At 71.4% G+C, this 111,501-nt stretch carries 109 protein-coding genes, 1 tRNA gene, 1 other RNA gene and 1 riboswitch (2 of these 112 only partly in view); of the genes, 60 read left to right on the forward strand and 51 right to left on the reverse strand.

Annotated features, from left to right (window positions below; all coding sequences use genetic code 11):
• Positions 1-1,115: the 5' portion of an aspartate kinase gene (locus ACFWJ8_RS10110; RefSeq protein ID WP_378811044.1), read on the reverse strand. It extends 172 nt beyond the left edge of the window; the window shows 1,115 of its 1,287 coding nt (coding positions 1-1,115); it begins with the start codon at positions 1,113-1,115; the stop codon falls past the left edge of the window.
• A gap of 154 nt (positions 1,116-1,269) precedes the next feature.
• Here ACFWJ8_RS10110 and ACFWJ8_RS10115 point away from each other — a divergent pair, with 154 nt between their 5' ends.
• Positions 1,270-1,758, forward strand: a complete 489-nt coding sequence (locus tag ACFWJ8_RS10115) for a hypothetical protein (protein WP_378811045.1) — start codon at positions 1,270-1,272, stop codon at positions 1,756-1,758.
• A 5-nt stretch (positions 1,759-1,763) separates the two neighbouring features.
• Here ACFWJ8_RS10115 and ACFWJ8_RS10120 read toward each other — a convergent pair whose 3' ends face one another.
• The 3 genes from ACFWJ8_RS10120 to ACFWJ8_RS10130 form a co-directional block, all read right to left on the reverse strand.
• Positions 1,764-2,693 (reverse strand): DMT family transporter, encoded by a 930-nt coding sequence (locus tag ACFWJ8_RS10120; RefSeq protein WP_378811046.1) that lies wholly within the window; start codon positions 2,691-2,693, stop codon positions 1,764-1,766.
• 116 nt (positions 2,694-2,809) lie between these two features.
• On the reverse strand, positions 2,810-3,403 hold the full coding sequence (gene recR / locus ACFWJ8_RS10125; protein ID WP_018172655.1) for a recombination mediator RecR: 594 nt from the start codon (positions 3,401-3,403) through the stop codon (positions 2,810-2,812).
• A gap of 3 nt (positions 3,404-3,406) precedes the next feature.
• Positions 3,407-5,716 (reverse strand): DNA polymerase III subunit gamma and tau, encoded by a 2,310-nt coding sequence (locus ACFWJ8_RS10130; protein ID WP_378811048.1) that lies wholly within the window; start codon positions 5,714-5,716, stop codon positions 3,407-3,409.
• A gap of 87 nt (positions 5,717-5,803) precedes the next feature.
• A riboswitch (TPP riboswitch) is annotated at positions 5,804-5,898 on the forward strand.
• Between ACFWJ8_RS10130 and thiM the strand changes: the two genes are divergently transcribed.
• From thiM to ACFWJ8_RS10150, 4 genes are all read left to right on the forward strand, one after another.
• On the forward strand, positions 5,889-6,710 hold the full coding sequence (gene thiM / locus ACFWJ8_RS10135; RefSeq protein ID WP_378811050.1) for a hydroxyethylthiazole kinase: 822 nt from the start codon (positions 5,889-5,891) through the stop codon (positions 6,708-6,710). (Overlaps the previous riboswitch by 10 nt.)
• On the forward strand, positions 6,707-7,363 hold the full coding sequence (thiE, locus tag ACFWJ8_RS10140) for a thiamine phosphate synthase (RefSeq protein ID WP_378811051.1): 657 nt from the start codon (positions 6,707-6,709) through the stop codon (positions 7,361-7,363). The genes thiM and thiE overlap by 4 nt, the downstream gene beginning before the upstream one ends.
• Complete coding sequence (thiD, locus tag ACFWJ8_RS10145; RefSeq protein ID WP_378811052.1) at positions 7,360-8,805, forward strand: bifunctional hydroxymethylpyrimidine kinase/phosphomethylpyrimidine kinase; 1,446 nt, start codon at positions 7,360-7,362, stop codon at positions 8,803-8,805. The genes thiE and thiD overlap by 4 nt, the downstream gene beginning before the upstream one ends.
• Before the next feature lie 72 nt (positions 8,806-8,877).
• A complete protein-coding gene (locus ACFWJ8_RS10150) occupies positions 8,878-9,549 on the forward strand; it encodes a YdeI family protein (RefSeq protein WP_378811053.1) in 672 nt (223 codons plus the stop codon).
• Positions 9,550-9,587: 38 nt separating this feature from the next.
• Here the strand turns inward: ACFWJ8_RS10150 and ACFWJ8_RS10155 are convergent, their stop codons facing one another.
• The 7 genes from ACFWJ8_RS10155 to ACFWJ8_RS10185 form a co-directional block, all read right to left on the reverse strand.
• Complete coding sequence (locus ACFWJ8_RS10155; RefSeq protein ID WP_378811054.1) at positions 9,588-12,122, reverse strand: glycoside hydrolase family 65 protein; 2,535 nt, start codon at positions 12,120-12,122, stop codon at positions 9,588-9,590.
• Positions 12,119-12,844 (reverse strand): HAD family hydrolase, encoded by a 726-nt coding sequence (locus tag ACFWJ8_RS10160; RefSeq protein ID WP_378811056.1) that lies wholly within the window; start codon positions 12,842-12,844, stop codon positions 12,119-12,121. Before ACFWJ8_RS10160 ends, ACFWJ8_RS10155 begins: the two co-directional genes overlap by 4 nt.
• A gap of 24 nt (positions 12,845-12,868) precedes the next feature.
• Entirely contained in the window at positions 12,869-14,131 is a 1,263-nt protein-coding gene (locus tag ACFWJ8_RS10165; protein WP_378811057.1) for an acetate kinase, read from the reverse strand.
• A 5-nt stretch (positions 14,132-14,136) separates the two neighbouring features.
• Positions 14,137-16,281, reverse strand: coding sequence for a phosphate acetyltransferase (gene pta, locus ACFWJ8_RS10170; protein ID WP_378811059.1), 2,145 nt, complete (start codon positions 16,279-16,281; stop codon positions 14,137-14,139).
• A gap of 52 nt (positions 16,282-16,333) precedes the next feature.
• An RNA gene (gene ffs / locus ACFWJ8_RS10175) (signal recognition particle sRNA small type) lies at positions 16,334-16,430 on the reverse strand.
• 30 nt (positions 16,431-16,460) lie between these two features.
• The gene (locus ACFWJ8_RS10180; RefSeq protein WP_378811060.1) at positions 16,461-17,156 is read right to left on the reverse strand and encodes a helix-turn-helix domain-containing protein; all 696 of its coding nucleotides are present in this window, start codon (positions 17,154-17,156) and stop codon (positions 16,461-16,463) included.
• Positions 17,149-18,648 (reverse strand): APC family permease, encoded by a 1,500-nt coding sequence (locus tag ACFWJ8_RS10185; protein ID WP_378811062.1) that lies wholly within the window; start codon positions 18,646-18,648, stop codon positions 17,149-17,151. Before ACFWJ8_RS10185 ends, ACFWJ8_RS10180 begins: the two co-directional genes overlap by 8 nt.
• A 211-nt stretch (positions 18,649-18,859) precedes the next feature.
• Here ACFWJ8_RS10185 and ACFWJ8_RS10190 point away from each other — a divergent pair, with 211 nt between their 5' ends.
• The 7 genes from ACFWJ8_RS10190 (at position 18,860) to ACFWJ8_RS10220 (ending at position 27,914) form a co-directional block, all read left to right on the forward strand.
• Entirely contained in the window at positions 18,860-20,335 is a 1,476-nt protein-coding gene (locus ACFWJ8_RS10190; RefSeq protein WP_378811063.1) for an APC family permease, read from the forward strand.
• 42 nt (positions 20,336-20,377) lie between these two features.
• Positions 20,378-22,444: a primary-amine oxidase gene (locus tag ACFWJ8_RS10195; RefSeq protein ID WP_378811064.1), complete on the forward strand. Its 2,067-nt coding sequence runs from the start codon at positions 20,378-20,380 to the stop codon at positions 22,442-22,444.
• Positions 22,445-22,447: 3 nt separating this feature from the next.
• Positions 22,448-22,981 carry a hypothetical protein gene (locus tag ACFWJ8_RS10200; protein WP_378811066.1) on the forward strand — a complete coding sequence of 178 codons (534 nt, stop codon included), beginning with the start codon at positions 22,448-22,450 and terminating at the stop codon, positions 22,979-22,981.
• A gap of 164 nt (positions 22,982-23,145) precedes the next feature.
• Positions 23,146-24,153 (forward strand): AAA family ATPase, encoded by a 1,008-nt coding sequence (locus tag ACFWJ8_RS10205; protein WP_378811324.1) that lies wholly within the window; start codon positions 23,146-23,148, stop codon positions 24,151-24,153.
• Positions 24,154-24,268: 115 nt separating this feature from the next.
• A complete protein-coding gene (locus ACFWJ8_RS10210) occupies positions 24,269-25,528 on the forward strand; it encodes a DUF58 domain-containing protein (RefSeq protein ID WP_378811067.1) in 1,260 nt (419 codons plus the stop codon).
• Positions 25,515-27,785 (forward strand): DUF3488 and DUF4129 domain-containing transglutaminase family protein, encoded by a 2,271-nt coding sequence (locus tag ACFWJ8_RS10215; RefSeq protein WP_378811069.1) that lies wholly within the window; start codon positions 25,515-25,517, stop codon positions 27,783-27,785. Before ACFWJ8_RS10210 ends, ACFWJ8_RS10215 begins: the two co-directional genes overlap by 14 nt.
• Before the next feature lie 42 nt (positions 27,786-27,827).
• A tRNA-Ser gene (locus tag ACFWJ8_RS10220) sits at positions 27,828-27,914 on the forward strand.
• 205 nt (positions 27,915-28,119) lie between these two features.
• Here ACFWJ8_RS10220 and ACFWJ8_RS10225 read toward each other — a convergent pair.
• Positions 28,120-29,016 carry a helix-turn-helix domain-containing protein gene (locus tag ACFWJ8_RS10225; protein WP_378811070.1) on the reverse strand — a complete coding sequence of 299 codons (897 nt, stop codon included), beginning with the start codon at positions 29,014-29,016 and terminating at the stop codon, positions 28,120-28,122.
• Positions 29,017-29,138: 122 nt separating this feature from the next.
• Between ACFWJ8_RS10225 and ACFWJ8_RS10230 the strand changes: the two genes are divergently transcribed.
• From ACFWJ8_RS10230 to ACFWJ8_RS10245, 4 genes are all read left to right on the forward strand, one after another.
• Positions 29,139-29,987 carry an aldo/keto reductase gene (locus tag ACFWJ8_RS10230; protein ID WP_378811071.1) on the forward strand — a complete coding sequence of 283 codons (849 nt, stop codon included), beginning with the start codon at positions 29,139-29,141 and terminating at the stop codon, positions 29,985-29,987.
• 1 nt (position 29,988) lies between these two features.
• Positions 29,989-31,209, forward strand: a complete 1,221-nt coding sequence (locus ACFWJ8_RS10235; RefSeq protein WP_378811072.1) for an MFS transporter — start codon at positions 29,989-29,991, stop codon at positions 31,207-31,209.
• Between the two features lie 88 nt (positions 31,210-31,297).
• Positions 31,298-31,978, forward strand: a complete 681-nt coding sequence (locus ACFWJ8_RS10240; protein ID WP_378811073.1) for a GAP family protein — start codon at positions 31,298-31,300, stop codon at positions 31,976-31,978.
• A gap of 71 nt (positions 31,979-32,049) precedes the next feature.
• Positions 32,050-34,386, forward strand: a complete 2,337-nt coding sequence (locus ACFWJ8_RS10245; protein ID WP_378811074.1) for an arylsulfatase — start codon at positions 32,050-32,052, stop codon at positions 34,384-34,386.
• Positions 34,387-34,443: 57 nt separating this feature from the next.
• On the opposite strand, the gene ACFWJ8_RS10250 is transcribed toward ACFWJ8_RS10245, so the two are convergent.
• Positions 34,444-35,343 (reverse strand): metalloregulator ArsR/SmtB family transcription factor, encoded by a 900-nt coding sequence (locus tag ACFWJ8_RS10250; RefSeq protein WP_378811075.1) that lies wholly within the window; start codon positions 35,341-35,343, stop codon positions 34,444-34,446.
• Between the two features lie 106 nt (positions 35,344-35,449).
• On the opposite strand from ACFWJ8_RS10250, the gene ACFWJ8_RS10255 reads away from it, so the two are divergent.
• Positions 35,450-35,851 (forward strand): DUF6855 family protein, encoded by a 402-nt coding sequence (locus ACFWJ8_RS10255; RefSeq protein ID WP_378811077.1) that lies wholly within the window; start codon positions 35,450-35,452, stop codon positions 35,849-35,851.
• 4 nt (positions 35,852-35,855) lie between these two features.
• Positions 35,856-37,028, forward strand: a complete 1,173-nt coding sequence (locus tag ACFWJ8_RS10260; protein WP_378811079.1) for a low temperature requirement protein A — start codon at positions 35,856-35,858, stop codon at positions 37,026-37,028.
• A gap of 9 nt (positions 37,029-37,037) precedes the next feature.
• Here the strand turns inward: ACFWJ8_RS10260 and ACFWJ8_RS10265 are convergent, their stop codons facing one another.
• Positions 37,038-38,180, reverse strand: a complete 1,143-nt coding sequence (locus ACFWJ8_RS10265; protein WP_378811080.1) for a peptidoglycan-binding protein — start codon at positions 38,178-38,180, stop codon at positions 37,038-37,040.
• Positions 38,181-38,319: 139 nt separating this feature from the next.
• Here ACFWJ8_RS10265 and ACFWJ8_RS10270 point away from each other — a divergent pair, with 139 nt between their 5' ends.
• From ACFWJ8_RS10270 to ACFWJ8_RS10295, 6 genes are all read left to right on the forward strand, one after another.
• Complete coding sequence (locus ACFWJ8_RS10270; protein ID WP_378811082.1) at positions 38,320-38,865, forward strand: AAA family ATPase; 546 nt, start codon at positions 38,320-38,322, stop codon at positions 38,863-38,865.
• Positions 38,866-38,967: 102 nt separating this feature from the next.
• A complete protein-coding gene (locus ACFWJ8_RS10275; protein ID WP_378811083.1) occupies positions 38,968-39,402 on the forward strand; it encodes a VOC family protein in 435 nt (144 codons plus the stop codon).
• A gap of 58 nt (positions 39,403-39,460) precedes the next feature.
• A complete protein-coding gene (locus ACFWJ8_RS10280) occupies positions 39,461-39,817 on the forward strand; it encodes a DUF6804 family protein (RefSeq protein WP_378811084.1) in 357 nt (118 codons plus the stop codon).
• Between the two features lie 41 nt (positions 39,818-39,858).
• On the forward strand, positions 39,859-40,206 hold the full coding sequence (locus ACFWJ8_RS10285; RefSeq protein WP_378811086.1) for a hypothetical protein: 348 nt from the start codon (positions 39,859-39,861) through the stop codon (positions 40,204-40,206).
• Between the two features lie 28 nt (positions 40,207-40,234).
• Positions 40,235-41,173 carry an RNA polymerase subunit sigma-70 gene (locus ACFWJ8_RS10290; protein WP_378811087.1) on the forward strand — a complete coding sequence of 313 codons (939 nt, stop codon included), beginning with the start codon at positions 40,235-40,237 and terminating at the stop codon, positions 41,171-41,173.
• A 64-nt stretch (positions 41,174-41,237) separates the two neighbouring features.
• The gene (locus ACFWJ8_RS10295) at positions 41,238-41,801 is read left to right on the forward strand and encodes a dihydrofolate reductase family protein (protein ID WP_378811088.1); all 564 of its coding nucleotides are present in this window, start codon (positions 41,238-41,240) and stop codon (positions 41,799-41,801) included.
• A gap of 71 nt (positions 41,802-41,872) precedes the next feature.
• Here the strand turns inward: ACFWJ8_RS10295 and ACFWJ8_RS10300 are convergent, their stop codons facing one another.
• The gene (locus ACFWJ8_RS10300; RefSeq protein WP_378811089.1) at positions 41,873-42,397 is read right to left on the reverse strand and encodes a TetR/AcrR family transcriptional regulator; all 525 of its coding nucleotides are present in this window, start codon (positions 42,395-42,397) and stop codon (positions 41,873-41,875) included.
• 104 nt (positions 42,398-42,501) lie between these two features.
• Between ACFWJ8_RS10300 and ACFWJ8_RS10305 the strand changes: the two genes are divergently transcribed.
• Positions 42,502-43,218, forward strand: a complete 717-nt coding sequence (locus ACFWJ8_RS10305; protein ID WP_378811091.1) for an MBL fold metallo-hydrolase — start codon at positions 42,502-42,504, stop codon at positions 43,216-43,218.
• A gap of 87 nt (positions 43,219-43,305) precedes the next feature.
• Here the strand turns inward: ACFWJ8_RS10305 and ACFWJ8_RS10310 are convergent, their stop codons facing one another.
• The 3 genes from ACFWJ8_RS10310 to ACFWJ8_RS10320 form a co-directional block, all read right to left on the reverse strand.
• Positions 43,306-44,700 (reverse strand): FAD-binding oxidoreductase, encoded by a 1,395-nt coding sequence (locus ACFWJ8_RS10310; protein ID WP_378811093.1) that lies wholly within the window; start codon positions 44,698-44,700, stop codon positions 43,306-43,308.
• 84 nt (positions 44,701-44,784) lie between these two features.
• Positions 44,785-45,276 (reverse strand): bifunctional nuclease family protein, encoded by a 492-nt coding sequence (locus ACFWJ8_RS10315; protein ID WP_378811095.1) that lies wholly within the window; start codon positions 45,274-45,276, stop codon positions 44,785-44,787.
• 70 nt (positions 45,277-45,346) lie between these two features.
• Positions 45,347-46,564, reverse strand: coding sequence for an MFS transporter (locus ACFWJ8_RS10320; RefSeq protein ID WP_378811096.1), 1,218 nt, complete (start codon positions 46,562-46,564; stop codon positions 45,347-45,349).
• A 125-nt stretch (positions 46,565-46,689) separates the two neighbouring features.
• Between ACFWJ8_RS10320 and ACFWJ8_RS10325 the strand changes: the two genes are divergently transcribed.
• Entirely contained in the window at positions 46,690-47,142 is a 453-nt protein-coding gene (locus tag ACFWJ8_RS10325) for a MarR family winged helix-turn-helix transcriptional regulator (protein ID WP_378811098.1), read from the forward strand.
• A gap of 11 nt (positions 47,143-47,153) precedes the next feature.
• Here ACFWJ8_RS10325 and ACFWJ8_RS10330 read toward each other — a convergent pair whose 3' ends face one another.
• The 9 genes from ACFWJ8_RS10330 to ACFWJ8_RS10370 all read right to left on the reverse strand — a co-directional run bounded on the left by ACFWJ8_RS10330 (position 47,154) and on the right by ACFWJ8_RS10370 (position 56,124).
• The gene (locus ACFWJ8_RS10330; protein WP_378811100.1) at positions 47,154-48,599 is read right to left on the reverse strand and encodes a family 1 glycosylhydrolase; all 1,446 of its coding nucleotides are present in this window, start codon (positions 48,597-48,599) and stop codon (positions 47,154-47,156) included.
• 1 nt (position 48,600) lies between these two features.
• The gene (locus ACFWJ8_RS10335; RefSeq protein WP_378811101.1) at positions 48,601-48,963 is read right to left on the reverse strand and encodes a tautomerase family protein; all 363 of its coding nucleotides are present in this window, start codon (positions 48,961-48,963) and stop codon (positions 48,601-48,603) included.
• 42 nt (positions 48,964-49,005) lie between these two features.
• Positions 49,006-50,013, reverse strand: coding sequence for an aldo/keto reductase (locus tag ACFWJ8_RS10340; protein WP_378811102.1), 1,008 nt, complete (start codon positions 50,011-50,013; stop codon positions 49,006-49,008).
• A complete protein-coding gene (locus ACFWJ8_RS10345) occupies positions 49,961-50,731 on the reverse strand; it encodes a VOC family protein (RefSeq protein ID WP_378811103.1) in 771 nt (256 codons plus the stop codon). The genes ACFWJ8_RS10340 and ACFWJ8_RS10345 overlap by 53 nt, the downstream gene beginning before the upstream one ends.
• Before the next feature lie 79 nt (positions 50,732-50,810).
• Positions 50,811-52,052 (reverse strand): ROK family transcriptional regulator, encoded by a 1,242-nt coding sequence (locus tag ACFWJ8_RS10350; protein WP_378811104.1) that lies wholly within the window; start codon positions 52,050-52,052, stop codon positions 50,811-50,813.
• Positions 52,049-52,927: a substrate-binding domain-containing protein gene (locus tag ACFWJ8_RS10355; protein ID WP_378811105.1), complete on the reverse strand. Its 879-nt coding sequence runs from the start codon at positions 52,925-52,927 to the stop codon at positions 52,049-52,051. The genes ACFWJ8_RS10350 and ACFWJ8_RS10355 overlap by 4 nt, the downstream gene beginning before the upstream one ends.
• A gap of 11 nt (positions 52,928-52,938) precedes the next feature.
• Positions 52,939-53,727 carry a carbohydrate ABC transporter permease gene (locus ACFWJ8_RS10360; RefSeq protein ID WP_378811107.1) on the reverse strand — a complete coding sequence of 263 codons (789 nt, stop codon included), beginning with the start codon at positions 53,725-53,727 and terminating at the stop codon, positions 52,939-52,941.
• Positions 53,720-54,703 (reverse strand): carbohydrate ABC transporter permease, encoded by a 984-nt coding sequence (locus ACFWJ8_RS10365; RefSeq protein WP_378811109.1) that lies wholly within the window; start codon positions 54,701-54,703, stop codon positions 53,720-53,722. Before ACFWJ8_RS10365 ends, ACFWJ8_RS10360 begins: the two co-directional genes overlap by 8 nt.
• Before the next feature lie 47 nt (positions 54,704-54,750).
• On the reverse strand, positions 54,751-56,124 hold the full coding sequence (locus tag ACFWJ8_RS10370) for an ABC transporter substrate-binding protein (RefSeq protein WP_378811113.1): 1,374 nt from the start codon (positions 56,122-56,124) through the stop codon (positions 54,751-54,753).
• 272 nt (positions 56,125-56,396) lie between these two features.
• On the opposite strand from ACFWJ8_RS10370, the gene ACFWJ8_RS10375 reads away from it, so the two are divergent.
• From ACFWJ8_RS10375 to ACFWJ8_RS10385, 3 genes are all read left to right on the forward strand, one after another.
• On the forward strand, positions 56,397-57,425 hold the full coding sequence (locus ACFWJ8_RS10375; RefSeq protein ID WP_378811115.1) for an LLM class flavin-dependent oxidoreductase: 1,029 nt from the start codon (positions 56,397-56,399) through the stop codon (positions 57,423-57,425).
• 129 nt (positions 57,426-57,554) lie between these two features.
• Positions 57,555-57,911, forward strand: a complete 357-nt coding sequence (locus ACFWJ8_RS10380; RefSeq protein ID WP_378811117.1) for an SPW repeat protein — start codon at positions 57,555-57,557, stop codon at positions 57,909-57,911.
• 67 nt (positions 57,912-57,978) lie between these two features.
• Entirely contained in the window at positions 57,979-58,584 is a 606-nt protein-coding gene (locus ACFWJ8_RS10385; protein ID WP_378811119.1) for a TetR/AcrR family transcriptional regulator, read from the forward strand.
• A gap of 33 nt (positions 58,585-58,617) precedes the next feature.
• Here the strand turns inward: ACFWJ8_RS10385 and ACFWJ8_RS10390 are convergent, their stop codons facing one another.
• Positions 58,618-60,315: a Na+/H+ antiporter gene (locus ACFWJ8_RS10390; RefSeq protein WP_378811121.1), complete on the reverse strand. Its 1,698-nt coding sequence runs from the start codon at positions 60,313-60,315 to the stop codon at positions 58,618-58,620.
• Between the two features lie 164 nt (positions 60,316-60,479).
• Between ACFWJ8_RS10390 and ACFWJ8_RS10395 the strand changes: the two genes are divergently transcribed.
• On the forward strand, positions 60,480-60,815 hold the full coding sequence (locus tag ACFWJ8_RS10395; protein WP_378811123.1) for a cupin domain-containing protein: 336 nt from the start codon (positions 60,480-60,482) through the stop codon (positions 60,813-60,815).
• Between the two features lie 16 nt (positions 60,816-60,831).
• On the opposite strand, the gene ACFWJ8_RS10400 is transcribed toward ACFWJ8_RS10395, so the two are convergent.
• The 7 genes from ACFWJ8_RS10400 to ACFWJ8_RS10430 form a co-directional block, all read right to left on the reverse strand.
• Entirely contained in the window at positions 60,832-61,338 is a 507-nt protein-coding gene (locus ACFWJ8_RS10400; protein ID WP_378811125.1) for a GNAT family N-acetyltransferase, read from the reverse strand.
• Between the two features lie 47 nt (positions 61,339-61,385).
• Entirely contained in the window at positions 61,386-62,465 is a 1,080-nt protein-coding gene (locus ACFWJ8_RS10405; protein WP_378811127.1) for a DNA glycosylase AlkZ-like family protein, read from the reverse strand.
• A complete protein-coding gene (locus ACFWJ8_RS10410; protein WP_378811129.1) occupies positions 62,462-63,085 on the reverse strand; it encodes a dihydrofolate reductase family protein in 624 nt (207 codons plus the stop codon). The genes ACFWJ8_RS10405 and ACFWJ8_RS10410 overlap by 4 nt, the downstream gene beginning before the upstream one ends.
• 99 nt (positions 63,086-63,184) lie before the next feature.
• On the reverse strand, positions 63,185-64,417 hold the full coding sequence (locus tag ACFWJ8_RS10415; RefSeq protein ID WP_378811131.1) for a glycosyltransferase: 1,233 nt from the start codon (positions 64,415-64,417) through the stop codon (positions 63,185-63,187).
• Positions 64,418-64,498: 81 nt separating this feature from the next.
• The gene (gene erm, locus ACFWJ8_RS10420; protein WP_378811133.1) at positions 64,499-65,281 is read right to left on the reverse strand and encodes a 23S ribosomal RNA methyltransferase Erm; all 783 of its coding nucleotides are present in this window, start codon (positions 65,279-65,281) and stop codon (positions 64,499-64,501) included.
• 232 nt (positions 65,282-65,513) lie between these two features.
• Positions 65,514-65,909: a nitroreductase family deazaflavin-dependent oxidoreductase gene (locus ACFWJ8_RS10425; protein ID WP_378811135.1), complete on the reverse strand. Its 396-nt coding sequence runs from the start codon at positions 65,907-65,909 to the stop codon at positions 65,514-65,516.
• Complete coding sequence (locus ACFWJ8_RS10430) at positions 65,909-66,271, reverse strand: winged helix-turn-helix transcriptional regulator (RefSeq protein WP_378811137.1); 363 nt, start codon at positions 66,269-66,271, stop codon at positions 65,909-65,911. The genes ACFWJ8_RS10425 and ACFWJ8_RS10430 overlap by 1 nt, the downstream gene beginning before the upstream one ends.
• A 110-nt stretch (positions 66,272-66,381) precedes the next feature.
• On the opposite strand from ACFWJ8_RS10430, the gene ACFWJ8_RS10435 reads away from it, so the two are divergent.
• A complete protein-coding gene (locus ACFWJ8_RS10435; RefSeq protein WP_378811139.1) occupies positions 66,382-67,257 on the forward strand; it encodes an SDR family oxidoreductase in 876 nt (291 codons plus the stop codon).
• Positions 67,258-67,340: 83 nt separating this feature from the next.
• Here ACFWJ8_RS10435 and ACFWJ8_RS10440 read toward each other — a convergent pair whose 3' ends face one another.
• Positions 67,341-67,742: a PPOX class F420-dependent oxidoreductase gene (locus ACFWJ8_RS10440; protein WP_378811141.1), complete on the reverse strand. Its 402-nt coding sequence runs from the start codon at positions 67,740-67,742 to the stop codon at positions 67,341-67,343.
• 73 nt (positions 67,743-67,815) lie between these two features.
• On the opposite strand from ACFWJ8_RS10440, the gene ACFWJ8_RS10445 reads away from it, so the two are divergent.
• On the forward strand, positions 67,816-68,391 hold the full coding sequence (locus ACFWJ8_RS10445; RefSeq protein WP_378811143.1) for a DUF2510 domain-containing protein: 576 nt from the start codon (positions 67,816-67,818) through the stop codon (positions 68,389-68,391).
• 7 nt (positions 68,392-68,398) lie between these two features.
• Here ACFWJ8_RS10445 and ACFWJ8_RS10450 read toward each other — a convergent pair whose 3' ends face one another.
• Positions 68,399-69,136 carry an NUDIX hydrolase gene (locus ACFWJ8_RS10450; protein ID WP_378811144.1) on the reverse strand — a complete coding sequence of 246 codons (738 nt, stop codon included), beginning with the start codon at positions 69,134-69,136 and terminating at the stop codon, positions 68,399-68,401.
• Positions 69,137-69,308: 172 nt separating this feature from the next.
• Here ACFWJ8_RS10450 and ACFWJ8_RS10455 point away from each other — a divergent pair, with 172 nt between their 5' ends.
• Positions 69,309-70,949, forward strand: a complete 1,641-nt coding sequence (locus tag ACFWJ8_RS10455) for an FAD-dependent oxidoreductase (protein WP_378811145.1) — start codon at positions 69,309-69,311, stop codon at positions 70,947-70,949.
• A gap of 16 nt (positions 70,950-70,965) precedes the next feature.
• On the opposite strand, the gene ACFWJ8_RS10460 is transcribed toward ACFWJ8_RS10455, so the two are convergent.
• A complete protein-coding gene (locus ACFWJ8_RS10460; protein ID WP_378811326.1) occupies positions 70,966-72,261 on the reverse strand; it encodes a M18 family aminopeptidase in 1,296 nt (431 codons plus the stop codon).
• 254 nt (positions 72,262-72,515) lie between these two features.
• Between ACFWJ8_RS10460 and ACFWJ8_RS10465 the strand changes: the two genes are divergently transcribed.
• The 7 genes from ACFWJ8_RS10465 to ACFWJ8_RS10495 all read left to right on the forward strand — a co-directional run bounded on the left by ACFWJ8_RS10465 (position 72,516) and on the right by ACFWJ8_RS10495 (position 78,623).
• Positions 72,516-73,484 (forward strand): lytic transglycosylase domain-containing protein, encoded by a 969-nt coding sequence (locus tag ACFWJ8_RS10465; RefSeq protein WP_378811146.1) that lies wholly within the window; start codon positions 72,516-72,518, stop codon positions 73,482-73,484.
• 71 nt (positions 73,485-73,555) lie between these two features.
• Positions 73,556-74,233 carry a response regulator transcription factor gene (locus tag ACFWJ8_RS10470; protein ID WP_378811148.1) on the forward strand — a complete coding sequence of 226 codons (678 nt, stop codon included), beginning with the start codon at positions 73,556-73,558 and terminating at the stop codon, positions 74,231-74,233.
• Between the two features lie 5 nt (positions 74,234-74,238).
• The gene (locus tag ACFWJ8_RS10475) at positions 74,239-75,258 is read left to right on the forward strand and encodes a sensor histidine kinase (RefSeq protein WP_378811149.1); all 1,020 of its coding nucleotides are present in this window, start codon (positions 74,239-74,241) and stop codon (positions 75,256-75,258) included.
• A 90-nt stretch (positions 75,259-75,348) separates the two neighbouring features.
• Complete coding sequence (locus ACFWJ8_RS10480) at positions 75,349-75,864, forward strand: hypothetical protein (RefSeq protein WP_378811151.1); 516 nt, start codon at positions 75,349-75,351, stop codon at positions 75,862-75,864.
• 28 nt (positions 75,865-75,892) lie between these two features.
• Positions 75,893-77,299 carry a ferric reductase-like transmembrane domain-containing protein gene (locus tag ACFWJ8_RS10485; protein WP_378811153.1) on the forward strand — a complete coding sequence of 469 codons (1,407 nt, stop codon included), beginning with the start codon at positions 75,893-75,895 and terminating at the stop codon, positions 77,297-77,299.
• Positions 77,300-77,319: 20 nt separating this feature from the next.
• On the forward strand, positions 77,320-77,826 hold the full coding sequence (locus ACFWJ8_RS10490) for an FMN-binding protein (RefSeq protein ID WP_378811155.1): 507 nt from the start codon (positions 77,320-77,322) through the stop codon (positions 77,824-77,826).
• The gene (locus ACFWJ8_RS10495) at positions 77,823-78,623 is read left to right on the forward strand and encodes an FAD:protein FMN transferase (protein ID WP_378811156.1); all 801 of its coding nucleotides are present in this window, start codon (positions 77,823-77,825) and stop codon (positions 78,621-78,623) included. Before ACFWJ8_RS10490 ends, ACFWJ8_RS10495 begins: the two co-directional genes overlap by 4 nt.
• 1 nt (position 78,624) lies before the next feature.
• Here ACFWJ8_RS10495 and ACFWJ8_RS10500 read toward each other — a convergent pair whose 3' ends face one another.
• From ACFWJ8_RS10500 to ACFWJ8_RS10530, 7 genes are all read right to left on the reverse strand, one after another.
• The gene (locus tag ACFWJ8_RS10500; RefSeq protein WP_378811157.1) at positions 78,625-78,969 is read right to left on the reverse strand and encodes a DUF2200 domain-containing protein; all 345 of its coding nucleotides are present in this window, start codon (positions 78,967-78,969) and stop codon (positions 78,625-78,627) included.
• 65 nt (positions 78,970-79,034) lie between these two features.
• Positions 79,035-79,835 (reverse strand): amidohydrolase family protein, encoded by an 801-nt coding sequence (locus ACFWJ8_RS10505; RefSeq protein WP_378811158.1) that lies wholly within the window; start codon positions 79,833-79,835, stop codon positions 79,035-79,037.
• Positions 79,832-80,581, reverse strand: a complete 750-nt coding sequence (locus tag ACFWJ8_RS10510) for an amidohydrolase family protein (protein ID WP_378811160.1) — start codon at positions 80,579-80,581, stop codon at positions 79,832-79,834. The genes ACFWJ8_RS10505 and ACFWJ8_RS10510 overlap by 4 nt, the downstream gene beginning before the upstream one ends.
• Positions 80,578-81,795, reverse strand: a complete 1,218-nt coding sequence (locus ACFWJ8_RS10515) for an aminotransferase class III-fold pyridoxal phosphate-dependent enzyme (protein ID WP_378811161.1) — start codon at positions 81,793-81,795, stop codon at positions 80,578-80,580. The genes ACFWJ8_RS10510 and ACFWJ8_RS10515 overlap by 4 nt, the downstream gene beginning before the upstream one ends.
• An 18-nt stretch (positions 81,796-81,813) precedes the next feature.
• Entirely contained in the window at positions 81,814-82,839 is a 1,026-nt protein-coding gene (locus ACFWJ8_RS10520) for a Gfo/Idh/MocA family protein (RefSeq protein ID WP_378811162.1), read from the reverse strand.
• The gene (locus tag ACFWJ8_RS10525; RefSeq protein WP_378811328.1) at positions 82,836-83,825 is read right to left on the reverse strand and encodes a Gfo/Idh/MocA family protein; all 990 of its coding nucleotides are present in this window, start codon (positions 83,823-83,825) and stop codon (positions 82,836-82,838) included. Before ACFWJ8_RS10525 ends, ACFWJ8_RS10520 begins: the two co-directional genes overlap by 4 nt.
• Positions 83,826-83,827: 2 nt before the next feature.
• Positions 83,828-85,009 (reverse strand): ROK family protein, encoded by a 1,182-nt coding sequence (locus tag ACFWJ8_RS10530; protein WP_378811163.1) that lies wholly within the window; start codon positions 85,007-85,009, stop codon positions 83,828-83,830.
• Between the two features lie 203 nt (positions 85,010-85,212).
• Between ACFWJ8_RS10530 and ACFWJ8_RS10535 the strand changes: the two genes are divergently transcribed.
• From ACFWJ8_RS10535 to ACFWJ8_RS10575, 9 genes are all read left to right on the forward strand, one after another.
• Positions 85,213-86,457 carry an ABC transporter substrate-binding protein gene (locus ACFWJ8_RS10535; protein WP_378811164.1) on the forward strand — a complete coding sequence of 415 codons (1,245 nt, stop codon included), beginning with the start codon at positions 85,213-85,215 and terminating at the stop codon, positions 86,455-86,457.
• Positions 86,458-86,567: 110 nt separating this feature from the next.
• A complete protein-coding gene (locus ACFWJ8_RS10540) occupies positions 86,568-87,425 on the forward strand; it encodes a carbohydrate ABC transporter permease (RefSeq protein ID WP_378811166.1) in 858 nt (285 codons plus the stop codon).
• A 5-nt stretch (positions 87,426-87,430) separates the two neighbouring features.
• Positions 87,431-88,330 carry a carbohydrate ABC transporter permease gene (locus ACFWJ8_RS10545; protein ID WP_378811168.1) on the forward strand — a complete coding sequence of 300 codons (900 nt, stop codon included), beginning with the start codon at positions 87,431-87,433 and terminating at the stop codon, positions 88,328-88,330.
• Between the two features lie 41 nt (positions 88,331-88,371).
• A complete protein-coding gene (locus tag ACFWJ8_RS10550) occupies positions 88,372-89,406 on the forward strand; it encodes an NAD-dependent epimerase/dehydratase family protein (protein ID WP_378811170.1) in 1,035 nt (344 codons plus the stop codon).
• A complete protein-coding gene (locus ACFWJ8_RS10555) occupies positions 89,406-90,470 on the forward strand; it encodes a dihydrodipicolinate synthase family protein (protein ID WP_378811172.1) in 1,065 nt (354 codons plus the stop codon). Before ACFWJ8_RS10550 ends, ACFWJ8_RS10555 begins: the two co-directional genes overlap by 1 nt.
• Positions 90,467-91,468: a hydroxyacid dehydrogenase gene (locus ACFWJ8_RS10560; RefSeq protein WP_378811330.1), complete on the forward strand. Its 1,002-nt coding sequence runs from the start codon at positions 90,467-90,469 to the stop codon at positions 91,466-91,468. Before ACFWJ8_RS10555 ends, ACFWJ8_RS10560 begins: the two co-directional genes overlap by 4 nt.
• Positions 91,469-91,470: 2 nt before the next feature.
• The gene (locus ACFWJ8_RS10565; RefSeq protein ID WP_378811174.1) at positions 91,471-92,364 is read left to right on the forward strand and encodes a Gfo/Idh/MocA family oxidoreductase; all 894 of its coding nucleotides are present in this window, start codon (positions 91,471-91,473) and stop codon (positions 92,362-92,364) included.
• Complete coding sequence (locus ACFWJ8_RS10570) at positions 92,361-93,290, forward strand: GNAT family N-acetyltransferase (protein WP_378811176.1); 930 nt, start codon at positions 92,361-92,363, stop codon at positions 93,288-93,290. Before ACFWJ8_RS10565 ends, ACFWJ8_RS10570 begins: the two co-directional genes overlap by 4 nt.
• 115 nt (positions 93,291-93,405) lie before the next feature.
• Positions 93,406-94,488 carry a hypothetical protein gene (locus tag ACFWJ8_RS10575; RefSeq protein ID WP_378811177.1) on the forward strand — a complete coding sequence of 361 codons (1,083 nt, stop codon included), beginning with the start codon at positions 93,406-93,408 and terminating at the stop codon, positions 94,486-94,488.
• A gap of 16 nt (positions 94,489-94,504) precedes the next feature.
• On the opposite strand, the gene ACFWJ8_RS10580 is transcribed toward ACFWJ8_RS10575, so the two are convergent.
• Positions 94,505-96,520, reverse strand: coding sequence for an acyltransferase family protein (locus ACFWJ8_RS10580; RefSeq protein WP_378811179.1), 2,016 nt, complete (start codon positions 96,518-96,520; stop codon positions 94,505-94,507).
• Between the two features lie 61 nt (positions 96,521-96,581).
• On the reverse strand, positions 96,582-97,802 hold the full coding sequence (locus tag ACFWJ8_RS10585) for an MFS transporter (RefSeq protein WP_378811180.1): 1,221 nt from the start codon (positions 97,800-97,802) through the stop codon (positions 96,582-96,584).
• A 124-nt stretch (positions 97,803-97,926) separates the two neighbouring features.
• On the opposite strand from ACFWJ8_RS10585, the gene ACFWJ8_RS10590 reads away from it, so the two are divergent.
• The 4 genes from ACFWJ8_RS10590 (at position 97,927) to ACFWJ8_RS10605 (ending at position 101,341) form a co-directional block, all read left to right on the forward strand.
• Positions 97,927-99,429, forward strand: coding sequence for a SulP family inorganic anion transporter (locus tag ACFWJ8_RS10590; protein ID WP_378811181.1), 1,503 nt, complete (start codon positions 97,927-97,929; stop codon positions 99,427-99,429).
• A 109-nt stretch (positions 99,430-99,538) separates the two neighbouring features.
• Positions 99,539-100,024 (forward strand): peptide-methionine (R)-S-oxide reductase MsrB, encoded by a 486-nt coding sequence (msrB, locus tag ACFWJ8_RS10595; protein ID WP_378811182.1) that lies wholly within the window; start codon positions 99,539-99,541, stop codon positions 100,022-100,024.
• On the forward strand, positions 100,021-100,575 hold the full coding sequence (gene msrA, locus ACFWJ8_RS10600) for a peptide-methionine (S)-S-oxide reductase MsrA (protein WP_378811184.1): 555 nt from the start codon (positions 100,021-100,023) through the stop codon (positions 100,573-100,575). The genes msrB and msrA overlap by 4 nt, the downstream gene beginning before the upstream one ends.
• Positions 100,576-101,137: 562 nt before the next feature.
• Positions 101,138-101,341 (forward strand): cold-shock protein, encoded by a 204-nt coding sequence (locus ACFWJ8_RS10605; protein WP_026305728.1) that lies wholly within the window; start codon positions 101,138-101,140, stop codon positions 101,339-101,341.
• Positions 101,342-101,402: 61 nt separating this feature from the next.
• On the opposite strand, the gene ACFWJ8_RS10610 is transcribed toward ACFWJ8_RS10605, so the two are convergent.
• The 3 genes from ACFWJ8_RS10610 to ACFWJ8_RS10620 all read right to left on the reverse strand — a co-directional run bounded on the left by ACFWJ8_RS10610 (position 101,403) and on the right by ACFWJ8_RS10620 (position 104,458).
• The gene (locus ACFWJ8_RS10610) at positions 101,403-102,080 is read right to left on the reverse strand and encodes a DUF1345 domain-containing protein (protein WP_378811186.1); all 678 of its coding nucleotides are present in this window, start codon (positions 102,078-102,080) and stop codon (positions 101,403-101,405) included.
• A 45-nt stretch (positions 102,081-102,125) separates the two neighbouring features.
• The gene (locus tag ACFWJ8_RS10615; protein ID WP_378811187.1) at positions 102,126-103,820 is read right to left on the reverse strand and encodes an ABC1 kinase family protein; all 1,695 of its coding nucleotides are present in this window, start codon (positions 103,818-103,820) and stop codon (positions 102,126-102,128) included.
• Between the two features lie 74 nt (positions 103,821-103,894).
• Positions 103,895-104,458 (reverse strand): PadR family transcriptional regulator, encoded by a 564-nt coding sequence (locus ACFWJ8_RS10620; protein WP_378811188.1) that lies wholly within the window; start codon positions 104,456-104,458, stop codon positions 103,895-103,897.
• Between the two features lie 115 nt (positions 104,459-104,573).
• Between ACFWJ8_RS10620 and ACFWJ8_RS10625 the strand changes: the two genes are divergently transcribed.
• Both ACFWJ8_RS10625 and ACFWJ8_RS10630 read left to right on the forward strand, forming a co-directional pair.
• Entirely contained in the window at positions 104,574-105,119 is a 546-nt protein-coding gene (locus tag ACFWJ8_RS10625) for a MarR family winged helix-turn-helix transcriptional regulator (RefSeq protein ID WP_378811189.1), read from the forward strand.
• A 1-nt stretch (position 105,120) separates the two neighbouring features.
• A complete protein-coding gene (locus ACFWJ8_RS10630) occupies positions 105,121-105,921 on the forward strand; it encodes an SDR family oxidoreductase (protein ID WP_378811191.1) in 801 nt (266 codons plus the stop codon).
• Positions 105,922-105,981: 60 nt separating this feature from the next.
• On the opposite strand, the gene ACFWJ8_RS10635 is transcribed toward ACFWJ8_RS10630, so the two are convergent.
• Positions 105,982-107,412: a dihydrolipoyl dehydrogenase family protein gene (locus tag ACFWJ8_RS10635; protein ID WP_378811193.1), complete on the reverse strand. Its 1,431-nt coding sequence runs from the start codon at positions 107,410-107,412 to the stop codon at positions 105,982-105,984.
• Between the two features lie 135 nt (positions 107,413-107,547).
• Between ACFWJ8_RS10635 and ACFWJ8_RS10640 the strand changes: the two genes are divergently transcribed.
• From ACFWJ8_RS10640 to ACFWJ8_RS10660, 5 genes are all read left to right on the forward strand, one after another.
• Positions 107,548-108,372 (forward strand): ABC transporter ATP-binding protein, encoded by an 825-nt coding sequence (locus ACFWJ8_RS10640; RefSeq protein ID WP_378811194.1) that lies wholly within the window; start codon positions 107,548-107,550, stop codon positions 108,370-108,372.
• Positions 108,369-109,043 carry an ABC transporter permease gene (locus tag ACFWJ8_RS10645; RefSeq protein ID WP_378811196.1) on the forward strand — a complete coding sequence of 225 codons (675 nt, stop codon included), beginning with the start codon at positions 108,369-108,371 and terminating at the stop codon, positions 109,041-109,043. The genes ACFWJ8_RS10640 and ACFWJ8_RS10645 overlap by 4 nt, the downstream gene beginning before the upstream one ends.
• Positions 109,040-109,765, forward strand: coding sequence for an ABC transporter permease (locus ACFWJ8_RS10650; protein ID WP_378811197.1), 726 nt, complete (start codon positions 109,040-109,042; stop codon positions 109,763-109,765). Before ACFWJ8_RS10645 ends, ACFWJ8_RS10650 begins: the two co-directional genes overlap by 4 nt.
• A 24-nt stretch (positions 109,766-109,789) precedes the next feature.
• Entirely contained in the window at positions 109,790-110,704 is a 915-nt protein-coding gene (locus tag ACFWJ8_RS10655; protein WP_378811198.1) for a glycine betaine ABC transporter substrate-binding protein, read from the forward strand.
• Between the two features lie 118 nt (positions 110,705-110,822).
• A protein-coding gene (locus ACFWJ8_RS10660; protein WP_378811199.1) for a DUF308 domain-containing protein crosses the window boundary here: on the forward strand, positions 110,823-111,501 show its 5' portion. It continues 593 nt past the right edge of the window; the window shows 679 of its 1,272 coding nt (coding positions 1-679); the start codon lies at positions 110,823-110,825; its stop codon lies off the right edge, out of view.

Raw genomic sequence — 111,501 nt, forward strand, 5'->3', positions numbered from 1 at the left:
AACAGCGTCGCCGAGACGCCCGAGTGGGTGCGCATGCCGGCGCCGACGACCGACAGCTTGCCGATCTGGTCGTCGTGGACGAGGCTCTCGAAACCGATGTCGGCCTGGTCGGCGGCGAGCGCCTTCAGCGCCGTCGCAGCGTCGGTCTTGGGGAGCGTGAACGAGATGTCGGTGCGACCGGTGGTCGCAGCCGACACGTTCTGCACGATCATGTCGACGTTGGCGCCGGACTTCGCGACGACCTTGAAGATCTCGGCGGCCTTGCCCGGCACGTCGGGCACGCCGATGACGGTGATCTTGGCCTGGCCGAGGTCGGTGGCGACTCCGGCGACGATGGGCTCTTCCATCTCTTCTCCCTCTTGGCCGTCGGGAGCGGTCATTCCCGGGCCGAGCACGTAGGTTCCCACGCCCGAGCTGAACGTGGAGCGGGCGTGGATCAGCACGCCGTGACGGCGCGCGTACTCGACGGCGCGGATGTACAGCACTTTCGCGCCGTTGGCGGCGAGCTCGAGCATCTCTTCGGCCGAGACGACCCCCAGCTTGCGGGCCTTCGGCACGACGCGCGGGTCGGCCGTGAAGATGCCGTCGACGTCGCTGTAGATCTCGCACACGTCGGCGTCGAGCGCCGCCGCGAGGGCGACGGCGGTGGTGTCGGAGCCGCCGCGGCCGAGCGTCGTGATGTCGCGGGTGTCGCGGTTGAATCCCTGGAAGCCGGCGACGATGACGATCGCGCCCTCGTCGAGCGCCTCGCGCAGGCGGATGGGGGTGACGTCGACGATGCGGGCGGAGCCGTGGTCGGCGGTCGTGATCATGCCCGCCTGGCTGCCGGTGAACGACCGTGCCTCGAAGCCCATCGAGTGGATCGCCATCGCGAGCAGCGCCATCGAGATGCGCTCGCCGCTGGACAGCAGCATGTCGAGCTCGCGGGGCGCCGGGATCGGGGCGACCTGACCCGCGAGGTCGAGCAGCTCGTCGGTGGTGTCGCCCATCGCGCTCACCGCCACGACGACGTCGTGCCCGGCGCGACGCGTGTCGACGATCCGCTTCGCGACCCGCTTGATGCTCACGGCATCCGCGACCGACGATCCGCCGTACTTCTGGACGATCAGCGCCACGATGAAACTCCACGCGTGTCTTGAGGGGCCGGATGCCGCACCCGACGTTCCATCTTACGGAGGCGTTCATGCGGCCTCCGCCATGTGTCGGGGCGGGGTCTCGCCGCGGCGCGCGTCCGGCGGCGGAATCGCGCCGGGCGCTAGCATCCCGAGCATGGACGAGCTTGCCGCGTGGTCCGAGTTCAACGTCGCGATGGCCGGCGCCACCGCGGCCCTCGCAGGCCTGGTGATCGTCGCCGCCAGCGTCAACATCGGCCAGATCATCAAGGAGGCGTCGCTGACGTCCCGCCTCGCGGCCGGCATCGCGGGGCTCGTGCTCGCCCTGATCGCATCGGCGATCGCCCTGATGCCCGACGTCGACCCGGTCGCCGCCGGCATCGCCGTGATCGTGCTCGCGATCGCCGCCGGCGTGTTCCAGGTGCAGGCGTCACGGCGGATCTTCGAGAACCGTCATCCCCAGAACCGGATGCGGGGGCTCAAGGCCGCAGTGGGCTTCGTCGCGCCCCTCGCCTACACGGTCGGCGGCGCGCTCCTGATCGCCGGCGTCGCCGCGGCGCCCGTCTGGCTCGCCGTCGGATCGCTCATCGCGGTCGTCGCGGCGCTGCTGATCTCGTGGATCGTCCTCGTCGAAGTGCTGCGCTGACGAGATCAGCCGGAGGCGACGGGGGGAAGGTCGCTGTCGGCCGCGCGCGAGCGGAACGTGCCGCCCGTCGCGGCGAGCCAGCAGCCCACGAGCACCAGCGGGAAGCCGATGATCAGCCCGGGCGTGATGGGCTCGCCGAGGATGATCGTGCCGAGCACGATCGCCACCACCGGGTTGACGTAGGTGAACAGCGGGGCCCGCACCGGCCCGACACGGGCGATGAGCGCGAAGAACGTGATGAAGGCGATGGCCGTGCACAGGACGGCCAGGGCGACGAGCGACACGGTGCTCTCGAGGGTCGGCACCTCGTGCTGCGTCAGGAACGCGATGGGGGTGTAGAAGATCCCCACCGCGAAGAGGGCGAGCGTGATCGACCCGAGCGACGGCACGTCGCGCAGCTTCGTCGCGATGACGAACGGGGCGATCGCGTAGAGCAGCGCGACCAGCAGCACCTCGCCGACCGCGAGGAGCCCTCCCCCGCCCTCGACGGCGAGCCCCGGTCCCGCGACGATCACGAACACGCCCGCGAACCCCACGAACAGGCCGATGGCCCGCCATGGGCTCAGCACCGAGCGGTCGCCGCCGCCGAACGCGATGATGGCGGCGAACAGCGGCACGGTGGCCACCAGCAGTCCGGTCAGTCCCGACGGCAACGTCTGCTCGGCGTGGCCGAGCAGCAGGAACGGGCCGGCCATCTCGATGCCGCCGAACAGCAGCACCCACCCGATCTTGGCGAAGGCCGGCCGCAGCGCCTTCGCCCGGATGGCGAACGGCAGCAGCAGGACCGCCCCGAGCAGGGTGCGTCCGGCGACCACCGCCGCCGGCGAGTACGACTCCACCGCGATGCTGATGAACAGATACGGGATGCCCCACAACAGCGCCATCGCGGCGAACAGCAGCCACGCACGCGTGTCGAACCGCTGGACGGGATTCATCCGGTGCCCTTTCTCGCCATCGAACCAGGGTGCACCGGTCGAAGGCTCGGCGCGAGGATCGCGAACGACACTCTACGACCGATCTCGGACATCGCGAGCGGTCGGACCACTCCGGCTCAGACCGAGCGCCGGCCCTCGAAGGCGCGGCCGAGGGTGACCTCGTCGGCGTACTCGAGGTCGCCGCCGACGGGGAGGCCGGAGGCGAGCCTGGTCACCGAGATCTCGAGCGTGTGCAGGAGCCGGCTGAGGTAGGTCGCCGTCGCCTCGCCCTCGAGGTTGGGGTTGGTCGCGAGGATGACCTCCTGCACGGTGCCGTCCGCGAGACGCTGCATCAGCTGCGCGATGCGCAGGTCGTCGGGTCCGATCCCCGCGATCGGGCTGATCGCGCCGCCCAGCACGTGGTACAGCCCGCGGAACTCGCGTGTCCGCTCGATCGCGGCGACATCCTTGGCATCCTCGACGACGCAGATGAGCGTCTGGTTGCGCCGGGGGTCGCGGCAGATGGAGCAGCGCTCCTGCTCCGAGACATTGCCGCACACCTCGCAGAAGCGCACCTTCTCGCGCACCTCGGCAAGGAGCTCGGCCAGGTGCGACACGTCGAAGTTGGGTGTCTGCAGGATGTGGAACGCGATGCGCTGCGCCGACTTCGGCCCGATGCCGGGGAGGCGGCCGAACTCGTCGATCAGGTCTTGGACGATGCCGTCGTACATGGGCTAGCTGAACCTCGTCGGGGGCTCGTAGGGCTCCTCGCCGACGAACGTCGCACCGAGCACCTGACGCACGACTGCCTCTCCGTACCGCTGGACGCCGTCGTTGCGCGGGCGCACGACGGGGGTGATCGGCGGTGCCACCGTGGGCGGCACCGGGACGTCGACAGGCGCACCCGACTCGTCGATGCCCAGATCGTCGTCGGGCTCGTCGTCGCGCTCGACTGCGGGCGCCAGCTCGGTGCGCGGCAGCACGTCGCCGTCGTGAGGGACGTCCTGGGGCGGAGCCAGGGTCGCGACGCGGGCGCGCGCCGCGTCTTCGGGCTCGTCGTCGACGGCGAACTGGCCCATGCTCGGCATCGCCGCGGGGCCGGGATCGGGCGGCGGGGCGTCGTCGTCGGACGGGATCGGCGCGACGGCCCAGTCGGTGACCGGTGCGGCCGCCGCCGGGGCTGCGGAGGCGGATGCCGCACCCCGCGGTGCCGGAGCGCTCGGCGCCGATGCGTTCGACGCCGACGCGCGCGGCGTGGAAGGCCGGGGCGGGGCGGAAGACGCGGGCGGGGCGGAGGACCCGGACGGGGCCGAGGACCCGGAGGCTGCGGGGGGCCCGGCGGGGGCGGCCTGCGCCCGTGGGGCTGCGGCAGCCACCGGCGCGGCGGCAGAGGCGGACGCGGCAGCCGCAGCGGCGGCAGGTGCCGAGGGGCCTCCGGCCGCCGGCGCAGACGCGGGAGCCGACCCGGCTCCCCCGGACCCTGACCCGGGCTCGGCGAGCCGGGGCAGGAACTTCACCTGGCTGCCGAACACCTGCTCGATGGCGCTGCGCACGTCGAGGAACGCCCCCTGGCCATGCGGCTTGGGCTTGAACTTCGTGAGGTCGCCCGCGCTGGAGAACTCCAGGGCGACCACATGGTCGTCGCCCTGGGCCGTGACGGCGATGGGCCGCGAGCCCGTCGCGACCATCCACGACGACCGGCTGATGCCCTCGAGGCGGGTGAGCACCTCGGGCCACGCCGCGACGAGGCTGTCGGTCGTGAGCTCGCGCGGGGCGGCGACCACGGGCTCCGGCGCGGAGACGGGAGCGGCAGGCGCGGAGACGGGAGCGGCAGGCACAGAACCGGCCGTGGATGGCGCTTCGGCGCGCTCGCCCCTCGCCCGCTCGGCCACCGGTGCGGCTGCAGCGGTCGGAGCCGACGGGATCGCAGGAGCCGCGGCATCCGCTCCCCTCGCCAGCACGCGGGCGACCATCAGCTCGAGCTGGAGTCGCGGCGAGGTGGCTCCGGTCATGTCGTCGAGCGTCGCGACGACGAGGTCGGCGATGCGCGACAGCCGCGACGTGCCGAAAGCGTCGGCCTGACGCTGCTTGCGCGCGAGGTCTTCGGCCGAGACGCCGCGGAGCACGGCGGCGGCACCCTGACCGGTCGCGGCGACCACGATGAGGTCGCGCAGGCGCTCGAGCAGGTCGTCGACGAAGCGGCGCGGATCCTGACCGGTCTGCACGACGCGGTCGACCGCCGAGAAGGCCGCCGCGGCGTCGGACGAGCCGAACGCGTCGATGACCTCGTCGAGCAGTTCATCGGGTGTGTACCCGAGCAGTGCGACGGCGCGGGCGTAGGTGACCTTGGCGTCGTCGGAGCCGGCGATCAGCTGGTCGAGCAGCGACAGCGTGTCACGCGGCGAGCCGCCGCCGGCGCGCACCACGAGCGGCAGCACGCCCGGCTCGACCGCCACGTGCTCCTGCGTGCACAGCTGCTCGACGTACTCGAGCATCGCCGCGGGCGGCACGAGCCGGAACGGGTAGTGGTGCGTGCGCGAGCGGATCGTGCCGATGACCTTCTCGGGCTCGGTCGTCGCGAAGATGAACTTGACGTGGTCCGGGGGCTCTTCGACGAGCTTGAGCAGCGCGTTGAAGCCCTGCGGCGTCACCATGTGCGCCTCGTCGAGGATGAAGATCTTGAACCGGTCGCGAGCCGGGGCGAACACGGCGCGCTCGCGCAGGTCGCGCGCGTCGTCGACGCCGTTGTGACTCGCCGCGTCGATCTCGACCACGTCGAGCGACCCGCCGCCGCCGCGGCCGAGCTCGATGCAGCTGTCGCACTTTCCGCACGGGACGTCGGTCGGACCCTCGGCGCAGTTGAGGCAGCGCGCCAGGATGCGGGCGGACGTCGTCTTGCCGCACCCGCGGGGGCCGGAGAACAGGTAGGCGTGGCCGACCCGGTCGCCGCGCAGCGCGGTCATCAGCGGCTCGGTGACCTGACCCTGCCCGATCATCTCGCCGAACGACTCGGGCCGGTAGCGGCGGTAGAGGGCTGTGGTCACACCCCCAGCCTACGGCGTGGTCCCGACACTTCGGCAGGCGCGGCGCATCGCATCGGTGCGGCCGATCACGGGCCTGCTAGATTGCTCGGCAGTGACACGGGGTGCCCGCATGGCGGGCTGAGAACACACCCGTCGAACCTGATCTCGATCATGCGAGCGAAGGGATGTCGCGATGAACACGCGCGCCGCCACCGTCCACCTGTCCCCCTCCGACGCGCTCACCGCGCTGCGGGATGCCACACCGCTCGTGCAGTGCATCACCAACGCCGTGGTGACCGGCTTCACGGCCAACGTTCTCCTCGCCGTCGGCGCCGCGCCCGCGATGTGCGACCTGCCCGGCGAGGCGGGCCTGTTCGCCGGCATCGCCGACGGCGTGCTCGTGAACCTCGGGACCCCGGGCGCCGAGCAGCGCGACGGCGCCCGCGAGGCCGTGCGGGCGACCGAGCGCTGGGTGCTCGATCCGGTCGCGGTCGGTGCCCTGCCCGTCCGCACCGCGTTCGCCGCCGAACTGCTGGAGCACCGGCCCGCGATCATCCGCGGCAACGCGTCCGAGATCCTCGCGCTCGCGGGCGCCGGGGCCGGCGGTCGCGGGGTGGACGCCACGGAGGGCACGGATGCCGCGGCCGGCGCCGCCCGCGAGCTCGCGCTGCGCACCAGCGGCGTCGTGGCGGTGTCGGGTCCCGTCGACCTCGTGACGGACGGCACGGAGGTCGTCCGGATCGGCGGGGGCGACGCCCTGCTGACCCGCGTGACCGGCGGCGGATGCTCTCTCGGCGCCGTCATGGCCGCGTTCCTCGGCGTGTGCCGGCCGCTCGACGCGGCGGTGGCGGCATCCGCCCTCTACGCCGCCGCGTCGGAGCGCGCGGCCGCCCGCTCCGACGGACCGGGCTCGTTCGCCGTCGCGCTGCTGGATGCGCTGGACGCGGTGCGCCCGGCCGATCTCGACGGCCGCGCGGTCGCCGAGACCGCCGTCGAGACGGCGGGCGCCCGATGAGCCTGCAGCTGCACTTCGTCACCGACGACCGGCTGCCGTTCGACCGCACGAGGGACGTCGTCTCCGCGGCGGTCGACGCCGGGGTCGATGTCGTCCAGCTGCGCGTCAAGGGCGGCACGGCGCGCGACCTGCTCGCACAGACGGTCGCGCTGTCGGACGTCGTGGCCGGACGCGCGCTGTTCGTGGTCGACGATCGCGTCGACATCGTGCTCGCGGCCCGCGACGCGGGCGCACGCGTCGACGGCGTCCATCTCGGGCAGAGCGACCTGCCGCCCCAGGCGGCGCGCCGCCTGCTCGGCGACGACGCGTACGTCGGCTGGACGGCCAACACCCCAGCCCACCTCGCGGCCGCCGCCGCGTTCCCGGCGGGAACCCTCGACTATCTCGGCGTCGGCGTCATCCGGCCGACGTCGACCAAACCCGACCACCCGCCGGCGCTCGGCGTCGACGGCTTCGGCCGGCTGGCGGCCGCCGCGGCGCTCCCGTGCGTCGCGATCGGCGGCATCGGCATCGACGACATCGCACCGCTGCGCGACGCGGGCGCGGCCGGCGTCGCCGTCGTGTCGCTGCTGTCGGCCGCCGAGGATCCGGCGGCGACCGCACGCGAGCTGCGCCGGGCGGCCGACGCCACGACGGCCGGGGTCGTGCGATGAGCGGCATCCCCCGCGTCCTCAGCATCGCCGGGACCGACCCGACCGGCGGTGCCGGCATCCAGGCCGACCTCAAGACGATCGGGGCGCTGGGCGGTTACGGCATGGCTGTCGTCACGGCGCTCGTCGCGCAGAACACCCGTGGCGTGCGCGAGGTCCACGTGCCGCCGACGGCCTTCCTCCAGGCGCAGCTCGACGCCGTGTCGGACGACGTCGAGATCGACGCCGTCAAGATCGGGATGCTGCAGGACGCCGCGATCATCGGCGTCGTCCGTTCCTGGCTCGCCCGCGTGCGGCCCCCGGTCGTCGTGCTCGACCCGGTGATGGTCGCCACGAGCGGCGACCGGCTGCTCGACGCAGCGGCCGAGCACGCGCTGCGCGCGCTGTGCGCGGATGCCGATCTCGTCACCCCGAACCTCGCCGAGCTCGCCGTGCTGACAGGCCTCCCCGTCGCCACCACGTGGGCGGACGCCCTCGACGCCGCACGTCGTCTGCACGAGACCACCGGCACGCTGGTGCTGCTCAAGGGCGGCCACCTCGACGGCGCCGAATGCCCGGACGCGCTCGTCGGCCCCGGTGGCGTGCACGAGGTCGCCGGCCACCGGGTCGCGACGCGCAACACGCACGGCACCGGTTGCTCGCTGTCGTCGGCCATGGCGACGCTGCGCGCGGGCGGCGCCACGTGGCCCGATGCCCTCGTGCGCGCCAAGCAATGGCTCACGGGCGCGCTCGCCCACGCCGATGCGCTGCGCGTCGGACAGGGCAACGGCCCGATCGACCACTTCCACGCGCTGCGGACCCCCGCGTCGCCGGCATGGTCGGCGGAGGTGTGGGATGCCGCCGCTGCCGTCCGGGCGGACATCGAGGCGTGCGCGTTCGTGCGGGGCCTCGGCGACGGGTCGCTGGAGCGTCACGCGTTCACGTGGTATCTCGCGCAGGACGCGCGCTATCTGGGCGAGTACGCGCGCCTGCTGGCCCGCGCGAGCGCCCTCGCGCCGACCCCGGACGAGCAGGCCTTCTGGGCCGGGTCCGCCCGATCCGCCCTCGTCGAGGAGCAGCGGCTGCACGACACCCACCTCGCCGGCCGACCGTCCGCAGAACCGGCACCGACCACGCGCGCGTACACGAACCACCTGCACGCGTCGACCCGGACGTACGGTGAGCTCGTGGCTGCGCTGCTCCCCTGCTTCTGGATCTACGCCGACCTCGGCACGCGGCTGACCGCAGCCCGTCATGCCTCCCACCCGTACGACGACTGGCTTGCGGCCTACGGCGATCCCGCGTTCGCCGAGGCCACCGCGCAGGCGGTGCGGATCGCGAATGCCGCAGCCCGGGGCGCGTCCATCTCCGAGCGCGCCCGCATGTCGGAGGCGTTCCGGCGATCGGCCGAGTTCGAGCTGCTGTTCTTCGAGGCGCCGGCCGACGTCGTCCTGGCGAGAGGCTGATCCGCGCCGGTGACCCGCGATGCGATGCGCTGAGCCTGCCGAAGTGTCGGCCTCGGCTGGCAGACTCGGCGCATGGCGATGATCGGCACCCCCGGCGGCACCTCAGAGCGGCCGGCCGTCTTCTTCTCGGGGCCTGACGAGTTCCGCGCGTGGCTGGAGGCCAACCACGACTCGGCCACCGAGCTGTGGATGGGCCTGTACAAGAAGCACGTCGCCGAACGCCCGCTGACGTGGGAGCAGGCGGTTCCCGTCGCGCTCTGCTTCGGCTGGATCGACTCGGTGGCGCAGCGCATCGACGACGACGCCGTGCGCCAGCGCTGGTCGCCGCGCAAGCCCTCGAGCAACTGGTCGAAGGTGAACATCGAACTCGTCGAGCAGCTCACCGCCCAGGGACTCATGACCGAGGCGGGGCTCGCGGCCTACGCCCGGCGCCGAGAGGACCGCACCGGCGTGTACTCGCACGAGAACCCCGGTCAGGAGCTGCCGCCCGAGTGGTCCGCCCGCGTCGCGGCGGACGCCGCGGCCTCCGCGTTCCTCGACGCGGCCACCCCGACCTACCGCCGGCAGGTCGTCCACTGGGTGCTCTCGGCCAAGCAGGAGGCCACGCGCGAGCGGCGGCTCGCCCAGCTCATCGAGGACAGCGCGGCCGGCGAGGTCGTGCCGTTCCAGCGCTACGGCGAGCTGCCCAAGTGGGTCGTGCGCGCCGCCGAGGCCGCTCGCGCCGCAGCCGCCGCCCAGGACTGAGCGGCGGCATCCGGCCATCGGCGCGAGCCGGCCGCAGGTCAGTCGTGCGCGGCCGTCTCGGAGTCGGCGACGATGATGGGGATCGTCGAGGTCACCGTCGGCACCGAGGCCGACAGCAGCGAGCCGTCCTCGCGGCGTGCTTCGCCGAGCGTGCGCAGCGTGGGACGCCCCGGGATCACCGGCCCCTGGCCGTCCAGCGCCACCACGACCTCTTCGCCCGCGCCGACGACGTAGCCGACGCCGCGCACGCTGAAGCCGACGGGGTCGCCCTCGCCTGCCTTCACGTGCAGCTCGTCGCGCGTGACGGTGACGGTCAGCGGCGTGCCGTGCCAGTGGAGCGTGAACTCCAGCGACGGCCACGCGGCGGGAAGCCGGGGATCGAACGACAGCTCGCCGAAGTGGTCGCGCATGCCGCCGAAGCCCGACACCAGCGCCGTCCACACCCCGCCCGCCGAGGCCACGTGCACGCCGTCGGACGCGTTGTGGTGCAGGTCGGCGAGGTCGACGAAGATCGACTGCCGGAAGTAGTCCAGCGCCAGGTCCTGATACCCGACCTCGGCCGCCAGGATCGACTGCACGACCGCCGACAGCGTCGAGTCGCCCGTCGTCAGCGGGTCGTAGTACTCGAAGTCGGCGAGCTTGTCCTCGGGCGAGAAGTGGTTGCCCTGCAGGAAGAGGGCGAGGACGACGTCGGCCTGCTTGAGCACCTGGTACCGGTAGATCACCAGCGGGTGGAAGTGCAGCAGCAGCGGCCGCTTGTCGGCCGGCGTGTTCTCCAGGTCCCACACCTCGCGCTCGAGGAACACGTGGTCCTGCGGGTGGATGCCGAGGCTCGGGCTGAACGGGATGTGCATGGCCTCGGCGGCCCGGTCCCACGCCTCGGGCTCGCCCGGTTCGAGGGCCAGGCGGTCGACCATCTGCCGGTACACCTCGCCGTCGAGCTCCGCCATCTCACGGACGGTGCGCGCCGCGAAGCGCAGGTTGAAGCGGGCCATGACGTTCGTGAACAGGTTGTCGTTGACGACAGTCGTGTACTCGTCGGGGCCGGTGACGCCGTGGATGTGGAAGACCTCGCCCTCGCCGGCCTCGTTGGCGTCCGCCACGCCGTCGCTCGAGCGCCAGAAACCGAGCGTCGCCCACAGCCGGGCCGTCTCGACCGCGATGTCGACGCCCTCGCGGTGCAGGAACTCGTCGTCGCCCGTGGCGCGCACGTACTTCGCCAGCGCGAAGCTCACGTCGGCGTTGATGTGGTACTGCGCGGTCCCGGCGGCGTAGTACGCCGACGCCTCCTCGCCGTTGATGGTGCGCCAGGGGAACAGCGCGCCGGCCTCGTTGAGCTGGAACGCCCGGCGGCGGGCGGCGGGCAGCATGAGGTAGCGCATGCGCAGCGCGTTGCGCGCCCACAGCGGCGTCGTGTACGCGAGGAACGGGAGCACGTAGATCTCGGTGTCCCAGAAGTAGTGGCCGGAGTAGCCCGAGCCGGTCATGCCCTTGGCGGGGACGCCCTGGCCGTCGGCGCGCGCCGCGGCCTGCGCGAGCTGGAACAGGCACCAGCGCGTGGCCTGCTGCAGGTCGTCGTGACCGCCGATGCGCACGTCCGAGCGCTCCCAGAACCCGTCGAGCCACGCGCGCTGGCGCGCGCGGATCGCGTCGACGCCCTCGCCCAGCGCGCGGTCGAGCGTGCGACGGCAGCGGTCGATCAGCTCGCGCGCCGGCACGCCGCGTGACGTGTGATAGCTGACGAGCTTCGTGACCTTCACCGGCACGCCGGCCTTGGCCTGCACGCGGAAGACGTTCTTGGCGATGTCGGGCTCGATGAGCGAGCGCGCGCTGTACTCGTTCCCGGTCTCGACCAGGTGGTCGGAGATGACGGCGAGCGACATGCCGGACTCGGTGACCCGGTACGACAGCGCCGCCCGCGTGTCGTCCTGCCAGTACTCCTGGGGCTGCAGCACGCGCTCGTGGATGCGCTCTGCCTTGCGCGGGTCGAAGGCCGCCTTGGCGCGGCGCGTCGGCGCCATGCCGCCGTAGACGTCCTCGCCGTCCTGGCGGTTGATCATCTGGCAGCTGATGGTGACGGGCGCGTCGGCGTTGAGCACCGTGACCTCGACCGACATGACGGAGAGATGCTTCTCCTCGAACGAGACGAGGCGCTCGAACTCGATCCGCACCTCCTTGCCGGACGGCGTCATCCACAGGATGTGGCGGCGCAGCACGCCGTCGCGGAAGTCGAGGACGCGCTCGTATTCGCGGACGTCCGCGACGTCGAGCGACAGCGGCTCGTCGTCCACGTACACGCGCATGACCTTGGCATCGGGAGCGTTGACGATGGTCTGCCCGACCTCGGCGAACCCGTACGCCTGCTCGGCGTGACGGATCGGGAACGTCTCGTGGAACCCGTTGATGAAGGTGCCGTGCTCGTGCGCGAACCGCCCCTCGGGGTGGTTGCCGCGCAGCCCCAGGTAGCCGTTACCGACGGCGAACAGCGTCTCGGTGACGCCGGCGTCGTCCACGTCGAACGACTTCTCGACGAGCCGCCACGGGTCGACGGGGAACCGATCGCGATCGATCATCGTACGAAATCCTCCAGGTCCTTCACCACCACATGTGCCCCGGCATCCACCAGGTCCTGCGCCCCGACGCCACGGTCGACGCCCACCACCAGCCCGAAGCCGCCCGCGGCCGCAGAGCGCACTCCGCTGATGGCATCCTCGACCGCGGCGCTGCGAGCGGGCTCGACCCCCAGCATCCGCGCCGCCTCGACGAACACGTCGGGCGCGGGCTTGGAGGCGAGGTGATCCCGCTCCGCGATCACACCGTCCATCACGACCGCGAACCGGTCGCGGATGCCGGCGGCTGCCAGCACCTCTTCGGCGTTCTTGGAGCTCGACACCACGGCGACCGGGGTTCCGGCCTCCGCCAGTGCATCGAGCAGGCGCAGCGATCCAGGATACGCGGCGATGCCGTCGGCGCGAAGCACACGTTCGAAGACCGCGTTCTTGCGGTTGCCGATGCCGCACACCGTGTCGGCGGACGGCGGATCGGACGGATCGCCCCACGGCACCTCGACGTCGCGCGAGCGCAGGAGGCTCGCCACGCCGTCGTAGCGCTTCTTGCCGTCGAGGTGGTCGAAGTAGTCGCGCTCGGTGTACGCCGGCGTGATGTCCCACGCGGCGAAGAGCTCTTCGAACATCGTCTGCCACGCGTGCATGTGCACTTCGGCTGTCGGTGTCAGCACGCCGTCCAGGTCGAACAGCACGGCGTCGTAGGCGGTGAGATCGGGAAGGGCGTCCATGGGCTTCAGAGTACGGGGGGCAGGTTACGCGCGGGAGACGCTGAGGGTCTGTCGCGCGATCTCGAGCTCTTCGTCGGTCGGGACGACGAGGACGGTCACGCGCGAGGCGTCCGTCGAGATGACGCGGATGCCGCGGTCCGGGCTCTCGTTGCGCTCGTGGTCGATCTCGACGCCTGCGAACCCGAGCGTCTCGAGCGCACCGGCGCGCACGTGGGGCGCGTTCTCGCCCACACCGGCGGTGAACGAGATGACGTCGGCGCCGCCGAGCTGGGCGAGGTAGGCGCCCGCGTAGCCTCGCAGGCGGTGGACGTACACCTCGAACGCGAGGATCGCCCGCTCCTCGCCGCGCTCGATGGCCGCGCGGATGTCGCGCAGGTCGTTCGAGCCGGCGAGCCCGAGCAGGCCGCTGCGCTTGTTGAGCAGGTCGTCGAGGTCGTCGACGGACATACCGGCACGCCGCGACAGCTGGAACAGCACCGCCGGGTCGATGTCGCCCGACCGCGTGCCCATCACGAGCCCCTCCAGCGGCGTGAAGCCCATCGACGTGTCGACCGAGCGACCGCCGTCGATGGCGGTGACCGACGCGCCGTTGCCCAGGTGGAACACGATCTGCCTGAGGTCTTCGACGGGCCGCCCGAGGAACGCGGCCGCCGCCTCGCTCACGAACTTGTGCGACGTGCCGTGGAATCCGTAGCGGCGGATCCGATGGGATGCCGCCACCTCCGCGTCGATCGCGTACGTGTAGGCCGCGGGGGCCAGCGTCTGGTGGAACGCCGTGTCGAACACCGCGACGTGCGGCACGTCGGGGAACGCCCGCCGGGCCGCGACGATGCCGGCGAGGTTGGCCGGGTTGTGCAGCGGCGCCAGCAGCGACAGCTCGTCGATGTTGATCTCGACGAGGGGGGTGATGAGCGTCGGCTCGAAGAACCGCGCACCGCCGTGCACGACGCGGTGGCCGACGGCCACCGGCGGCTGGTCCGACAGCGACGGCCCGTCCGACGCGAAGGCCTCGAGCATCACGGCGAACCCCGCCGTGTGGTCGGGGATCGGCAGCTCGCGCGTGCGCGTCGCGTCGAGGAACGCCGGCATGCCCGTCACCTCCCCGGTCGCCGAGCCCACCGGGGCGGCGTACACCGTGTGGCGGGCGACGCCGAGACCGGTCCCTGAGCCTGTCGAAGGGCCGATCCGCTCGACGAGGCCCGACGCGAGCGTGCGCTCGGTCGCCATGTCGAGCAGCTGGTACTTGAACGACGACGAGCCGCTGTTGATCACGAGGACGGGGATCATGCGGGTCACTCCCCCTGCGCCTGGATCGCGGTGATCGCGATCGTGTTGACGATGTCGTCGACCAAGGCGCCGCGCGACAGGTCGTTGATCGGCTTGTTGAGGCCCTGCAGCACGGGGCCGATGGCCACCGCGCCGGCCGAGCGCTGCACCGCCTTGTATGTGTTGTTCCCGGTGTTGAGGTCGGGGAAGACGAACACCGTGGCGCGTCCGGCGACCTGCGATCCGGGCATCTTCGCCGCCGCCACCGCCGCGTCCGCGGCGGCGTCGTACTGGATCGGGCCCTCGACGAGCAGCTCGGGGGCCCGCGAACGGACGAGGGCCGTGGCATCCCTCACCTTCTCGACGTCGGCGCCGGAGCCCGACTCGCCGGTCGAGTACGACAGCATCGCGACGCGGGGATCGATGCCGAACTGCGCCGCCGTCGCCGCCGACGAGACCGCGATGTCGGCCAGCTGCTCGCTCGTGGGGTCGGGGATCACCGCGCAGTCGCCGTAGACGAGCACGCGGTCGGCGAGCGCCATGAGGAACACGCTGGAGACGACCGAGACGCCCGGCCTCGTCTTGATGATCTCGAACGCCGGCCGGATCGTGTGCGCCGTGGTGTGCGCGGCGCCCGACACCATGCCGTCGGCCAAGCCCAGGTGGACCATCATCGTGCCGAAGTACGAGACGTCGGTGACGGTGTCCGCCGCCTGCGCCACCGTCACGCCCTTGTGCGCCCGCAATCGCGCGTACTCCTCGGCGAACTTGTGCACGTGCACGGCGTCCAGCGGCGAGAGCACCTCCGCACCCTGGATGTCGATGCCCAGCTCGATCGCGCGGGCGCGGACCTCGAACGGCTCGCCGAGGATCACGAGGTCTGCGATGCCGCGCTTGAGCACGGTCGCCGCGGCGCGCAGCACGCGGTCGTCGTCGCCCTCGGGCAGCACGATGCGCTTGCGCTGCCCGCGGGCCCGCTCGATGAGCTGGAACTCGAACATGAGGGGCGTGACCACGGTCGCCCGTGCGACGCCGAAGGCGGTGAGCAGCTCGTCGATGTCGACGCTCTGCTCGAACAGCGCGAGCGCGGTGTCGTAGCGGCGCTGGGAGTCGGCGGCGAGGCGTCCGCGCGTGCTCATGATGCGCACCGCCGTCTCGTACGTGCCGAGCTCTGTCGTGATGATCGGCACCTTCGAGCCGAGCCCGTCGAGCAGGCGCGTCACCGGCTCGGGCAGCTCGAACCCGCCGTTGAGGACGATGCCCGAGATCGACGGGAACGTGCCCGACGCGTTGGCCAGCAGGGTCGCCAGCAGCACTTCGGAGCGGTCGGCGGGGATGATCACGACCGCGCCCTCCAGCAGTCGCGGCAGCACGTTGACCATCGACATGCCCGCCACGACGACCGCGAGCGCCTCCCGGGTGAGCCGGTCGGGGTCGCCCGAGAGCAGTGAGCCGTCGACGGCCCGCATGATGCCCCGGATCGACGGCGCGACGAGGAAGCGGTCCTCGGGGATCGCCCACACCGGAACAGGAGCCGCGCCCGCGACAGGGGCGGCAGCGGATGCCGCCACCGCGCGCCGGATCTCGGCAATCGTCTCGCCGGTCAGCGCCGGATCCGCCCTGTTGGCGACCACCGCGAACAGCTTCGCGCGCCCGTGCGCGAGCTCGGCGAGCGCAAGATCCGCGATCTGCCCCACCTCCGCGGGCGTGCGGGCGACCGACGAGCCGAGCTGCTCGGGCTGGGTCTCGTTCTGCGCCGACCGGCCGCCGAGCACCAGCAGCACCGGGGCGCCCAGGTTGGCCGCGATGCGGGCGTTGTACGCGAGCTCGGCGGGGCTGCCGACGTCGGTGTAGTCGCTGCCGAGGACGACGACCGCGTCGCACTGGGCCTCGACGGCCTTGTAGCGCTCGACGATCGTCGCGAGGGCGGCGTCCGGATCATGACGGACGTCGTCGTAGGTGACGCCGATGCACTCGTCGTACGGCAGGTCGACGCCGTCATGGTCGAGCAGCATCTCGAGCACGTAGTCGCGCTCGACGGTGGACCGCGCGATCGCCCGGAACACCCCGACACGCGGTGTCGCGTGGCTCAGCGCGTCGAGGACGCCGAGGGCGACGGTGGACTTGCCCGAGTGGCCTTCTGCCGACGTGATGTAGATACTCTGCGCCACTCACCCAGCCTATGGGCGGGCTCCGACCCGGCGACAGAGAGACCGCCGGGAAAAGTAAGACTCTCCGCGAACCCGGCAGAGCCTGGTTACCCTTGCTACGTTTCCGTCCTGGGGGAGTTGGCCTGGATGCCGCCTCGCGGAGAGCTGAGTCGAGTCTACCTGCTCCGCGGAGGGCCGAGTCACACCACCAGCGGACCGAGGCGCGCGGCGGCCGGTCGCAGGACCGTCAGGACGTCCGTCGGATCGTCCGCCCGGTGGCGGGAGCCCGAGAACCCCAGGGCGCCGGCGAACCGGCCGGCGCCGTCGAGGATCGGCACCGCGACGCAGCCGTACGCCGGCGCGAGCTCGCCGAGCTGCCGGGTCGCCCCGAGCTCCGCGAAGTCGCGGGCCGCCGCCGGGTCGGCGACGCCGCGCTCGAGCAGCAGCAGCCGACCGATCGCGAAGCGCTCGGGCTCGCGCACCAGGCGCACCGCATCCGACAGCGGGAAGTCGGGGTCCGCGTCGACGACCGTCACGCGGCCGTCCACGAAGAACACGACGTGGATGCCGCCGCGCAGCGCCGCGCGGGTATCGGCCACCACTCCCCTCGCCGCCGAAGTGAGTCGCGCCGGCGGTGCGGCGACCGCGGCCAGCTGCACGACCTTGGCGCCCAGAGCGAAGCCGGCGAGGTCCGGGGTGCGGACCAGATACTCGTCCTGCACGAGGATGTTGAGGAGCCGGTAGGCCGTCGCCCGCGGAAGACCGAGCTCCCGCGAGATCTCGTGGGCGCTCGCGCCCGCGCCGAGGCGGGCGACGGCCTCGAGCACCGTCAGGGCGCTGTGCACCGCCTTCGGCTGGCGTGCCGTCAGCGTGGGGGCCGCACGCCCGTCAGTCACCGCCGCCCCGCTCGTCGCGGGCGACGCCGCCCAGCACCTGCGACGCCACGGGCTCGTCGTAGGAGCCGATCCGTGCCAGCGACGGGGTGCCGCGACGAAGCCGGACGGCGACCGCGACCCCGGCGAGCGCGGCCACGGCGAGCACGATCCACAGTGCGGCGCTCCCCGATGCGGCGTCCACCGCGAAGAAGGTCACGAGCGCGCCGGTGAGCGCCACCGCCGACGCGATCGCGGCGACCGCCGTCCCCGCCGTCAGCTCCCCGATGCGGCGGAGGAACACGGGCGCCGCCGCGCACACCAGGATGTAGCCGACGATGTAGCCGGCACCGCCGACCGCGATCGTCACGTGCATCGCGGCGCGGACATCGAGCCCGCCCAGCAGCAGCAGGAACGGCACGCCGGCGATCACCGGGAACGAGAGGGCGACCGCGCCGATGGGCGTGCCGAACCGCGCGTGCGCGCTGCCCGCCGGCGCGGGCAGGACCCCGTCGCGTCCCATCGTGAACAGGACGCGGGTGAGGGCCGTCGTCGATCCGATCGCGCACGCGAGGAAGGATGCCGCGATCCCGAGATCGGCGACGACGCCCCAGCCGCCGAGACCGTACGCCGACGCGAGCTCGTTGATCGGCGAGGCGCTCTCGGCCAGGGGCGCGCCGAGGGCGTCGAAGCCGGCGACCTGAGCCACCGCGGCCAGCACGTACAGGCCGCCCGAGAGGACGACCGTCCACACGATGGCCCGCGGCACCGTCCGCAGCGGAGACCGTGCCTCGACGCCGAGCGTCGACGCACTCTCGAACCCCACGAACGCGGTGATGGCGATGACCGATCCCGCGGCGAGCGCCGCGGGATCGAACTCCTCGAAGCCCAGCACGCGCGCAGGGTCCACGGGGCCGATGCGCACGAGCAGCACCACCAGCAGCACGGCGATGAGGGCCACCGAGAGCACCTCGACGACCAGCGCGATGCGGGAGGAGATGCGGATGCCGCGCACGAGCACGACGGCGACGAAGGCCGCCTCGGCGGCGAGGACCGCGGCGAGTCCTCCCGGGCCGCCGGCATCCGGCCAGACGGCGCGCAGCAGGAACGTGATGTAGTAGGCGCCTCCCAGCAGCGCGAACATCGCGATGGCGCCGTAGCCGACGAGGACCGCCGCTCCCGCGGCCAGCCCGGCCCCCGGGCCGAGACCGCGCGCCGTGTAGGTGTACGTCGACCCGGCGGCCGCGAACCGGCGGGCGAACTGCGCGATGGTTCGCGCCACGAGCAGGCTCAGCACGCCGGCCAGCACGATCGACAGCACCGTCGCGGCCGGCGAGATCCCGGCGACCAGCAGCACCACGGTGGTCGCCGCCGCTGCCGGCGCCACGGCGGCCACCGACTGCGCGAGGACATCGAGGAACCCCACGCTGCGACGGTCGAGGCCGTACAGCGGTGAGCGAGCCCCGAACTCGTGGACGGGGTCAGGACGCGCGATCGCGCGCTCGAGTGCGGTCATGTCGCCTCCGGTGGTGCGCGCACGAGGCTACGCGGCCGCGGTTGCCACCCCGCTTCCCCCGTGTTTCGCGGGTGTGTCGCCCGAATGAGACACCGTGCGACCGCGGTCTCACTCGGGATGCGGGAGGTTTCATCGGCGGGAGACGGTCGCGCAACCGGGCGACGAGAGGCTCGCTGCATCCCGTTCCCGCGTTCGTCTCGGAGGTCCCGCCATGACCCAGCTCGAATCGAAGGGAGTCGCCGCCTCCGCCACGCGGACGCTCACCGGCTCGCTCGGAGTCACCGCCATCGTCTTCATGGTGGTGGCCGCCGCATCCCCGCTCACCGTGATCGGCGGCGCCGCCCCGCTGGGCATGCTGCTCGGCAACGGGATCGGCTTCCCCGCCCTGTACGCGATCAGCGCCGTCATCCTGCTGCTCTTCTCGGTGGGCCTGGCGGCGATGACCCGCCACGTGCCCAAGCCCGGCGCGTTCTTCACCTACGTCGGTTACGGCCTCGGCCGCTCGACCGGACTGGCGAGCGCCTGGATCGCGATGCTGACCTACACGACCATCCAGGTGTCGGTGTACGGCTACATCGGCTACATCCTCTCGGTCACCCTGCAGTCCCTCGGCGGCCCGACCCTGCCCTGGTGGCTCATGTCGCTGGCGACGATCGCCGTCGTCGGCGTTCTCGGCTACCGCCACATCGACCTGTCGAGCAAGGTGCTCGGCGTGCTCCTGGTCGCCGAGGTCGGGATCGTCCTCGCCATGGTGGTCGTGGTCGTGGCGACCGGAGGTGCGGAGGGACTCAGCCTCGCCCCGTTCGAGCCGGCGAACATCGCGGGCGGCTCCCCCGGCGTCGGACTGATGTTCGCGATCGCCGCGTTCATCGGCTTCGAGGCCACCGCCATCTTCCGTGACGAGGCGAAGGACCCGAACCGCACGATCCCGCGTGCCACGTACGCGGCGGTCATCGGCATCGGCGTCTTCTACACGCTCGCCTCGTGGGGCCTGGTCATGGCGTGGGGCCCGAGCGGCGTCATCGACAAGATCGCCGAAGATCCCGGCACCTTCATCATCGCGACGATGGCCCGCTACCTCGGACCGTTCGGCGAGGTCGCGGTCAACATCCTGCTCATCACAGCGATGTTCGCGTGCGTCCTGTCGTTCCACAACGTCGTCACGAGGTACCAGCACTCGATGGCCAACGCCGGCGTGCTGCCCGACAAGCTCGGCGCCGTGCACGCCAAGCACCTCTCGCCGCACGTGTCGTCGTTCGTCCAGACCGCCACAGCGGTCGTGCTGATCGCCGTCTTCGCGGTGCTGGGCCTGGACCCCGTGCTGCAGGTCTTCACGTGGTTCGCCGGCGTCGCGACGCTCGCGATCGCGATCCTCATGGCTGTCACCTCCGTGGCCGTCATCGTCTACTTCCTGAAGACGAAGAAGGACCGCCGCGTGTGGAACACGATGATCGCCCCGGCCCTCGGCTTCGTCGGTCTGGTGCTGTCGGCCGCGCTCATCGTCGCGTATTTCCCGATCATGGTCGGCGACGTCGACGCCGACGGCAACCCCGTGTTCGGCGCCGTCAGCTGGTTCCTGCTCGGCCTCGTCGTGGTGGTGCCTGCCATCGGGTACGTCCAGGCCGCCTGGATCAAGAACCGGCGTCCCGCCGCCTACGTCAAGCTCACCGACTCGATCGCCGGCTGAGGCCCGCGACCGATCCCGCGTCACCCGCAACAAAGGAGAATCATGACCATCACCGACATCGCGGCCGCCCAGGGCTTCGTCGCACCGCCGGCTCCGCAGCATCCCCTGGCCTCGCTCTCACCCGCCGAGATCGCAGCCGTGCGCACCATCGTCCTCGGGCTGGAGACCACGAACGACGCCACCCGGTTCGCCTACGTCGGGCTCGAGGAGGCCCCCAAGCCCGAGGTGCTCGCGTGGGAGGCCGGAACCGGCCCGCTGCCGGAGCGCCGCGCACGCGTGCAGCTGCTCGACATGCGCTCCGCGCTGTCTCTCGACCTCGTCGTGTCGCTCGCGACCGGAGCGGTGGTCTCGTCCACGACGCTGGACGGCACGGCCGGCCAGCTGCCCATCCTCGACGCCGAGTTCGAAGAGGTCGGCGTGATCGCGAACGAGAGCGAGGAGTGGGTCGCCGCCCTCGCCGCCCGAGGCCTCACGCCCGACGACGTCGTGCTCGTGCCGCTGTCGGCAGGCAATTACGGATACGAGGAGGAGGCAGGGCGCCGCATCCTGCGCACCTTCGCGTTCCAGCAGTTCCACGCCGCCGACCACCCGTGGGCGCACCCCGTGGACGGGCTGACGGCCTACATCGACGTCGCGGCGCGCACGCTGACCAAGATCGTCGACAACCCCGGCTACGACGTGCCGCAGACCAGCGGCAACTACGACGACCCCGAGCTGCAGGGCCCCGCGCTGGAGGGCCTCAAGCCCATCGTGATCACCCAGCCCGAGGGGTCCAGCTTCACCGTCGAGGACGAGCACGTGACGTGGGGCGAGTGGGACTTCCGCATCGGATTCGACACCCGCGAGGGCCTCATCCTGCGGCAGCTGTCCTTCGCCGGGCGACCGGTGATGTACCGCGGCTCGATCAGCGAGATGGTCGTGCCGTACGCCGACCCGCAGCCGAACCGCTTCTGGCAGAACTACTTCGACACCGGCGAGTACCTGTTCGGCCGCTACACGAACGAGCTCGAGCTCGGCTGCGACTGCGTGGGCGACATCACCTACGTCGACGCCGTCCTTCCGGACGAGCTCGGGATGCCGCGCACGGTGCGCAACGGCGTCTGCCTGCACGAGGAGGACTTCGGGTCGCTGTGGAAGCACACCGACCTCTTCACGGGCGCCGCCGAGGTGCGCCGCTCGCGGCGACTGGTCATCTCGTTCTTCACGACGGTCGGCAACTACGACTATGGGTTCTTCTGGTACCTGTACCTCGACGGCACGATCGAGTGCGAGGCGAAGCTGACCGGCATCCTCTTCACGTCGGCCTACCCCGGGCTCAATGAGGACGGGTCCCCCTACGGCTTCGCCTCCGAGGTCGCTCCGGGCCTCGGCGCCCCGTACCACCAGCACCTGTTCTCGGCGCGGCTGGACATGACGGTCGACGGCGTCGCGAACGTGGTCAACGAGATCGATGCGGTGCGCGTGCCGGTCTCGGCCGCGAACCCCGCCGGAAACGCCTTCACGAAGAGCGTCACCCCCATCGCCTCGGAGAAGGAGTCCGGACGTCTCGCCGACGGCGCGCGCAACCGCGTGTGGCAGATCGCCTCGACCGACAAGACGACGTCGATGGGCCAGCCGACCTCGTACGTCCTGTTCCCGACCGAGACGCCCGTGCTGCTCGCCGACGACGAGTCGTCGATCGCCTCGCGGGCCGCGTTCGCCACGAAGAACCTGTTCGTCACGAAGTACGACCCGGCCGAGCGCTACGCGGCGGGCGACTTCGTGAACCAGCACCCGGGCGGCGGCGGCATCCCCGCCTTCATCGCCGGGGACGAACCGCTGATCGGCGAGGACGTCGTGCTGTGGCACACCTTCGGCCTCACGCACTTCCCCCGCAACGAGGACTGGCCGGTGATGCCCATGGACTACGCCAAGTTCACGCTCAAGCCGTACAACTTCTTCGAGCGCAATCCCACCCTCAACGTGCCCGCCCCCGAGTCCGCGCACTGCTCGGCCGGCACCGGCCACGTGCACGGCGCGACCGGCGGCTACGGCCCGACGCCGGTCGCTCACGGACATGACTCGAGCGCTCACGGTCACGCGCACGGCGAGCACCACCACCACGGTTGATCCGTGACCGAACTGCTCCATGCCTGGGCCATCGCCCCGGCCGCGATCGGCGCCTGCTGCCTGGCAGCCGACCGCGGCCGGGCGCGGTGGCCCGACGCCGTCGCGTCCGCGCTCATGCTCGCCGCGATGCTGGACGCCGTGCTCACCCGGCTCGTGGCACCGGTGTACTGGGCCGCGGCCCTGATCGCGACGGCGATGGTACTGGCCGCCGCGAGCTCGCCGCGGCGTCGCGGTGTGCCGTCGAGGCCGCGCGGCGGCATGACCGTGCACACCGCACTGGGGCTGGTCGCCATGGCGGCCCTGCAGCTCGGGATGGCGCACGGCGCCGCATCCGGCCCGCTCTCCGGGCAGGTCTCCACGCACGCGCACGGCGGTTCCGGCGGGCCGCTGCTCGCGACCGCGGCGGTCGTCGGCGCGGTCGCGTACGCCGTGCTCTCGGCAGGGCTGCTCACCCGCTCCCATCGCGCGCTCGACCGCGTGCAGCTGGCCTGCATGGGCGTCTCGGTGCTGCTCATGGCCGCCGGCGCGCTGGTCTAGCCGGGCAGGCCGGGCGGCGGCATCCAGCGATCTCCCAGTGCCGCGCCCCGTGACGCGTGGTTAGTATCGAGCCGTGGGCGAGGACGCCCACGTCCACCCGCCGAACCGCCTGATGGGAGGCGGAACAGGAGGCCCCGATGGTCGATACCGCAACGGATGCCCAGATGACGGGGACGGATGCCGCATCCCGCGCCTCCGGCACGCTCACGGCCGAGGGATTCGCGCGGGTCACCGACGCCATCCTCGACGCCGTCGGCAGCGTCATCGACGGCAAGCCCGACGCGGTGCGCAGCGCGCTGGTCTGCCTGCTGGCGGAAGGGCACCTGCTGATCGAGGATGTGCCGGGCGTCGGCAAGACGATGCTCGCGCGCGCCCTCGCGACCTCGGTGGACGCCACGGTGCGCCGCATCCAGTTCACTCCGGACCTGCTCCCCGGGGACGTCACCGGGGTGAGCGTCTTCAACCCGGTCGAGCGCGAGTTCGAGTTCAAGCCGGGCGCGATCTTCGCGAACATCGTCATCGCGGACGAGATCAACCGCTCCTCCCCCAAGACGCAGTCGGCCTTGCTGGAGGCCATGGAGGAGCGCCAGGTCACCGTCGACGGCCGCACGCATTACGTGCCCGAGCCGTTCCTCGTCGTCGCGACGCAGAACCCGCTCGAGATGGAGGGCACGTACGCCCTCCCCGAGGCGCAGCGCGACCGGTTCATGATGCGCATCTCGATGGGGTACCCCGACGCGCGCTCCGAGGCGCTCATGCTGCGCCAGCGCGACACCGTCAACCCGCTCGACCAGCTCAAGGCGGTGGTGTCGGCCGAGCAGGTGACGAGTCTCATCGCGTGGGCGCGCGCCGTGCACGTCGCCCCGGCGATCGAGGACTACGCGGTGTCGCTGTCGCAGGCGACCCGCACGCACGCCGACCTGCGACTGGGCGCGAGCCCGCGGGCGACGCTGCAGCTGGTGCGCGCCGCGAAGGTGTGGGCGGCGCTCGACGGACGCTCGTTCGTCATCCCGGACGACGTCACGGCGCTGCTGCTGCCCGTCTTCGCGCACCGCCTCATCCCGACCCGCTCCGCGGGAGGGGCGCGCACCGGCACGGCGGCGGACGCGATCACGACGATCCTCGAGCGCGTCGCGGGGAGCGTGCGCGTGCCCATCGCCGCGCGGCAGTGACATCGGGGGCGCAGGGGGATCCAGGCGAAGGCACGAGCATGGGGCAAGGCCGAAGGACGAGGGGACGGGGCTGCGACGCGCAGCGCGTCCGCGCCGGAGCATCGGGGAGGATGCGATGAGAAGGGCATGGCCGCTCACCGTGCGGGGCACGGGCGCCGTCGTCCTCGCCGTCGCGTGCTTCATCGTGGCGAACGAGACCGGCATCGTCGAGCTCACGTACTTCGGTGTGCTGCTGCTGGCGGCGGTCGGGGGGAGCGTCGTGTCGCTGTACTTCGGGCGCCGCACCGACGTGGTCACGCGGTCGCTGGTGCCCGACGTCGCCTCGGTCGGCCGCGAGACCATGGTGTCGGTGCGGGTCGGTGTGCGCACGGCGCTGCCGACGCCGCCGGGGACCTGGCGCGATGCGCTCCCCAAGGGCCTGCGGGGCAAGGCCGAAGGCCCGTTCCCTGCGCTCGGCTCGGGCCTGCGCAGCGGCGCGGGAGGCGGCGAACGCGTCGTCAACCTGTCGTACACGATCACCGGCGCCCGGCGCGGCGTCCACTCCATCGGCCCCCTGACCGTGACGTCGTCGGACCCGTTCGGGCTCGCCCGCCGCACCATCGCGTTCTCGGGCCGCACGCCTGTCACGGTCGCACCGGCGGTCATCGACCTCTCCCCCCTCGTCGACTACGCCGGCGCCACCGGGGGCACGCTGCACACCACCACCAACCAGATCGGTCAGGGCGCCGACAACCTGGTCGCGCGGCCGTATGCGCCCGGGGACTCGATGCGCCGCATCCACTGGCGCGCCACCGCGCACCGCGACGAGCTGATGGTGCGCCAGGAGGAGCAGGAGTCGACGCCGGAGGCGACGGTCGTGCTCGATCGCTCGGCGCTCCGGTGGTCGATGGACGCGCTGCGCGAGCCCGGAGCCGATCCCGCGTTCGAGGCCGGCGTCTCGGCCTGCGTCTCGGTGGTCGCGCGGCTCGTGCACGACGGCTACGCGGTCGAGGTGATCGACAGCGAAGGTCATGTGCTCACCGAGCGCATCGACGGCGGCGACATGACGGAGGTCGACCGCATGCTCGCGCAGTTCGCGACCGTGACCGCGCAGCGCGACGACCTGCTGGCGCGACTGCCGCGCCTGTTCACGGGCCTGTCGACGGGTCCCGTCGTGCTGATCGTCGGACGGCTGGATCCGGCCGACGCCGACGCCATCGGCCCCATCGCCCACCACAGCACGATGCCGTTCGTGCTGTCGACGAGCCCCATGGGCGATGCACTCGACCGTGCCGCCGACCACGGCTGGCACATCGCCCGGATCGACCCCGACCGCGACCTGTCGGTCGCGTGGGGCAACGCGGTCGGACGCGGGGTGAGCCATGTCCTCGGATGATGCCGACCGCGTCGCCCCTCGCGGCGGGCAGCGCCTGCTGACGTTCGCGATCCTCGCCGCGCTGCTCGCGGCGCTGCTGCCCGTGGTCCGCGTCGTCCAGTCCGGAGCGTGGCTCATCGGTGCCCTCATCCTGGCCGCCCTCGTGCTCGCGGCGGGCTACAACGCCCGGCGCTTCCGCCTGCCCGCCGTCGCGGTGACCCTCATCGAGCTGGCCGTGTGGGTCGTGTTCCTGACCCTCGTGTTCCTCCGCGAGACGGCGCTGCTGTGGGTGATCCCGACGCTGGAGACCTTCCACGCCGTGCCGATCCTCGTCGGCAACGCGATGCAGGAGATCACCCTCGGTGCGGCGCCCCTCGAGCCGACGCTGTCGCTCGCGTTCGTGATCGTCGGTGCGATGGGCCTGCTCACGATCATCGTCGATCATGTCGTCGTGACGGCGCGGATGCCGCTCCTCGGGTCGGTCGGCATCATCGCGGTCTCGCTCATCCCGGCGATCGCCGTGCCCGGCGACGTCGACGTCATGGGCTTCGTGTTCCTGGCCGTCACCATCCTGTTCCTCATCCGGTCCGAGACCCGCTCGCGCGAGAAGCCGCTCGAGCGGGAGGCCGAGCGCACCGCCGGCGTGCCGGCCACCGCGGTGGGAATCGGCGCGATCGCGATCGTGGTCGCCGTCATCGCCACCCCGACCCTGCCCGCCCCCGCCCGCGCGGGCGGCGGTGTCGGCCCTGGTGCAGGGATCGACGCGACCCTCCAGCTCGGCGACGACCTGCGTCGGCCGCAGGACACCGTGGTCATCAAGGTGCGCACCGATGCGCCGGTCGTGCCTTACCTGCGTGCGACCACGCTCAGCAAGTTCGAGGGCGACGTGTGGGAGCCCGATCGCTCGCAGACGGTCGCGCTCTCGAGCGACAGGGCGTTCGGCGAGATCGACCTGAACGACGACATCGACACCACCGAGTACACGACCAAGATCGACGTCGTGAACCTCGACACGGTGTGGGCACCGGTGCCGTACCCGGCGGAGTCGGTGACGGGTCTCAACGGGCTCTGGGGCGCCGTGCCGTACAACCGCACGGTCGCCACCGCGAGCGGCTCCACGCAGGCGCAGTCGTACGAGGTCGTCTACGATCCGCCACGCCCCTCCCTGGAGCAGATGCGCGCGCTCGTCTCGGGCGGCGCCCAGGTGCGCGACGACACCACGCAGCTGCCCGAGGACCTGCCGCCGATCATCGCCGAGACGGCGGCGCAGGTCACCGCCGGCGCGGCCACCGACTACGACAAACTGATCGCCCTGCAGCGGTGGTTCCGCGGCGGTGATTTCACGTACTCGCTCGAGGCACCCGTCGAGGACGGCTTCGACGGCAGCGGCGCCGAAGCCGTGGCGCAGTTCCTGGAGGTCAAGCAGGGCTATTGCGTCCACTTCGCGTCGGCGTTCGCCCTCATGGCGCGCACGCTCCACATCCCGTCGCGCATCGTCGTCGGCTACCTGCCCGGCGAGGCGACCGCCGAGACCATCGATGGGCAGACCGTGTACGAGGTAAAGAGCTCGCAGCTGCACGCATGGCCCGAGGTCTTCTTCGAGGGCGTCGGCTGGATCCCGTTCGAGCCGACCGTGAGTCTCGGCGTGCCGACCACGTTCTCGCCTGCCGCCGCGCTTCCCGGCCAGGGCCAGGGCGCCGACACCCCGACGCCCGGCGCGAGCCCGGCCCCGTCGCGTTCCGTCGACCCGAGCGCCATCGACCCCGATCAGCAGCGCAACGCGTCCGAGTCGGGGGCGACGCGGTCCGCCATCGATCCGCTCCCCCTGTTCGGCGTCGTCGTGCTCGTCCTGTTCGTGCTCGCCCTGCCGTTCCTCGCCCGCGAGCTGCGGCGCCGCCAGCAGGATGCGTCCGCTCGCCGCGGCGACGCGGCGGCGGCGTGGCAGGCCGTCCAGGACGCGGCGATCGACATCGGCGTCCAGGTTCCCGCGAGCGAGACGCCGCGTGCGTTCGCGCAGCGGCTCATCTCGCAGCATGGGGTCCCGGCATCCGAGATGAACACCGTCCTCATCGCGATCGAGCGGGTCAGCTACTCGCGTGCCGGCACCCGCTCGTACTGGATGGGGGATGCCGCGGCCGACGCGGCGACGGCCGTCCGCGCATCGCTGCTGGCCTCGGTGCCGCCATCGCGCCGCGTCCTGGCTCTGCTCGCGCCGAGGTCGCTCGTGATCCGTCCCGGCAGCGTCTACGCCGGCACGGCGCCTGTGCAGGGACGGTAGCCGCGTCAGGGTAGGATGTTCTCTGGTCCTCCGGGACCGCCCGGAGGATTCGCCTAGTGGCCTATGGCGCACGCTTGGAAAGCGTGTTGGGGATGAAACCCCTCGGGGGTTCGAATCCCCCATCCTCCGCACCTGTGATCCCCGTGTTTTCCAGGGATCGCGACTCGAGTCAGATCCCGTGGCAGGGTTGTCGCTCGCTTTCGGTCGGTGAGCACCCCGGACCTCCGTGGATCTCGACGATGCCGATGGGCTGTTTGCGACTTCGTCGACGGGCATGAGCTCGTCGACGACGAGACCTGCACCGTCAGCGCTTTCCGCCGGGATCGGTCGGGCGTCAGCCTTGGTCCGGCGGCGCTGTGGCGGACTCGTGGTGCGATGTGATGGAGTTCGCCGCAAGGCTGCCCAGGAGCGCAAGTCGCTCCGCGGACGGCGTGCCCGGCTCCGCGGTGAAGGCGAACATCGTCCACCCGGGGTTGTCGGGGAGCAGCATCCCTTCATAGGTGAGCTCGAGATCGCCGACGGCAGGGTGGTTGATCCGCTTGGCACCGGCTCGGTGGTGGCGGACGTTGTGTGCCGCCCAGCGCCGGTTGAAGTCGTCGCTGCGGGTGATGAGCTCGCCGATCAGACTGCTGAGCCCCTTGTCGCGAGGGCTGCGTCCGGCGTACAGACGGAGGGTGGCGACGATGTCGTCGGCGCCTCGCTCCCAGTCGGGGTAATAGCTGCGGGCAGCGGGGCTGAGGAAGGTGAACAGGGCGTTGTTGCCGCCGTCGCTGCTCGGATCCTCGAAGATCGGCGCATACACCGCACGGCCGAGCGCGTTGCCCGCGATGAAGTCCATCCGCTCGTCGCGGATCCACACCGCCGACTCGGTGATCGAGTCGAGGAACCGCTGCAGACTCGGCCGCACCGTCGTGCTGGGGCTCGGCTTCCGACGTCGCAAGGGCGAGACGGGCTGCGCGGCTCGGGCGAGGTCGTGCAGGTGGGTGGTCTCGGCGTCGTCGAGGTGCAGCACGGACGCGATGGAGTCGAGGACCTCGTCGGACACGCCGGCGAGGTTGCCGCGTTCGAGACGGGCGTAGTAGTCGACGCTGACCCCGGCGAGGAACGCCACCTCCTCACGGCGGAGACCCGGCACCCGCCGATTGCCACCGCCCACGATGCCCGCCTCGGCCGGGCTGATCCGGTCGCGGCGGGTGCGGAGGAACTCGCGGACCTCAAGGCTGGCGTCCATGCCGTCCACGCTAGGCGGTCCCCCCTGCGCGGTGGGAGGACCTGGCAGTACGTGGAACAGCAGCACCTTCCCCGATCCGCGAGAGCGCGTTGGACTGGATGCCACGACCGAAAGGAACGACGATGCAGACCGTCACCCTCAACAACGGCATCGAGATGCCGGTCCTCGGCTTCGGTGTCTTCCAGGTCGGCCCCGAAGAGACCGAGGCCGCCGTCACCGCCGCGCTCGCCGCCGGATACCGGCTCATCGACACCGCCGCCGCTTACCAGAACGAGGCAGCCGTCGGTGCCGCGATCGCGAAGTCCGGCATCCCCCGCGACGAACTGTTCGTCACGACGAAGCTGTGGGTGCAGGACGCTCCGGCCGAGCAGAACACCGCGACCGCGTTCGACGACTCGCTGCGCAAACTCGGCCTCGACTACATCGACCTCTACCTGATCCACCAGCCGTTCGGCGACTACTACGGACAATGGCGTGCCATGGAGAAGCTGAACGCCGAGGGCCGCGCCCGCGCGATCGGCGTGTCGAACTTCCCCGCCGACCGGCTCATCGACCTCATCCTCAACAACGAGATCGTCCCCGCCGTGAACCAGATCGAGACCAACCCGTTCCACCAGCGCGTCGCCGACCACGAGATCCTCAAGGCCGAAGGCGTGCAGATCGAGTCCTGGGGCCCGTTCGCCGAGGGCAAGAACGGGCTCTTCACGAACGATCTGCTCACCGCCATCGGCGACAAGCACGGCAAGTCCGTCGCACAGGTCGTACTGCGATGGATGATCCAGCGCGAAGTCGTCGTGATCCCCAAGTCGGTGAACCCCGAACGGATGGCGCAGAACCTCGACGTCTTCGACTTCGCACTGGACGCCGATGACATGGCGCAGGTCGCGACCCTCGACGAGGGCGGCTCGCAGTTCTTCGACCACCGCGACCCTGAGATGGTCCGCTGGCTGAGCGCCCGCCGCCTGGCCTGACGTGACCCGCACGTCCGCCGCCGCACCCCGCCGGCTCGCCGGTGCTCTCTTCACCCAGGGCACGGCCTTCACGTGGGGACTCCAGTTCGCGTTCTTGAACACCGCGCTCGCGCTGCTGCTGTCCAGCCTCCTCGGAGCGACGAACGCGCAGATCGGCCTCGCGCTCGCGCTGTACAACGCGAGCGGCTTCGTCGCCGCACTCGTCATCCCGATGTGGGCCGACCGGCGCGGCGACTACCTTGCGTGGATGCTCGTGTGCGGCATCCTCACCCTCGCCATGGCAGCCGTGCTCGCCCTGACCGACTCGCTCACCCTCGCGATCCTGGGGCTGGTGGTGCTGGGTGGGCCAGCGGGTGTGGGGTCGTCGCTGTTCTTCGCCCACCTTCGCGCCGTCGGCACCGGGCGTGCGGCCGTGATGAACACCCGGGCGATGGTGTCCGTCGCGTGGGTGGCCGGCCCGCCGGTGGCGATGCTGCTCGCCGGCACGCTGGGCATCCGCAGCGTGCTCGTCGCGATCGCAGTGATCGCGCTTGTCGGCATCGCCACGGTGCTCGGGCTGCGCCGCTCCGGCACCGCGGGCAGTCCCGCGAAACGCGACGATGACGGCGAGACTCCCGCACCGTTGCCGCTTGCGCGGGTCATCGCACTCGTCGGCGCGTTCGTGCTGCTGCAGGCGGCGAATGCGACGGTGACGTCGGCGATGACGCTCTACGTCGTCGACGGACTGCACGCACCCGCCGTCTGGGGCGGGATCGCACTCGGCATCGCCGCACTCGCCGAGATCCCGGCGCTCATGCTGCTGGGGCGCCTCAGCGGCCGGTTCGGCCAGATCCCCCTGCTGATCGTGGGCATCGCCGTCGGAGTCGCGTACTACCTCGTGATGGCGATCGTGCGCGACCCGATCGGTCTCGCCGCCGCGCAGCTGCTCAACGCGTGGTCCTTCGCCACCGTGGTCGGCGTCGGGCTCACCCTGTTCCTCGACATCATCCCGCGCCCGGGTCTTGCCTCCGGCCTGTTCACGAACACCCGCCGCGTCGGGGCGATCCTGTCCGGTGCCATCTTCGCCATCGCGAGCACGCCTGCCGGGTTCTCGGGCGCATTCCTCGTCTGCGCCGCCGTCACGGCGATCGCATTGGTCGCTGCTCTTCTGGCGACAGGGAGGACGCGCGCGCCTGCCCGCCGTGGCCATGATCGGATGCCGGCGACGGCGGCCGACGACTGAAGAGGATGTGCAGCGGCGCAGGTGTGGGGGCAGGTCCGCGCCGGAGGGCCTAACCTGGCACTCGACATCCGGATTGAGGGCGGTTGACGTGGAGCTGTGGACGACGCTCGTGCCGCTCATCGTCGGAGCCGCCGTCGTCCCCGTGCAGCTGACGATCACCGTCCTGCTCGTGCGCGGTCCGCACGGTGTGCGCACCGCATCCGCCTGGGTGGCCGGTCGCGCCGGCGTGATGCTCGTGCAGGGCGCGCTGTTCGGGTTCGTCTTCGCCTCCCCCGCCGTCGCCGGCGCGGAGTCCGACGACGGGACCACGCCGATCACATCCGCCCTCCTCCTGGTCGTCGCGATCCTCTTCCTCGCGGGCGCTCTCAAACAGCTGCTCGGCCACACCGATCCTGACGCGGCACCCCCGAAGTGGATGAGCGCCCTGGACTCGTTCGGCTCAGGCAGAGCTTTCCTTCTCGGCGCTGGTCTCATGCTGATCAGCGCGAAGTTCTGGGTCTTCACGCTCACCGCCGTCGGAGCGATCGCCGACGATCAGCCGGGAGCTCTCGAAGCCGCGGCGATCTTCCTCGCCTACATCATGCTCTCAAGCGCGACGCATCTGGGGATCATCGTCACCGTCGCCGCCGCGCCTCACCGTTCCGCCGCCGTCCTCGACGCAGTTTCGGGCTGGCTGGCGCGCCACAACCGCGTGCTGATGATCGTGATCGGACTGGTCTTCGGAATCTGGTTCGCGATCAAAGCGCTGCACGGTCTCGGCGCTTTCTGACCGGCGACCCGCATCGGGACGAGGCGGCGCCGTTGGCGATCGCCGTCGACACGCAGTGCAAGGATTGCCGCATGGGTGACGAGACAGCTCTGCCGTATCCGCCTGCGCCGTTCGAGGGCGTGATCGGAAAGACCTATCAGGAGTCGACGGCCGCGTGGCCCCGCATCCCGACGGCACCCGAGGGGGCGCCGAACATCGTCGTGATCCTGCTCGACGACGTCGGGTTCGGGCAGACCTCGACGTTCGGCGGACTGATCCCCACACCGCACCTCGACAAGCTCGCCAGCGAAGGGCTGCGCTACAACCGCTTCCACACGACGGCCGTCTGCGGACCGTCGCGCGCCGCGCTCCTCACCGGGCGCAACCACCACGATGCCGGCAACGGCTTCCTCATGGAGTGGGCCACCGGGTTCCCGAGCTACACCACGATGATCCCGAAGACGACGGCCACGGTCGCGGAGGTGCTGAAGGACAACGGCTACTCGACCTGGTGGTACGGCAAGAACCACAACACCCCGGACTGGGAGACCAGCGTCGCCGGCCCGTTCGATCGCTGGCCTACGGGAATGGGCTTCGAGTACTTCTACGGGTTCAACGCGGGTGAGACCCACCAGTACTACCCCGTGCTGTTCGAGAACACGACGCCCGTCGAGCCCGACCGAGGACCCGAAGAGGGCTACCACTTCATGTCGGACATGACCGATCGCGCCATCAGCCGCATGCGGTACGCCAAGTCCGTCGCGCCGAACAAGCCGTTCTTCCTGTACTTCGCGCCTGGCGCGATGCACGCGCCGCACCATGTCGCCAAGGAGTGGCGCGACAAGTTCGCGGGCTCGTTCGACATGGGCTGGGAGCAGTACCGCGAGACGGTCTTCGAGAACCAGAAGCGCATGGGCATCGTTCCGGAAGACGCCCAGCTCACGACACGCCCCGACTGGGTACCCGAGTGGGACAGCCTGAGCGACAAGCAGAAGCAGGTGTACTGCGCGCTCTTCGAGAACTACGCGGGCTACTTCGCGTTCACCGACCATGAGGTGGGCCGGCTGCTGGACGCGATCAAGGAGCTCCCGGACGCCGACAACACGCTCGTGCTGTACATCGTCGGAGACAACGGGGCATCCTCCGAGGGCGGCCCGGACGGCACCCTCGACGAGATCAAGAACCTGAACGGCATCACGCCCACGATCGACGAGATCATCGCCGACCTCGACAAGCTGGGCGGACCTGAGACCGAGCCTCACTATCCGGTCGGCTGGGCGTGGGCGGGGAACACCCCGTTCCAGTGGGTGAAGCAGGTGGCGTCCCATCTGGGCGGTTCGCGCAACCCGATGGTGGTGACCTGGCCGGCGCGCATCGCGCACGATCCGGCGCCGCGAGCACCGTTCCTGCACCTGGTCGACATCGCCCCGACGCTGTACGAAGCCGCCGGGGTGACGATGCCGTCGATCGTCAACGGAATCGAGCAGCTTCCGCTGGCAGGGGCGTCGTTCCTGTCGAGCTTCACCGATCCCGCCTTCGAAGGACGCACCAACCAGTACTTCGAGATCCTCAGCAACAGGTCGATCTACGACGACGGCTGGAAGGCGAACGCCCAGCACACCAAACCGTGGGAACAGCAGATCGCACCCGGCGGATGGGAGAACGACCGCTGGGAGCTGTACCACCTGGACGCGGACTTCTCAGAGGCCAGCGACCTCGCCGACGCGATGCCCGAGAAGCTGGCCGAGATGAAGGCGAAGTTCGACGTCGCGGCGGAGAAGTACCACGTGTACCCGCTCGACGATCGCGGAGTCGCACGCCTGCTCACACCCAAGCCGGCGGCACCAGGGTCCGATCCCGCGGCGACGAGCTTCACGTTCTACGAGGGTGCGACCCGCCTGCCCGAGACCGCGGCCCCCTCGATGAAGAATCGCAGCTACACGATCACCGCCCGCATCCACACCCGCGGTACGGCGACGAACGGCGTCATCGTGGCGCTCGGCGGCGTCGCCGGCGGCATCTCGCTGTACGTCAAGGACGGCGTGCCCGCCTTCGACTACAACTACTACGGCGACCACACGACGCTCCTCGGCACCGAGCCGCTCGCCGAGGGAGCTGCGCTCGTCGCAATCGGGTTCGACTACGACGGCGGCGGCATCGGCAAGGGCGCCGGTCTGACTCTCACCGTCGACGGCGCGGTGGTCGCGACGGGAAGACTGGAGAAGTCGGTGTTCGCCCGCTTCGGCGTCGACACCTTCGGCATCGGAGAGGACACCGGCCAGCCTGTGACGGCCGATTATCGCCCGCCGTTCCGGTTCACCGACCGCATCGACCGCGTCGACATCGAACTCGGCCCCCTCGACCTCTCGCCCGAGGACCACGCGACCGTGCACGACACCGAGGTGAAGGCCGCGGCGCGCCGGGAATGACCCCACGCCTCGCGTTCCCCTGCGGCGCATCGCGACCGGCGACAATCAGGCCGCACTCTAGAGACTGCGCGGCTCGCTGTCTCCTCCGACGATCACGTCCGCCAGCAGTGCGCGCACGCGCACCTCGACGTCATCGCGGATGGCGCGAACCCGATCGGGCGTCTTGCCCACCGGGTCCTCCAGCTCCCAGTCCAGGTATCGCCTGCCGGGATAGATGGGACAGGCGTCGCCGCACCCCATGGTGACCACGACGTCGGCCGCCCGCACCATGTCATCGGTCAGCGGCTTGGGGAACTCACCGCCGAGGGAGACGCCGATCTCATCGAGCGCGGCGACGATGCTGCTGCGAACATCGCCGGCAGGCTCGGAGCCCGCCGTCCACACGGTGACGCGATCCCCCGCAAGCTGACGGACGATTCCGGCGGCCATCTGAGACCGACCGGCGTTCTGCACGCAGACGAAGAGGATCGTCGGCGTGTCACTCGGGCGCGCTTCGGCGCCCTCGAGCGCACTCAGCCGCGCCGCGGCGAACGCCGCCGTCCGGCTGGCGAGCAGCGGCGAGTCCGAACCGCTCGCGAGCAGTTCATAGCTCTCGACGACCTTCGCCCGGATGGTCTCGCGACTGAACACGCCACGGAACCGCTCGGCGAGGTCGTCGGCGATGCGATCGAGGTCTGGATGCGACGCGCTCCGCTGACCGCCACCGAGAAGGGCATCCACCCGCGCCGCCTGATCGTCGGCGATCGAGTACCAGACTCGACGCCCGTCCGGCTCGCGCACGACGACGCCGTCCTCGCGGAGAGCCTTCATATGGTGACTCACGGTGGGCTGGCGAAGGTCGAGTTCTTCTGCGAGGTGCCCGACCAGCATCCGGCCGTCGTGGGAGTCGCGGATCAGACGAAGGATGCGGGCCCGCGTCGGATCACCCAGAGACGTGAGATCCGCCGCCTGACCCATAGACAGGAGTCTATCCCTGAGCGATGACGTGCCCCGCGGGCATCTTGCCGCGGGTGTCGCCTGGGGCCACACTGGGATCGGCATCCTGGGCCGAAGGGGAGGCGTCATGACGGGCACGGGAACGGCGTCGGATCCGTGGGTGCTGCGCACCGCACCCGGTACCTCCGAATACACGATGCACCTGGACGGTGACCAGCTCGTGTGCCAGGTCGGCAGCACCCGGCTCACGTATCAGGCGCGTGCGGTCGACGACCTGCGCGCCTGGCTGACGGCGCAGGACGATTGGGTCCCGCTCGGGGCCGCGGATGAGCAGAAGCCTGCGGCCGACGGCACGGTGGAATCGTGGGGACGATCCGAGTCCAACCCGGTCGGCGGCTGGTACGGCACACGGAAGGGATACCGGGGACGTTTCGGCATGTACCTGCCCCCGCTGCTCGAGGCACTGGGGATGGTCGAGCTCGAGCACAACCCTCGGAACAACCGCGTGCGCGCTCTCCCGGCCCGTTGATCGCGTGAGCGGGCGAGGCGAAGTCGTCATCCGCGGCGGGCGCCGCGCGCACTGGCTCGAACTGGTCTTCGACCTCGTCATGGTCGGCTACCTCGGGCAGGTCGCCCATCTTCTCCACGGCGACCCTGGGTGGACCGACGCGCTCGTGTTCTTCGCGTTGTTCGCGCCGGCGTGGTGGGCCTGGGTGAACATGACGCTCACGCTGAACCTCTTCGGGGCCCGCATCACGCCGCTGCTGTGGGCTGCGGTCACCGTGGCGATGCTCGCGATGGGGATCATGGCCGCCGCGGTGCCCGAGGCCTTCGGCGAGCGGGCGTGGGCCTTCGCGGTCGGGAACGCGGCGATCCGGCTGATCTGGATGCTGCCGTGGCTCGCGAAGCGACGCAGCATCGGTCTGCCCCTCTGGCGCCCGATCGTCTACAGCGGGCTGCCCGCGATGCTGTGGCTCGTCTCCGCATTCGTGCCGTCACCCGGCCGGTTCGTGCTGTGGGCGGTCGCGATCGCCGTCGAGGTCGTGCTGCTGGGCTTCCTCGGGAGCCAGACGGGCTGGCTGCAGCGGACCCTCGATGTGGACCACCTGTTCGAGCGGGTGAGCCTGCTCGTCGTCATCGTGTTCGGCGAATCGATCCTGGCGGCGATCACCGAGATCGATGCGCACTGGACGCTCGCCGGCGGCGTGACCGCGACGCTCGCCTTCCTCGCCATCTCGCTGCTGGCGTGGGTGTTCTTCCAGTACGCGTCGGGCTCCGCCGAGGCGGGCCTCCGCCGGCTGCAGACCGATGGCCGCATCGGGGCGCTGCGGGACGCGGTGATGTATCTGCCGTTCCTCCTGATCGCGGGCATCGCGCTGTTCGCGGCCGGGCTCGGAACCGCCGTCGCCGAAGCAGGGCACGAGCTCGCACCGGGGGCCGCCTGGTGCATCGCCGGCGGCATCGTGCTGTTCTACCTCGCGAGCGTCGTGGAGTCGCTGCGCTACGGGATGCTGTGGCGCGACGTCGCGCTGTGGGGCATCCCCGGTGTCACGCTCCCGTGGGCCCTCGTCCCCCTCGCCGCCGCCGTCAGCGCCGAGATCGTGGTCATCGCGGTCGTCATGCTCCTCGTGGTGATGACCGGCCTCGCCGAGGCGAACCGGCGGCGCCTCCGGGCCAACGGCAGAAGCATGGTCGCACCCGGCTAGTCGCGCCCGTCACGCCCCGCCGGAGCTCGACGGCGACGGCGTCGGGGCTTGTGGCGACGGCGGCTGTGTGAGCTCGGCGAGCGCCTGCTCGAGCGCGCTGACGGTGGCGGCGTCGACCGCACCCGTCGGTTCGACCCCGAGCTGCGTCTGCAGTTCGACGACGGCATCCGTCAGCTCCGGCGTCCACACGCCGTCCACCGGTCCGTCCCAGAACCCCAGCAGCTTCAGGGTCTGCTGCACCGCCGCGGTGCTCGCGATCGACTCCTGCGCGGCCGCCCCGCCGAGCGCCAGGAGCTCGGCCTGCAGCGCAGCCGCCGTCGCGTCGTCGACGGTTCCCGTCACGGGCAGCCCGTTCGCGCGCTGCAGCTCCTCGACCGCCGCGACCGTCTCCGGGCCGTACACCCCGTCGATGACGCCCGCGTAGTACCCGGCGTCGGCGAGGTCCTGCTGCAGCGCGGACGTGTACGCGCTGACCGCCTGCTGCGCCTGCAGCGCCTGCTCGTCGGCGATGCAGCCGGCGTCGGCGTACAGCCGCAGCCACGAGAACTCGAGCGCCACAACGGCGCTGTTGAACTGCTCGGACGCATCGGACAGCGGCGTGTCGTCCGTGATCGCGCCCTGCGCGGCCGCGAACTCCGACTCCGCCTGCTCGACCCTTTCGACGACCGCCTCCGGGACGACCGGCGTCGGTGTCGGCTGTGGTGCGATCGACGCGGTCGGGGTGCCCGTCGGGCCGGCTTTCGCCTGCTCGAGCTCGGCCTGCGCCTCGGCCAGCTCCGCCTGCGCGACGCCCACCTGTTGACGCGAGTCGATCGCGGCTTCGGCACCGTCGAAGGCGTCGTCCCGCGGCTCGGCGAGATCGGCGCCCGCCGCGCGGACGTCGCCCACCGTGGGCTGCGTCTCGTGCAGCACGTCGCCGTAGCGATCGAGGGCGAGGATGTAATCCTTGCCGGCGTCGCAGAACGTGTCCGCCGCATCGGACGCCTGCTGCTGCGCGTCGGCGAGCGCCTCCTCCTTCGCGGTGACACGGGCCTCGGCCCGGTCGACGCTGGAGACCTCGTTCGCGCATCCGCTGAGCCCGATCCCCAGGATGACGATGCCGATCACTCCGCCGGCCGTGACGGCCCACCTCTTCACCGACTCGTTCCCCACGGCGTCCTCCATCGCTCGACCGGTGGCGCACACGCTACTCGGCGAGCGCGCCGCGAAGCTCACCCGTTCCGGATGATCTGGGCCCGCAGCTCCCGCGCCGCGCGCGAGGATGCACACCGCAACCCTCTAGAGTCGCGGCATGCGGATCGTGGTCTCAGGAACCCATGCCAGCGGAAAGAGCACGCTGATCACGGACTTCACCGCCCGCCACCCCGGATACACCGTGCTCCCCGATCCGTTCGATCTGCTGGACGAGACGTGGGATGCCGCGGGCGCGGCGTCGTTCGCGGCGCAGCTGCGGATCGCCGCGAGTCGGCTGCTGGACGACGACCTCGGCGGGGACATCATCGCCGAGCGCGGTCCCCTCGACTTCCTCGCCTACCTCCTCGCGCTCGATGAGCTGACCGGGGACGCCGTCCCCCGCGAGCTGCTCGTGCGCTCCTCTGCACTCACCGCGGAAGCGCTCCGACACGCGGACCTGCTCGTGATCCTGCCACTGGACGAGGGGAACCCCCTGGTGCACGACTTCGACGAGCATCCGGAGCTGCGCGATGCGATGAACGACGCCCTCCTCGATCTGCTCGAGGACTCCGACGTCATCGGGGATCTGACCGTGATCGAACTCGCGGGTGATCGTGACGAACGGCTGGCGGCGCTGGAGTCGGCTGTGGATGCCGCGACCTGAGTCGCTCCTGCGACGCCCGTCGCTGAGGTGCGCCGACCCGGCACGACGTTGCGCGATGTCGGAGACCCCTGCGAGGGTGTTGTCCGACGCAGGAGGCGGACGATGGCGACTCTCGGCAACATCACGTTCTACGCGGACGACCCGCGCGCACTCGCGCACTTCTGGTCGGGTGTCTTCGGCTACCCGGAGTCGGAGTGGGACGAGCCGCTGCGGCAGCAGCTGCTCGACTCCGGGCTGACGCCCGGCGACCTCGACAAGCGCGCCCTCGCGGAGGACCCGGAGGGCCGGGGGCCGCGCCTGTTCTTCCATCACGCGGAGGGGCCCAAGGCGGGTCGCAACCGCATCCATGTCGACGTGACCGTGGCGCGCGACCCGGAAGACGACCGCCCCTTCTCCCAGCTCCTCGACGAGGAGAAGGATCGGCTCGTCGCTCTCGGCGCGACGGTCGTGCGGCTCGTCGAGCAGGACTGGGGACCGTGGGGCGAGCGGTACTACCAGCTGCAGGATCCCGAGGGGAACGAGTTCTGCCTGCAGTGACGCCGCCCCCACCGCGGCCCCGCGCTCCCCGTCGGCCGCGAGATGAAAGGATCGAGGCATGAGTGCACGCACCCCGCAGCCCGTCGCGTACCAGCGCAATGCGCTCGCCCCCGGACTGCTGGCGGCGATCGCACTGTTCCTGGCGCCCCTGCTGATCGCGAGCGACTGGTTCCTGCTGATCCGCTTCGTCGTCGCGATCATGGCGGTCATCGTCGGGTGGTTCGCTGTGCAGGCGAAGCAGTGGTGGTGGCTGCCGGTGTTCGCGGCGATCGCCGTCATCTGGAATCCGATCTACCCGTTCGAGTTCAGCGGGCCGTTCTGGGTCGCCGCCCAGCCGGTCGCGGCGATCGTGTTCCTGGTCGCCGGCGCGCTCATCAAGTACCGCCCGGCGCCGAGCGAGGCCACGAAGCGCTGAGTCGCCCAGCGGCCGTCCTCGGCGAAGAAGGAGGCACCGTCATGACCCTCGACGCACAGATCCTCGACGAGATCGCCGCGCGCCTCGACAACGACGAGCCGCTCACTATCGGCACGATGTTCCGCAGCCCCGGCATCCGCGTCCGGAACAAGATCGTCGCGTTCCTCGGCCACGATGACCGTCTCATCGTGAAGCTGCCGCGTGAGCGGGCCGTGGCGCTCATCGCTCAGGGCGCGGCAGACGAGGTCACGATGGGCACGCGGACGATGCGCGAGTGGATCGCCGTGCCTGCGGGCGCCGACGATGAGGCGACGCTGGCGACGTGGGTGCCGCTCGCGCAGGAGGCACTGGAGTACGTCGTCTCGCTGGCCGACGCCGACGAGGCGTGACGTCGGCGACACCCTCTAGGCTCGCGCTGTGAGCACGTTCGACGACGACGAGCTGGCGCGGCTGCGACCACGACTGCTCGCGTTCTGCTACCAGATGCTCGGCTCGCCGTTCGAGGCGGAGGATGCCGCGCAGGACACGATGGAACGCGCCTGGAAGGCGCGCGCCTCGTTCGATCCGGCCCGCGCGAGCCTTGCGACCTGGGTGTTCCGCATCGCACGCAACGTGTGCGTGGACCGGCTGCGCGAGACCCCGCGCCGCGCGCTCCCCCGCGACCTGCAGGCACCCGGCATCGAGATCGGCGCCCCTCTGGTGCCCGCCTTCGACGTGCCCTGGCTGATGCCGGCGCCGACCGGCTGGGTGGCGGCATCCGACGTCGAATCGGCTGCCGAGCGGCGCAGCGACGTGCGCCTCGCCGTCACCGTCATGCTGCAGTCGCTGTCACCGCTGCAGCGCGGCGCGTACGTGCTGCGCGACCTGATCGGGCTCTCGGCGGCGGAGACGGCGGACGTGCTGGAGGTGTCGGTCGCTTCGGCGAACTCGGCGCTGCAGCGCGCCCGATCCGCGATCGCCGCGGGCACGCAGCGTCCGCATGAGCTCGCACCGGCGGCCGTCGAGGGCTATGCGCGGGCGATCGAGCGGGCGGATGTCGCGGCGCTCGCTGCGCTCGTGTCGGACGATCTCGTCTTCGAGATGCCGCCGGTCCCCGCGTGGTCGACCGGCCGCGAGACCTACCGCGCGTTCATGGCCGAGTTCTTCGAGCGTCGCGGCACGTCGTGGCGGACGACCCCGATCTCGGCCAACGCGCAGCCCGGCATCCTGCTCTCGCGTGTCACCGCGGACGGCGTGGAGCCGCACACCGTCCAGCTCTTCGACGGCGACGCGTCCGGAGCGATCCGGCACGTGCTCGTCTACCAGGACCCCCGTCTGTTCGCCCTGCTCGGGAAGGATTCAGCGCCTGCGCGATGAGTTCGCGGCATCCCATCCGTATATCCCTGTGAACCCGCTCGAGCGGGCGGACGAGGAGGACGAGATGGGACGACTGATCGTCGTGCAGTACATCACGCTGGACGGCGTGGTCGAGGACCCCGACGGACGCGGCGGCACGCCGTTCGGCGGCTGGGCGATGGCCTACGGGCCCGAGGGCGTGGCCGGCGACAAGTTCCGCCTCGGGAGCATCTTCGACACCGGTGTGCTGCTGTTCGGGCGGCGCACGTGGGACCACTTCTCGACGCTGTGGCCGCCGCGCGACAGCCCGTTCGCGCAGGCGATGAACCGGGCAGCGAAGGCCGTGGTCACGAGTCGGCCGCTCCCCGACGGCGTGTGGACGAACTCGGTCGCCGTCGCCGGCGACGTGGTCGACTGGGTCACGGTGACGCTCGCGACGCGCGACGTCGTCGTGATCGGCAGCCACTCGGTCGTGGATGCGCTGCGCGAAGCCGACCTCGTCGACGAGTACCGGCTGATCACCTTCCCCACGGCCGTCGGCGAGGGTCGCCGGCTGTTCGAGGATGCCGTGCGGCTCGACCTGCTGTCGTCCGAGCTGACCGGACCGGCGAGCCTCACGGTGCACCGGACGCGCCGCACCACGGCGTGACGCGTTCGCGGCCGCGCCGGGGAGCCGCTCGTGCAGTGGCGACTCGGCGCAGCCGCGGACTCTCGCGCGCCTCAGACGCCCATTCCCCGGCGCAGCGTCGCGAGGCCGTAGTCGAAGGCGGCGTCCACGTCGCCTCCCAGGCGGAACGATCCGGCCAGCTCCATCTGCACGAAGCCGGTGACCCACGCGGTCACGAGCCGTGCGGCATCCAGGGCGTGCTCCTCGCCCGCGAGCTCACCCGCGCTGCGCACGATCATGAGCCCGGCACGGTCGAGCGGCTCCTGAGGGGCGTTCCCGCCGAACATCAGACGGAACCCCTCGGGCCGATCGTGCGCGAACGCACGGTAGGCGCGCGCGAGCGCTTCGAGGGAGCGATCGGATGCCTCCAGCCGCCCGGTCAGGTCGGCCACGGTCGCGGCGGCCACCTCTTCGACGAGCGCGTCGCGGTCGCGTACCCGCTTGTAGAGGGACGGTGCTCGCACGCCGACGCGCTGTGCGACGCTCTGCATCGTCAGCCCGGCGAGTCCGGCCTCTTCGAGCTGGTCGCGCCCGGCGGCGATGATCTCGGCGGTCGTCGTGCGTTCCGGCGTCGGCATGAGGAATCCTCTCGATGGCTATTGACATTAGCCATGATAGCTAAGTACCGTAGCCATGCCAACCCCCACGGCCCATCGACACCCTGAGACACCGAGGACACGCCATGAAACTCGCACCCCACCTGCACCGCATCGGCAACGACATCGTCGCCGCCTACCTCATCGTGACCGACGACGGCGTCACGGTCGTCGACGCCGGGCTGCCCGGCCACTACGGCGACCTCGTGCGTGAACTGAAGAGCCTCGGACTCACGCCCGCCGACGTGAAGGGCGTCGTGCTCACCCACGGCGACTCCGACCACATCGGGTTCGCCGAGCGGCTGCGCCGCGACCACGGCGTGCCCGTCTACGTGCACGAGGCCGACGCCGAGCGCGCCCGCAGCGGCGAGAAGGGCAAGGTCGAGATGCCCCCGATGAAGCTCGGCCCCACCGTCGGCTTCTTCGCGTACGCGCTGCGCAAGCGCGCGATGCCCACGAAGTACGTCACCGAGGTCGTCGAGGTGCATGACGGCGACGTCCTCGAGCTTCCCGGCTCCCCCGTGATCGTCGGGATGCCGGGCCACTCGGCAGGCAGCATCGCCGTGTACTCGGCGCTGGCGGATGCCGTGTTCGTCGGCGACGCGCTGACCACGCGACACGTGCTGACCGGCCGCGCCGGCCTCCAGCCGGCGCCGTTCACGGACGATCCGGCCGAGGCACTGGATTCGCTCGACCGCCTCTCCGGCCTGCAGGCGTCGTGGGTGCTGCCCGGCCACGGCACGCCGTGGCGCGGCTCCCCCGCCGATGTGGCCGCCGAGGTGCGCAAGGGCGGCGCGGCGTAGGCGACCGCGGAGCGCGCGGGAGGCGTCGAGCCCGCTCGGGGCGCACGTGGTGCACTCCGAGCGGGCTCGGTTCGCCCCGGGCCGGCGTCAGACCGGGCGCGCGGCGGCGAAGATGTTCGCGGGGTCGTGGTCGAGCTTCAGCTGACGCAGGCGCGACCGCGCCGCACCGAACCCGAGCGCACGGTCGGCGCCTGGCGCATCGATGAAGGTGAGCGCCAGCGCGTCGGTGTGCCAGGCGGCCAGCGCCGCCACCGCGGCGTGCACGGCGGCCGTCGCACCGGGGGCGGCCTCCGGCACAGGCACCATCGCCACCGCATGCAGTGCGTACTGCCCCGCGAGCGAGGCGATCGCGCCGCCACCCTCCGGACGACGGTTCAGCGCACCGCCCAGGTGACGGAGCTCGTGCACGAACAGGCCCGGCTCGTCGGCCGCGGCGACGAAGGCGTCGACCGCCGAGGCCGGCAGCTCGCCCAGCATCGCGTGCCACGTCGCCGACGGCGACGGCTCAGGCGGGTCCATGTGGACCTGCACGAGCGCGGGAGCCGGGATGCGGGCGAACGTGTCCATCTCGGGCTGCAGCGCACGCAGCGGCCCGAGCAGAGCGGATGCCACGGCATCCGTCTCCTCGATCGCGCCGTCGATCACCACGAGCGACCGGCCCGACAGGAACGGGGGCAGCTCGGGCAGGGGCGGAAGATGCAGGATCCGCAGCGCAGTGGTGGCGGACTCCGGAGCCGTCGCGGTCCACCGCGCCCACGCGTGGGCGACGTCGCTCGCGTGCGAGGCATCCCACAGCAGTATGCCCGCGAAGATGTCGGCGATCGGCAGCAGGTCGATCTCGATCGCGACCACGACACCGAAGGCGCCCGAGCCGCCGCGCAGCGCCCAGAACAGGTCGGCGTGCTCGTCGGCGCTCGCACGGACGATCGTCCCATCGGCGGTGACCACCTCGAGCGAGCGCACCGTGTTGACCGCGAGGCCGTGCGCACGGCCGTAGAACGACAGGCCCCCGTTGAGCAGGTATCCGACGACCGACACGTCGCCGGCGCTCCCGTGCGGAGCGGTGAGCCCGTGCGGTGCGGCCGCCTCGAGCACATCGTTCCACAGCGAGCCCCCGAGCACACGGGCCGTGCGCGCGGCCGCGTCGACCTCGACCCCGCGCAGGCCCTTCAGCGACACGATGACGGTGTGGGTCAGGTCGGTCTCGCTGAGCGCGGCGGCGGCGTGGCCCGTGGACTGCGGCGCGATGCGCAGCCCCGACAGCGCCGCGGCGCGCACGACGTCGACGACATCGGCGGCGGAGCGCGGTACGGCCACGGCGAACGGGTTCTGCACGACGGCGAGGTTCCACGGCGTCCGCGCGGCGTCGAACCCGGCGTCGCCGGGAAGGAGCACCTGGTCGCCCAGCGCGGCGCGCAGTTCAGCGGCAGCGGCACCGGCGGCGGCGTAGGGGACGTCGATGGCGAGATCGTTCAACGACATGGGATGCCTTTCGGTCGGGGTGCGGCCGCGCTCCCTGCGCAGCACACCCCGTGATGGAGCGGCATCCCCCGCCCCTGATACACGTCAGCCGTCGAAATCCTCGGGCTCGACGTCGTCGAGGAACCGCTTGAACTCGTCGAGCCGCTCCGCCGCGTCGGTGTCGGTGAGCACGTCGGGCACGCCCGCCTCGGCCATCACGTCGTCGGCGACCCACATCGCCGCGCCCGCCCGCGAGGCGAGGGCGATCGCGTCGGACGGCCGGGCGTCGACGATGCGGTCGCCGAGAGCCGTCGACAGCGTCACCTCGGCGTAGAACGTGCCCTCTTCCACGCGCGTGACCTCGACGCGCGTCGCGACCGCGTCGAGCGCGATGAGCATCGAGCGCATCAGATCGTGCGCGAGCGGCCGCGGCACATCGGCGTTCTCGACGGCTACGAGGATGGACGTGGCCTCCAGCTGGCCGATCCAGATCGGCAGCACGTAGCCGTCCCCCGGCATCTGGTCGACGGGCTTGAGCAGGAGCACGTGCTGCCCCGAGGCGTCGAGGGCGACGCCGGCAACACGGACCTGGACCATGCTCACATCGTAGGCACGGCGCGCACACCCGGACAGGGGTGCACACGCCGTACCGGTCGATGTCGCGAGGTCAGCCGACGCGGACGGGCACGGTGCTCGTCGTGACGGGCGCAGCGGCCCGCGGGGTGGACACGGCCGTGCGTGCGCGACGTGCGGCGAGCGCTGCCACGACCATCACCACGAACCCTGCGGCGGAGATCGCCGCCCCGATCCACACGGGTGCCGTGTAGCCGAGGCCGGCGCTGATGCCGACGCCGCCTGCCCATGCGCCGAGCGCGTTGCCGATGTTGAACGCGCCGATGTTGGCTCCCGACGCGAGCGTCGGCGCGCCGCCGGCGTAGTCCATGACGCGGCTCTGCAGCCCGGGCACCGTGCCGAACCCGAACGCCCCCATGAGCACGAGCGCGGCGACCGCCGCGAACGGTGAGGCCGCCAGCAGCGCGAAGGCCGCCAGCGCGACCACGAGGGCGCCGATGAACACGACGAGCGTCAGATCGAGGCGACGGTCGGCGAGGCGTCCGCCCAGCCAGTTGCCGGCGACCAGGCCCGCACCGAAGATCACCAGCAGCCATGGCACGGCACCCGCCGCGAAGCCGCTCACCTCGGTGAGCGTGTAGGCGATGTACGTGAAGGCGCCGAACATGCCGCCGAACGCGAGCACCGTGACGGCGAGCGAGAGCCATACCTGCGTCGAACGGAAGGCGCGCAGCTCGCGCCGCAGGCTGATGCGCTCCTGCGGACCCTGGGCCGCGGGCACGAGGGCGGCGATGCCGGCGAGGGCGAGCACGCCGATCGCCGAGATCACCCAGAACGTCGACCGCCATCCGAACTGCTGGCCGATGAAGGTGCCGAAGGGGACACCGAGCACGTTCGCCGCGGTGAGTCCGGTGAACATGATCGCGATCGCTCCGGCGCGCTTCTCGGGCGCGACGAGGCTCGCGGCCACGACCGAGCCGATGCCGAAGAACGCGCCGTGCAACAGCGCCGCCAGCACGCGGCCGGTCATCGCGAGGGAGTAGTCCGGTGCGACGGCGGTCAGCACGTTGCCGGCGATGAACAGCACCACGAGCCCCAGCAGCACGGGCTTGCGCGGCAGACGCGTGGTCGCGGCGGTGATCCCCAGCGCGCCGACGACGACCCCGAGCGCATAGCCCGAGATGAGCCAGCCGGCCGCCGCTTCCGTCACGCCGAAGTCCTGCGCGACCTCGGGCAGCAGGCCCATGATGACGAACTCGGTGAGTCCGATGCCGAATGCGCCCATGGCGAGCGCGATGAGTCCGAGTGGCACGGGGGTTCTCCTGTTACACTGATGCGTAGTTGCACACGCGGGATATTGCGTGAGCGAGATACATAGTTGCACACGCTAGGTATTTGCGCAAGCAACTATCTTTCGCATCGATCCAGGAGGACTTCATGGGCATCGCCGACGACGCCGTCGAGGTGCGCGCACAGGGCTGGCGCACGCTCGCCGCCCTGCACGGACTCATCGACTCCGAGTTGGAACGCGCGCTCGCGGCATCCGTCGAGCTCTCGGTCGTCGAGTACACGGTGCTCGACGCGCTGAGCCGGCAGGACGGCTGGCACATGCGGATGCAGCAGCTCGCCCGGGCGACGGCGCTCAGCCCGAGCGCGACCACGCGGCTCGTCAACCGCCTCGAGGACCGCGCGCTCATCACGCGCGTCCTGTGCGCCGACGACCGCCGCGGCATCTACACCGAACTCACCCCGGCCGGACGCGCCCTCTACGAGCGGGCCCACCCGATCCACGACGAGACGCTCGCGCGGGTGCTCGCCGAGGCCGCCCAGCAGGCCGAGCTCGCACCCGTCGTCGAGGTGCTGCAGGCGGGCGTCGTCCAGCCGGCCTGACCGGAACCGGGCTAGCCGCGACCGGAGGCGAGGGCGGACTCCGCCGGCCGGCCCAGCGGACCACCCAGGAACCGGGCGAACCACCGCCCGCTCTGCTTCGGCGTGCGCTGCAGAGTCTCGTAGTCGACATGGACGATGCCGAAGCGTCGGGTGTAGCCCCACGCCCATTCGAAGTTGTCGATGAGCGACCACGCGAAGTACCCGCGCAGCGGCAGCCCTCGGCGGATCGCCTCGCCGCACGCGTCCACGTGCAGCCGCAGGTACTCGGTGCGCTCCGGGTCGTCGACCGAGCCGTCCGAGGCGACCACATCCTCATAGGCCGAGCCGTTCTCGGTGATGTAGAGCGGCAGCCCGGGCGCGCGCTCGGCCGCCATCTCCAGCACATCGACCAGCGCATCCGGATGGATCTCCCACCCCATCTGCGTCCGCGGCGCGTCAGTGCCGACGAAGGCGACCGACTCACTGCCCGGGTAGGCGCTCGGCGCGGCCTGCCGGGCTTCGAAGCCGGCGGCGTCCGTCGTCGGCGCGTGATCGGCCGGGGCGCCTGCGGCGACTGTGTGCCGGCTGTAGAAGTTGACGCCGAGGAAGTCGATCGGGGCCGAGATCGCCGCCAGGTCCCGCCCCGAGACGTTGTCGGCGAACCACGCGGTCTCGCCGAGGTCGTCGAGCACGTCCTCGGGATACGCGCCCGTCAGCACCGGGTCGAGGAACAGCCGGTTGCTCAGCCCGTCGATGCGACGGGCCGCGTCGGCGTCCTCCGCCGAACCGCTCGCCGCGTGCACCGAGTACAGGTTGAGAGTGATCCCGGCGGTCGCCGCCGGGCTGCGACGTCGGATCTCGTCCAACCCCAACCCGTGCGCGAGCAGCAGGTGGTGTGCGGCCCGCGCAGAGCGGCTCCCCTCCTGCCGCCCGGGCGCGTGGTGACCGCTCGCGTAGCCGAGGAAGGCCGAGCACCAGGGCTCGTTGAGGGTGATCCAGTGCGACACGACGTCGCCCAGCCCGTCGACCGCGAGCGCGGCGTACTCGGCGAAGCGCGACGCGGTGTCCCGCTCCAGCCAGCCGCCTTCGTCTTCGAGCGCCTGAGGCAGGTCCCAGTGGTAGAGCGTCGCCCACGGCGTGATGCCGTGCTCGTGGAGCGCGTCGACGAGCCTCCGGTAGAAGTCGAGGCCCGCCCGGTTGACACCGCCGCGTCCGTCGGGCTGGATGCGCGGCCAGGCCAGGGAGAAGCGGTACGCGTCCAGGCCGAGGTCGGCCATGAGTGCCACGTCCTCGCGGAAGCGATGGAAGTGGTCGTCGGCGACGTCGCCCGTGCTGCCGTCCGCGATGGCGCCCGGCCGGCGGCTGAACGCGTCCCAGATGCTGGGGAGCCGCCCGCCCTCCGCCGTCGCACCCTCGATCTGGTACGACGCGGTCGCGGTGCCCCAGACGAATCCCGGCGGGAATGCGGTGCGGTCCATGTCAGTGGTCCTTCGCGGGCGCGAGCCAGTCGCCGTCGCCGTTCTCGTGCAGCGCGATGAGGACGTCGTCGCGCTTGATGCCGAGGGCCGCCAGCCGGTCCGCCACGAGCTCTGCACCCTGCTGCTTCTGCTGGGGGCTGTAGCCGTTGAACGCGAGGATCTGCACGAACACGATGTCGGAGCGGTCGGCGTCGGGGAATGTCCGGCTGTAGAAGAGGTCGCCGGGCTGGTGCACCTGGAAGATCTGGAACAGGTCGTCGGCCGGCATCCCCCACGCCTCGACGAGCGCGCCGTGGATGGCCTCGCTCATCTGGGGACGCAGCGGCGCCAGTCGATCATGGATGTCCACACGGACAAGGGGCATGGATCTCTCGCTTTCGGTGGGGTGAGTGTGAGGGTTGTCGTGTCAGCGGCGGACGGGTGCGTCCAGCCAGTTCTCGGCGGGCGGGACGAGGGATTCGAGTTCGTCCCACAGCGCCTCCGGGAGGTCGGCCGTGGCGGCCTGGATGGTCGGCTCGATGCGCGCGATCTTGCTGATCCCGACGATGGTCGTCGCGAAGCGCGCATCGCGCGTCGAGAACCGGATCGCTGCGGTGGCGAGGTCGGTGCCGAAGCGCTCGCACACCCGGCGCATGTCCGCGACGGCGGCAAGGGTCGCCGTCGGCGCGGGCCGGTAGCCGTAGCTGGTGTTGCGACCGGTCGGATCCGCGAGGATGCCACCACCCAGCACCGCCGCGTTCACGACCGCGACGCCCTGACGGTGTGCGCGTTCGACGAGTGTGCCGGCGCTGCGGTCGACGAGCGTCCAGCGGTTGTGGACGAGGAGGACTTCGAACACGCCGAGGTCGACGTACCGCGCCATCTGGTGGACGTCGCCGCCCGCCAGGCCGATGTGGCCGACCTCTCCCCGGTCCCGCGCCGCCACGAGCGCGTCGACCGCGCCGCCGGGCTTGGTCATCTCGTCGAAGTCGTGGAACTCGGGGTCGTGCAGGTGCACGACCGGCAGCGGCGCGATGCCGAGCCGCTCCGCGCTCTCGGCGAGCGACCGGCGGACACGGTCGCCACTGTAGTCCGCGCCCGCCGGATCGACCTTCGTGATCACGACGGCATCGGACGGCAGGCCTCCAGCCTCGGCGATCGCGCGTCCGATGCGCTCCTCGCTCCTGCCGCCCGAGTAGCCGTTCGACGTGTCGATGGTGCGGATGTCGCTGTCGAGCACCGCGCGCACGAGGTCGACCGCGTCGCGCTCGGCGACGTCGTATCCGAAGTTCTCGGGCATGCCCCCGAGCGGTCCGCCGCCCAGGGTGACCGGACTCACCTGCACGCCGGTCGCGCCGAGCGGGTTCAGCTTCCAGCGCACCTCACGCACCGCCGACCGCGAGCACCAGACCGTCGGCGTCGGCGACGAGTGCACGTCCGTACGCGTCCGCGACGGGGACCGATCCCTGGGGTTCGGCGCCGTCCAGCTCGACAGCGGCGAACCCGTGCGCGTCGACCTGCGGTTCGCGTCGGGTCAGCTCGGCGGCGCCGAACTCGAAGATCTCGATCGAGCTGTCGCCGCCGCGGAGGTACGTGATCTCGAAGCCGCGCGGATCCGACGGCTGGTGGATGCCGCCCATCAGGGTGTACCCGAGGCCGCGGAAGAACTCGTGGGCGGCCGGGGCGTCGTCCACGGTCTCGGCGACGTGGTCGAAGCGGGGACGCTCGGGGTCCCCGAGTCCCCAGTCGGCGTCCACCGCGTCGCGGTCGTACACCTCGTGGTACTGGAGCGGACCCTCGACGAGCTCCAGCAGCGTGCCGTCGGGGTCGTAGAAGAACGTGATGCGCACGTCGCCCTCGGCGTGGATCGGCTCCAGCTGGAAGGGGACGCCGTCCGCGCGCAGACGCTCGACGCGCTCGTCGAGGTCGGACACCTTGAACCCGACGTGGCGGAACCCCGCCTGCAGGTCGTCGGCGATCCAGGTCGAGTCCGCGGGCGCGTCCAGGCGCGACAGCCGGATCGTCGCGGTCACGGCGTCGAGCACCGCGCTGTCGGTGGTGACCTCGACCGGGACGGCACCGAGGTGGCGCGTGTAGAAGTCCACCGAACGCGGGATGTCGGCGACGTTGATGAGTACGGATGTGATGGCCAAGGGAGTTCCTCTCTCTACTTCATGACTTTGGGGTAGTAAGTTCTGGACAGTCGTCGGCACGGAGCCTGAGCCCGGTGGGTCAGGCCTCGAGCGCGACGGCGGCGGGGCGGGAAGAGCGGGCGTGCGGCGTCAGGACGTACTGGAGCGCGAGGGATGCCGCCCCGACGGCCGCCGCGTCGATCCCGGGATCCGACAGCTCGACCGAGACGCCGTGCACGGCCCGCGTGCGCGCGAGCGCGCGCACGGCATCGCGGATGTGCCGGACGTACACGGCCCCGGCATCGGCGAACCCCGGACCCGCGAGATACAGCCGATCGAGATCGAGCAGGTTGACCACCGAGAGCATCGCCACGGCGACGTATCGGGCCGAGCGCTCGATCAGCGCCAATGACCGCTCCTCGCCCCGGGCGGCCGCGCGGGCGATCGCCTGGAAGTCATGCCGCAGGTGGGCGTCTCCGCCGGCGAGCGACAGCTCGGCACGCAGACCTTCGTCCGTCATGGCCTGCGCGACGATGGCGCGAGGCGCCGCAAGCATCTCCAGGCACCCGCGTGAGCCGCACCAGCACGGCGGACCGTCGATCTCGAGCACCATGTGTCCGATCTCGCCGACGTTCGCAGAGACCCCGCGACTCAGACGCCCGTCCGTCAGCAGCCCCAGACCGAAGCCGTTCGACATGTACAGCGTCGCGAAGTCGTTGCTCGCCGCCAGCCGGCCGACCCAGAACTGCCCGAGCGCCGCACACGCCGCGTCGTTGTCGCGCACGGTCGGCAGGCCGGTCGCCGCTTCGAGCGCCTCCTGGACGGCGAACGACTCCCACTCGTCGGCGGTGAGGGACAGACGCTCCGCGCCGCCGCGGATGTCGAGGCCTGCCCCCGCGACGCCGAGGCCGACGACAGCGGCCACCGGGATGTCGAGCTCCTGGAAGACGCGACCGAGCTCCTCGCCGATGCGGGCGACGACCTCGCTCGGCAGCGCCTGGCGGATGCCCGGCGTCACGAGCTGACCCACGACGTTCCCGCCCAGATCGGTGACCACGTACGTGAGCCGGGCATCGTCGAGCGACAGCCCCACCGCGTAGCGCGCCTGGAGATTGAGCTCCAGCAGGCTGGGCCGCTTGCCCCCCGTCGAGTCGCCGTAGCCGGTCTCGACCACCAGCCCGGCGTCGATGAGCGACTTGATGATGCGGGTGATGGAGGTCGCGGTGAGACCGGACATCTCCGCGAGCTCGATGCGGCTGACGGTCCCGCCGGAGCGGATCATGTCGAGCACCGCCGAGCGGGTGTTCTCGAAGGACGGTCCCAGCCGCCGCACGCCCGTCATGCGCTCTCCCGTCTCACGATGAAGGGATCCGGTGCACGGTCGGCCCGGACTTCGCCGCCGGTGATCGTCGCCAGCATCCGGTGCCCGAGCAGTCGTCCGATCTCGCCACCCCGACGATCCACGGCGGTCAGCGACGGCGTCGCACTGCGACACAGCGCCGAGTCCGTCCACGAGACGATCGCGACGTCGTCGGGCACGGCGAGCCCGCGTGCGATGAAGGCCGAGGCGGCCGCGGCCGCGTGGACGTCGCTGTCGAACAGCAGCGTCGCCGGGCCGGTCGCGACGATCGCCGACGCGGCCGCGACGGCGGCGGCGGCATCCCGTTCGACCTGCACGATCTCGAAGCGGTCGCCGACGGCGTTCGCACGCGCCTTCGACGTGACCGAGTCGCCCGGAGCGGCGAGGTAGACCGTGCGCTCGTGCCGGCCGGCCGCGAGGAAGCCGCTGATCACATCCACCGAGGCGGCGGCATCCACGAGCACCGCGGGGAACTCCCCCTGCTGCGACACGTCGGCGACCGCGGCGAACGGGACCCCGAGCGACCGCAGCAGTCGGACACGGTCGTCTCCGCGACCCGCTCCGAGCAGGACCACTCCGGCGATGCCGTCGGAGGCGGCCCAGAGCCGGTACATGCGGCGCTCGGACGCGACGTCGTGCACGACGCGGGTGAACAGTCCGTAGCCCTCGGCGATCAACGGCTCTGCCAAGGCGTTCACGAGCGCGGCGACGAAGTGGTCATCCGTGCTGTCTGCCGGGATGGCGAGGCCGATCCCCGTCATGCGGCCTCCGTCGCTGGTCTCTGCGCCCGCCCGCTGGTCGTCGTGCGGCCGGGGGCTGCGGGCACCGGGCCCGGCTGTGGTCGTGATCGCGCTCATCCTAGGGTCGCCTACTTGATCGCACCGGCTGCCATGCCGCGCTCGAACTGCTTCTGCAGGGCGATGTACGCGACGATCGTCGGGATCGCCGTCACCACCGCGGCGGCGAGGACCTTCGGGATGTCGTCGTTGTACTGGCGGCGGAAGAACTCCGGCAGCAGGGTGACGACTCCCATGTCGTCGTTGATGAGGAACACCTTCGGGAGCAGATAGGCGTTCCACGCGTTGATCAGCACGAGCACGAGCAGGGCGACGGCGATCGGCCGAGCGAGCGGCAGCAGCACCGACCAGAACATGCGCACCGTCCCCGCGCCGTCCAGGCGCGCGGCTTCGAAGAGCGTGTCCGGGATGCCGTCGACGTACCCGCGCGCGATCAGCACCGTGAACGGGATCTGGAGTGCCGCGATCGGCAGGATCACCGACCAGAAGGTGCCGAGCAGCCCCAGTGCGACCGCGGTCGAGTACAGCGGCGCGATGAGCACGACCTCGGGCAGCGTCAGCGCCGCCATCATGAGCCAGAAGAACAGCTCCTTGCTGCGGATCCGGAGCTTGGAGAAGCCGAAGGCGGCCATCATCGTCGCGATGTAGATGATGATGATCGACCCCGCGGCCACGATGGCGGAGTTCACGAAGAACCGGAAGAACCCCGGCACCGAGACGACGGCGGCGTAGTTGCCCCAGCCGGCGCCTTCGAACGACTTCGCGACCATCGTGTAGATGGGGATGAGGAACGGGATGACGGCGATCGTGAGCACGATCTGAAGCACCGCGCGGGAGGTGCGCGAACGGGTCTCAAACATCGACGCCTGCCTTCACTGCCTTGGCGACCTTGGCGCGCCGCTCACGCGAGCGCAGCTGGATGAAGATCGAGGTCGCGACGGCGATCACCAGCAGGATGACCGACAGCGCCGACGCGTACCCCAGGTTGCGATCGGATGCCGCGATCTCGGAGTAGATCATCGTCCCGAGGAACTCCGACGAGTGGGCGGGACCGCCCTGCGTGATGAGCCACACGTTGTCGAAGAGCTTGAGGGCGGTGATGAGGTTGAGGATCGCGAGCGAGATGGTGATGGCCTTCACGTTCGGCAGCACCAGCGAGAACAGGATGCGGAGGTTTCCCGCTCCGTCCACGCGACCTGCCTCGATCATCTCGGGGTCGATCTGGGTCATGGCGCCGAAGTACAGGATGAAGCCGAACCCGATGGAGCCCCAGCATCCCACCAGGATCACGACCATCAGCGACGTCGTCGACTGTCCGATCCATGACTGTGTGAGGGCGCCGAGTCCGATCGCATCCAGGATGGCGTTCACCGTGCCGTTGCTCTGCCACACCTGGATGTGCGCGGGCGCCAGCGTTGCGGGCGCGACCACGACGGGGATCACGATGATGACCTTGTAGAGGCTGCCGAGCCAGACCTTCGAGTGCAGCGCGGCCGCGAAGAACACGCCCCCGACGACCTGCACGGCGAACACGACCACGAAGTACACGACCGTGTTGCGGATCGCCGTCCAGAACACCGGGTCGGTGAACGCCTCGACGTAGTTGTCGACGCCGACCGGGTTCATCGGCGAACGGCCGCCGCGCCAGTCGAAGAACGAGATGTAGCCCGAGTAGACGATGCTGTAGTAGATCAGCCCGACCGAGATGACCAGTGCGGGGATGATCCAGCGGAACCCGCCGGGGATGAGGGGGACGGCGCGGCGACGCCGTCCCCCCTGGTCCGCCTGCATGCCTGGCCGCGCCGGTTCGACGGTTCGCGGGGCGAGAGATGTCATGTCGTCACGTCCAGGGTCTCGATGCGGATGGATGCCGGTTCCGACGGTCACTTGACGCCGACGGTGCTCGCTTCGGACGACTGCTGCAGCTGAGCGGCGATGTCTTCGACCGACATGTCGATCGTCGGGTCGAGCACCTGCTGGATGGCGACCACGATCGCGTCAAGGGTGGACGACGTGGTCTGCCACTGGCGGGACTGCGTCGTCGCGGTGCTGTCGGCGATCAGCTGCTCGATCGCCGGCTGCTGCACGTCCTTGTCGACGAGCGAGATGGCCGACCAGTCCGGTGCGACGCCCTGCAGCGCCGGCAGCAGGTCGATCGCGTTGGCGACGTTCTGCTGACCGGCCTCGGACATGGTCATCCAGGTCACGAAGGTCTTGGCGGCGCCGATGTTCTTCGAGTCCGCGTTGATCGCCAGACCGTAGTCGACCTCGCCGAACGGCACCGACCCGTTGCCCTTGCCGGCGACGTCGGGGAACTCGGCGGGCAGCTGCACGAAGCACTGCGGGTCGCTCACGCCGGCGGACTCCATCGCGGACTTGCACGACTCGGCGCCCGAGTACTGCGTGTACCAGAAGCCCATCTGGACCATCGCAGCGTCCCCCTTCATGAACATCTCGTTCGCGAGCGGGTACTGCCCGGCGTCCAGCGCGTTCGAGGGGATGATGCCGTCATCCTTCATGTCCTCGATGATCTGCAGGACCTCGACGCCCTCGGGGTCGTCCCATTTGGCCTTGCCCGTCGCCGCCGCGAGGAAGAAATCGGGATCGACGGAGTTCGCGATCGAGTGGTACATCTCGGTCGGGAAGGTGTCCTCGCCGCCCGCGCCCATCGTGAAGCAGGTCTTGCCGATCGCCTCGATCTTCTGGCACGCGTCGACCCACGAGTCGTAATCGGTCGGGACGGTGGCGCCCGCCTCGTCGAAGATGCCCTGGTTGTACCAGACGAAGCCCGCCGACATGCCTCCGAGGGGCAGCGACACCTGGGTGCCGTCGGTCATGCGGAGCTGCTCCGCGTAGCCGCCGCCGAACTTCGACTCCCAGTCGTCGCCGAGGGTGTCCTCGGCGAGGGGGGCGAGGTCGATCGCATACGGACCCCACAGGTCGGGCGTGCCGCCCGCTGCCGACAGGTCGAAGACGTCGGGCCCCTTGCCCGACTCGAGCGCAGGGACGATCGTGTTCCGGAAGTCGACGTTCTCGAAGTTGCGGTAGGTGACCTTGATGTCGGGGTACTCCTCGTTGAACGCCGCGATGTAGCGCTCGGCGACAGGGGTGTCGGGCGTCCAGCCCCACCACGTCACCTCGCCGGAGTCGGCGGGTGCGGCATCCGCATCCCCGCCGGCGCCGCCCGCGCACGCCGTCAGTGAGATCGCGGCGATCGCCGCCACTCCTGCGGCCGTCAGAAACCGGGACTTCTTCATTGCAGTTCCTCTCACTTCGTTGTGCTCGGCCGGCCGGCGATGCGGCGGCTTCTCCAAGGGATCGGCGTAGCGATCGGGCCCGTTCGGGTGCGCCGGATCGCTTCGACTCTGGCCACGATAGCCACGATTCACCCGCTTGGGAAGTACTTACTGAACTTTTGTTAGTTAGATTCTCGAGAGACGACGATCGTCTCGCCCCAGCGGCCGAGGCGCCGGCGGAGGAGAGACGCATTCACCGGAATGGATGCCGCGCGCGTACGGTTGCACACGACATGGAACGATTCGGAACCCTCTCGTTCGGCCACTACGGCCCGCTCGGCGGCGGCCGTCAGCTCACCGCGGCGGACTCGATGCTGCAGGCCATCGACCTCGCACAGGGCATGGACGAGCTCGGCGTCAACGGCGCGTACTTCCGCGTGCACCACTTCGCGCGGCAGCAGGCCTCGCCGATGCCGCTGCTCGCCGCGATCGCGGCGCGCACCGAGCGCATCGAGGTCGGCACCGGCGTCATCGACATGCGGTACGAGAACCCGCTGTACCTCGCCGAGGAGGCAGCGGCCGTCGACCTCCTCTCGGACGGCCGGCTCGCCCTCGGCGTGAGCCGCGGCTCACCCGAGTCCGTCGTCCGCGGCTACGAGACCTTCGGCTACACCGGCTCGGAGGATCCGCGCGGCGCCGACATCGCCCGCGAGCACTTCGACCTGTTCCTGCGCGCCATCGACGGCGAGGGCCTCGCCGAGCGCGACGCGAGCTCGCCGTTCGGCGGCGGCTCCGGACTGCAGCGGATCGAACCGCACTCCCCCGGCCTGCGCTCGCGCGTGTGGTGGGGCGCCGGCAACCGCGACAGCGCCGAGTGGGCAGGGCGCACCGGCGTCAACCTCATGTCGTCGACGCTGCTGACCTCCGCCGACGGGCGCCCGTTCGACGTCCTCCAGGCCGAGCAGATCGACGCGTTCCGCGCCGCGTGGCGCGAGGCCGGTCACGCCGGCACGCCCCGCGTGTCGGTGAGCCGCTCGATCTTCCCGATCACGACGGCCGAGGAGGAGATGTACTTCGGCGGCCGGCAGGACGGCGATCAGATCGGCATCATCGACGGCATCCGCTCGACCTTCGGCAAGACGTACGCCGCCGCCCCTGACGTGCTGGTCGAGCAGCTCAAGGACGACGCGGCGATCGCCACCGCTGACACGCTGATGCTCACGATCCCGAGCCAGCTGGGCGTCGAGTTCAACCTGCGCGTCGTCGAGTCGTTCGCGAAGTACGTCGCCCCCGCGCTCGGCTGGCAGTCCACGCGCGTCTGAGTCGATCCGCCGGCCCGGCGTGCCGGGCCGGCTTGGCGTGCCGACCCTCTTGACCGGGTGGTCAGTCAGGAATACCGTGGTATCGACCCCCGACCGGGAGCCGTCACTTCTCGCAAGGAGGAGATTCGAATGAAGAAGTGGATGCGTTGGGAGGACTGGGTCGCCGTCGGCGTCGGCCTCGTCGCCGCGATCTGCGCATTCGTCATGCCGCAGATGGGTGCGTCGATGCCCTGGATGCTGATCGTCGGCGTCCTGCTGATCGCCGCGGGCGTCGCGAACCTCGCGATGCCGGGCATGGTGGCGATGGAGTACGTGCAACTCGCGCTCGGCGCGGTGCTGTTCGTCGCTCCGTGGCTCGGCGGCTATGCCGACATGCAGTCCGGCGTCGCCTGGGTCAGCTGGATCGGCGGAGCGGTCGCCGTGATCGTCGCCGCCCTCGCCGTCAGACCGGCCATGCACATGCACGACCGCACTCTCCCGCACTGAATCACGAACACGGACGAGGGCGCCGGTTCCCGATCGACGCCCTCGTCTTCGTTTCCGGAGGACCCTCATGACCCGCGACCGTGAGAGCCGCACACGGATCCTCGACGCCGCCGAACGGCTGTTCGCCGAGCGCGGCTTCGATGCGACGCCGACGGCGGCGATCGCCGAGCTCGCCGGCGTGCCCAAGGGGCTGCTCTTCTACTACTTCCCGACCAAGACCGATCTGCTGCGCGCGCTCGTCGCCGAGCGCCTCGACCTCGACGCCGTCGACACGTCCGCCCTCGTCGCGAGCGGCGATCCGGCGCAGGCGCTGCTCAACGTGACCCGCCGACTCCGCGAGCTGCAGGAGGAGTCGGCGGTAAGGCGGGTCATCGTGTGGCGCGAGCATCGCACGCACCCTGAGGTGCGCGAGAGGCTGCGCGACTACCGCCGACAGCTGCAGGCGGTCGTGGAGCGCGTGCTCGGTGCCAGCATCCTGCACCCGATCGCCGCGCACCGCGTGCGCGTCGCGGCCGCCGCCTGGGTGGCGATCATCACGACGCCTCCCCTGGCCGAAGACGCCCCCAGCCCAGACGGCGAGGACGCCGCAGAGGTCGCCGACCCCGCCGCGATCGGCGACCTGCCCGCGCTGGCCGACCTCATCTCGGCCGGGCTGCGGGCACCGGCCGCCTGACGGGCGGGGATGCCGGGGCTCCCGGCATCCCCGTCAGTCCAGGATCTCGACGCCCGTGATGCGCAGCTCCTCCACGTCGAGGCGGGTCTGGATCTGCGTCACGACGGCGTCGTCCACCGCTCCCTCGCGCCGCAGGCGGTACAGCACCTCGCGCTTGCGGTCGAGCACGGCGATGCGCAGCCGTGAGTACTCCTCGTCGCGCTCGCGCGGCGACGGCAGCGGGTCGGGAGCGGCCACGAGGACCGCGGTGGCGTCGAGGGATGCCTCGGCCGCGGCATCCGGCTCTCCGATGCGACGGTCCAGATCGGCGATCTGACGATCGACCTCGGCCTGCTGGCGCGCCTGCACGCGCTCGTTGTTGCGCTCCATGAACTCGTAGTAGTCGCGCGTGAGGCGGTCGCGCGTCTCCTCGCTGATGCCGTGGTCGTGGGCGAGCTCCTTGACGGCGGTGAGCGCGGCGCCCGTGATCGCCCGCTCGGCCAGCTCGAGCTCCTGCTGCATGGCGAGGTCCTCGGGGAACCGGGCCCAGCGCACGACGGACGGCAGCAGCGGGCCCTGCACGAGCAGCGTCAGCACGATCACGCCTGCCGTGACGAACACGATCTCGTCGCGCCCGGGGAGGGCGTCGCCGGCCGACGTCGTCAGCGGCACCGACAGGGCGATGGCGAGCGACACGGCGCCGCGGAAGCCGGCCACCGCGCTCACCATGCGCGAGCGCCACGTGGTGCGCCTGAGCCGCTGCGAGGGTCTGCGGTCCAGCATCCGGATCACCATCACCGACGCGGTCTGCACGACGAAGCGGGTCACGAGGAGCCCCAGCCACACCGCGACGGTGACGAGCACCAGCCAGCCGATCTCCCGGCCTGGGATCTCGTGGGCCACCGCCTGCACCTCGAACCCGATGATGACGAACAGCGACCCGTTCAGCAGGAAGGACCCGAGCGGCCACGTCCACTGCGCCTGCCTCCGCGACGATGCCGTGCTGATGCGCGGCATGATGTACGCGACGATGAGCCCCGCCACCACGACGGCCAGCACGCCCGACGCGTGGATGAGCTCGGCCAGCAGGAACGCCGTGAAGGGCACCAGCAGCAGCGCGATGTTGAGGTTCAGCGTGTTGCGCACGCGTCGCATCACGAGATAGGCGGCCCCGGCTACGACGAGGCCGGCGACCGCGCCGCCGATGTACGACACGAGCACGAGCCACGTGATGTCGAGCGGCGTGTACTGCCCGCCCACCGCGACCCCCACGGCGACCGCGTACAGCACGAGCGCCGTGCCGTCGTTCGTGAGGCTCTCGGCCTTCAGGTTCATGAAGTTGCGACGGGGCAGCATGCGGCCGAGGGCGGAGACGGCGGTGGCGTCGGTCGGGGCGACGGCGGCACCCAGGATCAGCGCGGCGTTCCACGGCAGCCCGAGCGCATACGCGATGCCGGCGACGGCGAACGCCGTGGCCACCACGAGCAGCGTGCTGGACAGCACGATGCCGCGGAAGTCCCGCCGGATCGACCGCAGCGACGTCGTCAGGCTCTCCCAGAACAGCAGCACCGGCAGGAACAGCAGCAGCACCGTCTCGGGCGGCAGCACGATCTCGCGCACCTCGGGGATGAAGCCGAGCGCGAGCCCGGCGACGAGCAGCAGCAGCGGCACCGCGACGCGCAGCTTCGGCGCGAGGATGGCGCCCGTAAGCACCGTGATCCCGACGAGGACGGTGACCTCTAGTCCGTTCATGAGGCGGCTCCCTTCGGTGCAATGATGCTCGCAACCGTGAGGAGAGCGCGAGGATTCCCGGGATGCCGGTCCGCTCTGTCTTCGCGGCGGCCCTCGCCGGTAGACTCCGGGCCATCCGCCGCGACGATGCGAGCCGGGGCGATGGGCGAACGAAGGCGATGCCGATGGACAGCACGGACCTGGCCGACCTGATCGACGAGCTGACCGCGACGGCGCGCGAGGCGTCCAGCGGCCGGGCCGCCCGCACGATCCGCGGCGGGCATGAGCACGCCCTGCGGGAGACGGTCATCGCGCTGCGCGCGGGTCATGAGCTGGCCGAGCACGAGAGCCCGCACGAGGCCACGCTGCAGGTGCTGCGCGGGCGCGTGCGGCTGATCGCGGGCGACGAGTCTTGGGAGGGCGTGTCGGGAGACCACCTCACGGTGCCGCCGAGCCGGCACAGCCTCGCGGCGCTCGACGACTCCGTCGTGCTGCTGACCGTCTCGAACCGTCTGCCCTGACGGCCCGGCGCACGCGTCAGTCGAGCGTCGCACCGAGGGCGGCGAGCGCGTCGCCCGTCAGGCGCTGCGTGGTCCATTCGTCCATCGGGGTGGCGCCGATGGCGCGGTAGAAGCCGATGGCGGGCTCATTCCAGTCGAGCACCGTCCATTCCAGCCGCGAGTAGCCCCGCTCCTGGCACACGGCGGCCAGCGAGGCGATGAGCGCCTTGCCGTACCCGGCGGCGCGATGCCCCGGCAGCACGACGAGGTCTTCGAGCCAGATGCCGTGGCGCCCCGTCCACGTCGAGTACGTGACGAACCAGAAGGCGATGCCGACGACCTCGCCGGCGTGCTCGACGACGTGCACGAACGCCTGCGGGGCGTCGCCGAACAGCGTCGCCCGCAGCGCCTCCACCGTGTTCTCGACGGCGTCCGGCTCGCGCTCGTAGTCGGCGAGCGCCTGGATGCAGGCGAGGATGCCGGGCTCGTCGCCCGGACGGGCAGCACGGAGGACGGCGTCGGCGGAGAGGCTGCGGGGGTTCACGCGTCGAGCGTAACGGCCGCAGCGCCGAGGCTCCCACGTGCGCCGGCTCAGCCGAGGCCGGTGACCCCCACGCCGAGCCACTCGGCGAGCTCGGCGATCTCGGCGCGCACCATCTCCATCTCCTCGGGCTCGAACGGCAGGAACTCGTGGATCGCGTTCACCCGCAGCACGTCCTGCGCACGGTCGACCTCGGCGTCGAGCATCCCGACGAAGCGATCGCCCAGCAGGATCGGGTGGGCGAAGTACCCGTAGACGCGCTGCGGCTTGGGCTTGAACTGTTCGAGCACGTAGGTGAACTCGAACACCTCCTCCAATCGGCGGCGGTCGAACAGCAGGCTGTCGTACGGGTTGAGGATGGCGACCCGACCGTCGGTGTCGTCGTCGAGCGCGGCCAGGGCCTCGGGGTCGACCCGGTACTTCGCGCCGTCGACGAGCGCGGGTTCGCCGGTGTCCTTCGCGACGCCCGACCAGTACCAGTGGGCGCGTGCGACACCGCCCGCCTGCAGTCGCCGCTCGGCGAGCAGCCGTGCGGCCTCGTCGTCACTGAACTCGGGAAGGTCGCGCGGGTAGACCCGCTCGGCGAGGTCCCAGCGCCGGTGACGCCCTTCCCTGCCGACCACGGCCACCTCGCCCTGCCTCAGCAGGAAGTCGAGCATGTGCGGCACCTGATTGGCACCCGACCAGCCGTCGGGGGCACGACTGACCTGTGCCGTGTCGGGGATGTCGGCGGCCAGCAGCGGGCCCTCGCCGCGCAGGCGCTCGAGCACCTGACCGCGGAAGACGGCGTTCGCCTCGAGCCATTGCCGGCTGCTCTCGCGCTGCGGCCACTTCCTCATGCTCGGGAGCATGAGCGGCAGCAGGCTGATGGGGCGGAAGGTGCCGTCGAATTCGAACAGCAGCCGGTCCTGCTCCGCGGCCTTGCGCAGCTGGCCGGGCTCGTACGACCAGCCGATCCGCGACCACGGCACGGTCTGCTCGCACGGCGCGATGGTCGCCGTGGGGTCGATCTTGATGTACGTCAGCTGCTCGGCGACCTCGACGACGTCTCCGGGGCGGTCGGCATCGAGCAGCTGCGCGCGCACGACGAGCCGGCGCGCCTGGTCGCGGGTGAGCTCGTGCGGCGTCACGATGCGGGGGCGGTCGCGTCGTCCGCCGGCAGCACACGGTACCGAACGTGCGTGACGAGCGAAGCCGAGCGCCCCGAGATCTGCTGCAGTCGCAGCGGCCCGACGCCGTCGAAGAGCCGCAGCCCGTCGCCGAGGATGCTCGGCGAGATCTGCAGCGCCAGCTCGTCGACCAGGCCCTCGGCGAGGTACGCGTTGGTGGTCGTCGGACCGCCCGCGATGTGCACCGGCAGGTCGCCGGCCGCGTCCCGGGCGCGCTCGAGCGCCGCGTGGATGCCGTCCGTGACGAAGTGGAACGTCGTGCCGCCCTCCATCACGAGCGGCTCGTGCGCGAAGTGGGTGAGCACGAACACCGGCCGGTGGTATGGGGGGTTGGGCCCCCACCAGCCGCGCCAGTCACGGTCCCATTCGCCGCGCACCGGCCCGAACATGTTGCGTCCCATGATGAACGCCCCGGCGGCGACGATCGCGTCGATCTCGGCGTGGTTCTCTTCGGGCGTCTCGAACATCCACCGGTGCAGCGCCCCTTCGGGCACATCGCCGAACGGGCGCTCCTCGGTCTGATGATGGCCGGAGCCGATCCCGTCGAGCGAGATCGACATCGTGGCGACGACGGATGACATGCGCACCTCCGTGCGGGGTCCTCGGGGTTCCGGCCCCACGCTATCGCCGGCATCCGACCGCGCGACAGCCCCCGCACGACCCGGGCACCCGACGAACGCTCACGTCCGGGCGGCCAGCGTCGCCTCGATCGCGGCGACCGATGCGGCGGCGCCGTCCTCGACGGCATAGGCGTCGCGGACGCGATCGGCTGCGGCGCGCAGGCCGTCGTCCGACAGCAGGCGCCGCACGGCGTCGGCGAGCGCGGGGGTCCCGGCCTGCTTCGGCGACAACGCGAGCGCGTTGCCCTGGGCGACGCACTGATCGACGTTCCACACCTGCTCGGGCTGCAGCCCCATTCCCACGAACGGGATGCCGGCGGCGCAGGCCGTCTGCACGGTGCCCTGTCCGCCGTGCAGGACCGCGGCGTCCACCAGCCCGCCGAGCCGATGGGCCGGCAGCAGGTCGGTGACGTGGACGTTGGGCGCCAGCACGTCGTCGTCGCGCAGGTAGTGCCGTACCGGCGCGACGACGTTCACCGGCAGCGTGGCGAGCTGCGCGGCCGCGGCGAGCACGAGCTCGCGGCTCGCCGACGATCCCAGCCCCAGGTACACGAGCGGGGTGTCGTCGGCGGCGAGCGCGGTCACGATCGGCGGCAGCGGGGTGTCGAGGTGGGCGAAGATCGGCCCGACGCGCTCATAGGAGCCCGGCAGCTCGTAGCCCTCCAGCTCCCACGGCATCACGGTCAGCAGATTGTGGTCGGCCTCCAGCAGCGACACGACCGTCTTCAGCGGCGGGACGCCGTTCGCCTTCGCGACCCGCCCGAACGCCCGCGGTGCGAGCGACGCATGGTTGTACGCCCACCTCAGCAGCGCGGTCGCCACACGATCGGCCGCGTGCGCCAGGCGGCCGGTGCCGCGCACCAGCCCCAGCCGCGCGGTCTGCTCCACCTGCGGACGTGTGAGCGCGAACGGCACCGCGTAGAACAGCGGCACCCCCTCGGCGCGGGCCGAGATCATCGATGTCGTGTTGGTGCCGATGACGACCGCCTCGGCGCCGGTCTCGCGGATGAGCTTCCGCTCCACGTCGACGCGCGCCGACACCAGGGCGTCCGTGAAGGGGCTCCGGACCGTCTTGCCCTGGTCGAACTTCAACGCCTGCTCGCGCTCGGCGGCGCTCATCGCCGGCTCGCACGCGCGGTACTCGAAGCCCGCCTCGACGATGAGCCCCGCGAAGTCGTCCTCGTACCCCAGGAACACCGCGTGGTGGCGAGGCATCGCCGCCTTCGCCACTTCGATCATGCGCGTCACCTCGGCGAGGTTGAACGTCACCGGGCAGAACAGCAGGGTCGCCATCGCAGTCCCTCTCCGCCGCGCGTGGAACGTGGATGCCGGCACGCCATCCTCCCAGCGGCGGCCGCCGCCGCGCCACCGGCGTCAGGCGCCGCGGCGCGGCCCGGCCGCTGCCTCGTGCCACAGGGCCGCCCACTGCTCGGGGCGCAGATCCCGCGGCAGCCGGTCGGGCGCGATGCCGACGCGGGCCACGAGACTGCGTGCCTGGCCCTTCGTCATGCCCTGGCTGTGCTGCAGCAGCGCGGGCAGACCGCTCCCCCGCGCCGTGAACATCGCCTGCACGAACCGCTCATAGCGGCCGCGGTCGCGCGGATCGACCAGCGGCGTCGGCCGGCGGTCGATGCGCAGCACTCCGCCGTCGACGCTCGGCATCGGCGCGAAATGCCGTGCCGGCACGCGGCCGTGCAGCGTGAACGCGAACCATGGCGCCGCCTGCGCGGTCATCAGGGTACCGCCGCCGACGCCGGCGCGCTTGCGCGCGACCTCCCACTGGGTGAGGAGGATCGCGTGCTGCCAGCATCCACGGGCCAGCAGCCGCCGCAGGATCGGCGTGGTCACGTGGTACGGCACGTTGCCGACCACGACGGGGCTGTCGAGCGGATGCCGCAGGGCGTCGGCGTGCTCGATGCCGACGTGCGGCAGCCGTCGCCGCAGCGCCCGGACGCGGTGCTCGTCGAGGTCGATGGCGACGAGATCGCGACCGAGCCGGGCGAGCGGCGCGGTCAGCGCGCCGTCGCCGGCCCCGATCTCCAGGATGGGGCCGCGCGTGTTGGCGACGAGGTCGACGATCCCCTGGATCGTCGGGCGGTGGATGAGGAAGTTCTGGCCGAGTTCGTGTCGGCCGCCGTGGGCAGAACGGTGTCGCATGGGAGCGCTCCGGAGAAGAAGGTGGAGCACCCGGCAGGCACGCCTGCATCGATCGGCCACCGAGGGGCCGAGAGGGGCGCGTGACCGGATGCGTGGGCTTCCGGATGACGGCGCGCTTCCGCGTGTCGCGAGGGCGCCGTCAGGCGCGGCGGTCGCGGACGAAGAACGGGCACGCCATCATCGGCGCGCTCTTGATCATTCCCATGCGCCCCACCCTACTCGGTGAGCCGCGTCAGCTGCGACGGAGCACGAGGGCCGCCGGCATCCGGCGCACGACGAAGCGGAAGAACGGCTTGGCCAGGGCAGCAGCCTCGGCTCCCTCCACGATGCGCGGCGCGGTCGTGGCGACCTCGTCGCCCCGCCACGTGAGCACAGCGCCTCCGGCGGCGACGACGTTGCGCGCCCAGTTCGTGTGCGCACCCCAGGGCAGCCCGATGAGGATCGTCGCGCGATCGGTCGTCGGCACGACGGCGATCGGCGTCGCGTAGGCGGTGCCGCTGCGGCGCCCGCGGTGGTGCACCACGGCCCACAGCGGGAACCACCGGCGGCCGGCGAGGGCGTTCGCGACCGGCGCGAACGCCCGCTGCGCGGCGCGCGGCGGGCCGGGTACGCGGTCGGGCTCGGGCATCAGCGGTCCACGATGTCGCGCGCGTGGACGCCGATCCACGCCATGAGCGGCATCATCCGCTCCATCAGATCGTCGCCGAGCGCCGTCAGGGAGTACTCGACGCGAGGCGGCACCTCGGGGTATGAGGTCCGCGCGACGAAGCCGTCCTTCTCCAGGGTCCGCAGCGTCGAGGCGAGCATCTTCTCGCTGATGCCGTCGACGCGGCGGCGCAGCTCTCCCCAGCGGCTCGTGCCCTCGGTGAGCGCCATCAGCACCAGCACGCCCCACTTGCTCATGACGTGGTCGAGCACGACGCGCGTCGGACATGCCTCGTCGAAGGCTCCGGGAACTTCAGCCCGGATTTCCGCAAAACTCACCACCACGTGGGTACCTTACCTCAAAGTGGGTACCTACGGTTCGGAATGTTCCGGTTCGCGCGCGACGTTGCCGTCGGTGAGCGCGCGACGCGTGGCTCCCCACCGAAAGGACTCCCATGACCATCCTCGTCACCGCCGCCGGCGGACAGCTCGGCCACCTCGTCATCGACGCGCTCCTGGACCGCGGCGTCGCACCGGGCGACATCGTCGCCGGAGCCCGCACCACCTCCAAGGTCGCCGACCTCGAGGACCGCGGCATCCGCGTCGTCGCACTCGACTACACCGTGCCCGAGACCGTCTCCGCCGCCCTCGACGGCGTCGACGCGGTCCTGCTCATCTCGGGCTCGGAGCCCGGCAAGCGGTACGAGGGCCACAAGAACGTGATCGACGCGGCTGCGGCTGCAGGCGTCGCGAAGCTCGTCTACACGAGCCTCGCGCACGCCGACGCCATCGACTTCGTGCTCGCCCCCGAGCACAAGGCGACCGAGGAGTACCTCGCCGCGAGCGACGTGCCCGCCGTGGTGCTGCGCAACAACTGGTACACCGAGAACTACACCCCCGACGCCCTGCGCGCCGCCGAGACCGGCGTGATCGCCGCCTCGGTGGCCGACGGCCTCGTCGCCGCCGCCTCACGTGCGGACTACGCCGAGGCGGCTGCGGTCGTGCTCCTCGAAGACGGCCACCTCGGCAGCACGTACGAGCTGTCGGGCGACACCGCGGTGTCGTACGCCGACCTCGCCGCGGCCGCCGCCGAGGCCCTCGGCCGCGATGTCGCCTACGTGCCGGTGTCGCGCGAGCAGTTCGAGGCCGCGCTGGCCGAGGCGGGACTCGACGAGGGCACCGTCGGGTTCGTCGCCGAGATGGAGGACGGCATCGCCCGCGGCGTGCTCGCCGACGCCGACCCGACGCTGGCGCGCCTCATCGGGCGTCCGACCACGCCCGTCGCCGACGGCCTGCGCGCCGCCGTCGCCGCCGCGCGCGTCGACGCCTGACACACCCACCCCTGACACGCGGAAGGGGAGGGATGCCGCGAGCCGCGGCATCCCTCCCCTCCTGTCGTTCGTGCGCGGTGCCGCTACTGCGCCGTCGCCCGCTCCACCGACATCACGAGGATCACGCGGTCGGCCTTGTCGCGCGGAGGCGTCGTGCTGGGGTTGCCGTAGCGGTTCTGCAGGCGCACGTAGAACTCGCCCTCGGGGTCGGGGATCACGTCGACCAGACGGCCCGCGACCTCCACGTAGTGGAAGGGTTGCTCCGGGTCGATGATCGACAGCGCCATCGAGGGGTTGTGCTGCAGGTTGCGGTACTTCTGGCGGTAGTTGGTGTGCGTGAAGCGGACCTGGTCGCCGTCGACCTCGAACCACATCGGATTCACCTGCGCGGTGTCGTTGGGCCGGATCGTGCCGAGGTGCCCGTACACGGGCAGCTCCAGCAGGTGGCGGCGGTCGGCGGGGACGAGTTCGTCGATCGAAGGCATGGCCCCAGTCTGCCGTGGCCGCGACAGGGTGGGGCCGATACCGGCGATCCGCGTCACGAACTACCCTCGGACCATGGCGACGCAGCCCGCACCCGGGTGGTATGACGACGGCACCGGCAAGCAGCGCTGGTGGGACGGCACGCACTGGACCGACCAGTACATAGATCTGCGCGAGGCCGACATCGAGCTGCGGACGGATGCCGGTCCCACCGGCAGCGGCCCGGCACAGGCCGGCTGGTACGACGACGGGCGCGGCCGCACCCGTCGGTGGGACGGCCGGCAGTGGACGCGTGAGGTGCGGTACAGCGGTCAGCAGCAGGAGTTCGCGGGCATCGTCGTCGACGGACGCTGGATCCACTTCGGAGACCTGAGTCAGCCGGTGAGCGAGGTCGCGGCATCCGCCGACTCGGGCGATGCGCTGCTGCGGCGCCCCGAGTTCACGAAGGCCGCGGTCGAGCGTCGCATGTTCGGTCGCGCCGGTCCGATTACCCCTCGGAGCCTCAACCGCACGGTCGACAGGTCCACGGCACACCTCGTGATCGCGGGATCCCAAGTGTGGGTGGCGCCGTTCCCTCCCGCGCACGACACCGAGGCACGCCGCTTCGTCACCTGGGTGAACAGCAGCGCGGAGCACTACCGCTACCGCTGAGCGGTCGTCAGGCGGGCAGGACGAGCGGCAGCTCGCGCTCGTCGTCCCACGGCTCGCTCCAGCCGAGGCGATCGAAGAGGGCGTCGAGCACCATTCCCGTGAACCCCCACACGAGGTGCTCGCCGGTCGCGTGACGCACGAGGAATCCCGGACCCCGCCACTCCTGGCCATCGCGGCGGATCACCGTGACGCCCCGGTTGGCGGGGTCGAGCAGGTCTGCCACGGGCGCGCGGAACACGTCGGCCGACTCGGCTTCGTCGACCACCCGGACGGGTGAGGGATGCCGCCACCATGCCAGCACCGGGGTCACCAGGTGCTGCGAGAACGCGAGCGGGATGTCGGCCAGCTCGCCCAGCACGTCGACGCCTGCCGGATCGAGCCCCGTCTCCTCGCGAGCCTCGCGCAGCGCCGCGCCGACGGGTCCGTCATCGCCCGGATCGATGCGTCCGCCCGGGAACGCCACCTGGCCCGGGTGCGCGCGCAGCGTCGTCGCCCGCGAGAGGAGCAGTACGTCGAGGTCGCGCGACACCGCCCGAGCCTGCGCGTCGTGGTCGCTGGGGAGGGCATCGAGCACCCCGAACAGCACGAGCACGGCGGCCGGGCGTGCATCGTCCGGCGACGGCAGATCCAGCAGCGGCCCCGACCCGGTCGCCGAGCCGTCGGCCAGCGCCGCGAGGGCGGCACGCGCACCGAGCGCGTCCCGGCCGCGCGCGGGTCCGGCGTGCGGCGTGGTCGGCTGTGGCATCCGTTCAGGCTACGCCCCACCGCCGACGCCGCGGCGGTCGCGGCGCGGCGTCGGGATGCCGACCCCGCATCATCTGTTGACCGGCGGCACGCGCGGCCGCTACCTTCGGCCCGTGGCGCGCTGCGCCGCCGGGCGCCCGGCGCCCTGTGTGCCTGCGCTGCTGGGGAGCCGCATGATCACCGTCGACGAGCTTCGCACGCTCCACGTCTTCGCCGCAGTGCCCGACGCGGCCCTCGCGTACCTGGCCGGTGCCGTCGAGGACATCCGGCTCGTGCCGGGTGAGTACTTCGCGCACGAGGGCGACGACCGGTCGCTGTTCATCGTCGTGGAGGGACGCGCCGAGATCACCAAGGTGGTCGGCGGCGACGAGCGCGTGATCGGCACACGCAGGCCCGGTCAGTTCTTCGGCGAAGTGCCGATGACGCTCAGCACGCCGTTCCCGGCGAGCGGCCGCGCCGGCGAGCCCACCCGGGTGCTCAAGCTCGCACCGGCGGTGTACTACTCGCTCGCGGCACTGGCCCCGTCGGTGCCCGATCGGGTCGCCGCCCTGGCGCGACGGTATCTGGACTCGCTGCAGACGATGGCCGCCGAGCAGCACGAGAACGACGTGCGCCTGATCCATCCGCGCCGAAGCGCCCGCGCGCACCGGGTGATCGGGTTCCTCACGCGCAACCAGATCGATTTCGACCGCGTGCCCCTCGACGCCGACGTCGCCCTCGACGACGCGCAGTACCCGGTGCTCGAATTCTCCGACGGCGCCCGGCTGGAGAACCCGACGATGCGGCAGATCGCCGAGGCGGTGCACCTCGACGTCGTGCCGGCGGACGACCACTACGACGTCGTGATCCTCGGCGCCGGCCCCGCCGGGCTCACCGCTGCCGTCAACGCCGCAGCCGAGGGTCTGCGGACCCTGGTCATCGAGACCTTCGCACCGGGAGGCCAGGCGGGCACGTCCACCCGGATCGAGAACTACACCGGGTTCCCGTTCGGCATCTCCGGCGACGACCTCGCCAGCCGCGCTTTCAAGCAGGCGAAGCGGCTCGGGGCGGAGGTCGTGGTGACTCGCACAGTGGAGGGGCTGGACCCGGCGACACGTGAGCTCACGCTCGACGGCGGCGACGTCGTGCGCGCCGATGTCGTCGTGCTGGCCACCGGAGTCGTGTGGCGCACGCTTCCCGTGGACGGCGTCGACCGGTTCCTGGGGAGCGGGGTCTACTACGGCGCCGCCCGCAGCGACTCGGCCGTGGCGCAGGGCGCCGAGGTCTGCATCGTCGGCGCCGGCAACTCGGCCGGACAGGCGGCGCTCTTCTTCAGCCGTCACGCGCGCTCGGTCACGATGCTCGTGCGCGGCGAGTCGCTCGACGCCAGCATGTCGCGCTACCTCATCGACCAGATCGCGGCGATCCCCGCCATCCGCGTCGACACCCGCAGCGAGGTCGTCGCGCTGCACGGAGGCGACGGCCTCCGTGCAGCCGACATCGTCGACCGGCGCACCGGAGCCGTCGAGCGCCGCGACGTCGACGTGCTCTTCGTGATGATCGGCGCCGACGCCGAGACAGGATGGCTCCCGCCCGAGATCGCGCGTGACGCGCGCGGATTCATCCTCACCGGAGCGGACGCCGAAGCCTCGGGCGTGTGGCCGGACGGCCGGCGCCCGTTCGCGCTCGAGACGAGCGTGCCCGGCGTGTTCGCGATCGGCGACGTGCGGTCGGGCTCGGTGAAGCGCGTCGTCGCGGGGGTCGGCGAGGGCGGCGCCGCGATCGCGTTCACGCACCAGTTCCTCGCGCTGGACCGCCCCGAACCGCGCGAGTGATGCGGCGCGACCGGTCTCAGCCGCGGAAGAACGTCTCGGCGACGCGGGTGAGGTCCCACAGGTCGCTCACGCCGGCGAGCTCGCGCGCCGAGTGCATCGAGAGGATCGGGATGCCGACGTCCACGGTGCGGATGCCCAGACGCGTCGCCGTGATCGGACCGATCGTCGACCCGCACGGCACCGCGTTGTTCGAGACGAACTCCTGGCTCGTGACGCCGGCGGCGGCGCACCAGCCGTTCCACGCGGCCGCGCCGGGCGCGTCGGTCGCGTAGCGCTGGTTCGCATTGATCTTGAGGATCGGCCCCGAGCCGAGCACCGGCTGTACGACGGGGTCGTGCTTGTCGGCGTAGTTGGGGTGCACCGAGTGCCCGACGTCGCTGGACACGCACCACGATGCGGCCAGGGCGCGCAGCTGCTGCTCGCGGTCTGCGCCGAGCGACAGCCAGAGCCGCTCGAGCACGTCCGAGAGGAACGGTCCGGCGGCGCCCGAGCGGGTGCCCGAGCCGACCTCTTCGTGGTCGAACACCGCCAGCATCGCGATGTGCGCGGCATCGTGGCCGTCAGCGGACCGCTCCAGCGCGGCCACACCGGCGTGCACGGAGGCGAGGTCGTCGAGGCGGCCCGAGGCGAAGAACACGTCGTCGAGGCCGAACCGCGCCCCGGGAGCGGCGTCGGCGGTGACGATGTCGTACCCGCGGATGCGCGCCGCATCGATGCCGGCCTCGCGCGCGAGCACGGCGAGCAGGTCTGCCGAGTCGGCGTCGCCGAGGCCCCACACCGGCTGCGTCTGCGACTGCTTGTCGAGAGCGAGACGGTCGTTCACCTCGCGGTCGAGGTGGATCGCCAGCTGTGGCAGCCGCAGCAGCGGGCCCGTCGCGGTCAGAGCCGTGGTGCCGTCGTCGAGCACCAGGCGCCCCGCCAGGCGCAGCTCGCGATCGAGCCACGAGTTCAGCAGCGGACCGCCGTAGACTTCGACGCCTGCCTGCAGCCAGCCCAGCCGGCCGGTCGTCGGCTTGGGCTTGAGCTTGAAGCCGGGCGAGTCGCTGTGCGCACCGAAGATCCGCACCGGCGTCGATGCCTTCGCACCTGCCGGCACGACCCACGCGATCGCCGCACCGTCGCGCACCACGACGAACCTGCCGCCGGCGGGAGCCGGCCAGCCTTCCTCCTCCTCGAGCCGCGTGAACCCCGCCTCTTCGAGGCGGCGGGCCACCTCCGACGCGGCGTGGAAGCTCGACGGCGAAGCCGCGACGAAGGCGGCGAGATCGTCGGCGTGGGCGGCGGCGGATGCGGCTGCGGCGGGGGCGGTCAAAGGCACGGTGTGGCCTCCTCAGTCGGGTGCGGACGGTGTTTCGATCGTAGTTCGGAGGGGGTTCCCAGGCTTCCCGCATGTCGATACCTGGCCTCTTGATCTGGCCTTTTCGGAAGAACCGCTCACATGTAACGTTCAGGTAACGCACCGGAACCGTCCAGAAAGGCTCGGAAGACTCGGGGACTTGTGTCCGCCCGAACGGTCACGACGCGCCTCCCGATGGCGCACATCGCTGATACGGAACCCGGTTTTTCATGCGCACCCATACGACCTTCCTGCCCGCCCGCCGCACGCTCCGCCGTGCCGAACGCCGCCTTCGGCGCCGCCCCGTGCTGATCGTCGCGACCCTCGCACTGGGCCTCGTCGCCACCGCCGGGTTCACCACCGCGGCCCCCGCGTCGCTGGCGTCGGCCTCCGGTTCGCAGCCGGACTTCGCCCTGGCCTCGTACTCCACGCCGATCACCGCCGACATCGCGGGCGCGGACGCCCCCGCCAGCGCCGACGACGCCGTCACCGCCGCCACGGCCGCCATGACCGCCGCCTCGACCGTCACGTCCGACATCGCCGCGTCGGGCCTCGACGTCGGTACGCCCGACACCACGGTCGACACCACCGAGCTGCAGACCGCGGTCGAGCAGCTGCAGCGTGCGCAGACCCTCCCGGCGCTGTACGCCGGCGACTTCACCGCGAGCGTGACCACCCTCACCGCGTCCGTGAGCGAGCAGGCCGCCGGTCTGCGCGGCAAGCTCGACGCCGCGGTCGCGCTGAAGGCGCAGCAGGAGGCGGAGGCGAAGGCCCGCGCCGAGGCCGAGGCCGCCGCCGCGGCCGCCGCGAAGGCCGCGCAGGCCGCCGCCGCCACCCCGAAGAAGTCGGGCGGCTCGTCGGCCGCCCCCGCGCCCTCGTACGCGGCGAGCGGCACCAGCGCCGGTGAGGCGCAGGCGACCGCCCGTGCGATGATCGCCGGCTACGGCTGGGGCGACGACCAGTTCGCGTGCCTCGTGTCGCTGTGGAACCGCGAGTCGGGCTGGCGCTACAACGCCGGCAACGCGAGCGGCGCATACGGCATCCCGCAGGCGCTCCCCGGCAGCAAGATGGCCTCGGCCGGCGCCGACTGGGCGACGAACCCCGCAACCCAGATCGCATGGGGCCTGGGCTACATCTCGGGCCGCTACGGCACGCCGTGCGGCGCGTGGGGCCACTCGCAGTCGACCGGCTGGTACTGACACAGAAGTCTCATAGGCGCTCCATAGGAGCAACCCGCTTCGTTCGGAGGGGACACGTCCACACTGAGGGCGTGTCCCCTTCGTCGTCCCCGTCCGCCGTTCCCCGGCTGCTCTACGTCGAGGATGAGAGCGAGATCGCCGGGATCGTCGTCGAACTGCTCGGCGACGAGTACCGCATCGACCACGCGTCCAGCGGCGAGGAGGGCCTGCGCCTGGCGCTCGGCCGCCGGTACGACGTCATGGTGGTGGACCGGCGGCTGCCGGGGCTGTCGGGCGTCGAGCTGGTCGACGCCGTGCGGACCGCACGCATCGCGACCCCGGCGCTCATGCTCACGGCGCTCGGCACCGTCGAGGACCGCGTGAGCGGACTGGACGCGGGCGCCGACGACTACCTCGTGAAGCCGTTCGACGTCGACGAGCTGCGCGCTCGCCTGCGGGCGCTGCGGCGCGGACGCGGCGCCGGCGACCGTCGCGAGCTCGGCGACTGGGTGTTCACCCCCGCCTCGCAGGCGCTGTACTCCCCGGCCGACGGCCGCATCGCGCTCACGCAGGTCGAGACGGAGCTGCTCGAGCTGCTGACGTCGAGCCCCGAGCACGTCTTCACGCGCGACGAGATCCTCGAGAGCGTCTTCCCCGGCGGCTCCGCCACGACCGTCGACACCTACGTGCATTACATCCGCCGCAAGTCCACGCCCGAGATCATCGAGACGGTGCGCGCCCGCGGCTATCGCGCCGGTGAGCCGCGATGAGAAGAGTGGATGCCGCCACCGCCGCCGACCGCCGGCGCGTGCAGCAGGCGGCCGTGCGAACGGGCCTGTGGGTGGGCGCCGCCTCCGCGGCGGTGGTCGCGATCGTGACGACCGTGATCGTGTCGGTGATGCTGGCCACGGCGCGCCCCGAGCATCGCCCGCCGCGCGGGTTCGACGGTGAGGGCGGCGGCCCCGGGCCGCAGGTCGTCGACGTCGACGACGTCGTGCCCGTGGCGATCCTCGTGGGGCTGCTCGGGGTCGTCGCGCTCGGCTTGATCGCCTGGTACGTCTCACGGCGCGCGGCGCAGCCGCTGGCCGACGCCCTCGAGGTGCAGCGCCGGTTCGTCGCCGACGCGAGTCACGAGCTGCGCACGCCGCTCACCACCCTGACCGCCCGCATCCAGCTCGCGCAGCACCGCGCCGATCGCGGCGGCGACGTGGACGCCGTGCTCGGGCAGCTGCGGCACGACGCCGCGGTGATGGATGCCGTCCTCACCGATCTCCTCGTCAGCGCCGAGTCCGCCGGTGCCCGCGCCGGCGACGCATCGTCGACGGCGCCCGTCGTCGATGCGGCACGCGCCGCGATCGCCGTCATCGAGCCCCGCGCCGCCGAACGCGGCGTATCGCTGGTGGCCGAGGCATCCCCCTCGCTCGAAGCGGCGGTCGACGGCACGTCGCTGACGCGCGCCCTCATCGCGCTGCTCGACAACGCGGTGCGCTACTCGCCGCCGGGCTCGGTCATCGCGGTGCGCGCGCGCGTCGCGGGCCGCCGCGTCGAGATCCGCGTGTCGGACCAGGGCACCGGGATCGCCGGGATCGACCCGGCGCGGCTGTTCGAGCGGTTCTCACGCTCGGACGACGCTCCCGACGCCGACGGGCGCCGCGGATTCGGGCTCGGGCTCGCGCTCGTGAGCGACATCGCGACGCGGTTCGGCGGGTCCGTGCGGATCGAGGCCACGTCGGCCGCGGGCACGACGTTCCTGCTCGACCTGCCTGAGGGCGGACGTCCCGCGTCGTCGCGCTGAGCCTGGGCGTCTCATCCGCCGAACCTATGAGGATGCCCAGATCGCCGGACTCTTTGCGTCGTCTTGGAACCGCCGCGGGAAGGTGTGGTCATGTCCGACAGCAACCCTGACAGCACTCCGGCCGCGAACGTGCCTCCGGCCCCCACGGCGGAGCCCGCGGCAGCGACGGCGCCCACCGCGGCCACCACTCCCCTGCCTCCGCAGCCGCCGACGCCCGGCGTCGCCGCGCCCGTCGCGAGCGACCCGGCGTACGCCGCCGCCGCCGTCGCTCCCGGGCCGGCAGCACCCGCCTCCCCGAAGGCGCCGTTCCTGCGGCGCACGTGGGTCAAGATCACCGGCGCCGCGGTCGCCGCCGTCCTGCTCCTCGGCGGCGGCTTCGGCGCCGGTTGGGCCGCAGCGAGCACACGCGTGCCCGCGGGTCCCGCCGGCTGGAACCAGAACGGCGACATGCCCGGCTTCCCCGGCGACGACGACTCCGGCCGCCAGGGCGGCCCCGGCGGCGGCTTCCAGAACGGCGGCCCCGGCGGCGACCGCGACCAAGGCGGCGACCCGCGCGGCGACTCGGATTCCGATTCCGGCTCCGGCGCGGGCACCGACGGCTCCTGACCCGCACTGACCTCCCGAAGGAGCCGCCATGGCGACGATCGCACCCGCACCGGCCTCGCCGGCCCGCCCGTTCCTGCCGACGGGCGGCCGGCGCACGGCCGCATGGAACGCGGGTGCGATCGTCGTCGTGTGGCTCACGAGCCTGTTCGTCGCCGCACTGTGGGTGGGCGGCGGCGGGGTGGACGCGGTCCTCGCGGGCGGTGGGGAGGCGTTCTCGGCCGCCGGGCGCCTGTGCGGCCTCGTGGCGGCGAACCTGCTGCTGTACCAGGTGCTCCTGATGGCCCGCGTCCCCCTCTTCGAGCGCGGCTTCGGCCGTGACGCGCTCACGCGGATGCACCGTCTCGTGGGCTTCTGGTCGTTCTGGCTGATGCTGGCGCACATCGCGCTGCTCGTCACCGGCTACGCGGCGGTCGCCGGGATCAACCCGTTCGTGCAGCTGTGGGAGTTCGTGTGGGACTACCCCGGCATGCTGCTCGCGACCGCCGGCACGTTCCTCCTCATCGGGGTCACCGTGACCTCGATCCGTCGCGCGCGGCGCCGGATGCGGTACGAGTCGTGGCACCTGCTGCACCTCTACGGCTACGTCGGGGTCGGCCTCGCGCTGCCGCACCAGCTCTGGGCGGGAGCCGACTTCACCGCGACGCCGTGGGCCGCCGCCTACTGGTGGACGCTGTGGGCGGTCGCCGCCGCGGCGGTCCTGGCGTTCCGGATCGCCGTGCCCCTGGCACGTTCGTGGCGCCACGACCTGCGCGTCGCGGCCGTCGAGGACGACGGCTCGCACGGCGTGACGGTCCGCGTGCGCGGCGGCCGGTCGACGCCCGCCGCACACGGCGGCCAGTTCTTCGTGTGGCGCTTCCTCGACGGTCCGGGCTGGACGCGCGGGCACCCGTTCTCGCTGTCGGCGCGCCCCGGCGGCGAACTGCAGCTGTCGGCCCGCATCGTGGGCGACGGCAGCGCCCGGCTCGCCACGCTTCGGCCCGGGACGCGCGTGCTCGTCGAAGGGCCGTACGGCCGCATGACCGGCGCCGAGCGCCGAGGCGGCAAGCTGCTGCTGATCGGCGCCGGAGCAGGCGTCGCACCTCTCGTGTCGCTGCTGGAATCCGAGCCGTACGCGCCCGGCGATGCGACGCTCGTCACGCGCGACTCCTCACCCGAGTCCGCACTGCGCCGCCGCGCGATCGACGTGCTCGTGAGCGCCCGAGGCGTGCGCCACGTGCCCCTCGACGGGCCGCGGTCCGCGTCCGGGCCTTCGTGGCTCCCTGCGTCGCACGCCGCCTGGCGGGGCGCCGACGTGTTCCGGCATCTCGCGCCCGACCTCGACGCGTACGACGTGTTCGTGTGCGGACCTCCGGCATGGATGGATGCCGTCGTCCGCGACCTCCGTGCCGCCGGCGCCGCAGCCGCCCGCATCCACACCGAGTCGTTCGCCGTGTGAGACCCGATAAGGAGCCCGCGATGAAGAAGATCCTCTACGCCGTCCTGGCCACGGTCAGCGGCCTGGTGCTGCTGTTCAGCTACCGCACCTCGCACGTCGAGGCGACCGTGCCCGTGGCGGCCGACACCACGACGTCCGGCTCCTCGACCACCGGCTCCTCGACCACCGGCACCGGCACGACCGGCACCGGCACGACCGGCACCGCCGGTGCGGCGGCGGGTGCGGCATCCACCTCCTCCTCGGGGCTGCGCGACGGCACGTACACCGGCAGTGCGGCGAGCACCCGCTTCGGCCCGGTGCAGGTGCAGATCACGGTGTCGGGCGGCACGATCACCGACGTGCAGGTGCCCGAGTACCCGTCCACGAACCCGCGCGACCGGCAGATCAACGAACGGGCGCTGCCGACGCTGGTCTCCGAGACGACGGACGCGCAGTCCGCCGACATCGACATGGTGTCGGGTGCCACGTACACCAGCCGGGGGTACCTGACGTCGCTGCAGAGCGCGATCGACCAGGCGAGCTCATGACCAGGGCGCCGCGGCGTCATGTCGAGGTCGCGCAGATCATGGGCACGGCGGTCAGCGTCCACGCGGTGGGCGATCCGGACCGTGCGGTCTTCGAGCGGGCGACGGCGGCGTGCTTCGACGAGCTGCGCGAAGCCGACCGCGTCTTCTCGCCGTACCGGGACGATTCCGACATCCTGCGGATCGCACGCGGCGAGCTGGCGATGAGGGATGCCTCACCGTGGGTGGCAGAGGTCGCGGAGGCATGCGCGCAGGCGGAGTCCGACACCGGGGGCCTCTTCACCGCCTGGTGGTCCGGGGTGTTCGACCCGACGGGGTATGTGAAGGGCTGGGCCGTGGAGCGCGCCGCGCGCCGCCACCTGGCACCTCTCGCCGACAGCCCCGGTGTGATCGCCGCGGGCATCAACGCCGGCGGCGACCTGCAGCTGTTCACCGCGCCCGGCGCGGACTGGACGTGGAACGTCGCCGTCGTCGATCCCGCCGACAGGTCCCGCGTGCTCGCGACCGTCCCGGTGCGCGACGGTGCCGTCGCGACCTCGGGCACGGCGGAGCGCGGCACGCACCTCGTCGACCCGCGATCCGGTCACCCCGCCGTCGGCGGGGTGGCGTCCGCGACCGTCGTCGCGGCAGGCCTCGCACACGCCGACGTGTGGGCGACCGCGGCCGTCGTCGCGGGGTTCGACGACCTCGGCTGGATCCCCCGAGCCGGGCCGACCGCCGGCATCCTCGTCGCCGGCGACGGTCGCGTGCGGCGCTGGCTCGACGGCGTCGAGATCGAGGCGGTCGCGGCGACCTGGTGAGTCAGGCGCTGCGGAGGATCTTCGCCATCGCCTTGCCGCGGGCGAGCTCGTCGACCAGCTTGTCCATGTAGCGGATCTTCTGCATCAGCGGATCCTCGATCTGCTCGACCCGCATACCGCAGATCACGCCGGTGATGAGCGACGCATCGGGGTTCAGGTCGGCATCGTCGAAGAAGTCCTCGAGCGTCGTGTGCTCCTCGATGTGCCGCGCGAGCTCGGCGTCGTCGAAGCCCGTCAGCCACTCGATGACCGCGTCGAGCTCCTCCGTCGTGCGCCCCTTCTTCTCCACCTTCGTGACGTACAGCGGGTACACCGAGGCGAAGGGCAGCGAGTAGATCCGGTGCATGCCTTCAGGCTAACCCGGGGTGACGCCGGCGAGGAGGGCGGGGACGCTGCGGGGGCGGCATCCCGTCATGGCACGATCGCGGCGGCGTTTCCCCAGGCGATGCGCGCCCGCGCGGGGTCGTCCAGCTGTGCCGCCACGAGCTGGAGCATCGTCGCCTCGGGCGTCTGGACCGGGAAGCCGCTGCCGAAGAGCCACCGCCCCGGCTCCTCGCCCCAGGTGTCGCCGACGAAGGTGGGGCCGTTCACGTGCCACAGATCCAGCAGCACGTGGGCGGGCAGGGCGTCGCCGAGGTGCCGGCCCAGCTCCACCCGCTCCAGCCGGTTGAGGCCGCTCAGCACGAGCGGGTGCTCGGGAGCGTCGCGCACCACGTCCGCGAGCTCATGGATCTCGAGGTCTCGGGCGGGAGATCGTGGATGCCTCACACGCGGGTCGTCCAGCCGGAACATGATCTGCACCGGGAGGCCGCGACCCGCCGCCTCATCGAGCACGGGCCTCAGCGCCGCCGGCGCCGTACCGTGGTCGCCCGGGGCGAGCCTCACCCCGGCGAACCCGGCATCCGCAGCCCACGCGAGCTCGCGGCGCCAGGTGGGCGCGCCGGGGTCGACCACGGCGAACAGGCGGAACAGCGGATCGCCGCCGCAGGCGCCCCGGAGCGCCTCGTTGCCGGTGCGCGTGTCGAATCCGGTGAGGGTCGCCAGATGCGACACCCACAGGGCCCGCAGTCCGTGACGGGCCGCGTACGCACGCAGGTCTTCCGCCCCCGCCGCCGCGGTCAGCCGGTAGGGCCACTGGCCCAGGTGGCAGCTGGTGTCGATCGCGCCCAGCTCGCCGAAACCGGCGAGGAGCGCACGCGAGCGCGAGATCATCGCGCGACCTCCTCGAGCCAGCGTTCGACGTTCCCGCCGAACACGAGGCGCTCAGCCTCGGGCTCCAGGCCCGCGCCCAGGATCTTGCCGACCGTCTCCGTCAGGTCGACATGATGCAGATCGGAGCCGAACGCGACCCGCTCCGCCCCCAGCCGGTCGACGGCCAGCGCGACCTCGCCCGCCCCGATGATCGTGCCCGAGGTGTCGACCGCGATGTTCGGGTACTGCCGCACGGTGTCGACCGCCGACTCCGGCTGCCCGCCGAGATGGGCCATGAGGAACCGCACCTCGGGATGCCGTGCCGCAGCGCGCGCGACGTGATCGGCGGTGGACTCGTACGGGAAGCGTCCGACCGTCTTGCGCCAGGCGTGGGCGAGCACGAGCAGCCGGTGCTGGGCGGCGTACTCGAGGATCGGATCGCACAGCGGATCGTCGGCGAGCGTCGCGATCCACAGCTTGATGCCGATCATGCCGTGGTCCTCGACGTTGCGGCGCAGGTCATCCATCGTGGCCGTGCCGTAGCGAGGGTTGACGTAGCAGTAGCCGCGCAGCCGGTCGGGGTGGCGTCGCAGCTCACCGGCGAGCGTCCGGTTCATCTCGCGCACCTCGTCGATGGCGGGATGCGCCACGAACGCGCCGATGTCGGTGCACAGGAAAAGCTCCACTCCCAGCCGGTCGCCCAGATCGAAGACGCGCCGATCGAACCTGCCGGCGTCGAGGTGGGTGTGGACGTCGATCACCGTCATCCGCGGATCGCCTCGCAGGCGCGCCCGGCGCGGTCGAGCGCGTCGACGAGGTCGGCGTCGGTGTGCGCGGCATTGACGTACACCACTCGGTAGAGCGACAACCCCTCGGCGAACGATGCGCGCAGGAACCGGTCGATGACGGCGCCCTCGCCGACGAACTGGGGGCACGCGGGGTGCCCCACCAGCCGGATGGCGAGTCCCGCGCGCACGAAGAGCGCGTTGAGGCCGTCCTGCAGGTACGCGCCGAGGTCGCGCAGGCGCCCCGGCACGTCCTCGTCACGCATGATCGTCATCGTCGCGGTCGCGGCGGCGAGAGACAGCGTCTCCCCGCCGTAGGTCGAAGTGACGACCACCTCGCCGCGATCGAGCACCGCCAGCACCTCCCTGCGTCCGCAGTAGACCGACAGCGGCATCCCGTTCGCGATGCCCTTGCCGTAGACCGCGAGGTCGGGCACCACGCCGGTCGACTGCGCCATCCCGCCCACGGCGACCCGGAACCCCGTGACCATCTCGTCGTACGCGAGGAGCGCACCGTGGCGATCGGCCAGCTCTCGCAGATGGCGGTAGAAGTCCGCGGCCTCGGGGATCGACGGGTAGTCGGCCGCCACCAGGATCACCGCGACCTCGGAACCGTGGTCCGCGAACAGTGCGTCGAGCGTGTCTCGGTCGTCCCAGTCGACGGCATGGTGCAGTTGAGCGAGCGCCTGGGGCACACCGGGGACGAAGGTCGTCGTGGAGCCGGGCAGCACCCGTGCGCCCGCGGCGAGCGAGTTGAGCCAGCCGTTGTACCCGATCTGCACCACCCGGTCGCGCCCGGTGTGAGCGCGCGCGATCCGGATCACGGCGGCGAGCGCCTCACCGCCGGTCTTGAGGAACCGAGCCGCTTCGGCCCCGGGCACCAGCGAGCAGAACAGCTCCGCCGTGGTGGTCTCGAGGGGATGCGGGTGGCCGAACAGGATGCCGTGCTCGAGCTGTGCGCTGATCGCGGCATCCACTCTCGGATCCGCGTAACCCAGGGTGACCGGGCCGAGTGCGCAGCGGAAGTCGATGAACTCCCGGCCGCGGTCGTCCCACACGCGGCCGCCGCGGCCTCCGACGATGACCTCGGGCTCGTCGGGCAGCATGGTCGGCGCCTTCGAGTTGGTGCTCGAGCCGACCGGCATGACGGCGAGGGCTCGTGAGCGCCAGCCATCGGTCCCGGTGACGTGGTGCATGTCCTGTCCGCCTCGTCCTCAGTCCAGGACCACGACATCGCCGCCGCGTGCCGCCGACGCCTGGGCGGCCTTCACGATCTCGACGGTCCGGACGCCGACGCCGGCGTCGGGCTGCGGGCGTCGCCCGTCGCGCACCGCCGAGACGAACTCGGCCAGCAGCAGCGCATCGAGGTCGGCGCCCACCGGGTCCCACGTCTCGCCGTGCGCATCGTGGCCGGCGACGCCCTGCGCGAACGGGCTCACCGTGAGAGTCCCGCGCTCCGCGACGACCTGCAGCGTCAGTCCGCCCCAGGTGGGCGACGACACCGGCCAGCTCCATGAGCAGTCGATGGTGGCGATGACGCCCGAGGGATACTGCAGCGTGACGAGGCCGCCGGTCTCGACCGACAGCCCGGTGTCGCCGTACAGCAGGTCGTTCGACACCGCACGCACCGCACGCGGACGCTCGTCCAGCAGATCGTCGAGCAGATCGGCGCAGTGGACGACATGATCGACGAGCGCTCCCCCGCCCGCGAGCGCGGGGTCGGTGAACCACGCGCGATCCTGCGGAAGCTTGCCGTTGTTGATCCCCGTCACGCTGAGCACGCGGCCCAGACGGCCGCTGCGCAGCTGGGCGAACGCATCGCGGAACGACGGGGCGAACCGCACCGGATACGCGACCATCAGGATCACGCCTGCACGTTCGCACGCGTCGCGCATCGCGACGGCGTCCTCGACGGTCGTGGCCAGGGGCTTCTCGCAGAGCACGTGCACGCCGGCCGCGGCCGCGCGCTCGACGAGCGCGCGGTGCCGCGCGTTCTCGGCGGCGATCACCACGGCGTCGGGTCCCCATGCGAAGGCCTCGTCGTAGTCTGCGACGTAGGCGACGCCCAGTTCGTCGGCCAGGGCCGCGCCGCGGGGCGCGGCATCGGGGGCGGCCACGCCGTCGGGGTCGGTCGCGATCAGGTCGATGCCCGGCATCTGCGAGAGCGCCTGCACGTAGCTGAGCGCGTGCGTGTGGGCGAACGAGAGCACCGCGACGCGGAGCGGACGGGCAGCGGTCATCGCACGGCCTCCATCGCGTTCAGGGTGATCGGCGTGCCCGCCGCGATCGACGCATAGGCGGCTTCCGCGATCGCCACCGCCTCGACGCCGTCGGCCGGAGTCACCCTCGCCTCACCGCCTGAGACGAGCGCCGCCACGAAGTCCGCGATCTCCAGGTAGTAGGGGCTCTCCAGCGGGGACATCGGCGGGAGGTAGTCGGCGACCTCGTCGGCCAGCACGGCGTCCATGCGGCTCACCCGGTCGTCGGCGCTGTCGTGCGCCATGCGGCCTGCGGACCCCGATGCCGACACGCTCGTGCGGAACGGCATCCCCGGCGCGACCCAGCTCGCGTGCAGGTGGCTGATGACGCCGCTGCGGTGGGTGAGCACGACATGCGCGGTCACCGGCGACGGCACGACGTCGTCGACGGTCGGCGGATTCTGCACGGCGTAGACGGAGGCCACCGGACCGGCGAACCAGACCGCCTGGTCGATGTCGTGGATCATGAGGTCGCGGATCACGCCGCCCCCGGTGCTCTCCCGGAAGAACCACCGCGCCTGCGGCGCCGACCCCGCCCGGCTGAAGCGCAGCACGGCGAGGTCTCCGAGACGGCCCGCGTCGATCGCGTCCTTGATGCGCGCGTATTCGCCGAAGTAGCGCACGACGTGCGCGGGAAAGAGGCGCACGCCGGCCTCGGCGGCAGCGTCGGCGACGCGCTGCGCCTCGTCTGCCGTCGCCGCGAGGGGCTTCTCGCAGACGACGTGCCGGCCCGCTGCGATCGCCCGGAGCGCCAGCTCGGCGTGCGAGCTGCTGGGCGTGACGATGTCGACGACGTCGACCAGCCCGAGCAGGTCGTCGAGGTCGGGGACCGCCTCGAAACCGTACTCGTCGGCGATCGCCTCGGCGCCCTGGAAGGACGTCACGAACCCTTCCGCGCCGAGCGCACGCCACGCGTCCGCATGGACGCGTGAGATCCCGCCGGCACCGATCAGTCCGACGCGCAACATGGTCACATGGTCTCCTCGAGAAGCAGCGGATCGATCCGGACGGTCGATCCATCGGGGGCGAGCGGGGTCACCGAGGGGATCGGAAGCCCCTCGATCCCGTACACGGAAGTGGAGTGGCGGCTGAAGGCATGCACCAGGGCGCCGTGAGCGGCGGCCTCGCCGCCGAGGCGTGCCTCCGCGATCGGCACTTGGAACGGCAGCCCGATGAAACGCTGCAGCCGTTCGCGCAGGGGGTCGAGCAGCTGGCCATGCGCGGCCGACAGTCCGCCGCCGATCACGATCATCGCCGGGTCCACGGTCAGCACGAGCGTCGCGATGCCGTGGGCGAGCTCGGTGACGAATGCATCGATCTCGGCCACCGCTGCGGCGTCGCCGGCCCGTGCCAGCCTGAACACGTCGGCAGCGGTCCGACCGTCGCGCCAAGAGATCTGCCCGGTCTCGGTGTCGAGCCCGCGGAACGCGAGCCTGCCGATGTCTCCGGCGGCGTTGTGGATGCCGCGCCGCGGCTCGCCGCCCAGGATGAGTCCCATGGCGATGCGATTGCCGACCGACAGGTAGAGCACGTCGTCCACCAGCTGGGCGACGCCGAGGTGGTGCTCGGCGACGGCGGCCAGCCGCACCCCGTTGTCCACCGCGACCTGACAGCCGAACGCCTGCCGCAGGTGCGAGCCGATGTCGATGCCCGACCAGTCGGGGATGACGACCGACGCGGTGACGCGGCCGGAGTCGTCGACGATGCCGGGAAGCGCGACGCCGATCGCGCGTACGCGCGAGAACGGCAGATCCGCCTCGGAGAGCGCACGTCGAAGGTCGGCGATCACGGCGGCGAGCTTGGAAGCGCCGTCACGTTCCTCGGACACTCCGGGGAACGTCTGGTGGGCGAGCACGCGGCCGGCCAGATCGGCGATCGCGACCCGCACACTGGCGGCCCCGATGTCGACGCCGACGACGGCACCCGCGTCGGCATCGAACGCGTACCGACGGGCGGGTCGCCCGGCACCGCGCGCGAACACCGCCGGCGCCTCGACGATCACTCCGGCCTCACCCAGAGCCGCGACGGCGTTCTCGACGGAGGTACGGGACAGTCCCAGCGTGACGGCCAGTTCGTTCACTGTCGCTGCGCCGCCGTCACGAAGCTGCAGCGCAGCGCGGGCGGCGATCGAGGTCTGCGCCGTGATCGTCATCGCCCCTCCTCTCGTCGTCCTCGCCGTCGGGTGTCAACAAAATAGCACAGCGCATTCGCGAAATAACGAAGACCACTGCTGGCGCATGACGCTTGATGAAATCCAGTCGTTGCGAGAACGTCACAATCGAGGCTTGACGGAATATCACACTCGAGTGTCATAATGGCCGACAACCCCCTGCACGGTTCTAGCAAAGGAGCACCATGCGCGTCAGCAAGTTCACCGCCCTCGCCGCAGGCGTCGCCGCTATCGCACTCCTGGCGGGCTGTTCCGCCGGGACCGGCGGCGGCGAACCCTCGGGTGAGCAGAAGGTCACCCTGTGGCTCTACCCCGTCATCCCGGATGAGGCGACCCACAAGCAGTTCTGGGATGACACGATCGCAGCCTTCGAGAAGGACCACGAAGACATCACGGTCGACTACGAGATCTTCCCCTGGGCCAACCGCGACGAGGCGCTGCAGACCGCCATCGCGGCCGGCAAGGGACCCGACCTGGTCTATCTGATCCCCGACCAGCTCGCCGCCTACCAGAAGTCGATTCAGCCCCTGAACGATCTGCTCAGCAAGGATCGTCAGGACGAGCTCCTCCCGAACGTGAAGAAGTCGGTCACGATCGATGGCGACATCCTCGGCGCGCCGATCCTCACGAGCGCCCTCCCGCTGCTCTGCAACGCGGCGGTCTTCGAGCAGGCGGGTGTCACCGAGTACCCGAAGACCTGGGATGACGTGCGCGAGATCGCGCCGAAGTTCACCGAGAAGGGCCTCTACGTCCTCAACTACCCCGCCTCCCCCGAGATGTCGCTCAACATGACCTACTACCCGCTCCTGTGGCAGGCCGGTGGCGAGGTCTTCACGAAGGACGGCGACGTCGGCTTCGACAGCGACGAGGGTGAGGACGCACTGTCGTTCATCACCGCCCTCGCCGAGGAGGGCGCGCTCGACCCCGAGGCGATCACCACCACGGTGCCGATCGAGCAGACTGCCGTCGCCCAGGGCAAGGTCGGCTGCACGTGGAACAACGCCGTGCCGGAGGTCGAGCCGTTCTGGGGCGCAGAGAACGTGAAGGTGCTCCCGCCGCTGACCGAGAAGGAATCGGTCGCGTACGGCACCGTCGGCTCGCTGTCGGTGCTGAAGGCGTCGAAGGTGCAGGACGCGGCGGCGGAGTTCGCCGAGTACGCGACGAGTGCCGACGTGGTCAAGCCCTACCTCCTGGCATCCGGGTTCTTCTCGGCGCTGAGTGACACCGGGCCGCTCTACGCGGACGACCCGCTGCTCGGCGAGGTCGAGAAGTACGTGCCCAACACGACCGTCGGCCAGCTCGACACCAGCTCGCGCGCACTGATGGGCGTGCTCGCCCCCGAGATCCAGGCATCGCTGCTCGGGCAGAAGACCCCGGCCGACGCCCTGAAGTCCGCCGCCGATGCCGCGGCACCCCTTCTGAACAAGTAGCACGATGAGGGAGTGCGCGGCCGGCCGCGCACTCCCTCACCATGACCCGAGGTGCAATGACTATGACGACGGCGACATCGACCGCTCCTCCGAGGAGCAGGGTCGCACGGGTGCTGGCGCGACGCGAGGCGCGCGTGGCCTTCCTCTTCGTGCTTCCCGCATTCCTCCTCTTCATCGCGTTCCGATTCGGTCCCAGCATCGCGGGCGTGGCGCTGAGCTTCTTCGACTACGACATCTCCGGCGAGATCGCATTCAAGGGGCTCGCGAACTTCCAGCGGATGATCGCCGACCCCCTGTTCTGGCGAGCGCTGGGTACCACTGTGGTCTACACGGTCTTCGCGGTGCCGATCTCACTCGTCCTGTCGACCGTCCTGGCGCTGGGCGTGCGCCGCGCCTTCCGCGGCGCCCGGTTCTTCCGCTCGATCTTCTTCCTGCCCGTGATCACGTCGCTGGTGCTGGCGGGCTCGATCTTCGTCTGGATCTTCTCGGGCAACGGCCCGTGGTCCCAGCTCATGACGCCGCTGGGGCTGAGAGGCTCGTGGCTCGGGAGCACCGTGCTGGTCATCCCCGCCATCGTCATCGTCGGCGTCTGGTCGCGCTTCGGCTACGGGATGATGATCATGATCGCGGCGATGCAGGACATCCCGCGCGAGCTCGAAGAGGCCGCGCTCATGGACGGCGCCAACTCGTGGCAGCGGTTCCGGTCGATCATCCTGCCGCACCTGAAGCCCACGGTGTTCTTCCTCGCCGTCATCGAGACGACGGCGGCGTTCCAGGTCTTCGACGTCATCTACGTGATGACCCAGGGCGGTCCCGCGAACGCCAGCTACTCGCTCGTGTACATGCTCTACGACCAGGGCTTCAAGTACTTCGACTACGGCTACGCCGCCGCGATCGGCGTCGCGCTGTTCGTGATGACCCTGGCTGTCGCCCTCATCCAGCGCCTGGTGATCGGAAGGCAGAAATGACGACGATGACGCCCCCTCTGACGCAGCCCGTGAGCGAGCCGGAATCGCGGCCTGCTCCCCCGCGCAGCCGTTCCTATCGTGCCCTCGAACCGTCCCGCGGCGGCATCGTCGTGCGGTGGATCTGGTTGAGCCTCGCGGCCATCCTGGCGTTCTTCCCCTTCTATGCGATGGTCGTCCTGAGCCTGAAGCCCGGGCAGGTCGTCGAACTGCCCGGTTCACTGGTCCCCTGGACGGACATCTCGTTCGCCTCGTACGAGCAGGTGCTCTCGGGACAGAACATCCTCGGCTGGCTCGGCAACACGCTGATCTACTCGCTGGTGTCGGTGGTCGCGGTGCTGTTCCTCTCGGCGCTGGCGGGATACGCCTTCGCGAAGAAGCGGTTCGCCGGCAAAGAGGTCATGTTCTGGTCGTTCCTGGCCATGGTGATGGTGCCGTTCCACGTGACCCTGATCCCGATGTTCATCCTCATGGCCGGCATCGGCGGCGTCGACACGTACTGGGGCCTGATCCTGCCCACGCTCGCGAACGCCCAGGCGGTCTTCCTGATGCGCCAGTTCATCCAGGGTCTGCCCGACGACCTGTTCGAGGCCGCGCGCATCGACGGGGCCGGGGAGTTCCGCATCTTCCTGCGGATCGTGCTGCCGCTGTGCAAGCCCATCCTCGCGACCCTCGGCATCTTCGTCTTCCTGTGGCACTGGAACGACTTCCTGTGGCCGCTCATCATCGCCAAGTCGAACGCCATGTTCACGCTGACCGTCGGCATCTCGTCGCTGCAGCAGCAGAACGTGCCGCTCAGCACCATGCTCGCCGGCTCCGTCGTGGCGCTCGCGCCGATCTTCTTCGCGTACCTGATCGCCCAGCGGTACGTGCAGGAGGGCGTGACAGGCACCGGGATCAAGGGGTGAGTCCGGTCTTGGCATCCCCGTACGACAGAAAGGACGTCCACGTGACAGTTCAGGCATTCGCCGGAGAGGCGGAACTCGAGGACGTGCTCACGACGCCGAGCGCCGCGCTCGTCGCCGACCTCGCGGAGGGGTCAGGTGACCTCGTGATCCTCGGGGCCGGAGGAAAGATGGGACCCACTCTCGCCGTGCTCGCGCGGCGGGGACTGGATGCCGCCGGCCGGGGCTCCGACCAGGTTCTCGCCGTCTCGCGCTTCGGAGACATCGCCGTCCGTGACCGGCTGGAGACGGCCGGCGTGAAGGTGGTGCCGTTCGACCTCATCGAGAACGACGACTTCTCGTCGCTGCCGGACGCCGCGAACGTCGTGTTCATGGTCGGCGCGAAGTTCGGCGCGGCCACCGCCCCGTCGTGGGCGTGGGAGGTCAACGCGGCGTTGCCCGATCGTGTGGCGCGCCGCTACCGCGACAGTGCGATCGCCGTCATGTCGACGGGGAACGTGTACCCGTTCGTGACCGCCGCGTCCGGCGGCGCGTCCGAGGACGTCGCTCCGGCGCCGATCGGCGAGTACGCGCAGTCCTGCCTCGGCCGCGAGCGCGTCTTCGAGTTCGGTGCACAGGAGCGGGGCACGCGGGTGTCGATCATCCGGCTGAACTACGCGATCGACCTGCGCTACGGCGTCCTGGCCGACGTCGCGAGCGCCGTCCACGCCGGGCAGCCGGTGTCGGTGGCCACGGGGAACGTCAACGTCGTGTGGCAGGGCTATGCCAACGAGGTCGTCCTGCGCAGTCTCGGCCACGCGTCGTCCGACGTGTTCACGGTGAATCTGACCGGGCCCGAAACACTCAGCGTCGCCGCGGTCGCACGGCGGTTCGGCGAGTTGTTCGGCTGCGATGTCGACCTGATCGACGAGTCGCAGCCGACCGCGCTGCTCAACGACTCGCGTCGCTGCATGGCGCTGTTCGGCTACCCGTCGGTCTCCGCCGACGCACTCATCGCCCTGCAGGCCGCCTGGGTCGAGGCGGGCCACCCGATGTCGGCGAAACCCACCAAGTGGGCCGTGCGGGACGGCAGGTTCTGATGGCCGTCGCCCCCGCCCTCCGTCCCGAAGCAGCCCGGACGCTGACTCGCGGCGCCGTGATCCCCGCGCATCCGCTCGCCCTCACCGCCGAGCGGCGGCTCGACGAGCGGCGCCAGCGGGCGCTGACCCGCTACTACCTCGATGCCGGCGCCGGCGGTGTCGCCGTCGGCGTGCACACGACGCAGTTCGAGATCCGTGACGCCGAGCACGCGCTGTTCGAGCCGGTGCTGTCGCTCGCTGCCGAAGAGCTCGACGCCCATGACGATCCCGATGTGGTCCGCATCGCGGGAGTGGCCGGCGGCACCGTGCAGGCCGTCGCCGAAGCGGAGCTCGCGCGGTCGCTCGGGTACGACGCGGTGCTGGTGAGCCCGCGAGTGGCAGGCGCCGACAACCGGGCGCTGCTGGAGCGCGCGAGCGCCGTCGGCGAGGTCCTCCCGGTCGTCGGGTTCTACCTGCAGACTGCCATCGGGGGCCCCGTGCTCGATCGCGAGTTCTGGCGCGAGTTCGCCTCGATCCCGTCGGTCGTCGCGGTCAAGGCGGCACCGTTCGACCGGTATCGCACGCTCGAACTGGTGCGCGGGGTGGCCGCGTCCGGGCGTGCCGACGAGATCGCGCTCTACACGGGCAACGACGACGCGATCGTCGCCGACCTGCTGTCGGAGTTCCATGTCGACGCACCGGACGGCCCGCGCACGCTGCGCTTCGTCGGCGGACTGCTCGGGCAGTGGGCGGTCGGCACACGGGCCGCGGTGTCACTCCTCGACCGGTCGCGGCGGGCCGCCGCAGGCGACAGGGACGCATATCTCGCGCTCGGACGCCTCGCATCCGACATGGTCGACGTCAACCAGGCGGTCTTCGACCCGGGCAACGACTTCGACGGGGTCATCGCCGGCGTGCACGAGATGCTGCGGCAGCAGGGCCTGATGGACGGGATCTGGTGTCTCGATCCGGCCGAGGGCCTGTCGCCCGGCCAGGCGGATGAGATCGCACGCGTCCGCCGCGCATATCCCGAGCTCAACGACGACGCGTTCATCGCCGAGAACCTTGAGCGGTGGCTGCGATGAGCGGTCCCGTCGTGGTCGTCGCCGTGAGCACCGAGCTGATGGCGGAGTTCTTCACCTCCGCCGACGTCGATCGCCTGCGCGCCGCCGCGGGCGCGCTGGGAGGCGAACTCGTTCGCGCGGACCGGCTCAGCGATGTGGCCGACCTCGGCGCCATGCGGGTGGTCGTCACCAGCTGGGGTGCACCGCCGTTCGACGCCGTGCTGCTGGACGGGATGCCGCGCCTCGAACTCGTCGCGCACACCGGGGCCAGCGTCAAGGCGTTCGTCACCGACGAGCTGTTCACCCGCGGGGTGCGCGTGACGCAGGCGGGACTGGCGATGGCGCGTCCCGTGGCGGAGGTGTCTCTGGCCTTCACCCTCGTCCTGCTGCACCGCGTGGTCGAGATGGACCACGCCGTGCACATGCCGGACGGCTGGTACGACGGCGCCGTGGGCGCGCAGCATCAGATCCTCGGTGCGCCGATCGCGGTGATCGGCGCGTCCCGCACGGGGCGCGCGTACCTGCAGTTGATCCGCGCACTCGGCGCGCGGCCGCTGCTGGTCGACCCGACCGTCAGCGCTTCGGATGCCGCCGCACTCGGCGCCGAGAAGGTCGAGCTCGACGAGGCGATGCGGCGTGCGCGGATCGTGGCGCTGCACGCGCCCAGCGTGCCCGAGACCCGCCACCTGGTGGGCGCCCGCGAACTGGCCATGATGCCCGACGGCGCGGGTCTCGTGAACACCGCGCGCTCCTGGCTCGTGGACGAGACGTCGCTCGAAGCCGAACTGCGCAGCGGGCGGATCTCGGCGGCGCTCGACGTGTTCGACGTCGAACCGCTGCCGGCCGACAGCCCGCTCCGCGCCCTGCCGAACGTGCTGCTCACGCCGCATCGCGCGGCCGGCACCGTCGAGGGACGGCTGGATCAGGGCCGTATCGTGGCGGACGAGGTCGAGACGTTCGCCGCCGACCGCTCCCTGAGCCACGAAGTGACCCTCGACCGGCTCGCAGTGATGGGGTGAGCGTGCGCGTCGCCTACGCCGGGGTCGCGCATTCGCATCCCTTCGTCGACGCGGCCAATCTGCGCGCCCGCGGTGCGACGCCCGTTGGCGTCTGGGACGAGGACGACCCTCGCCGACGTCGCGAGTTCGCGGCTCGCTTCGACGCACCGGAGTTCGCGCGCCTCGACGAGCTCCTGGCACGCAGTCCCGACGTCGTCGTGGCGACGCCGCGCACGCCCCGTGCCGCCGATGTCGCGCTCGCGTGCGCGCGAACGGGGGTGCCGGTGTTCTTCAACAAGACGGTGGTCGCCGACGACGCCGGGCTCGCGCGGTGGCGGGCGTTGCCCCCTGCTCCCCGCTTCACATCTTCCGTGCTTCGCTTCGCCCCCGCGCTGGAGGCGTTCGCGGCCGATCTCGAGGGCCACCGGCCGCGGGCCGTCGAACTCCACGCCCAGCACGACATCGCCGCATTCCTGGAGGGCGACCGACGCTGGCAGGACGACCCCGCCGGCGCCGGCGGGACGCTGGTCAACATCGGCGTCCACGCGTGGGAGATGCTCGATGTGCTGCTGCCCGGCGTGACGGTCGATGTCCTGTCGGCCGCGCGCGTGGTCGGCGATGCACCCACGACGTCCGAGCTGCTCGCCACCGTGCACGCGCGGATCGACGCCGTTGCGGTGACCGCCACCGTCTCGGGCGTCGGCGGCGCAGACCGCTACGGCGTCCGGGTGTGGACGGATGAGGGCATCCGCGAGCTGGTCCTGCCTGACGATCTGGACGGCCTCGGGTACGGCGGCGCGGCCGACGCCGTCGTGCAGTTGGCGCGGGGCGTCGTGGCGGTGGATGCCGCCCGCACCGCTGCGGTGTACCGCAACACGATCGCCGCGGCGCGGGCCGCACGCGACGGCGCCTCGTGACGTCGGAGGCGATGCTGCGCGTCGCCGGTGTCGGCGACGCGGAGCCGCTGGCGGCGCTGTGGGCGGAGGCCTTCACGCCGCCCCTCTCTCCCGACCAGTGGCTGACGGACCCGGCCCGGTACGCGCACACGATCGTCGCGGTGGACGCGGCCGGCGTGGTCGGCTCGATCTACGGGGTGCCGAAGCGGCTCCGCGAGGGCGACGGGGGTGTCGCGGACGTGCACGGGATCGGGAGTGTCGCGGTGGCCGAGCGGGCCCGCGGCTGTGGCCTCGCACGCCGCCTGGTGTCGGCCACACTCGACTCGGCGCGTCGGCGGGGCGCCGACTGGGCGCTGTTGTTCACGGGAACACCGGGCGTGTACCGGTCGAGCGGGTTCCGTTCGTTCCGCATGCATCGGTCCGCTCAGGGTCCCTGGCGGCCGCCGGGCGACGACGTCCCCCGGGATCGCGTGGACCTCCGCACGACGGTCGGACCCGGCGCGACGGCGGAGCTGCACGGCGTCTACGAGCAGTCCCGGTCGGGCGTCGTGCTGGCGCCGCAGCGATCCGCCCTCGACTGGGCCATGGCCGAAGTGCGCTTGAAGGGCCTCACCCTTTACACCCTGCGCGATGCCGGAGCGGTCGCTGCCTACGCGGTCGCCGGGGCGCAGGGGCTCACGGGTGTCGTCGCCGAGCTCGCTGCGGCTGACGCTGCTCCCCGCGACGCCTGTGCGACCCTCCTCCGTGCCATCGGCGCGGACTGGGCCGCAGCGGGCGTAGAGCGATGCGACATCGCGCTGCCGGAGCGCCCGCGGGACGTCGCTGCGGTGCACGCCTTCGCACCGGCCGCGCGGTGGATCGCGGACACGAGCGGCATGGTGGTCCCGCTCACGCGAGAGCCTCGACTGGACGGGATACGCCACTACGGTGCCGCCGACTACTTCTGAGCGTGCCGCCGAGCGCCTTGTCGCCGAGGAGCACCCCGAGTTCACGCTGCTGTCGACCCGCCGGGGACTGCACTCCAGCGAGGACTGATCGCGACGCTCGGCTAGCGTGAGGAGCGTGCTGGCGACCTCCCTCGACACCGCAGCGTTGACGGCGCCGCCCGACCGCGAACGCCTCGCCGCGTACCGCGAGACGCTGCCGGCGGCGATCCGCGGGCCCGTCCGCGCGATCTGGTGGCCTGCCCTCACGCTCGGCGTGTCGGCGGTGTTCCTCGCCGGGTTCTTCGCGTGGCTGCTGCTCGGCACCGGCGAGGTCACCGTCGATGACGTCGTGGTCGCGGCGGGTGCGATCGGTATAGCCGTCGCGGTGATCGCCGTGACGGCGGTCGGCGTCGCGAAGGGCCTCCAGCGTCGCCGCGGCGAGCGGCAGTGGCGCCTGGCGCAGTTCGCCGCCGCGAACGGCCTGACGTACGAGCCGCTCGCCGGTCGCCTCGAGCTGCCCGGCATGATCTTCGGCACGCGTGACCGACAGGTCGCCTGGGACGTCGTGCGGGATGCCGGCGGCCTCATCGTCGGCAACCAGACGTTCTCCACCGGGAGCGACAGGAATCGCCGCTCGCACCGCTGGGGTTTCGCCACCGTCCGCCTCGGCACGAACCTGCCGCACCTCGTCCTGGATGCGACCTCGAACGACTCCCTGCGGGTCTCGAACCTCCCGGTGTCGCTCGACCCCGTTCAGCGGCTGAGCCTGGAGGGCGACTTCGACCGCCACTTCGCGCTGTACGCGCCGGCCGGATACGAGCGCGACGCGCTCTACCTGTTCACGCCCGACGTGATGGCGCGCTTCATCGACGAGGCGGCGGCGCTCGACGTCGAGATCGTCGACGACCGGCTGTTCCTCTATGCGCGCGCAGACCTGTCGACCCTCGACCCCGAGACGTGGGAGTGGGTGTTCGCGACGGTGTCAGCGCTCACCGCCAAGGTCGCGCAGTGGCAGCGGTGGCGCGACGACCGCCTGGGCGAGACGCGCGTGGTCGGGGACGAGGCCGGCGTGCGCATCGTCCGGCCGCCGCGCGGCGTCGCCGTGCCCGGCAAGCGCCTGACCGAACGTGTGCACTGGATCTGGATCGCGCTGGCGTTCGCTCTGGCCGGCCTCGGCCTCGCAAGCCTTCTCGACGACGCGTTCGGTCTCTTCCCCTGACGCCACCGCGGCGGCGTCAGGGCCCGGGCCGGGCGAGCAGCGGTCGCAGGGCGTCACCCAGGACGCCCGACAGGTCGGCGCTGATCGCCGCCGTCAGGTGATGCGAGTCGCGGTAGACCAGCGTGTTGCCGATGATGGGCGGGCACTGTTCGGCATCGCACAGGTAGCCGTTGAGATCGAGCAGAGGGATGCCGCGCTCCCCCGTGGCCGTCACCTCGGCGTCGCGCGCGGGCCCGGCCAGCGCGACCGCGCGCGACCGCGCGCACGCTTCGGCGTCCGACAGGTGCGCAGACAGGCAGGGGGCGGGATCCTCGAGCAGGTCCGGGGTGTCGGCGATGACTGCGGTCGGGGCACGCAGGGCGTCGAGGGTGCGGCCGAGTGCGGCATCCCAGGTCTTCGCGTCGTCGCGGACGCCGGGCGCGAGCTCCGCACCCGAGTACGTGGCGACGATCACCAGAGCCGGCGGATCGGCGTTGATGCGGTCGATGACCGCGTCGCGCCAGATCGGGCACTGCGGGTAGGGGCTGTCGCGACGCAGGGTCTCGATGTCGGCGGCCGGGCAGGAGCTCTTCGTCTGCACCTCGATCGCGTACCCCGCCGACGCCGCGAAGCGCTGCAGGGCCGGGAACCACTGCGCCGCGTGCGAGTCCCCGAACAGCACGATGACCGGAGCCGACGCGTCGCCGTACCGGCAGCCGCGCGCGTCGGTGGCCGCGATCCCGCGCATGCAGCCGTCGTCGTAGACCGCGGGCAGACTCTCTCGCGCGTCGCGCAGGTCGGGCGCGAGGTTGTCGGGCACGAAGTCGGTGCCGCTGGGCAGCTCGGTGATGACAGTGCCGGCCGCGGCGCGTTCGGCGTGGAGCGACCGCGTGTCGACGACGGCGTACGCGCCGCTCGCGATGCCCAGGCACGCGAGCGAGCCTGCCACCGCGCCGACGAGGGTGACGCGCGCGCGCCGCCTCGTCAGCACAGGTGCGCGGCGCACCGGGTCCTCGACGAACCGGTAGAGCAGCCATGCCGCGGGCACGCAGGCGACGGCGATCAGCAGGGTCGCCCACAGCGGCAGCGGCCCCGGGACGACGGCGCCAGGCAGCACGAGTGCGGGCCAGTGCACGAGGTACAGCGAGTACGAGATCGTGCCGATCAGCACCATGCCGGGGGTCGACAGCAGCCGCGTGGGTCCGCCGCGGCTCTCGCCGGCCGCGATGACCGCGGCCGTTCCGAGCACGGGGAGCGCCGCCGCGACGCCAGGGAACACCGTCTCGGACGAGAAGAGGACGATGGATGCCGTCACCCCCGCGATCCCCGTCCACCCGAGGATCGGGGCCCACCTCTCCCCCACGACGCGGCGCCGCTGCTGCAGCAGCACCGCCGTGAGCCCTCCGACGCCCAGTTCCCACGCCCGGGCGGGCAGCGAGAAGAACGCCCACGGCTGTGCCTCGAACGTCAGCCACACGCACAGGGCGAACGACGCCGCGACGATCCCGACGAGCACGCCGATCAGCGCGCGACGTGAGCGCACGGCGACCCAGACGAGGGCGAGCAGCGCCGGCCACAGCAGGTAGAACTGCTCCTCGACGCCCAGCGACCAGTAGTGCTGGAACAGCGATGGACTCGACGACTCGGCCAGGTAGTCGGAGTCCGCGAGAGCGAAGAAGTAGTTCGGCACGTACAGGGCGGTCGCGACGGCGGCCGCCCACACGTCCTTCATGAGCAGCGGCGGGTACCAGATGAGCGCCGCGGTCACCGTCAGCAGCAGCACGACGAACGCGGCAGGAAGGATGCGACGCACGCGGCGCGCGTAGAACTGGCCGAAGCTCACCCTGCCGTGCACGCGGAGCTGCTCGAGCAGATGCGAGGTGATCAGGAACCCCGAGATCACGAAGAAGACGTCGACGCCGACGTACCCGCCGGGGAGGAACGGAACCCCCGCGTGGTAGAGCAGGACGGATCCGACCGCGATCGCGCGCAGTCCCTGGATATCGGCGCGGAAACCCGAGTGGTCGGGCTGGGCGCGGGCTCGGTCCACCACCCGAGCGACTCTAGGCGCGGCCCATCGGCGGCGCCCACCCCCTTGACGAACAGCGCCGCCGTCACGTATCCGAGGACGAGGTTGCGCGCAGCCACAGCGCCGCCGGCAGCGCGGCCAGTGCGATGAGCGCCAGCACCGCGCCGGCGACGCCCGCCCATCCGAGCGCGGCGAACACGAACCCGAGCGCCCACCCGAACAGGCTCGACCCGCCGTAGTACCCCAGGTAGTACAGCGACGACGCCTGCGCCCGCGCATCGGGGCCGGTCGCGACCGGCGCCCAGCCCGACGCGACGGCATGCGCGGCGAAGAACCCCGCCGTGAACACCAGCAGTCCGACGAGGATCACCGGTACCGCCGGCGGCAGCGTGAGCGCCGCTCCGGCCGCCATCACGACGATCGACGCCATGAGCACCGGGAACCGCCCGAAGCGCGTCGCCAGCGCGCCGGCCACCGGAGAGGCCACCGTGCCCGCCAGATAGGCGAGGAACAGCAGGCTGACGGCCCCGTGCGGCATCGAGTACGGCGGTTCGGTGAGACTGAAGCCGAGGTAGTTGTAGAGCGCGACGAACCCGCCCATGAGCAGGAACCCCTGCGCGTACAGGGCGAGCTGGCGCCGGGACCGCAGGTTCTCGGCCAGCCGGTGCGCGAGCGACGGCCCGGGATGCCGCCGATGCCGCAGCGCCACGAAGCCGCGCGCCCGGGGCACGAGCACAAGGAACGCGACCGCCGACAGTGCGCACACCACCGCGACCGCCAGGACGCCCGCCTCCCAGCCCGCGACGTCCCCGACCGGACCGGCGACCAGTCGTCCGGCGAGGCCACCGATCGTCGTGCCCGCGATGTAGCTGCCGGCCGCGGCCGCCGTGTGGGCGGCATCCACTTCTTCACTGAGATACGCGAGCGCGATCGCAGGCACCGCGCCGAGGCCGACGCCCTCCAGCAGCCGCAGCACGATCAGCATGCCGATGTCGGGGCTGAACGGCGCGAGCAGCCCGAAGACGGTGGCGATGAGGATGCCGGCGGCCATCGCCGGCACCCGGCCCACCCGGTCGGCGACCGCCGACCACGGGATCACCGTCACGGCGAGCCCCAGCGTCGTCATCGAGACGGCGAGCGCCGCGGTCGCCGGCGGCACGTCGAACTCGGCCGCGATGAGCGGCAGCACCGCCTGCGGGGAGTACAGCTGCGCGAACGTCGCGATGCCCGCGAAGAAGAGGCCCGCGATGAGCCGGCGGTATGCGCGGTCGCCGGGCAGATGCCCTGTGAACGTGGCGGCCGACATCACCCCGAGCCTACGCCCGCGGGTGCCCGGCGCGTCCCGGCTAGAGTCGTGGAGGCCGCGCGCGGCGCGGCATCCTCTTCTCGATCCCTTGCGGCGCAACGATGCGCACCCGACAGGAGACCTCGTGTCCGCCGCCATCGCCGAACCCACCGACCGCTACCGGGTCACGCCCACCGTCCTGCAGGCGCTGCGCAGTCCCCGCGTGCTGACGCGCGAGGTGCTCGCCGGGCTCGTCACGGCGCTCGCGCTGATCCCCGAGGCGATCGCGTTCTCGGTCGTCGCCGGCGTCGACCCCCGCGTCGGTCTGTTCTCGTCGTTCGTGCTGGCCGTCATGATCGCGTTCACCGGCGGGCGCCCGGCGATGATCACGGCCGCCGCGGGGGCCGTCGCGCTCGTCATCGCGCCCGTGGCGCGCGAGCACGGGCCGGACTACCTGATCGTGACCATCGCGCTCGCGGGGGTGCTCCAGGTGCTGTTCGCCGTGCTCGGCGTCGCGCGCCTGCTGCGCTTCATCCCGCGCAGCGTCATGGTCGGGTTCGTCAACGCGCTCGCGATCCTCATCTTCCTGTCGCAGCTGCCCCAGCTCATCGACGTGCCGTGGGCCGTGTACGTCCTCGTCGCTGCGGGGCTCGGCATCCTCCTCGTCTGGCCCCGCATCACGCGCGCGATCCCGGCCCCGCTCGTCGCGATCGTGCTGCTCACGGCCGCGGTCGTCGTGTTCGGCATGTCGGTGCCGAACGTCGCAGACCAGGGCGAGCTGCCGCGCAGCCTGCCCGAGCTGCTCGTCCCGCATGTGCCGCTGACGTGGGAGACGCTGCAGATCGTCGCCCCGTTCGCGCTGGCCGCCGCCCTCGTGGGGCTGCTGGAGTCGCTCATGACCGCGAAGCTCGTCGACGACCTCACCGACACGCACTCCCGCAAGACCCGCGAGGCGTGGGGCCTCGGGGTCGCCAATGTGGTGTCGGCCTTCTTCGGCGGCACCGGCGGCTGCGCGATGATCGGCCAGACGATGATCAACGTCAAGACCTCGGGCGGTCGCACGCGCATCTCGACGCTCCTCGCGGGCGTGTGGGTGCTGGTGCTCGTCGTCGCGCTCGGAGACATCGTCGGCCTCATCCCGATGGCGGCGCTCGTGGCCGTGATGATCGTGGTGTCGGCGATGACGTTCGACTGGCACAGCATCCGACCGTCGACGCTGCGGCGCCTGCCCCTCAGCGAGACCGCCGTCATGCTCGTCACCGTGATCGCCACGGTCTGGACGCACAACCTCGCGGTCGGCGTGATCCTCGGCGTGCTCGCCGCGATGGTGCTGTTCGCCCGACGTGTCGCCCACTTCACCACGGTGACCCGCACGGTCGACGGCGGCACCGCGCGCTACCGCGTCGACGGCGAGCTGTTCTTCGCGTCGAGCAACGACCTCACGACGCAGTTCGAGTACGCGTCGGATCCCGCGCACGTCGTCATCGACCTGTCGCGCACCCATGTGTGGGACGCCTCGACGGTCGCCGCACTCGATGCGATCGTCACGAAGTACGCGCAGCGGGGCATTGCGGTCGAGCTGGCGGGCATGACCGATGCAGCGGCCGCGTTCCACGGCCGGCTGACCGGCGAGCTCGGATCCGCCTGAGACGCCCCCGGAACTCACAGCCCGGTCCCAGGTTCGCGGGACCAAAACAGCCGAGGCATCCGTTCTTCTTCATGACGCCGCAGCCAGCCGCGTCGACCCAGGAGGAATCGTGAGTGACGACTACCGCAAGACCCCCGAGGCGCTCAGCCGCCTCACCCCCGCCCAGTACCGCGTGACGCAGGACGACGGCACCGAGCCGGCGTTCCGCAACGAGTACTGGAACAACCACGCGCCCGGCATCTACGTCGACGTGGTTTCGGGCCAGCCGCTCTTCTCGTCGGCCGACAAGTACGACAGCGGAACCGGATGGCCGAGCTTCACCCGCCCCATCGAGCCCGACGCGGTGACCACCAAGAAGGACCGGTCGCTGTTCATGCCCCGCACCGAGGTGCGCTCCTCGGGCGCCGACAGTCATCTGGGTCACGTCTTCCCGGACGGCCCCCGGGATGCCGGCGGCCTGAGATACTGCATGAACTCGGCCGCACTGCGCTTCGTGCCCGTCTCGTCGCTCGACGACGAGGGCTACGGCGCCTACCTCGACCGCTTCGAGACGCTCAGCGACCAGAACCCCGAGAACCAGGAGAACGCATCATGACCAGCGGACCCTTCGACACCGGAGAGATCACCCGCACCCCCGGCACCGAGACGGCGATCCTCGCCGGCGGCTGTTTCTGGGGCATGGAGGACCTCATCCGCCGCCAGCCCGGCGTGCTGTCGACCCGCGTCGGCTACACCGGCGGCGAGAACGCCCACGCGACCTACCAGCGCCACCCCGGCCACGCCGAGGCGGTCGAGATCGTCTTCGACCCCGCAGCGACCTCGTACCGCGACATCCTGGCGTTCTTCTTCCAGATCCACGACCCGTCGACGAAGAACCGTCAGGGCAACGACATCGGCACCAGCTACCGCTCCGCGATCTTCCCGCTCTCCCCCGAGCAGGCCGAGGTCGCCCGCGACACGATCGCCGACGTGGACGCCTCGGGCCTGTGGCCGGCCAAGGCCGTCACCACGATCGAGTCCGAGGGCCCGTTCTGGGAGGCCGAGCCCGAGCACCAGGACTACCTGATCCGCTACCCCAACGGGTACACGTGCCACTTCCCGCGCGCCGGGTGGGTCCTGCCCAAGCGCGCCGACGCGACGGCGTAGCACCGGACGACGAGGGGATGCCGCGGCCCGCCGGGTCGCGGCATCCTCTCGTTCCCAGGCGGGGAGCCAGAGAACTGTGATACGGTTGCGGTCGCCCGATCGGGCCGCCGCGTCGATCTCCTCTGCCTCATTGCGGAGAACAGAGCGCTCGACGCCTCACCGCCACCGCGGTCGCATCCTTCCTCCGACTCCCGCGAACGACCACGTCCTCGTCTCGTCCGCGCACCCACACGTTTTGACACTCATTCACCCTGCATCCGTATCCCTTCATCCCCCGCTCGACTGGCGCCAGGCCGACCACGACGTCTTCGTCGCCACGTCGGCCGGCGAGTACGCCGGCTTCGTCCACATCGTCGCCGACGGCTTCGAGGCGCACAGTGCCCGCGGCGAGCACCTCGGCGTGTTCGCCGACCGCAGCGCCGCCGCGCACGCCGTCGCGGCATCCATCACCCGCACTCCGCGCTCCCGTACGCGCGGCGTGCCCCACCTTCGTCCGCTCCGCACACGTCGGAGCGGCACCCCGGGCCGCACACGCGGTCCACAGAACAAAAGGAAAGACACGATGGCCACTGGCACCGTGAAATGGTTCAACTCCGAGAAGGGCTACGGCTTCATCGCTCCCGATGACGGCTCGGCCGATCTCTTCGCACACTTCAGCGCGATCGCGGGCAACGGCTTCAAGGAGCTGCGCGAGGACCAGAAGGTGGAGTTCGACGCCGAGCAGGGCCCGAAGGGCATGCAGGCAGCCAACATCCGCCCGCTCTGACGCGCGCGACGATGGCCGGGACGGAGCATCCGTCCCGGCCATCGACGTCTCCGGAGCCGGCTCACCCGTTGATGATCGTGCTGAAGGCGAGCACGATGATCAGCGCGTTGAGGAAGAAGCTCGTGGTCGTGTGCCACACGACCGTCCAGCGCATGCGCGTCGTCATGACCTGCACGTCCGAGACCGAGAAGTTCGTCGCATTCGTGAACGAGAAGTACACGAAGTCGGCGATGCGCGGTGTGCCGGTGCCCGGGAACACCAGCGGCGGCACGACCGCGCGCCGGTAGCGGCGCTCGTAGATGCGCGCGAAGCCCCAGTGGTACAGCGCCCACGACAGCAGCATCGCGATGATCGCCACCGGTTCCACCCATCCGGCCCACTGGGGGTCGTCGCGCAGCACCAGGATCTCGGTCGCGGCGATGATGCCCACGAGGCTCGCGAGGAACGTCGTGCTCACCGTGACGGCGTTCACGACCGGGTGCAGGTCGACGCGGGCGACCCAGCGCGGCGCCGCGTCATGTGGACGGCGGACCGTCACCGCGACGGCGATCACCGACGCCAGCCAGTAGAACCCCGCGAGGAGCGACCAGCCCGCCAGCGCGGGCACCGTGTCCTCTGCGTCCTCAGCCAGGAACACCACGAGCCCCAGCCAGATCAGGGCGAGCTGCACGAGCAGGTCCGCGACCCGCACGATCACCGCCCAGACCACACGCACCCCCGACACGAGTTCCTGGGTCACACCGTAGCGGCTGCGGTGCCGAAGACGGCGACCGACCGCGGGCTGTCACTCGCCGGGGCGTCGAAGGAATCCCGAGAACAGGGCGTGCAGCAGCGGCAGGATCGACAGGATCATCAGCGCGGTCCCGATCACGAGGTCCTCGGAGCGCAGCACGGCGCCGCTGATCAGCAGTCCCGCGAACAGCACGGCCGACACCGCGCGACGGCCCATGCGCTCGAGCCTGCGCAGCTTCTGGTCGAGCTTGGGCACGTCGGCCACGAGCTTGCCGTCGACGATCTGCGACACCATCTCGTCCAGTCGGCGCGGCAGGCGAGCGACGACCCCGGCGACCGACACCGCCTCCTTCGCGAACCCCTGCACCAGGTTGCCGCTCTGATCACGCAGCAGCTGGTCGGCGTACGGCTCGACGGCGTCCCACACGTTGAACGCCGGATCGAGCGCGCTGCACACGCCGCTCGTGAGCGAGATGGCCCTCACGATGAGCAGGAAGTTCTCGGGCAGCTGGAAAGGCAGCGATCGCACCACGTCGCCGAACTCGGTCGCGAAGGCCTGGAACTCACGCGGGTCGACCTTCTGCAGCTCTGCGAAGCCCATGCCGCCGAACCGGGCGAACAGGGCCGTCATCGCCCGCTCGAGTTCACGGGTGTCGGCTGACGGCAGCAATGCGCCGACGTCCTGGATGCTCGCCACCATCCGCTTGCTGTCGCGCGCGGCGACCGCGATGATCAGCTGCTGCAGGCCGGTGCGCAGGGTGGCCGGCACCTCGCCCATCATCCCGAAGTCGACGAAGGTGAGCCTCCACGGCTGCGCGCCGGCTGCGGCGCCGGGTGCGGCAGGCGTCACGAAGATGTTGCCCGGGTGGGGGTCGGCGTGGAAGTACCCGTCGACGAACAGCTGGTCGAACATCACGTTCGCGAACTCTTTCGCGACCTCGGCCGGGTCGATCCCGGCCGCGCGCAGGCCGTCGACATCGGTGATCTTGACCGCCGTCACGTCGGCGAGCGTCAGCACACGCCGGGTCGTGCGCTCCCATGCGACCTCGGGCACGCTGACGCGCTCGTCACCCGCGAAGTTCTCGGCGAACCGCGCTGCGTTGCGCGCCTCCCGCAGATAGTCGATCTCGTCGCGGCTCGTGCTCGCGAACTCCTCGACGAGCGCCGGCAGGTCGACGTGGTCGTGCACGACGCGCACGCGGCTGAGCCACGTCGCCACGCGCCGCAGCGCCGCGAGGTCGACGTCGACGATCTGCTCGATGCCGGGCCGCTGCACCTTCACCACGACGTCCGCGAAGCCGGTGTCGGCGCCATCCTCCGGGTTCAGCCGCGCGCGGTGGGCCTGGCCGAGGGATGCCGCGGCCACCGGCGTCTCGTCCACCCACGCGAAGGCGCGCTCGAGCGGCATGCGCAGCTCCGTCTCGGCGAGCGCGCGGATCGCGGGGAACGCCACCGGCGGCACCTCGTCCTGCAGCCCCTCCAGCTCGGTCGTGATCTCGGGCGGCAGCACGTCGAGGCGCGACGAGAGGAACTGCCCGACCTTGATCATGAGCCCGCCGAGCGACACGGCGAGCACATGGAACCTCTGCGCGATGTGCTCGAGGCGCTTCGACCGGTTGCGGGCCGCCAGTGCGCTCAGCCCGAAGCGCGGCAGGACCAGCTCGAACCACCACGCCTGCACCATGTAGCGGGCGGCGAACCTCAGGATCCGCCGATAGCGGGCGCGCGTGTTGCCGGCGTCTGCCATCCGACTCTCCTAGATCCCGCGTGCCCGCGATCCGATCGCGCGCCCCCGTCGCCGACGTGCTGCGCCGGCACCCGTCAGTCCTGAGCGAGGATCGAGTAGAGCTTACGCCGCGCCTCGTCGAGCACGTCGACGGCCTGCGCGACCTGGTCGGGGGTGCCCCCGCGCGCGACCTGGGCTGCGGCCTGCGCGAGCTTGGCGCCCGCCTTGGGGAGCGCCGTGGCGCGGCCCGCGTCGTGCGTGCCGAACGACTCCCACGGAGCGGTGCGGTCCTCGCCCGCGTCGACCTCGGCGCGGCCGGCGTCGGTGAGCGAGTAGGTCTTCTTGCCGCCGGACTCCTCGGCGATCACCAGTCCCTCGTCGGCGAGCAGCTGCAGCGTCGGGTAGACCGAACCGGGGCTCGGCTTCCACGCGCCGCCGCTGCGCTCCTCGATCTCGTGGATGATCTGGTAGCCGTGCATGGGCTGCTCCGCGAGCACCGCGAGCACGGCGGCCCGCACGTCGCCGCGGGCGACGCGTGGCGAGAAGCGCTGCTCGAACGCGTCACGCAGCTGGTCCATCGCCTCGAAGAGCCCGCCGGGCAGACTCTGCCCCGCCTGGTTCCGGTGACGGGGTCCGAACCCCGGGTACGTACCGCTCATGACGACCTCCTGACGAGCGCCTACCGATAGCCCGACGATACATAGCGATATATCGGCAGGCAACCACTTCTCGAGATTTGGTTGCCTGAGGCAATTACCGTCGTAGACTCGAGACATGGATGCCGCACCCCGCGCCGACCTGCTCTCCTCGCTCACGCGACTCATGTCGCGGTGGTCGTCGAGCACCGTCCAGGCGCGCATCGCGAGCGGCGTCGGCGTCGCGCTCGATCCGACCGAGATCCGGGCCGTGTACACGCTCGGGCTGCATGGCGGCGCCGCCCGCCCGAGCGTGCTCGCCGACGAGCTGAACGTCACGCGTCCGACGATGTCGAAGCTCGTCGCCCGGCTGCTCGCCGACGACCTCGTCACGCGCGGCGCACACCCGGACGACGGCCGGGCGGCGACCGTCGCCTTCACCCCGCGTGGCCTCGACGCGTACCGCCGACTGGTCACCGCCGGACACGACATGGTCGACCACGTGCTGGCCGACTGGTCGCCCGCCGAGATCGACGCCTTCGGCGCCCTGCTGCACCGCTTCGTCGACGGACTCCTCACGGAGTCCCCGGCATCCCTGACTCCCGCGGACCCCGCCCGAGAAGAACCCGCCGCCCACCCGCGGCACCGCGCGACGGCGATCCCGTCGCCCACAGAAGGAGACTGAAATGCCCCGCACCTACGTCGTCACCGGTTCCGCATCCGGAATCGGCGCCGCCACCGCCGAACTTCTGCGCGGTCGCGGCGAGACCGTCGTCGGCATCGATCTGCAGGGCGCCGAGGTCGAGGCCGACCTGTCCACCCCCGCGGGGCGCGCGGACGCCGCCGCCCGTGCGATCGCCCGGACCGGCGGCGTCGTTGACGGCGTGATCGCCTGTGCAGGCATCTCCGCGCCGATCGGCAAGACGATGTCGATCAACTTCTTCGGCGTGACCGAGCTGCTCACCGCCCTCCTCCCCGCGCTGCGCGCATCGGAGGCGCCGCGAGCCGCCGTGGTGTCGTCGATGGCCTCGCTGCAGCCGGTCGACGCGGCGCTCGTCGAGGCGGCGCTTTCCGGCGACGAGGCAGCCGCCCTCGCCCGGGGCGACGAGCTGGCCGCGCAGGGCCCCGAGGTCGGCTACCTCAACTACCCGTCGTCCAAGCGCGCCCTGTCGCGCTGGGTGCGCCGCGCCTCGATCTCGGAGGACTGGGCGGGCTCCGGCATCCCCCTCAACGCCGTCGCCCCCGGCACCGTCATCACGCCGATGACCGCCGGGCTGCTCGCCACGCCCGAGGGTGCGGCGATGGTCGACGCCGCCGTGCCGATGCCGCTGAACCACCACCAGCCCGCGTCGTCGATCGCCGAGCTGCTGGTGTGGCTCACGAGCCCGGCGAACACCCACATGGCGGGCCAGACGATCTACTGCGACGGCGGCGCCGACGCGACGCTCCGCGGCGACGACATCTGGTCGTGGAACGACGCCGCGTGATCCCCGTCCGCCGCTGAGACGAGTGGATGCCGCACGCCCGGGCCGCGGCATCCACTTCTCTCATTCCAGGGTGGGCCTGCCGTACGCCTCCAGCAGCCGCAGCCACACCTCGCTGATCGTCGGATACGACGGCACCGCGTGCCACAGCCGCTCGATCGGCACCTCGCCGACGATCGCGATGGTGGCGGAGTGCAGCAGCTCGCCGACGTCCTGCCCGACGAACGTGGCGCCCACGAGCACGTGACGCTGCTCGTCGATGATCGCCCGCGCCTGCCCGGAGTAGTGGTCGGCGACCTCGCTCGCACCCGAGACCCAGTACAGGTCGTAGTCGACCACGCGGACGTCGAGCCCCGCCTTCTTCGCCGACGCCTCGGTGTGGCCGACCGAGGCCACTTCGGGATGGGTGAAGGCGACCTGCGGGACGGCGGAGTGGTCTGCTGTCGCGACGTGGGCTCCCCACGGCCGGTCGTCGACCGCCCTGGCGCGCGCCCGCGCGGCGATGACGTCGCCGGCGGCCCGGCCCTGGTACTTGCCCTGATGCGTGAGCAGCGCGCGGCGGTTGACATCGCCGACGGCGTAGAGCCAGTCCACGCCGCGGACGCGCAGCGTGTCGTCGACGTCCAGCCAGGATCCCGGTGCGAGTCCGACGACGTCGAGTCCGATGTCGCCGGTGCGGGGCACGCGCCCCGTCGCGACGAGCACCTCGGCGGCGCGCACCTCGGAGCCGTCCGAAAGCGTCAGCACGACGTCGCCGTCCGCGGCGCGCTGGGCGCGCTCGACCTCGACGCCGGTGCGGACATCGGCGCCGGCATCCCGGAGCGCCTTCGTGACCGCCTCGCCCGCGAACGGCTCGGCGCCCCGCAGCAGTCCGGACCGCGCGATGACGGTGACCGGGATGCCGAGCGAGACGAACAGCGTCGCCATCTCGCTGCCGACGACGCCGCCGCCGAGGATCGCGAGGGATGCCGGCACCTCGCGCATGCCCGTCGCGTCGCGGCTCGTCCACGGCTGCGCGTCGCGCAGCCCGGGGATGTCGGGGAGGAGTGCGGCGGAACCGGTCGACACGACGACGGCGTGGCGGGCCACCAGCACGGTCGTGTTGCCGTCGGCTCCGGTCACGGTCACTTCGCGCTCGCCCGTGAGGCGTCCGTGGCCGCGTACGAGGTCGATCCCGGCGCCCTGCAGCCACTCGACCTGCGAGGTGTCGTCCCAGTCGTGGACGAACGTGTCGCGCCGGGCGAGCACCGCCGCGGCGTCGAGGCCGCCGGTGACGGCGCCCGACGCGCCCTGCACATCGCGCACGGCGCGCAGCGCGGCGCCCGGCCGCAGCATGGCCTTGGAGGGGATGCACGCCCAGTACGAGCACTCGCCCCCGACCAGCTCGCTCTCGACGACCACGGTCGACAGACCGCCCTGCACGGCGCGGTCCGCCACGTTCTCACCGACCGGTCCCCCGCCGATCACGATCAGGTCGTATTCCCGAGCAGTCATGCGCCCCAACGTATCGCCGCCCGCGGACACGATGCGACCCCCTTGCGTCTCCGGCACGCGGCGTGATCCTGTCGACGTGTCGGAGGGGTGTGGTTATCTGGGAACCCCGCTGGCAAATCCGGCCGAAAGGGCAGCATGGCGATCGAATTCCGCGCGGTCTCGAAGAGGTATCCGGATGGCACCGTCGCCGTCGACGACTTCAGCGTGCTCATGCCCGCCCACAAGACGACGGTGCTCGTCGGCTCGTCGGGCAGCGGCAAGACCACGCTGCTGCGGATGATCAACCGCCTCATCGAGCCCTCCGGCGGCACCATCACGATCGACGACGAGCCGATCTCCGAGCGCGATCCGGTGAAGCTCCGGCGCGGGATCGGGTACGTGCTGCAGAACGCGGGCCTTCTCCCCCACTTCTCAGTGGTCGACAACATCGCGACCGTGCCGGTGCTGAATGGCGTCCCGCGGGCGCAGGCACGAGATCGCGCCCTCGAGCTCATGGACGTGGTGGGCCTGGAGCGCGGACTCGCGAAGCGCTACCCGAGCCAGCTGTCGGGCGGTCAGCAGCAGCGCGTCGGCGTCGCCCGCGCCCTCGCCGTCGACCCCAACATCCTGCTGATGGACGAGCCCTTCGGCGCCGTCGACCCGATCGTGCGGCGCGAGCTGCAGACCGAGATCATCCGCCTGCAGCGCGAGCTCGCGAAGACGATCGTGTTCGTCACACACGACATCGATGAGGCGTTCCTGCTCGGCGACCAGGTCGTGATCCTCGAGAAGGGCGCGCGCATCGCGCAGATCGGCACGCCCGACGAGATCATCGAGAACCCGGCGAGCGAGTTCGTCGCCGACTTCATCGGGGTCGAACGCGGCGCGCGGGCGCTGCGCGCCAAGCCGACGGCTCACGGCACGGTCCTCATCGACGCGGCCGGGCGTGCGCAGGGCGTGCTGGTGGAGGACTCCGCGTGAGCTGGGTGCTCGACAACCTCGACCTGATCTGGGCGCTCACCGTCGACCATCTGCGGCAGAGCGCGATCGCGGTGGTGGCGGGGTTCGTGCTGGCGGTGCCCATCGGATGGCTCGCGTTCCGGTACACGAAGCTGCGCGGCACCGTCCTCACCATCGTCGGACTGCTGTACACGATCCCGTCGTTCGCGATGTTCTTCGTGCTGCCCCCGATCTTCGGCTTCCCCGTGCTGTCCGAGACCAATGTCATCGTCGCGCTCGCGATCTACGCGGTCGCGATCATGACGCGTTCCGTGACGGACGGTCTCGCCTCGGTCGACGAGGTGAGCCGCTCCGCGGCGATCGCGGTCGGGTTCGGGCCGTGGCGCCGATTCTGGACCGTCGACTTCCCGCTCGCCGGCCCCGTGATCCTCGCGGGACTGCGCGTCACCGCCATGTCGACGATCTCGCTCGCCACGGTGGGCGCGCTCATCGGCGTGCAGAACCTCGGGTACCTCTTCACGAACGGAGCCCAGCGGCGGATCATCGCGGAGGTGTTCGCGGGCGTCGTCGCCGTCGTGGTCGTCGCACTGGTCGTCGACCTCGTGCTCATGCTCCTCGGGCGGGCACTCATGCCGTGGTCGCGCCGGACCGTGACGCCCCGCTTCGACCGGATGCAGTGGGCCCACGCATGAACCTCTTCGTGGACGCACTTGCGTGGATCTTCTCGCCGGACCGGCTGGAAGGGTCACTCACGCTGCCCATGGCGATCGCCCAGCACCTCGCCTTCACATTCGGCTCGGTGCTGATCGCAGCCGTCATCGCGATCCCGATCGGGTACCTGATCGGCCATACCGGCCGCGGACGCGAGGTCGCCGTCTTCCTGTCGGGTGCCGCACGCGCGCTGCCGGCCCTCGGGCTCGTCGTCCTGCTCGTGATGCTCGCCGGCGTCACCCTCAAGACCGAAGCCGCGGTCACCGCCTTCGTGGTCCTCGCGATCCCCTCGATCCTTGCCGGCGCGTACGCCGGAATCGAGGCGATCGACCGCACGGTGATCGACGCAGGCCGCGCGATGGGAATGACCGAGTGGCAGATCCTGTTCCGGATCGAGATGCCACTAGGTCTCTCGCTCCTCATCGGCGGACTGCGCTCCGCCACCCTGCAGGTGGTCGCAACGGTGACGATCGCGGCCTACGTCGGCCTGGGTGGACTCGGCTTCTTCCTCATCCAGGGCCTCCAGACCCGCAACTTCGCCGAGATCCTCGGCGCGGCGATCGTCGTCGTCGTACTTGCCCTCGTACTCGACGGCCTCTTCGCCCTCCTCGCCCGCTACGCCGTCCCACGCACCACGGGGCCTCGCATCCGCACGACCCGGGCTCAGCCCGCGCCGCACCCCGTCGCCCAGACGTCCCACTGAACCCAAACCCACCGGAGGTACGACATGTCCACCGCACGAACCCGCCTGGTTCTCGCCCTCGCGAGCACCGCCGTCGCGGCGCTCGCCCTCGCCGGATGCGCCTCGAGCGACCCCCTCAGCGGCGAGAGCACCGATGACGCGGGCGCCACCGAGTCGTCGACCATCGTCATCGGATCGCAGGCGTACTACTCGAACGAGATCATCGCCGAGATCTACGCACAGGCCCTCGAGGGTGCCGGCTTCACGGTCGACCGCAACTTCAACATCGGCCAGCGCGACCTGTACATGCCGTCGATCGAGGACGGGTCGATCGACCTGTTCCCCGAGTACACGGGCAACCTGCTGCAGTTCTTCGACAAGGACACGACGGCGACCCAGTCCGACGACGTGTACGCCGCCCTGAAGGACGCGCTGCCCGACGGTCTCACGGTCCTCGACCAGTCGCCCGCGACCGACCAGGACTCGTACAACGTGACGTCCGCCTTCGCCGAGGAGCACAACCTGACGTCGATCGCCGACCTGGCGAACGTGGACGGCCTGGTGCTGGGCGGCGCCCCCGAGCTCGAGACGCGCCCGTACGGCCCCACCGGGCTGAAGGACGTCTACGGCGTCACGGTGTCGTTCTCGGCGACCGCCGACACGACGGTCGACGAGCTCGTCGCCGGCAACATCCAGGTCGCCGACGTGTACAGCGCCGACCCGCTCATCAAGACGAAGGACCTCGTGACGCTCGAGGACCCCAAGGGCCTCTTCCTCGCGTCGAACGTGGTGCCGCTGGTCAACGCCGACATCGCCGACGAGATCGCCGACGTCATCAACCCGGTGAGCGCGAAGCTCACCCCCGAGGGCCTCATCGCCCTGAACGTCGAGTCCACCGTGGACCAGCGCTCGTCGGAGGACATCGCGAAGGACTGGCTGGCAGCCAACGGCTTCAGCTGATCCGCCACGGAGGGGCACGACGGCACCGCCGTCGTGCCCCTCTTTCGTGGATGCCGGAGACGCGACGCCCGCCGTTCGCTAGGTTGATCAGCGAGTCGTTCCCCCGTCGAAGGCGCCCATGACCGATCCGAACGTCCCTCACGACGAGGCGCTCGAGCGCACCGACCCCGACCTGGGCTACTACTCGCCTCCGCCGCCGGGCGTCGAGGCGCCGGCCGTCGCTCGTCCGTACGAGTACGTCTCGGCCGCGCTTCGGCCCGCGGTCCCCGCTTCACCTCCGACGCCCCAGGGAACCGCCGCGGCGTACGCGGCGCCCGCACTGCCCCCGGCCTATGCGGCGTCGCCGGGTGGGCCTTCGCCGACCTCCCTGCCTCCGGGGTATGCGACGACCACGGCCTCGTCCGCGTATCCCGCAGCGCCCGGCCCAGGCCGCGATCCGCGGCCGAAGGGCGTGGCGGTCACCGGCTTCGTGCTCGCGCTCGTCGGGTTCATCCTCGCGTTCGTGCCGATCACGGCCGGATTCGCGATCCTGCTGACGCTCATCGCCTTCATCGTGTCGATCGCGGCGCTCGCGAGCGCGCGACGCGGCGGCAAAGGCTTCGCCGGCACAGGCTTGGCGCTGTCGATCCTGGGCGGTCTGATCGCCCTCGTCGTGACGGTCCTGCAGGCGTTCGGTGCCTTCGGCTCGTCGAGCGGCTACGAACCCTCGGAACCATATGTGGAGCCGTATGTGCAGGACGAGGAGTACGAAGAACCTCTGGCCGGGGACTTCGCGGCGCCCGGCACCGACGGCATCC

Origin of the sequence: Microbacterium sp. NPDC058389, from assembly GCF_042722305.1 — a bacterium.
Classification (GTDB): domain Bacteria; phylum Actinomycetota; class Actinomycetes; order Actinomycetales; family Microbacteriaceae; genus Microbacterium.

Coding starts and splice junctions, on each gene's coding strand:
- ACFWJ8_RS10115 (WP_378811045.1), top strand. CDS start 1,270: ATGGACGAGCTTGCCGCGTGGTCCGAGTTCAACGTCGCGATGGCCGGC.
- ACFWJ8_RS10120 (WP_378811046.1), bottom strand. CDS start 2,693: ATGAATCCCGTCCAGCGGTTCGACACGCGTGCGTGGCTGCTGTTCGCC.
- recR (WP_018172655.1), bottom strand. CDS start 3,403: ATGTACGACGGCATCGTCCAAGACCTGATCGACGAGTTCGGCCGCCTC.
- thiM (WP_378811050.1), top strand. CDS start 5,889: ATGAACACGCGCGCCGCCACCGTCCACCTGTCCCCCTCCGACGCGCTC.
- thiE (WP_378811051.1), top strand. CDS start 6,707: ATGAGCCTGCAGCTGCACTTCGTCACCGACGACCGGCTGCCGTTCGAC.
- thiD (WP_378811052.1), top strand. CDS start 7,360: ATGAGCGGCATCCCCCGCGTCCTCAGCATCGCCGGGACCGACCCGACC.
- ACFWJ8_RS10150 (WP_378811053.1), top strand. CDS start 8,878: ATGGCGATGATCGGCACCCCCGGCGGCACCTCAGAGCGGCCGGCCGTC.
- ACFWJ8_RS10155 (WP_378811054.1), bottom strand. CDS start 12,122: ATGATCGATCGCGATCGGTTCCCCGTCGACCCGTGGCGGCTCGTCGAG.
- ACFWJ8_RS10160 (WP_378811056.1), bottom strand. CDS start 12,844: ATGGACGCCCTTCCCGATCTCACCGCCTACGACGCCGTGCTGTTCGAC.
- ACFWJ8_RS10165 (WP_378811057.1), bottom strand. CDS start 14,131: ATGATCCCCGTCCTCGTGATCAACAGCGGCTCGTCGTCGTTCAAGTAC.
- ACFWJ8_RS10185 (WP_378811062.1), bottom strand. CDS start 18,648: ATGACCGCACTCGAGCGCGCGATCGCGCGTCCTGACCCCGTCCACGAG.
- ACFWJ8_RS10190 (WP_378811063.1), top strand. CDS start 18,860: ATGACCCAGCTCGAATCGAAGGGAGTCGCCGCCTCCGCCACGCGGACG.
- ACFWJ8_RS10195 (WP_378811064.1), top strand. CDS start 20,378: ATGACCATCACCGACATCGCGGCCGCCCAGGGCTTCGTCGCACCGCCG.
- ACFWJ8_RS10205 (WP_378811324.1), top strand. CDS start 23,146: ATGACGGGGACGGATGCCGCATCCCGCGCCTCCGGCACGCTCACGGCC.
- ACFWJ8_RS10210 (WP_378811067.1), top strand. CDS start 24,269: ATGAGAAGGGCATGGCCGCTCACCGTGCGGGGCACGGGCGCCGTCGTC.
- ACFWJ8_RS10215 (WP_378811069.1), top strand. CDS start 25,515: ATGTCCTCGGATGATGCCGACCGCGTCGCCCCTCGCGGCGGGCAGCGC.
- ACFWJ8_RS10225 (WP_378811070.1), bottom strand. CDS start 29,016: ATGGACGCCAGCCTTGAGGTCCGCGAGTTCCTCCGCACCCGCCGCGAC.
- ACFWJ8_RS10230 (WP_378811071.1), top strand. CDS start 29,139: ATGCAGACCGTCACCCTCAACAACGGCATCGAGATGCCGGTCCTCGGC.
- ACFWJ8_RS10245 (WP_378811074.1), top strand. CDS start 32,050: ATGGGTGACGAGACAGCTCTGCCGTATCCGCCTGCGCCGTTCGAGGGC.
- ACFWJ8_RS10250 (WP_378811075.1), bottom strand. CDS start 35,343: ATGGGTCAGGCGGCGGATCTCACGTCTCTGGGTGATCCGACGCGGGCC.
- ACFWJ8_RS10255 (WP_378811077.1), top strand. CDS start 35,450: ATGACGGGCACGGGAACGGCGTCGGATCCGTGGGTGCTGCGCACCGCA.
- ACFWJ8_RS10270 (WP_378811082.1), top strand. CDS start 38,320: ATGCGGATCGTGGTCTCAGGAACCCATGCCAGCGGAAAGAGCACGCTG.
- ACFWJ8_RS10275 (WP_378811083.1), top strand. CDS start 38,968: ATGGCGACTCTCGGCAACATCACGTTCTACGCGGACGACCCGCGCGCA.
- ACFWJ8_RS10280 (WP_378811084.1), top strand. CDS start 39,461: ATGAGTGCACGCACCCCGCAGCCCGTCGCGTACCAGCGCAATGCGCTC.
- ACFWJ8_RS10285 (WP_378811086.1), top strand. CDS start 39,859: ATGACCCTCGACGCACAGATCCTCGACGAGATCGCCGCGCGCCTCGAC.
- ACFWJ8_RS10295 (WP_378811088.1), top strand. CDS start 41,238: ATGGGACGACTGATCGTCGTGCAGTACATCACGCTGGACGGCGTGGTC.
- ACFWJ8_RS10300 (WP_378811089.1), bottom strand. CDS start 42,397: ATGCCGACGCCGGAACGCACGACGACCGCCGAGATCATCGCCGCCGGG.
- ACFWJ8_RS10305 (WP_378811091.1), top strand. CDS start 42,502: ATGAAACTCGCACCCCACCTGCACCGCATCGGCAACGACATCGTCGCC.
- ACFWJ8_RS10310 (WP_378811093.1), bottom strand. CDS start 44,700: ATGTCGTTGAACGATCTCGCCATCGACGTCCCCTACGCCGCCGCCGGT.
- ACFWJ8_RS10315 (WP_378811095.1), bottom strand. CDS start 45,276: ATGGTCCAGGTCCGTGTTGCCGGCGTCGCCCTCGACGCCTCGGGGCAG.
- ACFWJ8_RS10325 (WP_378811098.1), top strand. CDS start 46,690: ATGGGCATCGCCGACGACGCCGTCGAGGTGCGCGCACAGGGCTGGCGC.
- ACFWJ8_RS10330 (WP_378811100.1), bottom strand. CDS start 48,599: ATGGACCGCACCGCATTCCCGCCGGGATTCGTCTGGGGCACCGCGACC.
- ACFWJ8_RS10335 (WP_378811101.1), bottom strand. CDS start 48,963: ATGCCCCTTGTCCGTGTGGACATCCATGATCGACTGGCGCCGCTGCGT.
- ACFWJ8_RS10350 (WP_378811104.1), bottom strand. CDS start 52,052: ATGACGGGCGTGCGGCGGCTGGGACCGTCCTTCGAGAACACCCGCTCG.
- ACFWJ8_RS10355 (WP_378811105.1), bottom strand. CDS start 52,927: ATGAGCGCGATCACGACCACAGCCGGGCCCGGTGCCCGCAGCCCCCGG.
- ACFWJ8_RS10360 (WP_378811107.1), bottom strand. CDS start 53,727: ATGTTTGAGACCCGTTCGCGCACCTCCCGCGCGGTGCTTCAGATCGTG.
- ACFWJ8_RS10365 (WP_378811109.1), bottom strand. CDS start 54,703: ATGACATCTCTCGCCCCGCGAACCGTCGAACCGGCGCGGCCAGGCATG.
- ACFWJ8_RS10370 (WP_378811113.1), bottom strand. CDS start 56,124: ATGAAGAAGTCCCGGTTTCTGACGGCCGCAGGAGTGGCGGCGATCGCC.
- ACFWJ8_RS10375 (WP_378811115.1), top strand. CDS start 56,397: ATGGAACGATTCGGAACCCTCTCGTTCGGCCACTACGGCCCGCTCGGC.
- ACFWJ8_RS10380 (WP_378811117.1), top strand. CDS start 57,555: ATGAAGAAGTGGATGCGTTGGGAGGACTGGGTCGCCGTCGGCGTCGGC.
- ACFWJ8_RS10385 (WP_378811119.1), top strand. CDS start 57,979: ATGACCCGCGACCGTGAGAGCCGCACACGGATCCTCGACGCCGCCGAA.
- ACFWJ8_RS10390 (WP_378811121.1), bottom strand. CDS start 60,315: ATGAACGGACTAGAGGTCACCGTCCTCGTCGGGATCACGGTGCTTACG.
- ACFWJ8_RS10395 (WP_378811123.1), top strand. CDS start 60,480: ATGGACAGCACGGACCTGGCCGACCTGATCGACGAGCTGACCGCGACG.
- ACFWJ8_RS10410 (WP_378811129.1), bottom strand. CDS start 63,085: ATGTCATCCGTCGTCGCCACGATGTCGATCTCGCTCGACGGGATCGGC.
- ACFWJ8_RS10415 (WP_378811131.1), bottom strand. CDS start 64,417: ATGGCGACCCTGCTGTTCTGCCCGGTGACGTTCAACCTCGCCGAGGTG.
- erm (WP_378811133.1), bottom strand. CDS start 65,281: ATGCGACACCGTTCTGCCCACGGCGGCCGACACGAACTCGGCCAGAAC.
- ACFWJ8_RS10425 (WP_378811135.1), bottom strand. CDS start 65,909: ATGCCCGAGCCCGACCGCGTACCCGGCCCGCCGCGCGCCGCGCAGCGG.
- ACFWJ8_RS10435 (WP_378811139.1), top strand. CDS start 66,382: ATGACCATCCTCGTCACCGCCGCCGGCGGACAGCTCGGCCACCTCGTC.
- ACFWJ8_RS10440 (WP_378811141.1), bottom strand. CDS start 67,742: ATGCCTTCGATCGACGAACTCGTCCCCGCCGACCGCCGCCACCTGCTG.
- ACFWJ8_RS10445 (WP_378811143.1), top strand. CDS start 67,816: ATGGCGACGCAGCCCGCACCCGGGTGGTATGACGACGGCACCGGCAAG.
- ACFWJ8_RS10450 (WP_378811144.1), bottom strand. CDS start 69,136: ATGCCACAGCCGACCACGCCGCACGCCGGACCCGCGCGCGGCCGGGAC.
- ACFWJ8_RS10455 (WP_378811145.1), top strand. CDS start 69,309: ATGATCACCGTCGACGAGCTTCGCACGCTCCACGTCTTCGCCGCAGTG.
- ACFWJ8_RS10465 (WP_378811146.1), top strand. CDS start 72,516: ATGCGCACCCATACGACCTTCCTGCCCGCCCGCCGCACGCTCCGCCGT.
- ACFWJ8_RS10480 (WP_378811151.1), top strand. CDS start 75,349: ATGTCCGACAGCAACCCTGACAGCACTCCGGCCGCGAACGTGCCTCCG.
- ACFWJ8_RS10485 (WP_378811153.1), top strand. CDS start 75,893: ATGGCGACGATCGCACCCGCACCGGCCTCGCCGGCCCGCCCGTTCCTG.
- ACFWJ8_RS10490 (WP_378811155.1), top strand. CDS start 77,320: ATGAAGAAGATCCTCTACGCCGTCCTGGCCACGGTCAGCGGCCTGGTG.
- ACFWJ8_RS10495 (WP_378811156.1), top strand. CDS start 77,823: ATGACCAGGGCGCCGCGGCGTCATGTCGAGGTCGCGCAGATCATGGGC.
- ACFWJ8_RS10500 (WP_378811157.1), bottom strand. CDS start 78,969: ATGCACCGGATCTACTCGCTGCCCTTCGCCTCGGTGTACCCGCTGTAC.
- ACFWJ8_RS10505 (WP_378811158.1), bottom strand. CDS start 79,835: ATGATCTCGCGCTCGCGTGCGCTCCTCGCCGGTTTCGGCGAGCTGGGC.
- ACFWJ8_RS10510 (WP_378811160.1), bottom strand. CDS start 80,581: ATGACGGTGATCGACGTCCACACCCACCTCGACGCCGGCAGGTTCGAT.
- ACFWJ8_RS10515 (WP_378811161.1), bottom strand. CDS start 81,795: ATGCACCACGTCACCGGGACCGATGGCTGGCGCTCACGAGCCCTCGCC.
- ACFWJ8_RS10520 (WP_378811162.1), bottom strand. CDS start 82,839: ATGACCGCTGCCCGTCCGCTCCGCGTCGCGGTGCTCTCGTTCGCCCAC.
- ACFWJ8_RS10525 (WP_378811328.1), bottom strand. CDS start 83,825: ATGTTGCGCGTCGGACTGATCGGTGCCGGCGGGATCTCACGCGTCCAT.
- ACFWJ8_RS10530 (WP_378811163.1), bottom strand. CDS start 85,009: ATGACGATCACGGCGCAGACCTCGATCGCCGCCCGCGCTGCGCTGCAG.
- ACFWJ8_RS10535 (WP_378811164.1), top strand. CDS start 85,213: ATGCGCGTCAGCAAGTTCACCGCCCTCGCCGCAGGCGTCGCCGCTATC.
- ACFWJ8_RS10545 (WP_378811168.1), top strand. CDS start 87,431: ATGACGCCCCCTCTGACGCAGCCCGTGAGCGAGCCGGAATCGCGGCCT.
- ACFWJ8_RS10555 (WP_378811172.1), top strand. CDS start 89,406: ATGGCCGTCGCCCCCGCCCTCCGTCCCGAAGCAGCCCGGACGCTGACT.
- ACFWJ8_RS10560 (WP_378811330.1), top strand. CDS start 90,467: ATGAGCGGTCCCGTCGTGGTCGTCGCCGTGAGCACCGAGCTGATGGCG.
- ACFWJ8_RS10585 (WP_378811180.1), bottom strand. CDS start 97,802: ATGTCGGCCGCCACGTTCACAGGGCATCTGCCCGGCGACCGCGCATAC.
- msrA (WP_378811184.1), top strand. CDS start 100,021: ATGACCAGCGGACCCTTCGACACCGGAGAGATCACCCGCACCCCCGGC.
- ACFWJ8_RS10605 (WP_026305728.1), top strand. CDS start 101,138: ATGGCCACTGGCACCGTGAAATGGTTCAACTCCGAGAAGGGCTACGGC.
- ACFWJ8_RS10615 (WP_378811187.1), bottom strand. CDS start 103,820: ATGGCAGACGCCGGCAACACGCGCGCCCGCTATCGGCGGATCCTGAGG.
- ACFWJ8_RS10620 (WP_378811188.1), bottom strand. CDS start 104,458: ATGAGCGGTACGTACCCGGGGTTCGGACCCCGTCACCGGAACCAGGCG.
- ACFWJ8_RS10625 (WP_378811189.1), top strand. CDS start 104,574: ATGGATGCCGCACCCCGCGCCGACCTGCTCTCCTCGCTCACGCGACTC.
- ACFWJ8_RS10630 (WP_378811191.1), top strand. CDS start 105,121: ATGCCCCGCACCTACGTCGTCACCGGTTCCGCATCCGGAATCGGCGCC.
- ACFWJ8_RS10635 (WP_378811193.1), bottom strand. CDS start 107,412: ATGACTGCTCGGGAATACGACCTGATCGTGATCGGCGGGGGACCGGTC.
- ACFWJ8_RS10640 (WP_378811194.1), top strand. CDS start 107,548: ATGGCGATCGAATTCCGCGCGGTCTCGAAGAGGTATCCGGATGGCACC.
- ACFWJ8_RS10650 (WP_378811197.1), top strand. CDS start 109,040: ATGAACCTCTTCGTGGACGCACTTGCGTGGATCTTCTCGCCGGACCGG.
- ACFWJ8_RS10655 (WP_378811198.1), top strand. CDS start 109,790: ATGTCCACCGCACGAACCCGCCTGGTTCTCGCCCTCGCGAGCACCGCC.